This window comes from Pseudoalteromonas shioyasakiensis (assembly GCA_013391845.1).
Taxonomy (GTDB): Bacteria; Pseudomonadota; Gammaproteobacteria; order Enterobacterales; family Alteromonadaceae; genus Pseudoalteromonas; species Pseudoalteromonas apostichopi.
Genome location: CP058414.1, coordinates 346,029 through 461,371 on the forward strand (window position 1 = coordinate 346,029; position 115,343 = coordinate 461,371).

The window sequence follows — 115,343 nt, forward strand, 5'->3', positions numbered from 1 at the left end:
ATTGTTGCCCTCCATCGTGGTTTTAAATACTAAAAACTCTATTAATTAAGTAGGTAACGCGATGTTAGCAAACGCTCTGTTATCACTCGTCGAACGAATCATTAATCAACTGCTGCAGTTAGACCCTCAGTTAAAAGGCAAACTTGCAGCAATTGCTGATAAACAGCTGTTGGTTGAGGTACGTGATTGGCAACAGTCAATTTTGTGCGTATACAGCAACGAGCAAATTCATTTATACAGTACGCAAGAGCGCAATTTTGACTGCATGATCAGCGCTGATATCAATACCTTGTTGGCGCTTAAAGATCCGTCAATGCTAACGCAACTCATTCGCCAAGATAAGCTCGACTTGCAAGGCGATTTAAATCTTGCACAAGGCTTTAGCAATGCTTTTGCAGAGCTTGATATTGACTGGCCAGAGCACTTTTCTCGATACATTGGCGATGCCCCAGCACAACAGTTGTGGCTCTCTTTACAAACCTTAAAACGTCGTGGTTCACAAACAAAGAGTAAGTTAGAAAATACCTTAACAACACTTTGCCAAGATGAGTTAGCAGTGACCATACACCCTCTTGAGCTTGCTGAGTTTAAACAGCAAAATCGCCAATTAAAAAGCCAAGTATCTCAATTAGAGATGCGAATTAACGCGCTGTTACAGTCACGCTAATGCGCTAAGGAACTTGTGTGTCGTCTGCTCGTCTTTATTACATCACTAAAACCCTTCTGAGCTACGGCTTAGACGAATTAATTCCGCGTAAAAGAGTGCCTTGGTTTGCAAAGCTCGGACGCGGAAGCTTATTTTGGTTACGCAACCAACATAAAGATAAACCTGCAGGTATGCGCTTGCGACTTGCTCTACAAGAACTTGGCCCGGTATGGATCAAGTTTGGCCAAATGCTTTCAACACGCCGTGACTTACTCCCTCATGATGTCGCATTAGAGCTTGCACTACTACAAGATCAGGTTGAACCTTTTGAAGGTGAACTTGCCCAGCAGCTTATCGAAAAAGCGCTGGGAATTAATGATATTAGTGAATTGTTCAGTGACTTTTCGCAAACACCTTTAGCATCAGCATCGATCGCACAAGTCCATACTGCTACCTTAATTGATGAGCATGGCGCAGCTCAAGATGTGGTAATTAAAGTCATACGCCCCAATATAAAAGAGCAAATTGATGCTGACTTAATGCTGATGCAAAAAGTCGCTCGATTAGTTGCAAAGTTATTAAAAGAGGCTAAACGTTTACGTCCTATTGAAGTCGTAAACGAGTACAAAAAAACCTTGTTGGATGAACTCGACTTAATGCGAGAAGGGGCGAATGCAATACAGCTACGCCGTAACTTTGAAGACTCAGATTCACTTTACATCCCTTTTGTATACAGTGATTACAGTCGTAGTAATGTATTGGTAATGGAGCGTATTTACGGAATTCCTGTATCAGATACTGAAGCATTGCTTGCGCAAAATACCAATATGCAGCTACTAGCCGAACGCGGAGTAGAAGTCTTTTTCACGCAAGTATTCCGTGACAGTTTCTTCCATGCAGATATGCACCCGGGTAATATTTTTGTTTCTCGTGAAAACCCACATAACCCAAAATATATAGGTATTGACTGTGGCATTGTAGGCACCCTTAATCGCGAAGATAAGCGCTATTTAGCAGAAAACTTTATTGCCTTTTTTAACCGTGATTATCGCCAAGTAGCGCAACTACACGTTGATTCTGGCTGGGTACCAGCCGATACCAGCATCGAAGAGTTTGAGTTTGCTATTCGTACTGTGTGTGAGCCAATTTTTAATAAACCATTAGCTGAAATCTCTTTTGGCCATGTGTTAGTCAACCTGTTTAATACGGCTCGTCGCTTTAATATGCAAGTTCAACCGCAATTAGTGTTACTGCAAAAGACGCTGTTGTATGTTGAAGGCCTTGGCAGACAACTGTATCCGCAGCTTGATCTATGGAAAACTGCTAAACCTTTCCTAGAAGATTGGGTCAAAGAACAAGTTGGTCCGCTTGCAGTAATGAAAAAAATGTATGCGAACTTGCCATTTTGGGCAGAAAAAATGCCTGAATTACCTGATTTAATTTATCAAAACTTAAAACGTCAACAACAACCTGTACAATTGCCTGCGCCGCAATCTGCTAAACCTTTGTTACTTAGCATCTTTGCTGGTAGCTGCTTGATTGTTTCAGGCTTATGTTATTTACAGCATGATTTAGTTGCGAGCGCAATTACCGCTGGCTTTGCTGTAGCGGGCTTTATTGCTGCATGGCGAAGCACATAAACTAAGTGCTATTTATGTTTTGGTGAGTATAATCGAGACAAGTCTATTCTAAAAATTTGATAAAAACGGAGTAACCCATGGGTTTTGGTGGTATCAGTATTTGGCAATTAATCATTATTTTAGCAATCATCGTTTTGTTATTTGGCACAAAGAAACTTCGTGGCATTGGCGGTGATTTAGGCAGTGCTGTAAAAGGCTTTAAAAAGGCAGTGTCTGATGAAGACCAAACTAACGCAAAAAGCGAGCAGATAGAAAAATCTTCTAACACGCAAAGCAAAGAAACCGTAGAGAAAAGCAAAGACGACCATAAGGCTTAATCAACATGGGGATGTGGGAACTTGTTGTCGTACTGATCGTAGGTCTGATTGTATTAGGTCCAGAGCGCTTGCCTGTGGCAATTCGCACTGTGAGCCGCTGGGTAAAAACATTAAAATCAGTCGCCAACTCAGTGAAAGCTGAAGTGAACGAAGAACTCCGTATCCATGAGCTTCACGAAAACTTAAAAAAAGCAGAGCAACAAAATTTGCAAGAACTCTCTCCAGATCTGCAAGACTCTGTAAACGAACTACAAAAGGCTGCCCAGTCAGTCACCCACAGTTACAAGAAAGACACGCCTGAAAAAGCAGAAATTAACAATAATGATGAAAAAAAGTGAATTTAATCTCTGCTTTTGTGGTCAATAACAACGATGATGAATAGTAAATTATGACCGAGCAAGCTCACACAGGCTTTGTTGGCCACTTAATTGAGTTGCGAAATCGACTCATGAAAGCTTTGTTAAGCATTTTGCTAATATTTATCGGCTTGGTTTATTTTGCCAACGATATTTATAGCTTTGTTGCAGCACCTCTTATAGCAAATTTGCCAAGCACTGCCACCATGATCGCAACGGATGTAACAGCACCCTTTTTTGCACCGTTTAAACTCACTCTATTTGTGGCTTTATTTGCTGCTATTCCAATGATACTGCACCAAGTTTGGAGCTTTATAGCACCCGGCTTGTATCAACATGAAAAGCGTATGCTAATGCCGATTTTGGCCTCGAGTATTTTGCTATTTTATAGTGGTATCGCATTTTGCTACTTTGTAGTGCTGCCAATCATTTTAGGGTTTTTTACTAACGCTGGCCCTGATATGATGACATTAGCGCCTGATATTAGTAGCTATTTAAGTTTTGCTTTAAAACTGTTTTTTGCTTTTGGTATTGCGTTTGAAATACCCGTCGCCATCATGCTGTTATGCTGGAGTGGTGCTACAACAACAAAAAGTTTAAAAGAAAAACGACCTTATATTGTGGTAGGTGTATTTGTGGTTGCCATGTTTTTAACACCTCCTGATGTACTGTCACAGACATTACTAGCATTACCCATGCTGTTATTATTTGAATTAGGTTTAATTTTGGCTGCATTTTATACCGCCAAGCCTCAACAGGAATCCGAGGAATAAAATGAAAAAACAACTCATTCCCTTCGTTGCTCTTTTAACAATTGCTGGTACTACTCAAGCAAACGAAGTTAACTTACAAGCACTACAAGCGTGTACTTTTGTTGAAAATGATTTTAATCGCTTACTTTGTTACGACAACGTAATGGCTGGTAAATCGCTGTCTAAACCAGCAACAAAACAACAAATTAAACAACCTGCAGCAAGCTCTACAGCAGCTGTTGTCGCGGCGCCTGTTGCAGCTGCAACAAGCGAACAAATTGTAAAAACAAAAAATGAAGACTTTGGTTTAGAGCATAAAGAAGTTGCAAAAGTTAACGATGACCAAATAAGTTCCTTAGTAAAAAGCGTAAAAAAAGCACCTTATGGTGAACTGATCATCGAGCTTGATAATGGTCAGCAATGGCGTCAAGTTGGCTCTGATAGCTTACGTTTAAAAGCACAAGATGTTGTCATAATTGAACGAGGTATTTTCAATTCTTTCCTCCTAAAAGTTAAAGGTCAAAACCGTTCGATTCGTGTAAAACGTACTAACTAATGAGCACTTCGCTAGTTGATGCTGGTGTCAACTTAAGCAATCATCAATTTGATGATATTCATGACGCTGTGTTACAACGTGCCGCTGAGGCAGATGTAACACAGATGCTGCTTATTGGCTGCGATCTTCAGAGCAGCCAAACTTCTTTGAAACTCGCCAAACAGTTCAATCAGTATTGCACAGCAGGGGTTCATCCTCACGATGCAAAAACAGCAGATAAACACCTTGAAGAACACTTAATGACTCTTAGCCAAAACATGGAAGTGGTTGCCATTGGTGAGTGTGGTTTAGATTACAATCGTGACTTTTCTCCTCGAGATGTGCAGCGTAGCGTGTTTAGACGCCAACTGAAGCTTGCTGAACAGCTTGATATGCCAGTGTACTTGCATGAACGAGATGCCTGCGAAGATATGCTCTCAATTTTGAGTGACTATAAGGTGCGAGGTGTATTGCACTGCTTTACTGGTGACCAAGATGCATTACAAAACTACCTAGCTATGGGGCTTTATATTGGTGTCACGGGCTGGGTATGCGATGAGCGCAGAGGTGAGCAACTACAGGCCTTGGTACCGTCAATTCCTTTGAATCGTTTGTTAATTGAGACCGATGCCCCCTTTTTGATGCCGAGAAATATCAGACCAAGACCGAAATCTCGCCGCAATGAGCCTCAGAACCTTCCTTATATATGCCAGCAAATTGCTGATTTGAAAGGATGCGAATTTACTGATGTTGCAAAACACACTACACTAAACTTTTGGCAATTATTTACCACTAAGGGTTAAGATGAAGCGCCTATGGTCACTGTGTGGCGTACTCTTCGTTGTTGTTTTTACTCCCTGCTTGCTGGCTAACCCGATTACTGTTAGCCCACACTTTAAATCTCTGCATTCTCTTGATGTTGAGTACACGCTTGATCCTATTACAAAACAGCAAGCATTTACGAGTGATGCTGTACCTTGGCAAAAAAACCATGGCAACACTCTTAACTTAGGCATGAACTTAAGTCCTTTGTGGTTAAAAATGTCGATTCAGAATACATCACTACATGACTTACCACTGATCTTGTCAATTGATAACCCTTTACTTGATGAAGTGGATGTATTCCACCTCCAAGCTAGCCATGTTTTATTTAGCACAAAAATTGGAGATGCTCTTCCCTTAGAAAATCGGCAAATAAAAAATGAATCACTGCTTGTATCTCTAACAATTCCCAAAGCAAGCCATTCTATCGTTTATTTGAGAGTTAAAAATAACGGTGGCCTTAGAGTACCCTTAAGCCTTTGGAAGCCCTCAGAATACCTAAAACATAAAAGTAAGTTTAATTTACTCTACGGATTACTAGTAGGGTTCATTTTATCTTTAGCGATTACTAATTTGGTACTTTATGGTTTTTCAAGACGCAGTTATTTTGCTTATACAGGCTTTCTACTGATGTTATTATGGCTATCACTTACCTACTTATATGGCTTTGGGTATCGCTACCTTCAACCAAGTGGCACATCATTTCAACAATTAACGATTCCAAGCTTGTTTTTTATATGCTGCGCATTATTCGTACCTTTACAGCGTCATATTTTTGGTGCAGAGAAAAGTCGCTTGAGCCTTATTCAAAATTGGCTCGCATGGGGTGTCATTTTCATTACTTTCATATTGTGGTTTTTACCTGTTTATGTCGCGATTTCGCTCTGCTTATTAAGCTTGCCTATTTTATTAGCTGCCTTTATTGCTATCGCTATAAAACAGTTTAACCACGAATATAAACAGCCATCCATTGCATTTATTATTGCTATGTTAGCGTTCTGCTCAGCAATTATTCACAGCGCATTTGCCGTTTTTAATCCATACAACTTGTATATAAATGAGCAGTCACTCATCTTTATTTTCTTTTTAATTTGTAGTTTAAGCCTAAGCTATGCTGTTACAAAACTGTTTATAATGCAACGTGATGCAGAAGTAGCATTACAGCAGACAGCTCTGGCTGAAAGTAAAGCACAAGATAATCTGATGCAAGAACGCCTAAAACTTCAAGAGCAAGCTCGGCAAAATCTTGAGGCTAATATTGAGGAGCGTACTTTCGAGTTACAAGTCACCCTTCGCGAGCTAGAAGAAAAAAACCGGGAGCTTGAACAGCTCAATATGGAAGATGCGCTGACCAAAACCAAGAACCGCCGCTATTTTGATAAAAAACTGCTGATGGATATTCGCCGTTCTCGTCGTGAACAAACGCCATTGGCTATAATTATGATAGATATTGATCACTTCAAAGCAGTCAATGACACTTACGGCCATTTAACAGGTGATCAAACAATTCAAGCTGCCGCCGATGTCATCAAGCAGCACCTTAAGCGACCGCTCGATGAGGTCGCACGCTATGGTGGCGAAGAATTTGTAGTGCTATTGCCCAATACGCCCCTTACAGGTGCATTAGAAATTGCTGAACAAATACGCAAAGCAGCAGAAAAGACTGATATAATAGTTGCCGGAACAACGATTAAATTTACTTTGAGTGCAGGTGTTTACAGCGCAATTGCTGAAGACATTAATAACCCAAGTTTATTCACTGACTATGCCGACAAAGCCTTATATCATGCTAAGCAATCAGGTCGAAATCGCGTAGTGAGTTATCCTCTACCAAACTAGGAGTATACAAGCATGGCCCAATCAGGACTCGACCTTTTCCCTTATACACGTATGCGCCGCATGCGTCGTGATGGCTTCTCTCGTCGCCTAATGGCTGAAAACCAGCTGACCGTTAATGACCTTATTTTTCCTGTATTTGTTTTAGAAGGTAAAAACCGCCGCGAAGCTATTGAGTCTATGCCAGGCGTAGAGCGTCTTTCTATTGATTTACTACTTGAAGAAGCAAAAGAACTCGTTGAATTAGGTGTACCTGCCGTTGCTCTTTTCCCCGTAACACCTAGCGATAAAAAATCTTTACTAGCTGAAGAAGCCTACAACCCTGATGCATTAGCACAGCGTACAGTTCGCGCATTAAAAGAAGCATTTCCTGAGCTTGGTGTGATCACTGATGTTGCACTTGACCCGTTCACAGTACATGGCCAAGATGGCATAATTGATGAAGATGGTTACGTGATTAATGATGTAACAACTGAAATCTTAGTTAAGCAAGCGCTATCACATGCCGAAGCAGGTGCCGATATAGTCGCACCTTCAGACATGATGGATGGACGCATTGGTGCAATTCGTGAAGCACTCGAAGCCGAAGGCCATATCCACACTCGTATTATGGCTTACTCTGCAAAATACGCTTCAAGCTACTACGGTCCGTTCCGTGATGCAGTGGGCTCTGCAGGTAACTTGAAAGGCGCCGATAAAAAGACCTATCAAATGGACCCTGCCAACTCTGATGAAGCTATTCGTGAAGTAGCCCTTGACCTTCAAGAAGGTGCAGACATGGTTATGGTGAAACCTGGCATGCCATATTTAGATGTTGTACGTCGCGTAAAAGATGAATTTGGTGTACCAACATTTGCTTACCAAGTCAGTGGTGAATATGCCATGCATAAAGCAGCCATTGATAACGGTTGGCTTGCAGAAGAAGCAATAATCATGGAGTCATTATTAGCATTTAAGCGTGCTGGCGCAGATGGCATCCTAACTTATTTTGCAAAACAAGCAGCAGTTTGGTTAAAAAATAACTAATCTAAAGTAAATGTTCTAAAAATTGGAAATTATTCCTATTTTATTAACATTTTGCATTTAATTTGTCATAGATTTTTCTTAAAGTACTGTGTCCCATATTGGGACTTTAAAAATACATACACGGGAAAAATAATGATAAATACAAAATTAACGCCGCTCGCGCTTGTTATTGCAAGCCTGAGCGCGCCTGCTTCTGCCAACCTAATCATCTCTGAATACGTTGAAGGAAGCTCTAACAATAAAGCGGTAGAACTTTACAACAACTCTGGCGCTGAACTATCGCTTGATGGTTACACTATCTCTTTATACTCAAATGGTAATGGAGACCTAGCAGATCCAAACAACAGCTTAGCTTTAACAGGTACACTTGCAGCAAATGCGACCTACGTTATTGTTAACGCTGGTTTCTGTTGATGAATTGAAGACAAAAGCCGATATAGAATCAACTATTACTTACTTCAACGGTGATGACGCACTAGTCCTAACTAAAGACGGTGAAATAGTTGATAGCTTTGGTCAACTAGGTGTTGATCCTGGTTCAGCATGGGATGAAGGTGGTGTAACAACAGCCAATAAAACACTACGTCGCAAAACGACTGTGACTTCAGGTCGTACTGATGCAACATCAGCATTTAACCCTAGCGAAGAGTGGGAACAATTCGACCAAAATGATTTTAGCAATATTGGTCAATACGGTGAAAGCACAGAACCAACTCCTGAGCCAGAGCCAGTTACTCCGCTTGAGTGTGGAGCAACAAAAACATTAATCAACGCAATTCAAGGTGAAGGCGGCGACAGCCCACTTATTGACACTGAAGTTGAAGTTGAAGGTGTAGTGACCGCAGACTTCCAAGGTGATGATCAGCTCAAAGGCTTCTTTATTAGCTCACTTGCTGCTGATGCTGATACAAACCCACTTACTTCTGAAGGTGTATTTGTTTATTTCGCAGATACTAATGTTGACGTTGGTGATCATGTACGTGTTAAAGGTAGCGTAGCTGAATACTACAGCGCGACACAGCTAGGTGATGTAAGCCAAGTTGAAATCTGTGCTACAGGCCTATCTACAGATCCAACCGTTGTTACTTTACCAGTTGCTGAAGTTGCAGACCTTGAAGCCTATGAAGGTATGTTAGTAACCATAGATCAACCTTTAGTTGTCAATAACAACTACGGTCTTGGCCGTTATGGTGAGGTTGACTTAGGTACTGAGCGTTTATACCAAGGTACTCAAATTGCACTACCGGGTGATGCAGCAAATGCTGTTGAAGCTGAAAACCTGAAAAAACAAATCTTACTCGACGATGGTTCAACAAAACAAAACCTTGATCCAATCGCCTACCCAGGCACAGGTCTTGATGCCTATAACACATTACGTTTGGGTGACACAGTAAACACTGTTACAGGTGTGATGGGTTACAGTTTCAACCGTTACCGCATTCACCCTACAGTGCAACCTGAGTTTACAGCAACAAACCCACGTACCGATGCGCCAGAGCTTAACGAAGATGCAGATCTTCGTGTAGCGAGCTTCAACGTATTAAACTATTTCAATGGTGATGGCCAAGGCGCAGGTTTCCCAACTAGCCGTGGTGCAGACAGCGAAGAAGAGTTTATTCGTCAGCAAGCAAAAATTGTCAGTGCAATTACAGCTATCAATGCTGATGTCATTGGCTTAATGGAAATCGAAAACGATGGTTTCGGTGAAAACAGTGCTATTGCAAGCCTAGTTTCAGCACTTAATGACGAAGATGCAGAAAACACTTACGCATTTGTTGATTTTGATGTTGAAAAAATTGGTACTGATCAAATCACAACAGCTTTAATTTATCGCTCAAATAAAGTATCAGAAGTAGGTAAGGCAGCTCATACAACTGCTGAACCTTTTGATTACAGCAATCGTCCGCCTATTGCCCAAAGCTTCCAATCTCTTGAAAGCGAAGAAATCTTCACAGTTGCAGTTGCCCACTTAAAATCTAAAGGTGGCTGTGGCAGCGCTGAGGGTAATAATGCTGACTTAGGCGATGGTCAAGCCTGTTGGAATGAAATCCGTGTTGCGGGTGCTAATGCTTATGCAGATTGGTTAGCAACTTACCCAACTGAAGTTGAAGATGAAGATATCATCCTAGTGGGTGACATGAACTCTTACGCGATGGAAGATCCTATTCGTGCATTTGCAGACAAAGGTCTTAAGAGTGCGGTTGCTGAACTAGACGGTGATACATTAGGTTACTCTTATAGCTTCTCTGGCCGTATTGGTAGTCTTGACCACGCGCTAGTAACTGAATCTATGCTTGATAAAGTTGTTGCTGCGACTGATTGGCATATCAATGCCGATGAGCCAATCAGCCTAGACTACAACCTTGAGTATAAGTCAGCAACACAACAAGCAGGCCTTTATGCAGATAATGCATATCGTGCATCTGATCATGATCCTGTGATTATTGATATTCAATCTGCAGAGCCTATTCCTGAGCAACAAGCACCTATAATCGAAGCAGATCAAACATTCGAAATCGTAGAAAACAGTGAAATTGGCGCAGTTATAGGCCAATTAGTTTTCTCTGATGGCGATGCTGATTACACACCTGTAGTAAGTTTTAGCATTGTTGGTGAGCATGCAGATGCGATTGCAATCAGTGCCGCAGGTGAAATCACAGTTGCTAAAGAGCTAGATTTCGAAGAAGAAGACAAGCTTACGCTGATGATCCGTGCACAGGATAGCGCAGGCAACTTATCAGAAGCGCAACTGCTATACATCAACATTACTAACGATGAAGCAGATGATGTAACTGAAGAAGATGAAGCAGAAAAAGAGTCTAAAGATGATGATTCTGGTTCACTTGCTTGGTTAAGCTTACTAGCTTTACCATTTGCACTGCGTCGTCGTCTAAAGAAATAAACGACACAATATGAATAAATGGCCGCTTTCGCGGCCATTTTATTTGTATCGTTAAGCGATTTGTTCTTCTTTATTGTCAGGTTGGTAAAGTGCTGTTATCGAGCCCTGTTGCTGCTCATCAATTTGCCAATTAATAAACCTTAATACTTTGCCATTTTTAAGGAAAACCCTAAAAACAGTCAAAAATGCCACCGATTTAAACTCAATTTCCTTAATGTCCTCAGCATTTATATAACGCTTTCCTAAGCCTAATGAGTAACATATCCCTGCCTTATAACAATATAAAGAGCGCATCCCTAAATAGCTCAGCACAAGAAATATAAGTAATACAGGCAAAATAATAATTAATAATGATGTTCCAAAGGAGTTGGCAACTAATGCAATAAGCATAGCCAACGCGATCTTGATTCCTTGTAAAATCCAGTTTGGACTTAACTTGATCATTTTCATAAATATAAATCTTAATTTGATAGCTTTAGAAAATTAATACTAAATAACTAAAAATGGTTGTTATCACGATTCTACATTGCTGAAAATAGGTACACAAGTGAATAAAAATACTTTATAAGTGCATTTCAATATTTGGATTGCAACCTGCTAAAAACACAGTCTTTTATGAAATATTAATTTTGTATGAAAATAACACTTAAAAAACCAACACCAAGACTTTAAGCTTAATGTTAGATATATATAGATACTAAAGAATGAGATTATTGGATTGCGACAATTAATACCAATCCGCTTAATTAAGTAGTCTATTTTGAGGCAATTAAACCTCGTTGATAACAAGGCAAAAATTTCGTTATTTAGTTGTTCTAAATGAGAAATTTTTAACGCAGTTAGCGACAGGTTTAATCCCTCAAAATGATTAAGTATTATTGCGGGTTGGTATAAGAAGGACTGAACAAAAATCAACCATTTACATTGAATAGTTTTGTTTATATCAATTAAATATCTTTTTAGAATATAAAAAACCCGCAACTAGTGCGGGTTTTTTCAAAGAATTAAAAGGCTAATTACTTAGCAGCTTTTTTCTCTTTTTCTGCAGCGATTACTGTTTCAGCAACGTTTGCAGGACATGGTGCGTAGTGTGAGAACTCCATAGAGAACTGACCACGACCTGACGTGATTGTACGTAAGTGGCCGATGTAACCGAACATTTCAGAAAGTGGTACATCACCCTTGATGCGAACGCCCATTGCGCCAGCTTCTTGGTCTTTGATCATACCACGACGACGGTTAAGGTCACCGATTACGTCACCTACGTTGTCTTCCGGAGTGAATACGTCAACTTTCATGATTGGCTCAAGAAGTTGTGCACCCGCTTTAGGGATAGACTGACGGAAAGCGCCTTTAGCAGCGATTTCGAACGCGATTGCTGATGAGTCAACTGCGTGGAAAGCACCGTCGAAAAGTTCAACTTCAACGTCTAATACTGGGAAGCCAGCTAGAACACCTTCTTGCATCATTGATGCGAAGCCTTTCTCAACTGCAGGCCAGAATTCTTTAGGTACGTTACCACCAACAACTGATGAAGAGAACGTGAAGCCTGAGTTTTGCTCGCCTGGCTTGATGCGGTAATCGATCTTACCGAATTGACCAGAACCACCAGATTGTTTCTTATGCGTGTAGCTATCTTCGATTTCTTTCGTGATAGTTTCACGGTAAGCAACCTGAGGTTGACCAACAACTAGGTCTACGCCGTAAGTACGCTTAAGGATATCTACTTTGATATCTAAGTGAAGCTCACCCATACCTTTAAGGATGGTTTCGCCTGAATCTTCGTCAGTTTCAACTTGGAATGAAGGATCTTCTGCAACCATCTTACCGATCGCGATACCCATCTTCTCGTTACCGCCTTTGTCTTTAGGAGCAACAGCGATTGAGATTACTGGATCAGGGAAGATCATCGCTTCAAGTGTACATTCGTGCTTAGGATCACAAAGAGTGTGACCAGTTTGAACGTTCTTCATACCAACAACAGCGATGATGTCACCCGCTTGTGCTTCAGTAAGTTCGTTACGCTCGTCAGCTTGCATCTCAACCATACGGCCGATACGCTCTGTTTTACCAGTTGCTGAGTTAAGGATTGTGTCACCTTTCTTCATGCGACCAGCGTAGATACGGATGAACGTAAGTGCACCGAAACGGTCGTCCATGATTTTGAACGCTAACGCTTTAAGTGGCTCATCTGCAGAAACAGTTGCTACTTCACCAGTAGGCTCACCTGTTTCAGGATCAGTTAGAGGTTGTGGGTCAACTTCTGTAGGCGAAGGTAGGTAATCTACAACCGCGTCTAGTACTAACTGCATACCTTTGTTTTTGAATGCAGAACCACAGTATGTTGGGAAGAACGCAAGATCACGAGTACCTTTACGGATACAACGTTTGATGTCTTCTAGAGAAGGCTCTTCACCTTCCATGTAAGCCATCATTAGGTCTTCGTCTTGCTCAACAGCAGACTCAACAAGCATTTCATGGTATTCATCAACTTTGTCTACCATGTCAGCTGGAACGTCTTGTACTTCGTAGTTTTCAGGAAGACCAGTCTCATCCCAAACGTATGCTTTTTTCTCAAGTACGTCTACAACACCACAAAATTGGTCTTCGATACCGATTGGTAAAGTCATAACTAGTGGGTTAGCACCTAGTACTTTCTCAACTTGACCTACAACGCGGTAGAAATCAGCACCCATACGGTCTAATTTGTTTACGAAGATTACACGTGCAACTTCTGATTCGTTCGCATAACGCCAGTTAGTTTCTGACTGCGGCTCAACACCACCAGAACCACAGAATACACCGATACCACCGTCTAGTACTTTAAGTGAACGGTATACTTCTACTGTGAAGTCAACGTGTCCCGGAGTATCGATAACGTTTAAGCGGTGGCCTTTCCACTCACAAGTTACAGCTGCTGATTGGATTGTAATACCGCGCTCAGCTTCTTGTTCCATGAAGTCAGTAGTAGACTCACCGTCGTGTACCTCACCAGTCTTATGAATTTTACCCGTAAGCTTAAGGATACGCTCAGTGGTGGTAGTTTTACCCGCGTCAACGTGGGCGAAAATACCAATATTTCTGTACTTCGATAAATCTGCCATTATTTTACTCTTAATAAAGTCGAAAAATTATTCGGCGGGAGTATAGCATTACTTAAAGCGAACATCACCATCGAAGTCGCTTAAAATGCAATCAATTTTATAAAATTTTTCTATGCTCAGGATAAGCGGCACTTTTTAACGTGCCGAACAGTGAGTTTATGCTACTAAAATCGCTAATTTAGAGCTGATTTGGCAATTAAATGATGCGATTAGCTGCTTGTCATTTTATAACAGCGCTCAGGTCGCCCGATACTTCCGTAGCTCTGATCAGCACTGACTTGCTCAGCTTCAAGCAAGTATTCGAGGTAACGGCGGGCTGTTGAGCGACTTACGCCCACTAAATCCCCCATTTGCTGAGCAGTAAAAGCCGTGCCAATATTCGCTTTAAAAGCTTTTAAGATCTTTTGCAAAGTAAGCTGATCCACCCCTTTTGGTAGCCTAACTGGCGTTTTTAACTGTTCTTGCGATCCAAATAAAGTATCGACCATAGATTGGGTTACTTCATCGGCATCTGAGAAACATTGTTGTCTTGCTTCGAATCGTGCCAATGCTTGATCTAAGCGATTTAGCATTAATGGCTTAACCAAGAAGTCACAAGCGCCAAGCTGCATGGCTTTTTCTAGTGTTTCTACTTCTTTTGCTGCGGTTAAAAGCATTACTTCGCTTTTCATTTCCTCGCGGCGCAACTCATTAAGTAAATCAAGACCATTGCCATCGGGTAAATGAATATCGAGCAAAATTAAATCGGCATTAACGGCCGATAATAACGCTTTCGCAGTGGCAAGATTGCCTGCAATACCAACAACCTGATATTGCCCTTGACGCAGTGTTTGCCGCGCCCCTTGTTGGCCAGCTACGCCATGAGGAAGTAATAAATATTGCGCCAATAATTGGGCAACTTCTACTTCATCTTCAACAATGACAACTGAGTAAGTCATGTTCTTTACCTTTTATTTATAGGCTGATCATTTTTATTATTTTGGAATGTAGACACTTAAACGTGCCCCCATCAGATCAGACTCACCTATTTCTAAACTACCACGACACGAATCTAAGTTGGTTTTAACTAAATAAAGGCCGATACCATGCTCAGCCCCTGACTTAGAACTGTATTGTGGTGTAAATATCACATCCTTGTCATCGCCTAAACCAAAACCGCTGTCTTCAACATCAAACAATAATGTTTTACTGGTTTCATCAACCGTAACACGAACCTTAGGGGTACGTGTATCGCTAGCTCGAATAGCGGCTTCAATTGCGTTATCAATCAAATTGCCAAGTATCGAGACAACCCGTTCCAGCATATCTTTACGGGTGATTGCTCCCAATAAGCTATCTGGATTAAGCTCAAGTATTACGTTTAATTCACGGGCTTTATGGTATTTACCAACAAGTAACCCAGCAAGTACCGGATCTTGGATCCTTTCGAGTAAATGATGGATCTGTGCTTGCGAGCCCTTGCTTTCTTGTCCAATTAACTCAATAGCCTGCTCAGTTTGTCCCATTTGAATTAATGCACCAATCAAGTTTAGCTTGTTTGAGTAATCATGAGTTTGTACTCGTAATAGCTCAGCAAAAGCTTGCACTTTAGTTAATTGCTGCGATAAATACTCAAGCTCATCCGCTGGGCGCATACTCAATAAAATCCCATCAGCCTGACCTTGCACTTGCAGTGCATATCGCGACAACACAATGCGTTTATCTGCAGCAAATAATTCAAAACCTACAATCGGACGCTGTTGGTTATGCATCAAAAACTCAGTATGTTCAGGAAGTAAATCTTCAAGCTTAAGTGGCTGATGAATGCAGCTGATCGGTTTACCAAGGATTTCGCAAGCACGTTGGTTTAAGTTACGCACGTTACCTTCTGGATCGAGGGCGATAATGCCGCTACGAACAGTATTCAAAATAGCATCTTGCTCTGAGAACTGCCTTGCAATTTCGTCAGGTTGTAAACCAAAAATAGCATTACGAACCCGTTGCCCGATATACACCGCAGCCAAAATACTTAAACCGACTAACAACAAGCCCCAAAGCATGATTTCAGCACTACGAGCACGAATGAGCGGTTCAATTGATTGTACTAAAAAGCCAACCGATACCAAGCCGATGACTTCGCCTTGTTCTGAGAGTACAGGGACTTTGCCACGGATAGACTCGCCCAAACTCCCCTTTGCAATCGACACATAACGCTCACCACGTAGCGCCGCTTTACTATCCCCACCCACCATAGGTTTACCCAGCTTGTCAGAGTCGGGGTGAACAATGCGACGGGTATTCCTATCACCGATAACAATAAAACTAGCTGCGGTTAGTTCACGAATATGCTCTATTTGCTTATTTAACTCATTAAGCCCTTGCTTCGTTTGTAATGCGTTTAGCACGTCATCTCGTGAAGCAATACTGGTTGCTAGCGAAAGCGCTTTATCACCCATGTGGTTATGTAAGCTTTCTGCAGTGATCTGATACACCAAAGCGCCAAACAACACAGCCTGTAAAACACATAGACCGGTAACCCAAATGATGAGCCGCGTTTCTAAGCGCTTTGGTTTTTTAACCACATGCTGAAATGGGTTTAGCTTATTGGTGTATCTCATATCAGTGCCTTGTACTACGCATGTTGCCCTGTTTGCGTAGCTGCTTTGTCTTTACGACGTTGGACAATATAGTCTTTCAGTGGGAACAACAACACTAAGATCGAAATCACAAAAATACTCAGTGTTAATGGGCGGTCCCATAAAAAGCTCAGCGAGCCATCTGAAATCATCATCGCACGGCGGAAATTTCGCTCAATCATATCACCGAGGATAAAGCCAAGTAATAAAGGCGCCATCGGGAAAGCTAACAATCTAAGCACCAAGGCCACCAGCGCAAAGCCCACCATCATAAATAAATCAAAGGTGTTAAATGACACTAAATACACGCCAATTAAGCTGAAGAATAAAATCATTACTGTCAGCACAGATTTAGGCATTGCCAGCACTTTGGCAAAATACGGGATCAACGGCAAATTCAAAATAAGCAGTACAATATTGCCAAAGTACATACTGACAATTACCGCCCAAAACACACTTGGATTTTCTTGCATTAGCATAGGACCCGGCTGAATACCGTAGGCAATTAATGCACCTAGCATAATCGCAGTAGTGCCCGAACCCGGAATACCTAAAGTCAGTAATGGTACAAATGAGCCCGTACAAGCAGCATTATTAGCAGACTCAGGTGCGGCTAAGCCACGCATTGAGCCCTTACCAAATTTATCTTTCAGTGCCTTTGGAGCAAGGTTCCGCTCAGTGGCATAGGCCATAAAGCTGGCAATGGTTGCCCCTGCGCCCGGTAAAACACCGACAATAAAGCCAAGTAAAGATGATCGGCCAACCACAGGAGCCATGTCTTTTACTTCTTCTTTAGTCAGTTTTGTTGAGCCAATTTTTGGCGTATCAGGATCATCAATTTTTTTATCTGGTTCAGCTTCAGGGCGTGCCACATTAATCAGTGCTTCAGCCAACGCGAACGTTGCCATTGCTACTAATAAAAAGCTAATACCATCTAATAAATCAGCTTGGCCAAAAGTAAAACGCTCGGTACCTGAAGAGGGATCAATCCCTACTGTTGCCAGCATTAAACCAAATACCGTCATCATCATGGCTTTTAGAAATTGCCCTTTATTAGAGAACGCGGCAATGGCCGTTAAGCCTAAAAACATCAGTACAACATAATCAGGCGATTGGAAACTTAATGACACTTTTGCTAATAAAGGCGCAGCCACCATCAGTAAAATGGCCCCAATCGTACCGCCTATAAAGGATGAATAAGCTGCAATCGCAAGGGCTTTACCTGCCTTACCCTGCTTTGCTAGCGGGTAGCCATCAAACGATGACGCTACCGTCCCCGCCACACCCGGCGCATTAATCAAAATAGAAGAAGTAGAGCCACCGAATATAGCCCCGTAGTAAACACCGGCCATTAAAATCATGCCCGAATCAGCACCGATGCTGTAAGTGATCGGGATCATCAACGCAATCGCAGTAATTGGACCTAGACCAGGTAACATACCGATGAACGTGCCAACAAAGCAGCCTACAATCACATATAACAAGTTGTTCCAGTCGAGTACGGTCGACAAACCTAACATAATTCCATCAAGCATAACTTAACTCCACAAATTGCCAGGTACTAAGTAGATGCCCAGTACTTGTGTCATTAAAAACCAAAAAACCACGGCCACAGGCACTGAAGCAAACAACAACACCTTCTTACGGCGTTCACCCATAATAAAAAAGCCAGCAATTAAAAATGCACTGGTGGCAATTAAAAAACCAAACGGTTCAAGCATGGCGCTATAAGCAACCATTAAAACCAACAGTGCAAAGGTACGTAGTAAGTTGCCTTTACTGAGTAGCTCTGCTTTTCCTGCAGGCGCCTGCTTTAATAAGTTGGCACCAATCGAAAGTACACACACCACGATACCGAATACTGCATACACTTTTGGTAAGGTTGCTGAAGTAACACTTTCGTACTCTTCAAATGGCATAAGTGGAATTTGCCAAGCCACAAGGGCGTAGAGGGTAAAGAGGACCAAGAATAAACTTGGTCCAATTAGTTCACGGTTTAACATTGTCTAACCTTAGCCTCGGATAAAACCAAGTTCTTTCATTACAACGCGTAATTGCGCTTCTTGCTGCTCAAGCGATTTAATAAACGCGTCTTTTTCTTGAAACAGATTTAGCCAACCATTACGGGCACGAACCGCTTCCCATTCAGGGGTTTGTTGCAGCTTACGCAGCTTTTCTGTGTACTCTGCTAGCTTATCTGCAGGTAAATCTGGGGTCGCAAAAAAGCCGCGCCAGTTTACGAACTCCATGTCGTAACCTAGCGACTTTAAGGTTGGAATTGCTGGGTAATCTGGCAATTTATCTGCAGAAGTCACCGCTAAAATCCGTGCCTGACCGCCATTAGCGACTTCGAGTGCCTCACTTAAGCCTGTCGAAAGTAAGTTGACCTCACCCGACAATAAACCTGCTTTCGCTTTACCACCGGCATCGTAAGGAATGTAACGTAATCGACGACCATCAATACCCGCTGCTTTCACCGCTTGTGCTGCTACTAAGTGATCCATGCTGCCGCGCGCTGAGCCACCCGCTACTTTTACAGAGCCAGGGTCTTTTTTCATTGCATCAATAACGTCTTGCCATGTTTTAAAAGGTGAGTCATTACGCACAACAAACGCACCATAATCAGCAATCATGCTGGCAACTGGCGTTAAATCGCGATAACTGTAAGGAATTTTGCCTGATAATGCGCGCAGTACGATAGGCGTTGAGTTAACCATCAACATATCGCCTTTTTTAGTGCCCGACTCAATCAAATAAGCAATCGCACGGCCACCGCCGCCGCCCGACATATTCTGAAACGATGCATTATCTTCAATGCCCGCTTTCACCATTGCTTCACCGACACCACGTGCTGTGGTATCCCAACCGCCACCAGGGCCACCCGGTACCAAAAAGTGTAAGTTTGCCAATGCTAGCGGGCTGGTTACTAATAACGAAACTGCTAAAAGAGAGCTTTTTAATGATTTAAACTTAGTCATAATGCACGACTCCTAAAATAAGTACTGCATACGAGCACTGATGCCCATACCTGAATCTTCATCACCTACCAGTGTAGAAGCACCGGCACCATCAACATCGCTGTAAATCAGGTTGCCCATAAATTTGATATCGCTGCTTAGGTAGTATGATGTGCCTACTGTGTAAGTGGTTACGTCGGTACCTTGCTGTTTGCTGCTGGCGTTCATTTGTGACACACGTGCAACAAGCTCCCATGCATCTTTAATCCCTTTTGGTTGCACAAATAATGCTGAACCTGCTTTGTAACGGCGCTGCTCACCGCCTAAGAAATAACTTGCCGAAACATGAAAGCCATCAAAACGCTCTCCATCAAGTTCATTGCTGCTATCAACCGTATCGAGATAACGGCTGGCATATTCAGCCTCTAGAGTGAATGCATTCGCTTGGTAGGCAAATTCAAGACCGCTTTGCGACATGCTATCAAGCGCAGCCGTTTCACCACCGACCGCGTAATCCACTAAGCGAACATTGGTTTCACGCACTTCACCACGGGCAAAACGAGCGCTTAAATCATTACCACCCATATCACGATAAGAGTGCCAAGCACCTAAATGAATCACATCACCTGGTGCTGCACTAGACCACGTTAAGCGACCTGTTACAGCCAATGTCAGTTTGTCATCTTCGTCGTGGCCTGAGGCACCAAACGCATCGTTCTTGTAAACACCCACGGCATAACGTAAACCTGAGTCTTTAAAGTATTGATAAGCCGAGATACCCCAACGGAAGAAAGGTGAGAAAGAATTAGCAAGGGTGCTGCGCTCAATAGTATTAATATGTTTTGAACTGGTTAGTGCATTTAATGACATATCTTCGCGGATTTTACCGGCTTTTACTTTTAAGCCGTTGTCGAATGCATAACGTACACGCGCTAACACGATTTCAGCCGTGCCTTCAGCAAATTCGAGTAGTAGTTTGTGATCCCACTTGCCATGTTCACTTTCAACATAAGTACGGATACGACGAGGGAAGAATTCACTCCCCCCTGTACCTTCATTATTGGCATTGTAGGCACCATCAAAGTAGTTGTAGTCAAGTTGAACGCGACCGCCAAACTCTAAGTTAAAGCTACTTGATGCTTTCAATGAGTCCACTTCTTTTTGAAGTGCGTCGAGTTGTTGCTGTAATTGTTCAGTGTCGCTTTGTGCGAATGCTGATGTACTTGCTAACGCCGCTACAAAGGCTAAAGCGAGCTGTGTGTTACTTGCTTTCATGAATTACTCCACACCAGATTATAATTATTTGTTGTCGTTGATCGGCCTACTGCAAATGGCGATCTGGTTTGGAGCATAGTGTTAACGATAGATTAACGAAATGTTTAGGGGGTAAGTTGCATTGATGGTGATAAATGGCTTTTTGTTCATAAAAGTCATGAACAAAAAGCACATTATTGGGGTTTAGTATAAATTCTAGGCAAATTAACTGCTTAAAGTCGTAAAACTAGCTAAAAGTCATCTCAGGAATGTCGCCAGAGACAATAAGCTTGCCCTGTGTCTTAGCAATAATCTCATCAACCGAGACACCCGGGGCACGCTCTAATAAATGAAATGCACCGTCTTTAATTTCTAAAAGTGCCAAATCGGTAATCACTTTATTGATACAACCAACACCTGTTAACGGCAAACTACATTCGGTCAGCAGTTTTGATTCGCCATGCTTGTTGGCATGGGTCATGGTACAAATAATGTTTTTAGCACCGGCGACTAAATCCATCGCACCGCCCATTCCTTTAACCAACTTTTTCGGGATCATCCAACTGGCAATATTGCCGTTTTGGTCCACTTCAAACGCACCCAGTACGGTTAAATCAACGTGGCCGCCGCGGATCATGGCAAAGCTTTCAGCAGAGCTAAAAATAGCCGCCCCCGTTGCAGCAGTGACCGTTTCTTTGCCTGCGTTGATCATATCGGCATCAACTTGGTCTGCACTTGGGTATGGCCCCATACCGAGTAAACCATTTTCAGATTGCAGCATCACTTCGATGCCATCAGGGACATAATTAGCGACCAAGGTTGGAATACCTATACCTAAGTTAACGTAGTAACCATCCTGTAGTTCCATCGCCACGCGTTTAGCGATTTGTTCTCGTGATAATGCCATCAGCGTGCTCCTTATTGATTCTCTTGCTTAGTGGTAACTTTCTCGATGCGCTTTTCAAATTCACCCTTAATCACCCGATCAATATAGATACCCGGCGTGTGAATTTGGCTTGGCTCCAGCTCTCCTGGCTCAACAATTTCTTCAACTTCAAGAAACCGTAACTTTGCCTGCGGTTGCTGCCATCGGATTAAAATTCATCGCCGTATGACGATAAATGCAGTTACCGTAGCGATCTGCTTTCCATGCTTTAACTATCGCAAAATCGCCAGTAATGCTTGGCTCTAATAAATAATCGCGACCATTAATATTGCGGGTTTCTTTACCGTCAGCTACCGGGGTCCCCACCCCTGTTGCGGTATAAAATGCAGGGATGCCCGCCCCGCCAGCACGCATTTTTTCAGCTAAAGTGCCTTGCGGTGTTAGCTCAACTTCAAGTTCACCATTTAATAGCTGCTGCTCAAATAGTGCGTTTTCACCAACGTAAGAGGCAACCATCTTGCTGATCTGTTTGTCTTCAAGCAGCACACCTAAACCAAAACCATCAACGCCACAGTTATTCGATACCACAGTTAAATCACGGGTGCCTTGACGTTTAATTTGTGCAATCAGACCCTCAGGAATACCGCATAAACCAAAACCACCCGCTATCACTGTCATGCCATCTTCAAGGCCTGCCATCGCTTCGCTGTAACTTGTAACTACTTTATCAAAACCTGCCATTGGCTCCTCCTATTGTGCAGTCCAACCGCCATCAATGGCGATTGCTTGGGCGGTAATATTGCGTGCTGCATCGGCCATTAAAAAGCTAACGGTATGCAGGATCTCATCTAAACCGATAAATGCTTTTTTCGGCATTGGTGCCAGCATAATCGTGTCAATCACTTGTTGCTCTGAAATACCGTGCTCTTTTGCTTGTGAGGCAATTTGTTGCTCCACTAGCGGCGTTTTTACATACGCTGGGCACACAGTGTTAATAGTGATATTGGCATCGCCAGTTTCCAGTGCCATAGTTTTAGCAAAGCCGATTAAGCCATGCTTCGCAGCGATATAAGCTGACTTATATTTGGACGCCACCATGGCGTGGATTGAACCAATATTAATGATGCGACCAAAGTCTTGTTCACGCATTCGTGGTAGCACGGCTTTGGTCATCATCGCCGGGCCAACGAGCATAACTTGCTGTAAAAACTGCCACTTATCAGCCGGAAAATCTTCAAGCTTTGCAACGTGCTGAATACCCGCATTATTAATAAGCACATCAATCGGCTGATTAAGCTCATTGAAAAACTGCTCTATTGCATCACTATCTGCCACATTAAGTGCATACCCTTCGGCGCTACCACCTTGCTCAACAATACCTGCTGCCGCCTGTTTTGCAGCTTGCTGATTTAAATCAGTGACAATAATAGTGTGGCCTTGCATCGCTAGTTGCTGGGCAACATATAAACCAATACCACTGGCTGCACCAGTAATTAAAACTGTTTTGCTCATCGGGTTACTCCTCTAAAAACTCACTGATAAGCTGCGCTTTAGGGGCGATTGAGAAAATGCCATCAAGGTGTCCCCAGCCCCCTTCAATTTCTGAAATCTCAACGTCTTTACCTGCTGCTTTCATGGTGTCAAACACGGTGCGCATGTTTTCAGGGCGAAGCAGTAAGTCGTTCGTTGCGGGTAGTAATAATGTTTTGGCAGATACATTTTTAAGTGCAGTTGTTAAATCGCTTTGCATGCCAGCGGTAAATAGTTGTGATGCTCGGACCAAATAAAGTACATGATTTGCATCTTGGGTTTTCGCACGTGCCATTGCACGTTGTGCTAGTACTTGGTTTAACTTAGGCAAGGTACGAATGTCTTTTAACGCGCCTTCATCAAGCACGTTAAAGTCAGGGAAGCTCGCGTTATAAATAATTGGATGCATCGCATCTTGCGTAATATTAAGCATGGTTGCCGCTAAGCCATCTAACGGACGCTCTTTGCCGTAATAATTACCTTGCTGCCAGTTTTTATCTAAACGAATTGGTAACGCCCATTTTTCAAGTGCTGCGACTGTCCATGCATCCATCGTTGCAGCGCCAATCACATGAATTAAACGCTCAACTTTATCTGGGTAACGCGTTGCCCACTCAAGTGCTTGAAACGACCCCATTGATGCGCCCATCACAGCATGTAACTTAGTGATACCTAGGCTTTCAAGTAAACGCTTTTGCACATTCACAAAATCAGTAATCGTAACCACAGGAAAATCTAAACCATAAGGTTTGCCTGTTTTAGGATTAGTTGACGCAGGGCCTGTGGTGATTACATTTTCATCATGCCAGTTGGCATTCACTAACGTATCTGAACTAATCACATAATATTTATTCGTATCGATAGCTTTGCCTGGGCCGATAATCGCATCCCAATAACCCGGTAGGGCATCATCCGCTTTATATTTGCCTGCGGCATGAGAAGTGCCAGAGAAATAATGAGTAATTAAAATCACGTTATCTTTATTGGCGTTTAGTTTTCCGTAACTTTCCCAGCCAATATCCACTTGCTCCAAGGTCACGCCAGACACAGTGGTAAAATCCTTTGTCGTAAAATGCTGTTTTTCCACTAGCATGGTTTCGGCTTTGTTTTCGGCGCCAAACGCAGTACTACTAAATACAACCAGCCATAGCAAAATTATTAATTTGGTTTTCATTGCTGTTCCTTAAAAGAAAATAAAGAGTCCAAGTGCCAATGCGACACCGATAAGCGGAACGACCGCAGTAAGTGCTGCCATTGACCAATACGCTCGTTGATGCGTTTCTTTACAGATAGCGCGTATTGTTGTCACTACATAGCCATTATGCGGCAAGGTATCGAGAGCTCCAGAACTAATTGCCACCACGCGGTGCAGCTGTTCAGGATTAACTCCCATATCTAAATAACCCGGTGCTACAAGTGGTAATGCAATAGCTTGCCCGCCAGAAGCAGAGCCCGTTAAACCAGCAATTACACTCACTGCCACTGCAGCGCCAACCAGCTCATTCCCAGGCATATGAGTCATCACATCTACTGCTGCGGTAAATGCCGGTGATACTTTCGCTACAGCTCCAAAACCAACCACTGCTGCAGTATTACCGATTGCCACTAAAGCGCCTGTTGTACCAACATTAATTGCATTTCCCATATCGTGAAAATGCTTGAAGTTGATAATCACAATACTCAATACGCCACCAAGCAAGGCTACAATAAGTGCTGTTTGCTGCAGTACATCATGTAGAGTAAATGATAAAAGTAACACCACGATTAGCGGGATCACACCAGTAATTGGGTGCGGACGACGACGCTCAATAATGACAGGATCATCATCACGAGCTTCAAAAGTTTCACCATTGGCAACGGCTTTTTTGATCATCTTGTTTAACCAAAAATAACCTACTGTTGCCATGAAAATGGCCACCACTAAGCTCACTTCCCATGCTGCATATGGCGACGTGCCAAGGTGCTTAACCGGGATCCAGTTTTGAATTTCTGGCGAGCCTGCCGAAGTCATGGTAAAGGTCACCGAGCCAAATGCCAGGGTTGCTGGAATAAAGCGGCGCGGTAAGTTTGCATCTTTAAACAAACTTAATGCCATTGGGTAAACAGAAAACGCAACAATAAAGACGCTCACGCCGCCGTAGGTTAAAACTGCACAGGCGATCACCACCGCAAGAACTGCGTGTTTCATACCTAGTTTGCCTACAATATAGCTCGCAACACTGTCTGCAGCACCGGTGTCTTCCATGAACTTACCGAATAAAGAACCCAGCAAGAACATAAAGAACCACGCACTTAAGAAACCAGCAAAGCCATCCATATAGGCGTTAATAAAGTTTGTATCTGCCGATACAGGGAAAATGGCCATGCCACTACTAAGTGCGACTAACAACGCACAGATTGGCGCGGCGATAAATAAATTTACCCCACGCAGCGTTAAAATGATCAGCAGTATTAAACCGCCTAACAGTCCTATCATGCTCAGCATAGACATTCCTATAATTATTGTTATTACACAGATGAGGTGACATCGGAATAATGCTATCAGTCTTACCTTAAGCGCCTAAAAAATACATAACACTAAGGTACTATCTGCTTTAAAAATAGCTTAATTGCTTGATAAATAAAGGGCTGTGGTGGGTATAGCACTATGGTACTAATTCAATTTTTGCAACTATCTTCTACATTAACTGACAGGTGACACGGGCAAACTTATTAAGTCTTCGGCAACATCAACGAGAGTGGCCATAAGACTAATGACAACAATAACAAGGAATACAACATGATAAAGCTTAACCCAAAAGTCGCGCCACTTACTCTGGCTGTATCACTTGCATTAGCAGGTGTCAGTGCTCAAGCGGCAGAACAAGCCGAACCTGCAGCAAAAAAAGGGGAACTAGAACGTATTCAGGTAACAGCGCGTAAAACCGTTGAAAACCTGCAAGAAGTTCCTGTTGCTGTAACTTCAGTTGGTGCTGAAGAGCTTGCAGAAAACGGTATCGTCGTTATGACCGAAGTTCAGCAGTTCTCGCCAAATACCACCTTGCAAGCAAGCCGTGGTACTAACTCTACAATTACTGCGTTTATTCGTGGTGTAGGTCAGCAAGACCCATTGTGGGGTTATGAGCCGGGTGTTGGTATCTATATTGATGATGTCTATCTTGCTCGCCCACAAGGTGCGGTGCTTGACCTTCTTGATGTGCAACAAATCGAAGTATTACGTGGTCCACAAGGTACGCTTTACGGTAAAAATACCATTGGTGGTGCAATTAAATACGTCACCAAAGAAATGAGCGGTGATGCAACTTTAAATATACAAGGCACTGTAGGTAGCTATAACCAAAAAGATTTAAAAATTACTGGTCAACTGCCAATTATTGACGAAAAACTCTATGTAGGTTTTGGTTTTGCAACACTTAATCGTGATGGTTTTGGTGAGTTTTTAACATCAGCTCTTGATAACCAAGACCGCGAAAACTACAACAAAGACGTTACCGCAGCTCGTGTTACTTTAGAATACACGCCTACTGATGACCTATTTTTCCGTTTTGCGTGGGATAAAACAGAAGATAAATCTAACGCGAAAGGTGGCTACCGCTTACTTCCTAGCCTACTAACAGATGCACCAGTTCCAGACAGTGTGTATGACTCATACACCAGCTTACCAACATGGAACAAAGTTGAACTAGAAGGCTACAGCTTAACTGCTCGTTGGGATATGACTGACAGCACGAGCATAAAATACATAGGCTCAAGCCGAGAGAGCTACTCACCAACTAATATCGACTTTGATAATACGTCGTTGCCGATTTTCGATGTACCCGCTATTTACGATGATGAACAAACTACTCACGAATTACAGCTAAACCATCAAGGTGATAACTACAAATTTGTATCTGGCCTTTACTATTACGATGGTGAATCATGTGGCCAGTTTGAGGCAATTTTAGGTATCTTAGGTCAAAGCTTAGGCGCTCCTGGCCTCACTCGTGAAGTTAGTGGTTGTAGTAACTCAAATAGTAAAGCTGCGTATATTCAAGGTAGCTATGACTTTAATGATCAATGGTCAATGACATTGGGTGCACGTTACACCAAAGACAAAAAAGAGGCGCTTGTTAACAACGGCCTAATTTTTGACATTGTATATCCAGAATCAGGTTGGATCCCTGGTTATACTCGCCCAGAAGGTCAACTCGTACCAACCGTACTAGATGATGAAGAAGAATGGTCACGCTTCACACCACGTGCTGGTGTTGAATATCAGTATTCAAACGACATCATGTTCTTTGCAAGTTATGCGCAAGGCTTTAAGTCAGGTACTTTCAACCCGCGAGCAACAACCGCAGAGCCTGCAGCAAAACCTGAAATCGTTGATTCATTCGAAATCGGTATGAAGAGTGAGTGGAATAATAACTTACGTGCGAACGTAACCTTGTTCACCCTTGATCATAAAGACCGTCAGTATATTTCGGTGTTACCGGGAGACAGTGCATCTGATCTAAACCAACGCTTAGGTAACATTGGTGAATCAACCTCAGATGGTATCGAACTTGAACTTAACTACGTAGCCACAGAATCACTAAGCTTTGATGCATCAATTGGCTATATAGACAGTAGCTTTGATAACGTAATTGATTACGACCCTGAAACAGGTGAGGCATTCGACAAATCAGATCGCTTCACAGTATCAAACACGCCAGATTTGACCTTCAATCTAGGTGCGACCTATCGCATGTACACAGAAATGGGTGATTTTGTAGTAAATGGTAACTACTACCACCGAGGCGACTACGCTCTATTCGAAGAAGATAGCCTACTCACTCAAGATGCTTACGGTATCTTTAACATGGGCATTACTTGGTACAGCACAGACGGTCACTGGACTGCTGGTCTTTACGGCAAAAACTTAACGGATGAAGAGTACATGATTGGTGGTTACCAATTCGTAGCACCTGATCCAACAGATCCAACTGATACGAGCAAATACACCCCTGGTTTAGGTGGTGATAATACGCTAATCGGTTACTACGGCGACCCTCGCACTGTTGCCTTCACTGTTGGTTACCGTTTCTAAAAAAGAACCTAAATCCTTGTGTGAGAAAGGTTTGTCTGAAACTTCCCTTCAGGCAAACCTTGTTTCAAAGCGCAAAATCACTTATAACATAACGCATTGGAGAATAGAGGGAATGTCTTTAGCTGTGAACACTATAATCGCCGATGATCACCCGTTATTTAGAAGTGCACTGCGTCAAGCCGCCGCGACATCAGTGCCCGAAGAACATATTAAAGAAACAAGTGACATTGATGGCTTGTTCGCACTATTAAATGCACATCCTGAAATTGAACTGATATTCTTAGACCTAACTATTCCAGGTGCAAATGGCCTACAAGCCCTTTCGCAATTACGAAATCACTACCCAGATATCTTAGTGATTATGGTCTCTGCCAATGAAACCCCCGCCATAATCAAACAAGCCATGAGTCTTGGCGCTGCAGGCTATATTCCTAAGTCATCTTCTTTAGATGTCATCAGTGAAGCAATTAGCCATGTATTAAATGGCGACACTTGGCTACCACCCGAAGTTGATTTAACCGATGTAGTGATAAACGACGAACAAAGCGAATTTGCTCGCAATCTTGAAAAGCTTACACCACAGCAATATCGCGTATTGGCGATGATTGCCGACGGTTTATTGAATAAACAAATCGCTTTTGAAATGTCGATTCAAGAAACTACTATCAAGCAGCATGTTTCAGCGATTTTACGCAAGCTTAATGTTTATAACCGCACCCAAGCGGGCATTTTGTTTAATCAACTTTCACAGGTTGGCAAAATCGAAGAAAGCTAATTTAAGCTTTCACTCCCAGTTTTAATTTGAAATTCCCATAAGTGGGAATTCCCAAACCAAGAAAAAAATAAAAACTATAAATTTCAAAACATTAAACATTGGCATACTCCTCGCTTTAGTGCTCACATCAAAACTATCTAAGTAAAAAATAATAGATAAAAATGAACACTAAGGACAACATCGTGTACACAGCTTGCAAAAAACTAGCAAAAAAATTAATTCTTCCGACCATAACACTGCTATCAGCCAGTTTCTGCGCCTTTTCTGCACATGCAGATGAGCTTGACCAATGGGTGGTTGAGTTAATGCAAAAAAGAAATATTCCAGGGCTACAACTCGCCGTCGTTCGAGATAATAAAGTAACTAAAGTTGCCAGCTACGGAGTTGCAAATATTGAAGATAATATCGCCGTTGATGGCAACACTTTATTTGCCATTAATTCTGCAACAAAAGCTTTTGTTGGTGTGGCGCTGATGCAGCTTGTTGAGCAAAAGAAATTAGATCTTAATGCGCCTATAGGCACTTATCTGCCAGAATTGCCAACTGAGTGGCACGCTATATCAACCAGAAAGTTAATGAGCCATACATCAGGCTTACCTGACATAATAAAAGGTGAAGTTGCTGATTTAATCTCAGATCAAGGACCCGATGATGCATGGCAACTAGTTCAAACCAAGCCATTAGAATTCGAAACAGGCACTCGCTTTAAATACAACCAAACAAATTACGTTATTATTGGTAAGTTAATTAACAAACTATCGGGGATGCCATTTCAGCAATTTATCGAAAAAAACCAATTACAGCAGGCTGAAATGAGCAGAACACTTGAAGCGGGCTTTAATAACCTCAACAATGCTGTAAAGCACTCAGCAAGACGATACGAAAATCAAGGCGATGAACTGTTCAACTCAAGAGAAGCCATTTTTTCTGAAATGTTACAAACCGCCGCAGGCATGGCATCAACAGCAGTAGAATTGGCAAATTGGCTAATCGCTTTACAAACAAATCAATTTATTAGTGAAGACAGTATACAGCAAATGTGGACTCCGACTCGCCTAAAAAGCGGTCACACTCAAGGCTTCAATCAACGTTTAAACGGCTACAGTCTTGGCTGGCCTGTTATGGACCGAGAAGAGCATCCTGCATTAGCCGCTGTGGGTGGTAACAGGGCTGGTATCTTTGTTTACCCAGAAGATAATATGTCAATTGTGATCTTAACCAACTTAATGGGTGCAATGCCATCGCAATTTGTAGATGAAATTGCTGGCTTTTATATTCCAGAGATGAAACAAGAGAATGGCTTTGGCCTGCCCAAAAATATAAAACGCTTATGGCAAGTTCTTGAAGTACAAGGCTACGAAAATGCAATTGCGGCTGCGGATCAATTAAGCAAAGAAAAGAAGATTCAATTTGCTGAAAACGATATTAACTTATGGGGTTATTCGCTTATCAACCAAGACAAACTCAATGAAGCATTAGCGGTTTTTAAGCTTAACACACACCTTTACCCTAATAGTTACAATACCTTTGATAGCCTAGCAGAAGCGTACTGGTATCTCGGTAACCTTAAACAAGCAATAGCCAACTATAACCAAGTACTCAAGCTTAAACCTGATAACGCACATGCTAAAAAGCAACTGGCTAAACTTGCAGAATTAACCCAGTAAACACTGCATTATAGTTTGTCCCACTTTTGATTTTATTAATCCCAAAAGTGGGAAAGCCCACCTAATCAAAAAATTAAAAAACGATAAAAATCAATAAATTAAACCTTGGCACGTTCCTCGCTTTTGTGTTGCTAAACTTACAACGCAATGAAATATAGCCAATGGATTTAGACAGCACTCTAAAACGTAAACCTCAGCAATCAAAAGCTAAAAAATGGCTTATTGGTGCAGCTATTAGCGTGTCAGCGCTTGGCGCTATAATGGTTTATCAATGGGCGACACCCACAGTAGTTTCTGCAAGCCAATTGCAAATAGCAACCGTAGAACAAGCCGATTTTGTAGTAAAAATACGTGGCTTTGGCCGTTTAAAACCGAAGTATCAACGCTATTTAACCAATACTGACACCGCAATGGTCGAAGCTATCCACGTTTACCCCGGCACTATTGTTAACAAAAACACGGTGATTTTAAGCCTAGTAAACCCTCAGCAAGCGCAGCGTTTATCGGTCGCTCGGCTAGAACTCGCTCGCCAAAAAGCCAGTGTTAATGAGCAAAAAATTAACCAGCAAAGTGAGCTACTTGAACGCCAAGCGAATCTCGCCATTTTAAAAAGTGAGCTACAAAGCGCAGAGCTTAGAGTCGATGCCGAAAGTAAACTGATCGAACAAGGAATTGTTTCAAGCCTAGATTATAAACGAAGCATGCTAAACGTTGCACAGCTTACAGAGCGCGTAAGTATCGAGCAGCAACGCCTCGCTCAGCTCAAAGAAATGCACTTACAACGTAGCAAAATACAGCAAGAGCTATTAAGCCAATTTGAGCTTAATTATCAAGTTGAGCAACACGCTTTTGATCAGCTGCAAATAACGGCAGGTATCGATGGCATGCTACAAGAATTGAATGTTGAACTTGGTCAGAACCTAGTGCCGGGCACCCGCCTTGCTGTGGTTGGCTCAAACAAAGCACTAAAAGCAGAGCTGAGTGTGAAGCAAGCTGATGCCGAAAAAGTGGCACTCAATATGGCAGCAAAAGTAAACACCTTTAGCCAAGCAAGCCACGGTGAAGTTGATGCCAAAGTCACCCGAATTGACCCTATCGTTACCGATGGTCGGGTGATTATTGAACTTGATTTACAAGGCACACTGCCTGCCAATGCCCGCCCAGATTTAAGCATTGAAGGCTATGTTGTTAGCAACATTATTCCCGATGCGTTAACCATTAACGTGCCGCAAAAAGCGCAAGCACACAGCGAAGCCACGCTATTTAAACTTAATCCAAATACCCAGTTAGCAACGCCAACGAATATCGAATTTGGTACACTCAGTGACAATCAAATTCAACTTTTGAGCGGTGCCACCGTGGGCGAACAGCTGATCATTTCTGACCTTTCTAAATGGCAGCATTTGGCAACAATAAAAATCGAACAGGACAGCTTATGAAAACCAACACGCTTATCTCATTAAACAAAATCGCCAAAGTTTATCGCGGCCAAAATGTTGAAACCTATGCATTAAAAGACATCAGCCTGAATATTAACCAGGGTGACTATATTTGCATTAGCGGCCCATCTGGCTGTGGTAAATCGACGTTGCTGTCATTACTAGGCTTACTAGATAGCCCAACTGCTGGCGACTATTTCATTAAAGAAGTCGACACAAAAACCCTCGATATGGATCAGCAAGCTGAACTTAGAAACCTTCACATTGGTTTTATATTTCAGTCGTTTAACCTAATTGATGAATTATCGGTGTTTGACAACGTGGCACTGCCGCTCACTTACCGAGAGCCAGCCATGAGCCCGAGCGAAATAGAGCTTGCGGTAAAACAAGCCCTTGATGAAGTTGAAATGGGCCACCGTGCTCAGCATAAACCAAACCAATTATCTGGTGGTCAACAACAGCGTATTGCCATTGCCCGCGCATTGGCTGGCAAGCCAAGCATTTTATTGTTGGATGAGCCAACCGGTAACTTAGATTCAAAAAATGGTGATGCTGTCATGGACTTGCTCGATGAGCTAAATAAAAAAGGCACCACGATTTGTATGGTAACCCATGACTTACGTTATGCCGGGCGCGCTAAAACGCAACTTAAATTGTTAGATGGTGAAATTGTTTCCTACTCTGAAGCTCGCCAAGCACCTAGCAGCGACACTGCTGAGCAAGTTCTCGAAAGCGCCGAGGTGATGTGATGAAATTAACCAAAACACGCGCCCAATTAAGCTTAGCGTGGGCATCATTAATGAATGCACCGGGCTTTGTCACTGCGGTTATCGCAACGCTTGCTTTAACACTGGCCACCTTGTTTGTGGTGCTTAGCCTTGTTAACAGCTACTTTTTAAAGCCCCTTGATGTGTACGATGAAAGACGCATGGTGGTGGTTGAGCAATCACTTACCTATGATGACTATGATGCTACTGGCTTTCAAAGCTATCAGTCGATGGTGCATTGGCTTAAGCATAATCAAAGCTTTGAACAAAGTATGATGATCAATGCAGGTGAGCAAATTTTTGCAAACCTTGATGGCGAACCGAAAGAGCCTGTGCTGTATGTTGGCGGCAACTATTTTGACTTATTAAACACGCCATTTTTAATGGGACAAGGTTTTGACCTTGGAGAAACGCTAGAAACTCCTGATGACCGGGTTGTTATATCTGCTAACTTCTGGCGCAAACATTACAACAGCGACCCGAACATTATTGGTAAAACACTCTCAGTCATGGCTGGTGAAACCAATTATGTTCACCGTATCGTCGGTGTTGTTGATGACTCATTCAGCCCACCTTACATGTTTAAAGCAAGTGATGTTGAAGTGTGGTTTCCATCCAGTGCTGACCGCCGTTTCTTTCACAATGACGATTGGCAAAGCCCATGGACAAACACGTTCAAAAACCTAAAACTAATTGCTGTTTTAAAGCCTGGGGTCACCATAGATCAAGTTAAAGTCGATTTAAAACAGCAAATTGATACGGTTAAATCAGAATGGCTAAACAACGGGGGGATCACCGATGTAAAACCTGAAGTAACCCCTTATCGTGACGTTGAGCTGGGTAATAACGATGACTTAAGCTTGATGATGTTAGCCGGTGCGGTAGGGCTACTGATTATTGCAGTACTTAATGTAAGCACTTTGTTCTTCTCACGCGCTCTTGCGCAACATAAAACCCTCGCCTTGCAGGCGGTGTTAGGTGCAAAACGCAGCACGCTATTTAAAAGTATCTTTTTACAATCACTGATTTTAATGACCTTATCAGTAAGCATTGCGCTGTTTTTATCGGTATGGGGCATACGTTTATTTAAAGTATTGGCAGAAGGGCGTTTACCACTGGTGAATAGCTTAGCCGTTGATACCACGTTAGTTATTGTTGCCATTATACTGTGTATTGCTCTTGCTTATATTTTCTCTGTAATTACAGCACGTTTGGTAAATTACAAAACCCTAAATACGCAAATGCAAAACAGTGGTAAAGGCGGTGTTTCGCAGGTATCTGGCCGTACAGTGCGTATTTTAATTGGCTCACAAATGTTTGTTGCCGCGCTGCTTGTTAGCTTTTCAGTGATGGTAGTCAGTAAAGCCATGGGCACGATTAACCGCCCACTCGGTAGTGATACCGAAAACCTGTATTTTGCTAACCTTTTCCAGCCAAATAATCAAATGTCATTGGCTGAGCGCTACGAACACATGCTGCAATACAAGCAGGTTTTGCTTGATAGCCAAGGCATTGATGATGTTGCCCTGGGTCACAGCCCTGTTTCGCAAAGACAAAACGCCAACACCTTGACTGATGTAAACGGTAAAAGCTCCGTTTTCTTCCCTAGTCAGTGGGTAGGGCCTGATTACTTTGCTTTAGTTAACACCAAAATTCTCGCCGGCCGCACCTTTACTGAACAAGCAATACGAGGTGAAACCAACGAAATACTGGTATCAGTCAGCGTGGCAGAGAACTTATTACCAGGCCAAGACTATAGAAATATTATCGGCAAGAGCTACCAAGGCTTAGAAGAAAAGATGTATGAAGTGGTGGGTGTAACCGAAGATTTTAATCACCCTAAATACTACGATGAATCGTTTGGTCGTCACATTTGGTGGCCTGCAACACCGTATAGCTACATGTTTACTATCAAAGCTTCTGAAGGCGTTAAGCTGACTAATAAACAAATACTTAATACGCTAAAAGAAAAGAACAGCGACTTAACCATGTGGCAGTTTAATGACCTGCAACAAGAGTACGACAATTTACTGTATATGAGCCGACTGACAGTGGTTCTGTGTAGTACCTTAGCGCTATTTACTCTATTATTAGCAGCAATCGGTATTTTTGGGGTACTGAGCTACAACCTGGGTCTACGCCGTTATGAGTTTGGTATTCGTATGGCATTAGGTGCGAAAAAAGCGCGCTTATTCAAGCTAATGAGTGTTGAAGCTATTATCCCTGTGCTCATTGGCTTTGCGGTTGCTCTCGCCGCGGTAATGGTGGGTTTTTACATGTTACAAGGACAGCTAATGTCATGGCTGATACTTGATGTAAGACTGCAATTACTCGCTTGGAGTATTACCTTATGTATTGCGCTATTCGCTTGCTTTAGACCTTTGGTTTTACTGCTTAAAGCAAAACCTATGGCCGCACTACGTAACGATTAACAGCACAAAATGGTGGCTTAAATTTAAGCCACCTCAACAGGATAATAAGAAAACATCATGGACAAAATCTTAGTCATAGACGATCAAGCTGATGTACGTCTGGCTGCTACTGTTGCATTACAACAACTGGGCTTATATTGCCTTGAGGCCGAAGGCCCTGAACATGCCCTTGAGTTATTAAAATCAGAGCACATTAGCCTGATTTTGCTCGACATGAACTACAAGCTCGACACCACCTCAGGTGAAGAAGGGTTACGCTTTTTAAAGCAACTAAATCAATTAGGATCGACCATACCTGTCATTGTGATGACCGCTTGGGCTAGCATTGATGTTGCCGTTAAAGCCATGCAATTAGGGGCTGTCGACTTTGTTGAAAAGCCATGGAATAACTTACGCTTAACCGCCGTTGTGCAACAACAACTCAAGCTCAAGCAAAGTAATCACGACAACGCGTGTTTAAAGGCGCTTACCAGTGACACACAAGCACATTACATAGCTAAATCAGAAATCATGCAACTGTTGCTTGCCAAAGCTGAGCGCGCAGCAAAAACCGATGCCAGCATTTTAATTACCGGCGAAAATGGTACAGGCAAAAGCTTATTAGCACATTATATTCATAAGCATTCTCTCAGATGTGATAAACGCTATGTAAGCGTGAATATTGGCGCTATTGCGCCAACGCTATTCGAAAGTGAATTATTTGGCCATAAAAAAGGCTCTTTTACTGATGCCAAAGAAGACCGCTTAGGGCGTTTTGAAATTGCCGAAGGCGGCACCTTATTTTTAGACGAAATTGCGACTTTAAGCCTTGAGCTGCAAAGTAAAATGCTCCGCGTGCTAGAAAGCAAAGAGTTTGAAGTGCTAGGCTCAAGCCAAACCAAAACCGCCGATGTTCGCATTATTTCTGCCACCAATAGTGAATTAGCTACGGCCATTGAGCAGGGTGAGTTCCGCCGTGACTTATTATTTAGACTCAATACCATTGAACTGCACATTCCACCGCTTCGCGACAGAAAAGACGACATCGCCCCCTTGGCAGAACACTTATTATTGGTGCATGGTAAAAAATACCAACGTGCAAATATGGCGCTAAGTCCTGATGCTCTAAACGCGCTAAAAAACTACAGCTGGCCTGGTAATATTCGTGAGCTAAGCCACTGCATTGAACGCGCGGTGATCATGAGCGATAACAACAATATTCAAGCCAATGACCTCATTTTAGATCAACCAAGTTGCGAGCAAACGAATAGTAATGCTGAACAAGCCTTGCCACTATTGCCCCTTGAAGAGCTTGAAAAACAAATGATTCAAAAAGCGCTGCTGCAATTTAATGGTAATGTTATCGCCGCAGGAGAATTTTTAGGATTAAGTAAATCGGCGATTTATCGTCGCATTGATAAACATCAGCTCGATTTAAAAGAAGTAGAACGCTAAATGAGTAGCAAGTTGTCGTTAGAGCAGCGTATTCGACGCTATTTTTTTATGGTTATAGCGGTGCTATTTACGCTTGGTATTGCCCTTTCGCTCAGCTTAAAACTAGATTGGTTTGCCAGTATTAGCCTATTATTGCCGTTTATCGGGATAAGCGCTTTTGCTTTAATTAAAAGCTACCGCGTGATCATCGATGTGATTGAACGCTTTGGTCTGCAACTAGATGCACTGGCAAATGACGAAAGTAATAGTTGGCATTTAGCGTCTTATCAAAGTGGACGAGTCGCAGCGCTTAAGCAAGATTTTGCCAAGCTCAGCAATAAAATAGCCAAAAATAAGCGCCATTATATGCAAACAGAAGAGTTTGTGTTTGAGTTTGCCAGCATGCTGGACTTACCCATCGTTATACTAGACCCCCATGGCTTGATTTACTTTAGTAATAAGGCGTTTAAAAACAGTATTATCCATCGCCAGATTGAAGGTAAATCGGCCAGCGACTTAGGCATTGCCCTGCATGATGGCGAATGGCAACAAAACAACGACTCACTGTTTAAACAACGCTTTCAAATCTCATCGCAGACTTTTTGGCGGACCGGCAAAAACTTTGAATTACTGACCTTCTTTTCAATTGAGCAACAGCTTCGCGATAATGAACAACTTGTTTGGCAACGGTTAATTCGAGTGTTAAATCATGAAGTGCGTAACTCACTCACGCCGATTTATTCAATGAGTCAATCATTGCAAACCCTTAAGCGCCAAGGACAAATTAGCAGTCACGATGATCTCGCCCAAGATATGCTGCAAGTTATAGAAAAACGCGCTCAGCACTTGCTTGATTTTGTAGCCAGTTACAGTGCGTTTGCCAAGCTACCCCCCGCACAAAAACAGACCATCAGTAGCGAGCAACTAAACACACGTTTAAGCGCTATATTTCCTGAACTAGTGATAAATAGCAGTGAAGAATTATATGTTGATGCCGACTTAGGCCAGCTAGAACAAGCATTGATCAACCTGATAAAAAATGCCTTTGAAGCAGGCAGCAATTCAGCCCCTAGCCTCACTTGGTCAAGGCAAGGTGATAGCTTAAATATTGCAATTAGCGACCAAGGTTGTGGTATTCAAAACCCTGATAACTTGTTCGTGCCATTTTACTCAACCAAAGCAAATGGCACAGGTATAGGGCTTGTGATCACCCGAGAACTTGTGCGCAACCAAGGTTTTGAGTTATCGATAAACTCAAAACCCCAGCAAGGCACAGAAGCTAACATCACCGTACCTACTTAAGCAACGAAAAAGGTTAGTACTTTAAACAAAAACAACAGATTGTTGCGCTTATAAAAAAACCACGCTATGTTTATTTTTTAAACTACGGAAGGTCATAAAAATGAAAAACGCCATAAAACCCATCGTATTAGCAACATCACTTATTCTAGTTACAGCCTGTAATTCAACGGCCCCTATTAATAAAACAGCAACGACAGCTATTAACCAAGAAAAATTTAGCCAATTTCATCAGTACGATGAAAAATCAAATATCACCCTTGAGTACACTGACTACGGGCAAATATTAAATGCCTCAGTGATTGATTTAGGTATGTCAGACCGCTATCGCATTTCACAAAACACAACCAAAATTGGCACCCGGTTGTCGTCGAACCCAAAACCGTCGACTGCAACAGAAGCAAACCGCTTTTATTATGATTCGTACAAAAAGAATCCTCAGATGAAGCAAGACTTGCAAATAGTGCAAGAAAATATGGCCGACCTGCCAAACAAAATTAATTTAAGTAACTTACCAAAATCAGAGTTACTCGCTTACTGGCTCAACCTCTATAACGTGACGGTACTCAATGAATTAGTGCAGCAGTACCCTGTTAAAAACCTGACCAAGTTATTAAACGAAGAACCAAATTTTTTTGATAAGCCACGCTTTAACTTTAATGGTAACCAGTATTCATTAAACGATATTGAGTACAACATTGTTGCACCGCTATTTAACAATGACCCGCTATTAATATATGGCTACTACCGTGGCTACATTGGCAGCCCAAACTTGCTTGACCACCCATATACAGCAAAAAATGTGTTTACCGCCCTGACCACCAATGCAGTGCAATTTGTAAATTCAAACCGCGGTAGTGTGATAGGTAACCATAGCACTCGAGTTTCTTCTTTATACCTTGAAAAGAAAAACTATTTTCCTAACTTTGAAGAAGATTTAGCTGACCACCTTCAATCGTTAGTAATTCAAGAGCCAGATAAAGACCAAGTTGTGCAAAACCTCTCTTTTAGTATCGATAACTACGATATTACCGACATTCTAGGTAGCGATGTTGAATATGGTGGAGGTAACGCGACTGTCGCCGATCCGAGTATAGTAGCAGAGGGCTTCGATACTAATTTTGTTACTTATGGTGAAAACTTAACCAAAGAAGTCGGCCATGTAAGCCCGTTACGCCGCGAGATTTTGCAAAAAATCACGCAAAAATACTATGAAGCAAATACTCGCGTTGAAATAAAAGACTTACCAACTAAAGAGTCTGAAGATAAATAATATAAACCTAAAGCGGCTCGCTATGAGCCGCTTTAATCCCCCTGAAATACCCAACTAAAACACTTAGCAAAACCGCAATAGCCAACTTTAAGTCTTGTTTTTTCTGTGTTAATTACCTGGATATTGCCAATTTAAAGTAAAAGTAATATGTTTATTTTCTGTACTAAGGAAGGTGGTAAAAATGAAAAGCGCTATAAAGACCATCGCATTAACAACATCACTTATTTTGGTAACGGCCTGTAATTCAACGGCTCCTATTAATAAAACAGCCATCACAGCAATTAACCAAGAAAAATTTAGCCAATTTCATCAGTATGATGAAAACTCAAACATTACTCTTGATTACGCTGGCTATGGGCAAATATTAAGTGCTTCGGTCATTGATTTAGGCATGTCTGACCGCTACCGCATCACCTCACACACCACGACGATTGGTACACATTTATCATCCAACCCTAAACCTTCAACAGCAACAGAAGCAAACCGCTTTTATTATGATTCATATAAAGACAATCCTAAAATGAGGCAAGCCTTGCAGGTCATACAAAAAAATATGGCCGACCTGCCAAATAAGATTAACTTGAGTAACTTGCCAAAGTCTGAACTGCTCGCTTACTGGTTCAATCTTTATAACGTGACGGTACTCAATGAGTTAGTCCAGCAGTACCCAGTAAAAAACTTATCTAAGCTAATAAACGAAGAGCCAAGTTTTTTTGATAAGCCACGCTTTAACTTTAACGGTAACCAGTATTCATTAAACGATATAGAGTACAACATTGTTGCACCGCTATTTAACAATGACCCGCTATTAATATATGGCTATTACCGTGGTTATATTGGTAGCCCAAATTTACTTAACTACCCATATACAGCGAAAAATGTATTTACCGCCCTGACTAACAATGCAGTGCAATTTGTAAATTCAAATCGAGGCAGTGTTATTGATACTCATAGCACACGTGTTTCTTCGTTATACCTTGAAAAGAAAAACTACTTCCCTAACTTTGAAGAAGACTTAGCTGACCATCTTCAATCATTAGTTATTCAAGAACCAGATAAAGACCAAGTTGTGCAAAACCTCTCTTTTAGTATCGATAATTACGATATTACCGATATTTTAGGTACCGATGTTGCTTATGGTGGAGGTAATGCAGTTGTTGTCGATCCTAGTATTGTGGCACTGGGCTGGGATAAAACATTTACTACCCATGGTAACCACTTAACTAAAGCTGGCACCGTAAGCACATTACGCCGCGAAATTTTGAAAAAAATCACGCAAAAATACTATGAAGTAAATAGTCGCGTTGAAATAAAAGACTTACCAGCTAAAGAGTCTGAAGATAAATAATATAACCCAAAAGCGGCTCGCCATGGGCCGCTTAGACTCACCTCTTCCTACGAGACCTACCTATAAATATTTAATTTTTATTTGGCTCATGCCGTGAAATTCAGTAATTTGTCATATAAAACTAAACGTAATTAGAAAATAACAATGAAATGGATGCACTTACAACTTAAGGTACTGGCTGTTTTTTTATTCTTTGTGAGCTGCTTTGCAGCCGCTGAAGATTATCAGGTTGCACCTGCAGCTAACTGGGTAAAACAACATAAGTTACTAACCCCTGAGATTCCTCGAGACCAAATAAAAGACGGGACTTTCTACCTGATGCTCGACACTCAGCTTCAGGTATCTGAACAAGCCCCACAGCAACGCTTTAATCGCACTGTAATGCAGGCAGTCAATCAGTCTGGGGTTGATTATATTAGCCAGCTAAATATTGATTTTGACCCAAACTACCAATCTCTTACGCTCAATAGTTTAGGCATTATTCGTGACGGCCAATATATAGATAAACTAAATAGTGCCGAGCTTCAGGTGTTACAGCGCGAGACCGACTTAGCAAGTCGTATATACAATGGCACCTTAAGCCTAAATGTCATTATTGATGATATGCGGGTCATGGATATTTTAGATTACAGCTATACGGTTTCGGGCAGTAACCCGGTTTATCAGCACTTCAGCACCATGCGTACACTTAATTGGTCTGTGCCGATAGTGCAGCAATTTATGCGGGTAAAGTGGCAAAAGCCTTCGCCCTTATATATCAACTTTATGAATGGTGAGTCGCCAGTTACTAAAACCAAGCTAGATACGGGTTTTGACTACCAAATTAGCCAACACAATGAGCCGACCCTTAGCTCTGCAAGCGAAGTACCGCATTGGTATTCGCCTTACAAGGAAGTGTATTTTTCTGAAGTAAATAATTGGCAAGAGGTAGTCAATTGGTCGTTACCTTTGTACCAATCAGCCATCGAAGTAAGCCCTGCTATTGAAACAATTGCTCGTCAGATTAAGTTTCAACATGCCGACTTAGAGTCTCAAATTGTGGCTGCCCTACGCTTTAGCCAAGACGAAGTACGTTATTTGGGCCTAGAAATGGGCACCAACTCGCACCAGCCTACTCCCGCATCAGAAACCTTGGCACTGCGCTATGGCGACTGTAAAGACAAAACCGTCTTGCTCATTTCTTTACTTAAAGCGCTCGGCGTAGAGGCTCACCCTGCTTTAGTTAACACTGAAGACAGAAAACGTACTGCTAGCTTACCGGTCTCCCCTAGTTTATTTGACCATGTCATTGTCACCTTAGAGCACCAAGGTAAACGCTATTGGCTTGATCCAACCATTTCGTATCAGCGCGGCGATTTAGAACATTTAGCTCAACCGAACTACGATGTCGCGTTAATCATAAAGCAAGGTGAGACAGGCTTTACAGATATGTTCACAGAGCCTGCCCTAAAACGCATACAGGTTTTTGATAGTTATCAGATCCCAGAAGGTATTGATGAGCCAGTTAGTTTCTCAACTCAATATAAATACGGCGACTTTGAAGCAATTAGCCGCCGCAGCTCAATCGCTGAAAACAGCTTAAAAAGCATAGAAGATGATTACCGCGAATATTATCAAGATACCTACAAAGGCTTACAAACAGCCAAACCTATGCTGGTTGAATCTCCAAAGGACACCGGTCAGCTAATTACCAATGAGCACTATACTATTGATAACTTTTGGCGACCTAAGGGTAATGATTTTCAAAACGACTTTTACGCCAGTGAAATTCAAAACTCAGTTTATAAGCCGGAACAGCGAGAACGTAACAATGCACCAATATGGTTTCGTTACCCAAATAATATCGAAACAACCATAAAGGTTACGTTTACGGATACTAATTGGCAGTTTAATGATGAGCAGGTCACAGTCGACAACCCATTTTTTCATCTCGAAAAACGCGTGACATTTAAAGACTCGATGTTGACCTTATACTTTGATTACAGTGCGAAACAAGATCATATTCCAGCCGATCAAATAGACCTTTACCTAAGCGAGCGTAAAAAACTCAATAACGCGACCCATTACGGCATCATTAAATACGGCACAAATAGCGCCACAACCACACCAGCGGATGACGAAACCAACTGGTATAGCGTTTTTATTTTAAGTTACTTGGCGGCAATCATCTTTTTCATCGCGGCTTGGCGTATAGAAGCAAGTAACCGCCCAGTTTTTGCTGAGCAACAGTTCTACCCTGTCAGTAACAGTAAGTTTGTTATTTACAGCTTATTGAGCTTAGGAATATTCATTCACTACTGGAGCTATCGCAACTGGAAAGCGATAAAAGAGCAGCAACAAAGCCATATTATGCCGATTGCCCGAGGGATATTCGCACCACTGTTTTTTATTCCGTTGTTACTTGAACTTTGCAAGCACAGCGAACAAACCTTTGGCAAAAATAAGATCATGCCCGTCGCGGTTGGGTTCGCGTTATGGCTGGCGATTATCATTTCTGAAGTCGTAAGCTATAACTGGGAATATGGTACTTGGCTGTTTTTAGTTATACCTATTCTATGGTTGCCACTGGTTAATTACATTCAAAACCTCAAGCAACCACAGCAGGCTCTTGAGTACCACTCTCAGTGGCGAGCGAGGCAGGTTATGATTTCGATATTCATGTTGCCTTGGCTATTTTATGGCTTAATTTATGAGCTATATTTGTTGCCAAGTTCAACCATAGTAACCGGTGATAAGCTTTGGTCTTATCAAGTTAACTTTTTAAAAAGAAAAGAAATTATTCCTGCTAACGAGAATGTACATTATTTTTATAGTGACGCATTTTTCGATTTTAAAACTGATGGAAACGGCATCACAGAAAACACCATTTTTAGTTACTGGGAAAATGAGCAAGGTGTGCTCGAAAAAGATCAACGCCGCTTTAGTGACATTAAAGAGATCAACGTTGATTATGCTAAAAGCGCCCTACTAACCTCTACGCTAACGGTCATTGACCACAATGGCGATGAAATGCTGTTATTTTTGAGCCATGAAGATGACTTAGATAAGAAGTTTGTCGCTGAGGTAGAGCGCTTAATTAAAGCTAATACCCCAGCAACTGAGCAAAACGCAGATTAAGTCAGTCGCTTAATCATGCGTTTTAAAGCGGGCGCTTTCAGAGGCTTATAAAGCAATGGATAGCCCGCATCGAGCACTAACTCGCGTATTCCTTCGTCATGATTCGCGGTATTAACGATGGCAGGTAAGCGTGTTAGTGCAGCTTGCTCAATCACTTCAAGGCCCGTTACCCCATCATCAAGCTGATAATCAATAATCAACAATTGCGGCAGGGCTTGGCTTGCCTTTAACTGCTCAAGCTCCGCTAAGTTAGTGGCCGTTGATATTTCGCAGCCCCAATTTTCGAGTAACTGCTTTAATGCCTCTAATACGTTTCGGTCGTTATCAAGCAGCCAAATGCGCAATTGCCCCAGCTCTGTTTCTTGTGATGCCTCTGCCCCTTTCGCTTGCGCTGGCGCAGCGCTCACTTTACAAGGCAGAGTGAGGGTAAATTGCGTGCCTTTACCAAGCTCAGATCCCATCACTAAGGGGATCTTAAGTAAGTCACATATACGTTTAGTGATTGCCAACCCTAAGCCTAAACCCTCGGCGCTTGGTTTTGCGCCAAGCTGTTTAAACTCTTGGAAAATAGTTTGTTGATCGCTCGATGCAATACCAATTCCTGTGTCTTCAACAATAAAGGATACATGGTCGTCGTCGTACTGCATTTTTAAGCGCACTTCACCTTGCTCAGTATAACGAATCGCATTACTCAAAAGGTTACGCAGCACTCGTCGCAGCAGCGCTTTGTCGGTATGCAAGCGCACATCGCAGGTTTCAATAATAAACTTTAAGCCTTTTTCGCGGGCAAGGGCTTCGTAGTCATTACGCAGCGGCTCAACCAACGAGCTGGCAGCAAACTCACTCATTTGTACTTTAAACGAGCCTGAATCGAGCTTGGTTAACTCTAAAATACTCGATAACAACTCTTCGGCACTGCCCAGTGAATTCTTAATATTCATCGCTAGCTCTTTAAGTTCAGTATCTTGGGCTTTTTCATTCATTAAAGAACAAAACAAGCTCGCAGCATTGAAAGGTTGTAGTAAATCATGGCTGGCAGCGGCAAAAAAGCGCGTTTTACTGACCGTTGCTTGCTCCGCCACTTGCTTTGCCATCGACAACTCTTGGTTTGCTTGGGTCAGAGCTAAGGTGCGTGCCGCTACTTTTTCTTCAAGGCTAACATTTGCTTCGGTTAACGCTTTTTGTTGTTTTACGAACTCGGTGATGTCGGTATAGGTTGTTACAAAGCCGCCACCAGGCAGTGGGTTACCTTGCATTTCAAACACACGCCCATCATTGTGCGAGCGCTGATATTTATAAGCACTACCTTGGCGTAAATAAGCTAAGCGTTTTTCGACTTCGCTGGTCATGCTCTCACCGCTAAATAAGCCGCGCTCGGCATTAAATCGAATAATATCAGCTACTGGGCGGCCAATGTATAAAGCATCGTCAGGATAAGCGAACATGCTTTTATAACCCTGGTTCCAAGCAACAAGACGCAGCTCACTATCAACCACACTAATCCCTTGTTGAATATTTTCGATTGTTGACTGCAATAAATCACGATTAAACTTAAGTACTTGGCTCGCTTCATCAACAAATTCAGCAACCTGCTCTAAAGGCTGACGCTGCTCATTTTTAGCCACATCTAAAATAAGCCGTGCTGATGCTCCCCCAATCACCGCTGACATCTCGCGCTCAACTAATAGCTCTAACTCAACATTGGCAGGACGCTTCCACTTACTTTTATCATCCGGAAAGTAATGATTTACCAAAGACTGTGCAGCTTCTTTTTCGGCAAATCGCTGCATTAGCGCGCCTAAGTCATGGTAACTCAAAGGCTGTAGATGATTACTCACTCGAGAATCACTAAGCTGAGAAACAAACTTATTGCTCTGCAAACGCTCAGCCAAAGTTGCACGACTAAATAACGGCACTAGGAAATACACTAAACAGTTCGCACCTAACGATAACAGTAGCGCCTGGCTGATGCTTTCCATACCTAAAGAGAATAAATCAGTAGGTGCTAACCAGCTTATTCCCCAAGGTCCATTCTCAAGCCATAAGCTATCGCTACCTAAACCTCCAGCGATATTCGGCAGTAAAAGTGTGTAACCCCAAATAATAAAGCCGCTCAAAATCCCCAGTTGCGCACCACGACACGATGCTTGTCGCCACCATAAGCCAATGATCATGGCCGGTGAAAATTGCGCGACTAAGGTAAACGACATCAAACCCACATTTGCAAGGGTTGTGCTTTCACCCAGCACTCGGTGAGTAAAATAACTAAGCAATAAAATCAATACGATAACGATTTTACGCGCATGTAATAGGTTGTTTTTATCAAGCCCGCGGCTACTCGATGTAAGTTGAGAGCGGCGTAAAATAAACTGGTTAATAAAGTCATTGGTGATCATCACTGAAAGCACAATTGATGACACTATCACCATACTGGTTGCCGCTGAAAAGCCACCTAAAAAGGCTAATAACGCCACAAAGGCATCATCAGCTGCCATAGGTAAAGCTAATACAAAGGTGTCGTAACCGACTTCTTGGCCTTGAAAGTAAATTAATCCGGCGTATGCAATCGGTAGAATAAACAGATTAATGAGTAATAGATAAATCGGAAATAGCCAACGTGCCGAGGCCAGTTCTTTATCGTTATTTTTTTCGATAAAGCTCATGTGGAATTGTCTTGGCAAACATAAGGTCGCCAAAATACCGAGTAAAGTATGGGCAACATACACATAGGTTGGACTTTGCGTGGCAGCCACTTGCTGATCAATATTTAGATCTCGGGCTTTTTCAAACAGTGCTACAGGACTGTCGAACAAAGCAAAACAAACATACAAACCCACCGCTAAAAACGCCAATAACTTAACCACTGACTCAAAAGCAATACTGGCTATCAGGCCTGGGTTATGCTCACTGGGTTTTAAGCGCCGAGCACCGAACAAAATAGCAAAAAGTGCCAACACGATGGTGATATAAAAAGTACTATCGGCCCACACTTCGTGGCTTTGCATCATTGAGCGGTTAGTTAGTAAATTAATACTTTGTGCAGTTGCACTTAGCTGTAAAGAGATATAGGGCACAATCGCAATCACTGAAATAAGTGAAATTAGCCCAGATAAGCTAGACGACTGACCATATCGCGTAGCGATAAAATCAGCCATCGAGGTTATTTTTTGTTGCCTACAAATATGCGCTATACGGCAATACACTTGCCAACCAAAAATAAATAGCAAAATGGTGCCGGCATAGGTCGGTGCCAACCACCAGCCGTTATACGCAGCTTGTGCGGTAGTACCAAAAAACGCCCATGAAGTGCAATACACCCCAAGAGACAAACCATAGGTTAACCCTTTGAAGGGTAATACTTTTCTTTTATCAGCCCACCCAGCAACCGCAAATAAAATTGCCAGATACACAATTGCAAGAAGGCTTATTGACCAAATTGAGAACATCGTATGTGATTATTTTAATTGTTATAGCCCCCAGCATAGTTTTTATTGCTAGTAATTTACAGCCTAACTTTAGTGCTAATGCACTGTATTACAGAAGGTTAAAAAACAGACACAAAGAAATGAGAATTATTTTCAATTGGGTATTGACAGATATTCAAATCTAATTGATAATCAATATCAACAAGACAACGAAGTACTTGTTCGGAATAAACTGATTTGTTTCTCGACCCTGAAACACGTGTGGCCCACGATAAAGCTAAGATCGCCTGTTGCTAATCGCAACGCCCCTTGATGTTGGCAACAGGTGGTCGCCCTACTATTTTACTTGCTACATTGCTCATATCGGTGACGGTAGATATGAAACTAAAAAAGCCCTTATAGGGCTTTTTTTATGTCTAAAACAAAAGGACGAGTTATTAACGGCGGTTTTTACGCGCACGCGCTCGGCGTTGCTTTTTTTCTTCTTCTTTAGCTGCTTTTTTAGCCTCAGCAGCAGCGCGAAGCTGAGCAACCATTTGCTCTTCTTCTTCTCGCATAGCCGGGGTTTCCATGGTAATACGGCCAATAATGCCATCGCGTAATTCATTAATAAGAATTTCAGACATTTTGTAAGTATCGATTTGATTACCACCGCGGATACAGCCACGCTTTTTACCTGCCATTTCAACAAACTCCCAGTCAGACTCTGGTAGCTCATCAATTTTATAACGGCTTTTTAAAAGCTCTGGGTATGCATGCAATAAATATTCAGCGGTGTAACTTGCCACTTCTTCATAATCGATAGCGGTATCACGAATTGCACCGGTTGCACCTAAACGATAACCAGAGTTTTCGTTCTCTACTTTAGGCCATAACATACCCGGCGTGTCGTAAAGCATAATACCATCGTCAAGCTTAATACGTTGCTGCGCTTTTGTTACCGCAGGCTCATTGCCTGTTTTTGCCACAATACGGCCAGCTAAAGTATTAATAAGTGTTGATTTACCAACATTTGGAATACCCATGATCATGGCTTTAATTTGTTTATCGGCACCCACTTTATGAGGCACTAATTTTTTACAAAGCTCATTAATACGGTGCACTTCACCTGCTTTATCATTACCAAAATCAATCGCTTTCACACCACTTTGCTGCTCAAAGTAGTCTTTCCAAGCTTGCGTTAACTTAGGATCAGCCAAGTCCGCCTTATTCATGATTTTGATCACCGGCTTATCGCCACGCAGCGCAGTAACCATTGGGTTTTCACTACTATAAGGAATACGGGCATCAAGTACCTCAATGATCACATCCATCTGTGGCATGATTTCTTTAATTTCGTTGCGGGCTTTGTTCATGTGACCCGGGAACCACTGTATTCCTGCTCTACTCATTAGATTATTAAGCTCTTTATTTTAAAGGCTAACGCCATGGGGATTTTGCTGATAGGTATAGTTTACTACATCAAGCAGGATTGTTTAAAAATAAAATCACGCCTTCCATCACCACGAAAGACGAGCGACTACATGCGCTGTATCTGCATGCAGTGAGAATGACCAACCATTGCGCTCACATAAGCGTTGCACAATACCTAAACCTAAGCCATAGCCGTGAGAAGCTGTTTCAGTCGCCGTATGCTGGGCATCACCGCCACTGAACTGATTGGTGATTAATAATTCATGCTCTTTAATCAAAATTGCAATCGGTACTTGTCCTGCAAGGGTATGCTCAAACGCATTTCGCACCAGGTTATTAACCGCAATAGAAAATGCCTGTGCATGCCCATAAATTATGGGGTTGGCAAGCTCATCAAGTTCAACACCAACGAGTTTACCGTTTAACAAATAGCGTTGCTGCTCTACTGCTTTTCTTACCAGTGGCATTACTAAAAACTGCTCATCATACAAGCCATCATCAGTTTCACGGGCAAGACACAAAAACATTTCGATCATTTTATTCATGTCGTATGTTGCCCGCCTTACACGATCTATCACCTTCATATCGGCAGGAGTCAATTGGCTTTGTTCTAAAAGCTCTAGGGCGCCGGTAATGACTGTCACTGGCGTGCGCAATTCATGGCTTGCTGAGTCTGTAAAATAGCGTTCTCTTGCGATGAATGCACTAACTCGCTCAAAAGCCTGCTCTATTGTACTTGCGAGCATGCCAACTTCATCATTTGTATATCGGTTAGCATCTATACGCTTGTAATCTTCGTTTGATAATTGCTCAGGATCAATGTCGGCCACAGCTTTAGCAAGTTGAGTTACGGGAGCCAAAGCTCGACGCATCACAACAATTCCAAGCCCAAAGCCTAGTAACCCCAATGTTCCTACAAGGCTGCTAATAATGAATAATAACCACCAATCCTCTGACGAAGAAGCCTCAATCTGCGCGACATCAAACACTACAAACCCATGTGACTGCTCATTACCTGTATCAATAACGGCAACATGTAATTCTTCGCTATCAAATTCATACAACCCAACTGCTGGATTTGTTTGCGCCCACGTTTGAAGTGATTGAGGTAAGTTATCTACTTTATCGTACGCCTTAAGATTTGTAGTAATGGCAGGGTAGTTATCTGATGCAACTTGCAATTGCTGGGTTAGCACTCGATCTTCACTCAATCTTATTGCAGCAAAGAAAGCAAAACCCCATGCAATACTCAGCACAGCCACACACATTGCAAATGCGATAGCGACACGTTTGTGCAAACTATGCCGATACATTATTGGAAGTCCTTTGCAATTCGATAGCCGATACGGTGCACAGTATGAATCAATGGCGTATCAAATGGTTTATCAATTGCCTGTCTTAACTTGTACATGTGCGAACGAAGCGCATCACCATCAGGAGGCTCATCTGCCCATAATAAAGTTTCGAGACTATCGCGTGTAACAACAGAAGGAGATACCTCCATTAACCGCTGCAATAACTTCATACTTGCAGGATTAAGCTCAATAAGCTGGCCAGCACGATATACTTGCAAGGTGGACTTATTCATCGTTAGATCAGACACAGTCAATACTTTGTTGGTATTGCCGTGACTCCGCTTATAAAGAGCTTGCAGGCGCACATGTAACTCTTGCAATGCGAATGGCTTTACCAAATAATCGTCGGCTCCTACTGCAAATCCTCTCAGTTTATCATCAAGCGTGTCTCTCGCAGTGAGCATAAGTACAGGTGTTTCAACGTCAGCTTCAGCTCGCAACTTTTGACAAAAGTGTAAGCCATCCATCCCTGGAAGCATTAGGTCTAAAACAATGACATCAAACTTGTTGTTCATCGCTAGTTGCATTGCACTTATACCGTCATAAGCAAAGTCCAAGAGATAACTGTGCCTTTCTAGATACGCAGCAATATTCGCACTAATGTCACGGTTATCTTCAACAATCAAAGCTCTGATCGGCTCAGTATTCAAAGCATCTAGCATTTTTATTCCTTACCAAGCGTAATCAAATCGCAACCCGATCAGCGGTTCAGCTTCGCTATCGTCAACGACTTCAATTCCTCGGCGGTAATCAAACTCAGTGTCATCAGCTGATGAAGCTGCCGTGACATTTATAACATCAAGAAAGGCGGTAACATCAATAGGACCAAAGGCACGTCGGTAATCTACACGAACATTCAATGAGCCTGATCCTTCTTTGCGGCCAACATTACGCTCTATAATTTCCTTAGAGTAACGTAAAGGCTGTCCTGGCCCCAAAACATCTTCATGTACAATAAATATGTCATCTGGTCTGCCAGAAAGGTATTTATATCGTCCAGCAAGCTTCCAACGGTCACTTATCTCCCATGTCAGCCCTAACGTGGCAACATGTTCACGACTAAATTCAGCAGCTACGTCACCAAAACCATCCTTTCGGTCTACGACCGCATCATTGTAAGAATAGGTTGCACTGGCGTAAAGACCTTCGAAAATAGTAGCATTAAGCACAAAATCAGCACCATATGAAGTACCATCACCATCATTTGCATAAGTTCCACTGGTACGGTCTAGGTCAACCACTAAGTTGCTAAGCTGCTGATAATAAACTTCCGTTAGTAATGACCAGTTGGCATTAGGGAAATATTTAAAGCCAACACTCGTATGGGTTATTTTTTCAGTTTTAAGATTATTAGTCTCGTTAGCCGCGAGTTCTAAATATCGCGGTGACTGATGAAATAACCCCGCCGTTGCAAAATACCTTATCTTTTGACTTGGCATCCAGTTAATGCTGAATCGAGGTGATATAAAACTTTCATCAGCAAACCCATCTCGTTCAAATCGTAAACCTGTACCAAAATCCCAATCACCCATTTCAAAAATTTGTTCTATATAGCCTGCATAGTTTACTTCTTTCAAAGACGTGACTGAATTAAGGCTTTCAGGTGTTAGTACAATAAACTTTTGCTGTGAGTCAGGTCTATAATCGTCACTATCATAAACAAACCGATTCCATTCACCATCTAAAAATGTGCTGTAATCTAGTTCAATTTGCGTAATTCGGGCACCGACGCTCAACATCCCTAATTGATTTTCTACCTCAAAATCACTTCTCCAACCAATTTCTGTTTCACCTTCAGATATAGTAATAATGTCTTCTCGACTAGGGTATTCAGAAGCTGGCGTTCCCTCGGGCACAAGATCTGGATAAGCCTCACCTTCAGAGCTCAATTTATCACTTTTTCGGTAGTAAACTTTATTAGTCAAAACAGCGGTTTCACCAAGCAACGTGGTCAATGTTAAACCATACAGGTCACTATCTTGCTCGGCATTTTGCAATGCAGTATCTTCAAAATTAGGTGATTCAGAAACATGCTCAACGCCACGAGTATATTTCTCATGCGTATCCATGAGTAACACTTCAAAAGTGTTATTTTGATTAATGGGTATCACTGATTTAAAAATAATATCCCTTAAAACAGGTTCACCAATATCTAGCTCTTCGATAGTTTCAAACAAGGCACCAAAATCTAGCCGCCTTGCAGAAAAAAGCATAGTTGCTTCATCAGTGATATTTATAGGGCCGTCATAACCAACTTCATAACCAGCAAGGTCGTAGCGAAAACTTGCAGATGGGCTAGGGTTACCATCGGCCACTTCTAGCTTCAGCAAAGATCCTGCACGACCACCATAAGCTGCTTGCCACCCGCCGGGGGAAAATTCTGCTCCATTTATTACATTTGGGGCAAATATAGAAAAGCGACCACCGCCTCCTATATCTTCCTCTTCACCTAACGTCGCATCAAAGTGAATAGCTTTATCAAAAGGAAAATCATCAACAAAGAGTAAATTATCTCTTGGGCCTCGACCACGCACACTAAAACTTGCAAATTCACTGTCAGATGCGACACCTGGCAATCCATCTAGAGAAAGTAGTGGATCTGCACCTCCTCCCACGGCACTTCGCAGAGATTCTCTGTCGAGATAGGTGCTAGAACCTGAAGTAAATGTATCAGCTTGTTGGGCTCTTACTTCAACTACCTCTATGGCTTGTTCTCTAAGGTCAAATTCAACCTTCGTATTTTTTCGTGTTACAACGCGAATACTTGGTTCGTATAAAGCCGCAAAACCACTTTTTGTAATCTTTATTGAGTAAAGGCCCGGATCGAGTTGTTCAACAACAATACGCCCTTGTAGATCAGTTTGTAAGGTTTGTATTGCAGAGGTTTCTCGTTTCTTAAGTATGACTTGTGCGTTTGGAAGTGGTCGATCTGTAGTCTGATTTTTGACAATAACCGTTATTGCCCCCGGCTCTTCTACTGCGTAAGAGTAAAATGCCAAACTACTCAACAATAGCCATGCAAGTGACCAGAGTATCTGTCTAAATTGTTCTCTCATAATTGCGTCCCTCTTGGCATCAACCATGATCTTGATTTCAATAACTTGCACATACTTTCATCCTCCCAAATAGCCCTAATTATTGAATTCGAGTTAATCAACTTTAGACGTTAGCAAAGTAAATGTGACTAAAATGTCACCGAAGTAATTTGGGTTTACGAATACCGCTTGTGATAATAAATAAGGATTAACCTAGAGTTTCGCTGGAGATATTTAAGTGTCGGTAAGATTAATTGCGCTATAATGACGCAAATTTTTTCAAGTAAGCAATTATGGCTCTTAAATCAACCATTATTAAAGCGCAATTATCGCTAAGCGATATGGACCGCCACATTTATCAAGATTTCAATTTAACACTGGCACAACACCCATCAGAAACCGAACAACGCTTGATGATCCGCTTGTTAGCTTTTGCACTTAATGCTCGTGAAGGATTAGAGTTTACGAAAGGTTTATGCGCAGATGACGAGCCTGAGCTTTGGCACATTAACTACAGCGAAGAAATTGAATTATGGATTGAGCTTGGACTACCTGACGAAAAGCGCTTGAAAAAAGCCTGCAATAAAGCCAAGCAAGTTATTTTGTATACTTACGGTGAAAATAACCAAGCAATTTGGTGGCAAAAACATCAGCCTAAGTTGTATGATTTTAAAAACTTGAGTATTTTTAGTCTCGATTATGCTGCTACTCAGGCATTAGCAGAGTTAGCCGATCGCAATATTAAGCTCACCATCACAGTTCAAGATGGCGAAGTATGGGTTAGCTCAGATACAGCAAATATCGAAATTAAACCGCAACAGTTAATGTAAGGAATGCGATGGCAATTAGGCAGGTTGTAGTATTACACGGACTTTATATGTCGGGCTTTGTGATGCGTCCACTGTGCGCGCGCCTTGAAAAGTCAGGTTTAAAAATACTCAATTTGACCTATAACACGCTCTCTCCCGATAGAGCGGCAATTTTCGATAAGATTGATCGCTTTATCGGTGGTAAGCCGACCGCCTTAGTTTGCCATTCTATGGGCGGCTTGGTTGCTCGCGCTTACTTAGAGGCCAATTCTCTTCAAAGTCGCCATGTCGAAAAGGTGATCACCTTAGGCACCCCGCATAAAGGCAGTCATATTGCTAAGCAAATGCAGCAAAAGGGCTTTGAAATGCTGTTAAAAAACAGTGTGGAATTTTTATTATCAGAGAATGGGGATTGGCCGTTTGATGCCAAGCTTTATAGTATTGCAGGCGATTTACCAATAGGTCTAATGCCGCTTATTGCCAAAGGTAGTATCTCTGATGGTACGGTGTTGATGGATGAAACTAAGCTCCATGGCATGGCAGAACACAAGGTGTTTCATTTAAGTCACACCAGTATGATCTACTCACGCCAAGTGATGGATTACATTATTAAGCTTATAAATCAAAGTGAGTGATACTTTAATCTTCAGCACTTGCAGCCACTTTATATGAGATTAAAACGATGATCCCTAAGATCAGTGGCACAGGTGCAGCAATGTAGCCAAAGGTATCAAAGTTTGCGAAGCTAGCCCCAGCTAGATGACCTACCAAACCGATAACAAATGCAAGTAATGCAATCACTACAACAACTATTTCAGCTTTGCTTTCTTTAACTGTTTTACCGTCCATTTTTCTTCTCCTGGTTAAATGCGGTAAAGTCATTATGCGCTTCTGGTTCGTTGATTTTTTGACCCAAATCAAATTCTAAATCAGCGTGTTTGTAAGCAGATGCAAACCTTGTTTTAGATCATACTTTCTGCCTAATTTTTGGATATTTATTAAATAAGGTAGATTTTTTGCTCAGTTGCCCCAAGTCTATATAAAAGTAATTCAAAGTTATGTTGATAGTGCATAAATGGACAAAACAAACCTTTGATAGTTAAAACCTATCACTGTGTTCGAATTAAACCATTTTACAGATTAATCAAGATGACTAATACTTAACGTCAAGCACTAGCAAGTTAACACTTAACGGTTTTTTAAGGAGCAATCTATGTCACAGGTAAATGCAATTGGTTTAAACAGCGCAAAAAGTGAAGACATCGTAAATTCACTAAACTCTTTACTAAGCTGCTACCAAATTCAATATATGAACGCACGCGGCTTTCATTGGAATATCAAAGGTCGTAACTTTTTTGAATTACACCTTAAATTTGAAGAAATTTATAACTTACTACTTGAGAAAGTAGATGAAATTGCAGAGCGTATTTTAACTTTAGGTGGTACACCTGTACATGCATTCTCTGAGTACATCGAAGATAGCAAGATTAGTGAAGCAAAAAACATCACTGAAGGCACTGCTGCAGTAGAAAATCTATTAGCAGGTTACAGCACGCTTATCCAAATGCAGCGTGAAATCTTAGCACAAGCAGGTGATGCAGACGACGAAGGTACAGCATCATTAATGGGAGATTACATCAAAGAACAAGAGAAACTTGTTTGGATGCTAAAAGCTTACCTTGATTAATATTCTGAATTGACACGAAAAAGCCCTCAAATGAGGGCTTTTTTATATTCAGAAGGTATTACTTTAACCACTTTCTTAAATTATCGTACTCGGGTCTTGCTTGAAAAAAGCTTTCAGCATCTGGGTGAAAATTAATATCCATCTCTACACCTGACCAAACGGTTTCTAACAAATTGCGAGCAATAATATTTGCTTTAATATAGTCAACACGTTTGTAACCCCGCGCTTTTACGGCCTGAAAGTAAGCCCTTGCAATCTCAATACTATCAGCAGTCGCTAATTCAAATTGCTCCAAATTAACCACGGCATACTGAATTGAATGTTCAGGGTATTTCATGATTTCTTGACCAACTTCGATACTAAATGAAGCAACAGCTTCTTTGTTAAAGCTGCCACTAATTTCCACATAAATCACCGGCGGCTCAACAAAATAACGCCAATCACCATGGGCTTTAAACATGCTCACCCCTTTGAAATACAACTTAAGTTTTATGCTTATAGCATCTATTCACTTATTTATCTAAGTCTTAATTTGGTAATAAAGCAATAAAAAATGCCATTTCTAATGCCTTTTCTTCAAGACTTTTAAAGCGTCCCGATGCACCACCATGACCTGCATCCATGTCGGTTTTGAACACCAAGATGTTGTCATCGGTTTTAAATTCACGCAGCTTTGCGACCCACTTCATTGGCTCCCAATATTGTACTTGAGAGTCATGGAATCCGGTGGTGACGAGAATATTAGGATAAGCCTGGGACTCGATATTATCGTAGGGCGAATAGGCTTTAATCACATCATAAAACGCCGGGTCATTTGGATTCCCCCACTCGTCATACTCATTCGTTGTAAGTGGAATACTCTCATCAAGCATAGTGGTTAACACATCTAAAAATGGCACATGGCAACCTATCCCTAAATAAAGCTCAGGCGCTTGGTTGACCACAGCTCCCATTAGCAAACCACCAGCACTACCGCCCGATGCAAATACTTTATGCGGGTGTGCATAGCCTTGCTCAGTAAGCGTACGAGTAACATCAATAAAGTCACTAAAGCTATTTTGCTTATGTTGCTTCTTTCCTTGCTCATACCAATGGCGACCTAGCATTTCTCCACCACGAATATGGGCAATCGCATAAACAAAGCCACGGTCTAGTAAGCTTAATGAGCTACTTGAAAAGCTAGGATCAATGGTAATACCGTAGGCACCATAGCCATACTGTAACAGCGGGTTCGTGCCATTTTTATTAAATTGATCAATACGGTAAACCAATGACACTGGCACTTGCTCACCATCTCTTGCTCTAACCATTAAACGTTCTGAGCGATAATGCTCTGGGTTAAAATCCCCAAGCACTTGCTGTTGTTTTAATAAGGTTTTGTTTCCTGTTTTTAAATCAACATCATACAAAGAGCCCGGTGTTGTTAAGCTTGAATAATAAATACGTGCAGAGCTCACATTCGGCTCAGGGTTCATTGCAATTGCAGCATAATAACAAGGGTCATCAAACTCTAACGTTAAGCGCTGAGCATGCTGATTGACCACCACAAAACGTGTTTGACCTAGCTCTCGTTCTGTAAGAATAAGGAAATTATCAAAAATCTCGACCCCTTCTAACAACACGTTTTCACGATGTGGAGTATGCTCTTGCCAACGCGTTTTATCGGCAATAGTGCTTTGCGTTGCAGTCATTAAGCGAAAGTTTTTCGCTTGCCAGTTCGTCACAATATAGAAGGTATCACCCAGTTTATCGACATCAAATTCATGGCCTTCTTCGCGTGGCATTAATGCGCTGAATTCACGCTCTGGGTTATTAGCGTCAAGCACCCACATATCATTTGTTTCTGTGGTCGCAAGATCAATAATAATTAGGCTTTCATCACGGCTTTTTCCTAGTCCCATAAAGAAGCTTTTATCTTGCTCTTCGTATACAAGTACGTCATTTGCTTGTGGCGTACCTAAAACATGGCGGTAAACTTGAAAACCCAACAGGGTTTGTAGGTCCTTTTTCACATAAAAAACTGTTTTATTATCATTAGCCCACACCACTTGACCTTCGGTATTTTCGAGAACATCGCTAAACATTTCACCACTGGCGATATTTTTAAAACGCACAGTATAAATACGGCGGCCCTCAGTATCTTCAGAATAGGCAAGTAGCTGCTCGTCTGGGCTAATTGCAACCTCGCCTAGTTCATAAAATTCGTAGTCAGCGGCTAATTGGTTTACATCTAACAATAACTGCTTATCACGCGCTTCAATTGAACTGCTGCGATAATGACGTGCATATTCATCATCGCCACGTACTTCTGAGTGATACCAATATTTGCCATCTTTCACGGGTACCGTGTTGTCATCTTTTACAATACGGCCTTTTAACTCATTGAATAACTGCTCACGAAGTGGTTTTATGTCGGCTAGTTGCTTATCGCAATAGTCATTTTCAGCATTTAAATGCGCTAATACATCTGTATTTTCACGCTCATCATCACGCATCCAATAATAATTATCGGTGCGCGTCAGTTGGTGAGTAGTTAATTGGTGTGGCTGTTTTTTTGCAACAGGAGGGTGCGCTAATAAAGACAAAGAATACGAATTTGACGACACAAGAAAAAACCAAAATAAAAAACGAATTGCTGGCAGTTTATCACAGAATTATACCAATCAGCTTAATTAAGTAGTCTATTTTGAGGCAATAAAACCTCGTTGATAACAAGGCAAAAATTTCGTTATTTAGTTGTTCTAAATGAGAAATTTTTAACGCAGTTAGCGGCAGGTTTAATCCCTCAAAATGATTAAGTATTATTGCGGGTTGGTATTAAAAAAGCCCACTCAAATTGAGTGGGCTAAGCAATGCTAAAATAGCATTTAGGGGGAAACTTTTAATGCGCTACTTGCTAATGCGATACTTGTTGCCAAGCCATAGCCCAGCTTTTTCCTACACCCGGTTCAAATAGCGGATTGTGTGAATCTTTAACACGACAAAACTCGCTAAATGGCCATGGTTTACACATATAAATATGGCCTGTTTTGGGCTGTAGAACTTTAACACCCGCACTGTAATCGCTGCATGCTTGTGGGTATACATAGTCGTAATCTTGTAGACTATCTTGCACTCGCTCTTTACATTTTGCGATGCAATTAAACGCCACTTTCACATGCGTAATGCCCGAGCCTTCAAGGGCATAAATTTGGTTTGAACGGTACGCAACCACTAAACCTTGTTCAGTCATTTTGCCCGCTTTTACTAGCGGAATATGCACGTTTATATGCTCAGCAACAGAACGTGGCCAATTATGAGGCTCACCCTGATCGGCACTGCTGATCGGGTATTCGAATGATAAATCGACTAGCTCTCCTTGCATGTCATAAAAGGTCACAATCACCCTATCACCAACAAACAGTTGGGTATGATGATTCAAGCAACCAATCGGCAACCACTTCCCGGAGGCCATTGACGTATGCATAAACAAAATATCACCCTAAGAACAACTAATAGGTATTATCCAACAACCGAACAAAAAATACTTTTAGTTTGAGGCAAGTGAACCAAAGCACTAGATTATGTGCTTATCAGCGGCCCCGCTATCATAGTATAAAACCTTAGACCGGAAACTTTGCGTCCTAACCTTTCAGTTAGTTTGCCAAAAACAAGATTGAGTATAATCGTGACCGAATCACAAATCAAACAAAAGAATGTAACCAAACATCTTATATAGCAAATAGTTACTAGAAATGCATGAGATACAAAAAAGCCAACCGCTTGGTTGGCTTTTAAACTGATGAGACTTTTAATCTCTTGCTAGATTTCTTCTGGTCACTACTCTGTGGCCTGCACGGAATATATTCAAGAAGCCATTACCTATATCACTCATAACAATATACAAACAAGGTACTAGTACTAAAGTGATTAGAGTTGCAAACATAACCGCAAAACCAAGTGCGACAGCCATCGGAATTACAAATTTAGCTTGCAGACTAGTTTCGAACATAATTGGTAAGACACCGGCAAAGGTTGTAATTGAAGTCAGGGTGATTGCCCTAAAACGCGCACAACCTGCTTCAATAACCGCTTGGCGAGTTGAAATACCTTCGCGGCGTGCTTGGTTCACAAAGTCGGTCATAACTAACGAGTCATTAATTACAACACCCGCTGCAGCAATCAAGCCAAAGCCTGACATCAAGCTAATATCTAAGCCAAACCAGAAGTGGCCCCAAATAGCACCAGTTAAGCTAAATGGAATAACCGACATAACAATAAGAGGTTGTGAATAGCTTTTAAGCGGCACTGCAAGCAAGATATACACTAAAATCATACCGCCTATGAAGAACATGATTTGCTCGTTAGCTTGCGCTTGTTGTTCTTCAATAGAACCACCTAGCTCAGTTTTAACTGATGGGTATTCTTCTTTTAACTGCGGTAATAAGTTCTCATCAACTTGCTTAACAACTTCACCCGGTTCAATCGCTTCTTCATCGATACTGCCGTAGATATACACAGTACGATAGCCACCTTCACGGCGAATATAGCTAATACCAGGTTTTTCGTTCAGTTCAACAACATCACCTAGCATCACCTCTTGGCCGGCAGGCGTTGTAATCACGGCATGCTTTAATGATGCAAACGCTTCACGGGTTAGTTTAGGGTAACGAACCATGACACGCACTTCTTCGCCGCGACGAATAACACGTTGTGCTTCACCACCATAGAAGCTTGCGCCTACTTGGTTAGCAATGTTGGCAAGGTCTAAACCTAGATCGTATGCCACAGGTTTTAAGCTTAATTGTACTTCTTTGCTCGCCGGATCGATGGTCGAACTAATATCAAACAAGCCTTTTTGCTGTTGTAATAGTTGGATAAAACGACGACCAGCATCATTTAAGGTATCGATATCTGGGCCGTACAGTAAGTAACCAAACTCACCATCCATACCACCACCATTCACGTCATCGTAAATTTGCAGTGATTTCACGCCAGGGATACTTGGCATTTGTTCACGCCAACGACGAGATAATTCAAACGCGTTGTACGGACGCAAATCTTCGTCTACCAGCGGAGCAAGTAACTGTGCTTCAGTACGACCTTGGTTGAACACTAAGATATCGCGAATAAGCTTTTGACCAAATTCTCGCTCTGTCTCTTGATCTACTTTTTGCACCATGGCTTCTATGTCACGAATAGCATTGATTGTTTGTATATCAGATGCATTTTCATTCATTTCTAGGCGAATTTGCGGGAAGTCATGAGGTACTTTTGGTGTTGGCACCACTCGCACTTGGTTTGATGAAATTAAGCCAAACGTCAAAATCAATAAACCGATAAATGCAAATAGAACAAACCAACGCCACTCTACACAAAGCTCAATAAAACGTTTATATGGACCATTAACAAAGCTAAAGAAACGTTTGTTAAAACGAGCTCGCCAGCTATTGGGGTTAATTGGTGGAAACTTAGTATGAGCAATGTGAGCGGGTAAAATAAGTTTCGATTCAATCAAACTAAATATTAGGCACAAAATTACCACAACCGCGATACCGAAGAAGAATGCGCTCTCTGGTCCACTTGATAATGTAAATGGTGCGAACACGGCAATTGTTGTTAAAACACCAAATGTTGCCGGGGTAGCAACACGCTTTGCGCCATTTACCACGTTCACAACACCACCGCCTTTTTTCTCAATTTCGGTATAGGCGCTCTCTCCTATTACTATGGCATCGTCGACCACGATCCCGAGTACCATAATAAAGGCAAATAACGACACGATATTAATACTGATACCAAATAATGGCATCATCATCATTGCACCTAAGAAACACACAGGTAAACCAATCATTACCCAAAGTGCTAGCTTAAAGCGTAAAAAGATAGACAACATAATGGCAACCAAGATAGCACCTTGAATTAGGTTGGTTTTCATCATGTCTAAACGTGCGTTAAGGTAGTAGGTCATGTCCATTAATGGCTCTAGACGTAGACCCGCTGGTAACTCTTTATTCTTTTGTTCGATAAACGCTTTAACCGAATCAGCAACCGGGATCATATTTTGTTCTTTGGTTGCTTTTACTGATAAATAAACGGCATTTTCACCATTAAATTTAAAGTAACGCTCACCTTCAATGAATTGGTCTTTGATTACAGCAATATCGTTTAACAGCACTTTAGCGCCATTAGCACCAATTTTTACTGGGATCTGGCGGAAACTCATCACCGTTATAATATTGGTTTTCAACGCGCACCGAGATAATACCTGCGTCAGTACGTAATTGACCTGCTGAAATATTAGCAGAGTAACGACGCACAGCACTGGCCACATCACTCAGTGTAAGGTTGTATTGACGCAGAGAGTCAGGATCGATTTCTATCGCAATTTCATCGAGTGGTACATCATTTTGTACAAGTGATACATTTGATAATTGCAGTAATTCATCTTCAATTCTGTTTGCAACTGGCTTTAGCTCAGTAAGCGGAATATCACCAACGAGCGTCATACCGATCACGTCCTGGCGAAATTCAACCTGGCTGATGGTGACAGGCTCCATTCCCGCAGGGAAAGTAGCAATACTGTCTACACGTAGTTTCACTTTATCGAGAACATCAGTAAGTTCTGCGTCAGTGTTGATCTCTAAACTCGCACGGCCACTATTTCGAAACGAGCGATATACACCACGCTTAATCTCGGTAACGTCTTTTAGTGACTCTTCAATTTTGATCAGAATACTTTCTTCAATTTCCTGTGGCGAAGCACCCGGATAATTGGCCTGTACTTCAATATAGTTAATTTCAACATTCGGGAACATCTGGCGTTGAATAGTGAAATAACTAATAATCCCCATGATGATGATAAACACCATCATTAAGTTCGCAGCGACCGAGTTATTGGCAAAATAGGCAATAAGGCCAGACTGTTTTTCTGTGTTTGTATCAGTCATAATGCTACCTTAAAGCTTTTCAACCGCTGCAGTTTCTGCATCGCTTGTCATTTCTTTCATACCAGCAATCTTCACTTCCATACCCTCTTGAGGATACTCAGGTAAAGTAAGAACCAACTGGTCATTCACTTCAAGGCCATCACTAATATAAAAGTACTCACCTTCTTCACGTACTACGGTTACTTTGCGTGGTTCAAGTTTATTCTCATCGTTAACAATCCACACTGTTTGGTTGTTCACCAAAGACTGCGGTAAACGGTAGATGTTTTGTAATGTTGCACCAGCAAAGTTAACTTGTACGTAAGAACCAAATTTAATTGGTTGCACGTCGTGCTTTAAGCCATATGGGTCATCAACACGAACTACTAGGTTGCTCATACGAGTCGCGTTATCAACAACACCTAAGTCACGATCAATTTCAGCTTCACGAGTAAAGCTGTTTAATCCTTTATTGATAATGGTCGCTTTTACGCCTTTTAAGCGTTTTGGTAAAAATACACTATCGAAACCAGCGATTGGTACGATGATTTCTGCGCTTTCAATATTATTAATTTCAGCAACTTGGCTGCCCACATTAATGTATTGACCGACACCTATTTCACGGCTAATCACAAGTGCATCATAAGGTGCTTTCACTTCGCAGCGAGCAAGGTCACGCTCGGCACGTTTTAATGCAGCTTGCGCTGATTTAACAGCGGCTTGCGCGCTTAACACTTGAGGTTTACGTAGGAATAAGTCAGTGCGCTCACGTTCTGGGTAACGTCTTGCTTCATCTTCTGCTACTTTAGCTTGTGCTTGCTCTTCAATCAGTGCCGCTTGAGCACTGGCAAGTGCTGCTTCAGCTTGTAGTACAGCCGCTTCGTAGTTATCTTTTTCGATGGTGAATAACACTTCACCGCGAGCTACGATACCACCAGCAACAAAGTTTGGATGCCAGCTCGTTACTTCACCTGCCACTTGCGAGGCAATCAAAGTACTTTCTAGCGGTTTAACTTCGCCGTAACTGTTAATGATCACTTGATGATCATCGCTTGCTACTGGCTCAACCTGCACCAAAGGACGCACATCAACTACATCCTTGTCTTTAGGCTCTTGAGCAATAGCGTTGATTGCCATAAAACCAGCAACACCAACAATTAATGCAACAAATGGTAAGATCCATTTTAATAAACTTGTGCGCATAACTTACACCTATAATATTTTAACTGGCTCTATCATACCAAAGCTGACAGAAACATTAATGCGACATTTGTAAGGAACTGTTACAAAAACGGTTAAATAAAAAATATAAATCAGAAAAATGACTTAAGAACAATTTGTTACAAACAAAACAAAAGAAATATCAAAAACTTACAACCATACTTTCACACTTGTTAACAAATGACCTTTTATCAAAGAGTTAATTCATTAAACTTGATTGAGAAATAATTAAAGGAACGAGTTAACAATGAAAATAACAAACATTGCGCTGGCACTAAGCCTAGCACTTGCCATGAATGGCCACGCAGCCGAAGCTAAAAAAGAAGAAAAAAAGCCAAAGACGCTGGCTGAAATGATCAAAGATAAAAGCGAGTTTGCTGGTGTTTTCAGCATTTACCAAGATGCGAAAACGGGCGACAACTTAATGGTGATCGACCAATCACAACTAGATACCCCGTTTGTGTATTTTGCTCACACGGTCGATGGTGTTACTGATGCAGGTCACTTCAGAGGGGCATACCGCGAGACAAAGCTCATTGAGTTTCGTAAGTATTTTGACCGTATCGACATTATTAGCAAAACGCCACGCTATAAATTTGATGAAAGCTCTGCCCTAGCACGATCTGCTGATGCCAATATTAGCGAAGCTGTACTTGCTAGTATCAAAATTGAAAAAGAAGAAGATGGTAAAATCGCATTTAATGTTGATAAGCTATTTTTAAGTGAAGCACTTCATAAAGTGTCACCTTGGTCGAACCCAAAAGATAAAAATGCAAGCAAACGCTTTAAACTTGGTAAATTAGATGACAAAAAATCACGAATTGTTAAGCAACGACCTTATCCAAATAATCTAGATGTTGTGGTTGATTACGTATTTTCTAATGCCAACCCAACAGTACGAGGTTCAAACGCCGTAAGCGATCCTCGTAATGTTTCAATTAAAGTACAGCATTCATTTGTCGCGTTACCAAAAAATGATTATCAAGCTCGCCAAGATGACGCGCGTATTGGTTATTTCACTAACGAATTCGACAATATGACATCCGCTGATTGGGCACCTTATGAAGATGTAATCAAACGCTGGGACTTACAAAAGAAAGACCCAACAGCGGCACTTTCTGAGCCAGTTAAACCTATTACTTGGTGGATTGAAAATACCACGCCAGTTGAGTGGCGAGACACTATTCGTGATGCAGTGCTCGCGTGGAATAGCTCATTTGAAAAAGCGGGCTTTAAAAACGCCATTGAAGTAAAAGTTCAACCTGATGACGCTGATTGGGATGCAGGCGATATTAACTACAACGTATTACGTTGGACTGCATCACCACGCCCACCATTTGGCGGTTATGGTCCTGCTCTTGCAAACCCATTAACTGGTGAGATCTTAGGTTCTGACATCATGTTAGAGTATGTTTTCATGAAAAACCGTTGGATGTACGACACCTTATATACCCAAGGTGCAGCCACGCTTGAAACTAGCCAAAGCAGCACAGAATTACATTGCTCACTAGGTCACAGCATTCAAGAAAACATGTTACTTGCAAAAGGCTTAGGCACAGGTGCAAGCATTGAAGACAAAGAGATTTTACGTCAAGGTTTAACTCAGCTCGTTTTACACGAAGTGGGCCATACCCTTGGTCTTAACCACAATATGAAATCATCTATCTTGTGGGATGAAAAAGAAGTTCACGATAAGAGTAAAACGCAAGGTATCGTAACGGGGTCAGTTATGGACTATGCCCCAGCAAATATCGCCCCTATTGGCATGCAGCAAGGTGATATCTTCCAAACAAAACCAGGCCCTTATGATGATTGGGCAATTGAATATGGCTATAGCCAAGCTTTAGCTGATAAAGCCGCTGAGCAGCAGCGTCTTGAAAAAATTCTCGCTCGCTCGTCAGAGCATGCTTTAGCTTTTGGTAATGATGCTGATGATATGCGTGCCCCAGGCCGCCATATCGACCCACGTGTAATGATTGGTGATATGTCATCTAATCCTGCCGCTTATGCTGATGATCGCATGGAGCTTATCAATAAGTTATTTACTGAGCTTAAAGACAAAGCCACTGTTAATGGTGAGTCATACCAACAGCTTGTTACCTCCGCGAACATTTTATTTAGAAGCTACAGAACACAAGCCGGCGTAGTATCTCGTCAAATTGGTGGTGTTTATGTAGAACGTAATGTGGTGGGCGATGACAAAAATGGCGCACCATTTACGCCAGTGCCACTTGAGCGCCAGCAACATGCAATGCAAGTGTTAGCCGACAAAGTATTCTCGCCCAATGTACTTGCTAACATGCAACCGCTTTATAACTACCTGCTACAGCAACGTCGTGGTTTTAATCATTACGGTAAAAATGAAGACCCTAAACCACATGGCATGATTTTAGGCATGCAAAAGCTGGTACTAGCTCAGTTATTACACCCGGCTGTAATGCTGCGAATTTCAGACAGTGCAATGTATGGCAACGAGTACTCACTTAATCAATTTATGAATGACTTAACGGCAAGCATTTTTGTAGATAGCAAAAAAGCAAATACTCTAAGTCACAATCTACAAGTTGAATATGTGAATCAGCTAATCGCGATTGCTGGTTTAGGTAAAGCGAGTAAGCACGACAACCTAGCCAAAGCTGCCGCGCTTTATCAGTTAAATCAAATTGCTGATATGAGCGTGCCATGGGGTGCAGACACCGCAGCAAAAGCGCATAAGCAATATATCGATCGCTTAATTAGTAAAGCCCTCGAAGCATAAGTAAAACAACACAAAAAAGGCTGCCAATTGGCAGCCTTTTGTTTTTAGGTAATTTAAGCCATTGCTGGGCGCGATTTATAATACTGAATACAACCTAATTGAGCGGCATTAGTTAGTAAAATCATTACAAAGGTCAGTATGTGAGACACGCTCGGTGTGGCCATTGAAAGCTCGGCAGCGAGGCCGCAGCTACCTGCAACAAATTGCAGACTAAAATAACGAGCACTTAAATTACTAATATTACCGCTTTTGATGGTTTTATAAGTTTGCGGCATAACACGAATAGAGCTCATCACTAAACCCACATAGGTTAGCCAGTTCAGCACCGTTGCTGTTTCATAATGAGGGTTAAGCAACAAACTAAAAGGCACGACCGACATGGCTAATAACCCGGCTAGTTGCATACGTTGCTTTCGCGCAGCATTGTAACGAACAAAGTAATAAAGAATCACACCACTTAGCATGCCTGTTACAACAAACGGCATGGCCATGTAAAAACGCTGGAAATACAGGTTAAAGGTGATGAAATACAAGCTTTGCGCGACACCAAAGCTCATCATTAACAGCGAAACGCCCGACACACTGCGATTTTTACGGATCTTATTTAAAAGCGGATAAAAGCTAAACGCCAAAATAAAGCATGAAATAATCGGCAAAAAGTGCGCCAAAACAGACCTCTCTCGTTACAATTTAGTTAATAAGTTAGCAGTTTATAAATCGCCCATAAAATCAAGGTAAACATTTGTTTTTTAAGCAATTTAAAAGAGTGCGGCATTGTAATGAGAGAATATTAGAATGCAATTAAGAATAAAAAATAAACAACAGTCTATTGGCAAGATATCCATACAGGCTGTTTAGAACTGATGACACTAATTACTAACTTGAATAATCAAAGTTAACTGGGTAAATTGATTAAATAGCACTCAATAGGGTAAAGCCATGAAGTCAGTTTTATATGCACTTGTTTTGAGTGCCTTTTTAGTTGGATGTAAGAGTACGAAACAACCTACGCCACCGCCTAGTGTGGGCAGCTTACTCAACGCCGCACATTTTACTCAAGTTGAACTAAGCGACCCTGAGCTATTTACACTCCCTGCGGATGAGCAAAAACGTTTTCTTGATTATTTTACCAAACGTCAAGGTGGTGATTTTAGAGATGACCAAATCCTTTATCACTATTTAGAAAAGAAGCTCACCAATTTTAATTACTTTAGTGCCACACTCAATGCCCAGCAGACTCTTCAAGGTCATCAAGGTAACTGTATTAGCTTGGCAATTTTGACCCATGCATATGCTCAACTAGCAGGACTTCAAACGGGCTTTCAAGCGGTCTCAAGTGAGCCTGTTTATAGCAAACAAAATAACATAGTGTATGTGTCAGGGCACTTTCGCACCAAAGTCTACGCCCCTTTAAATGAGGACGATAATTACTTGGTGCCGCCAGGTACTGTCATTGATTACTTTCCTGCTCGCGGCAGTTTTTACTCTGGCCGAGCTGAGTTAAAAGACTTAATTAGCCGTTATTACAGCAACTTGGCTGCAAAAGCATTGGCCTTGCAACAATTCGATTTAAGCTACAGCTATATATTAAAAGCCAATGAATACACCCCAAATGCTGCATCACTTTATAATCTAGCTGCCGTATTACATCGCCAATCGGGTGATTTAGCTGGAGCAAAACATATTTATCAAACAGCAATGCAGTATGGCTTTAGCGATACGAATTTACTACATAATTACGCAGTTTCTGGCCGAGCAACTTAATGATCAGGTTTTGGCAGAGCAACTCAATTCACAGTTAGCGATGCTTGAACAAGATCCATTCGAGTTACTGGCAACGGCAATTAACGCCCGTAACAATGGTAAGCTTTACAAGGCAAAACAACAGCTCGAAGACGCGATTGCATTAGCCCCTTATTTATCTGAACCCTATATAGAGTTAGCGATTATTAGTTATCAGCAAGGAAATGAACAAAGCAGTAAAGAATGGCTAGAAAAAGCCATTGAGATAGAAAATAAAGACGAAAAGCTAGCGCTATACCACGCCAAGCTTTTCGCCTTAAAAGACCAACACTAGGCTATAACGAGTAATAGAAGCTTAGCCAAGCCCGTAAATCATTTTCAAAGTCGTCGCCTTCTACCCGGGCGACGCCAAAATCAAGGTTTACATCGTTCAAACCTGCAGGCCCCATACCAAAGCTAAAGTCTCCTCGCCATTTTAGCCCGTAACTTTGTGCATAAACTCGGTTATCGACTTGATGCTGTTGGTAGTAAAGCCAAGGTAATGAATCTTTGTAACTAATACCCCCGCCATAGCCTTTATAGCGGTTACCTAATTGGCTAATAAACGGAAGCTCAGGGGCAACAACAAAGCCGCTTTGCGTGTCTTTATTAATTAAGTTTGACTCATATCCTCCAAGCGTAAGGTTACTGTCATCGCGATATTGCTGAGCAAAATTAACATAAACAGGAATATCAAAGGCATAACCGCTCAATACTGTGGCAAAGTTATAGCCCTGCCAATTATTCGAGTCAGCATCACCGGATAGCCACTCGGCACTTACAGACTGAGCAAAACCATATCGTTGTCTGTCATGTTGCCATTTTTGTTCAAGTCCAAACTTTAACCATTGATCATCACCTTTACTAAAATCACTGTAGTTATAGCTCAAACTCGGTGTAATACTGAGCTGCTGAAACTGCAACGGGTAGCTCATGGCAAAATGTGCCCCTGTATTACTTATGTTCAGCGACGTTTGTGAATGGTACTGTTTTGCTGATTCGAGGTCGTAATCAAATAGCAGCGCTTTAAATTTTAAATCAAACGCAGAATACTTAGCGGCCGCGAACATCCCTTCTAGTGCTTTGTCATGTAAATCAGCACTATAGCCGGCTTGTAAATCGAGCTGTTTCAAGAAATCACTACTTTTCAGGCCAAGGGTAAGAAGCGATGATGAAGCCGAATAATACTGAGATGCCAACGAAAAGGTTGGTTTTTGCTGCCATATATCATAATTGATTGGCTCAGTTGGGCTTTGCGGGTAGATTTTCGCCTCAGGTAATACTTCGCTCGTTACCTGTCCTCGCGGTGGCGCTGCACTTTTAGCAAATTCAACAACCTCTAATCCTTGTGGTTGCTCAGCAAAATGCTTGATATTCGGCCCTTGTGCAGTGATCGATAAATACAAAAGTTCACCATTATGCATTGCCATTGGGTGCGCAACAGCTTCTTGGCCTTGTGTTAATTGGCGTAGTGAATTGCTATTAAGATCATAATGATACAAATCGAGAGCTTTATTTTTACCCGCGACAAAATAAATCCCTTTGCCATCTGCTTGCCAATTAGGTTGTGACACATATTGATAGCCTGCGGGCATAGGCACAGCGAGTGATTGCTGAGAGCTCACATCTTGTATATACAACTGCCAATTGGCATTCAATGTCGCTTTTAAATAAGCAAGTTGAGTTTTATTAGGGCTTAGTAATGGGTAGTCATAAACCGTTTCTAGGCTTTTCTCAAATAAAGGCGTAGCGACACCCGTATTGAGGTCAAGGCGCACTAGCTCTGAGAAGCCATGCTTAGTTTGCTCAGCATAAACAGTTTGCCCGTTATCACTGATACTAAAGCGGCGAAGCCCTGCATGATGCGTCAATGCGCTCACTTTTCCTGTGTCGATATCATAGCGGTATAGATCAGAAATACCTTGAATAGAGCCTTTAGCAACGGTTGTTGTGGCTGTGAAAAACAGTGTATTTTCATCTAACCACTGCGGGTTTTTTATACCCCGCCTATTAATTTGGTGAAGCACGTGTTTTTGCTTACGCTTAAAAACACTGGGGGCTTGATCAGCAATATCGACGGGATCATCATCAAGTAACGCTTGTTGCTGCTTTGCAAAATCATCGGCAGCCTGTTGATTGTCACCAGTACTGTAAATAACTAAACGCGTTTCACCATCTTTGTTTCGCTCAACGATGGCAAGCTTACTGTTATCTAAACTTAAAACAGGGTTCGAAGCATATAATTCAAGCTCTAACCAAAGCTTGCTTGTAAGTGCTTGCTCACTTACTTCTTTAGCCATTGCTTTATAGGTATACTCGGCAATAAAACGACGATAGAGACGCTCAGGAGAATTACCAAATACACCGCTGAAGGCTTCATTAAAATCACGCGATTTAACTGCTTGCATACGCGTCCAAACTGCATCAAGGGTTTGCGGTGAATGATTCTCTTCAAGCCAAGCAAGAAAGCGAGAGCCTATTAAATAAGCCATTGAGCCAGCTAAAAAACCCCCTTCGGTACTATTTAACTGGCTATATCGGGGCAATGCACCCTGCTGTGCAAATTCAACTAGTATTGCCTCTGATAGATTATCGTATAAACGGCCTCGGCCTGTCATTTTCGACTCAAGTAAGGTTGCATATCCTTCTGCAGCCCAGCGCGGCATGTCACTTTCGATTAAATCATAAATATCCCAACTATCGCGAATAGCTTGGCGCAAATCGCTACGAGTCGGTTGAGCAAGGTGCACTAAATGAATATATTCGTGCAAAATCAATAACTGCTGCCAGCTATCGGTGTTAGAAATCACGGTGTCAGATTGCGGAGGCGTTGTAAACAAGGCCATTAAAGGCTTATTCGTCACCGGCAAAGCGAACCCATTAGAAGCATTAAACGGGTCGAAAACCAGCACATCGACTACTTCATCAAGGGCACGGTTTTGCTGCTTTAATACCTTATCGCGAACAATTTCAAGCTCTGTAGCAGCAGAGCGTGCCCATTGTTGATTCTCAGTACTAAAATGCACGTTAAAGTGTTCAGTATGAATAGTTTGCCAAGTCTCTTGGCTTGAGGCATGGCCAGCGGCAAGTAACGCCACTGATAACAGAGCTTTTTTCATCACAATCCTTGATTAGCAAGTTGCTTAATTTAAGAATTAGTATGCGATGCTTTTTTAAAAGGCTGAAGTTAAAAAGTGTAAGAAATTACTCGATTTTAATCGGGCGAACCAAGTCTAACAATTGATAAATAATAAAAATAGTCACGGCAAACATCAGGCTGCTTCTTAATGCACCGATCCCCGCGATGACTAAAGCCGCGGTTACAAGTAACGCTATTACTGTAACAGCGACACTCACACACAAGCCTTTACACTCTTGCTGAGAACGTGCATAACACAGTAAGGCAACAACACCTGAAATAGCTAAAATAGGTAGAAAATAAATCATTGAGCACCGTAGTTATTAACGTTGCGTTAGTATACCTCAATAACAATACGAATCAACGGTATTGATAATTATTTTCATTTAGAGCCAGTTACGCTCGACACCTTCGATTTCATATAGCGCAAAATCAGTAAACCGCTCAGCCAACTCAGCTTTTAAGTAAGGCATTGATACTGAACCAGAAGCCAGTTGTATATACAAGCTCTTAAGCTGCGATCTTCGCATTAAGTAAGTACTAGTTGTTGTGACGCTTTGCGCTTTGTAGATTTCAAAAACACGATATTGAACACCCAACATGCCCGTTTTAAATACAGCGAAGAAACGACCGTCGTGTTGATACATTGCCATACCGGTTTTTTGATAACTTAAAAACACACCGAGCATCAAAGTTAGTCCAACCGCAACACTCCAAAGCATCGTAGCAGCATCAAATAAGCTATTGAGAATTAGTGCTGAAAGTATGGTTGGCAACATAACATATAAAAGCGTATTTTTATAAAGTAAAGCCCGCTCAGGCTTAATAAAGTTAAGCGCCGTTAAATCAACAAACCAAGGAAATAACCAACGACACACAACTTGTATTTGCTCTTTAGTTAATACCGGCATTACTAAAGTTTGTTTACTTTTATGTGCGGCAACCCCTGCGGCCATACCGCCACTACTCACTTGTGGGCAAATTAAGGTAAAGCGATTAAGTAGCCGAGCAATAATATTTTGTTTAATTTGCACACTTTGAATTTTCGAAACACTTATCGAGAGTTGCTGACGCTCAAATAAACCAGCTACACGCTTAAATTTATCATCCTGAAAATAGAGCTGAAAATTAAAAAAGCGCACTAAAGCCATAACAACAGACAGTAAAATGGCACACAAAACAATTGTGATGACCATAATTAACACGGCTATTGCAGCAGCACTACCAACAAAGGCAGCTTGCTCATTCAGTATGGCCTCTAGGCGATTTATAATGGTTTTTTCGAGATACTCAAAAATCACATTCATAAATGGGGCAAGTGCAGCCAATGCTAAAATTGCCATGTTCGACATCAAACCAAATTTAGCAATTTCACCATTGCTGATCGTTAAGCTTTGCTGCTTGTCTGTTGCTTCACTCTGCTCAATAGGCTGCAGATCTTCTTGTTGTAACTGAGCTTTAAATGCCATGACTTGTTCGCGCACTTGCTCGGCATAGCTAAGCTTTACTCCCGGGATCACAGCTTCTTGAGCACTACTCCCAGCTGCATCAAAAATACAATTAACTAAATTAACCGGCTGAAAATAAAAAGGCTCAGCAATATTTACGTTTTGCACTCGAGCAAACTTTAAGGTTAATCGCTCTTTTTTAAACACTCCTTTATTTAGCAGTATTTCGTTGTCATCAGTAATTCGGTATTTAAAATTACGGTAATAAGCAAAGGCATACAGCACTAAAACTACAGAGGCTGCGGCAACTGCTATTTGCCCCCAAAACAGCTTTTGCTCAACTTGCGTGACAAATAACACTAAAATTGGCAGTAAGTTAAGTAAGCCATCTTTTATAAAGCGCAGTGCAAAATGAACAATAAAATACAGTAGTGCCCATGGCGACACGCGTTGCCATTGTTGATTACTCATCGGCAAGCTCATTATCTTGAGTTGTTGTATTATCACCATAACTTTGCACGAACTGTCGGACATCATTACATTGTTCGTCAGTTAAACCACTGATATGTAAATCAGCACTCATGCCACCGGCACTGTAGAGTCTAAGTGTTGCCAAGCCTAACTTTCGTTCAATTGGACCGCGATGAATTTCGGTGTGTTGCACGCGAGAAATAGGTAATAAGGTGATTTGTTGCCAAATTAAACCTCGCTTAAAAGCGATATCGTGCTCTCTTACTGCAACTCCTTTGGCGCGTATACTGTAGAGGTTGTAAACCATTGATAGGATTACCAGCAATGGCAAAACCAGCAGCCAAGGTGTAGCAATAGCTTCGCTAACGGCTGGATTAAAATGCCGTACAGCTATAATCACAGCCATGAGAGGCACATAAAACAGCAACCAATTTAGTTGTACATGCCATATCGCATTATCTGCAAGTGGTTGGAATTGAATAGTTTGATGCTTTGGAAGGGTTTCTATTTGTTGATTACTAAACACGGTAATTCCTTGTAAAGGCCAGCGGTGCCGGCCTTACGTGCTAACACTGAGTTGTTATATGTTATAAATTATACCCAGCGTAGTTTTGTTGCAAGTGTGTGGCTTGCTCCAGGTGCAAGTTCAACACTGTCATCAAGGACATTAGCCGCTTCTAAACACAGCATTACGTGGTATTCGTCATCAGCAAAATTAGAAAGGCGTTTTGATTTATCAATCCAAGGATTCCAAAGCACACACGATGTTGAGTTTTCGCGTCCCACTTCAATAATGCCATCAGGTGTGATGATACGCTGAGTATCTTTCGCTTCGGTGTAAACCATGTCTGTTTCACGAGCGAACGACACTAATTCATTCTGCTCAAATGGACCTTCAGCAAATTCAATGTATTTCGCACCTTGCAAACCATCTACTTTAGTTTCTTCAATTGCAGGTGTTGGGAAATACGTGTGCAGTGCTTGAGTAAACTGTACAGTTTGGTTATCTAAGTTAGTGGTTGTTAAACGCAGTTCTAAACTAGAGGTTAATATAAACTCAGCTAACAACTTAGTTTTATAAGGCCAATACTTTTCATCAACTTGCGTCATCGGCAGCGACAAACTGATATAAATAGAATCGTCTTGCTCTTTCACTTCTTCTGCGCGCCACAAACTTGTGCGAGCAACACCATGAGCAGGCCAGCCTTCATGTTGGCTTACTCCGAACCATGGCCAACAAATCGGAATACCACCTCGCACACCTTTGCCTTCTTGGTAATCTTCTAGTTCAGAGACCCATAATAATGGCTTTTTATCGGTTGGCGTGAACTCAGTGATCTGCGCACCTTGCAGAAAAATAGTTGCGCTACAAAACTCACTAGCAACTTTAATAAATTCAAGCCCGGTTTCACTTTGCTCAATCGTAACTGATGGCGATAACTTCATAATTCGTCCCATTTAATGAAAGAAAAATCCACCATACCCAATGCAGTGGCTATTAGTAAATAATATTTAGTTATTTGTATGAATTGTTTTACTACAAAGTGATGATGTCACCTCGAGTAGCATTTTAAGTATTAACAACAATTACTCCATCTAATTTTTAAACTTTACCTTTTAATTTCTACTCTAATTAATCACCAAACACGATAATAAGCATTATCGCCGAAAATTATAAGCTACATAGTTATTATTTATTTGAACTCAATTTATTAGATGTGTAATATTTCGCGATTGCGGTTGCCTCATGCCGCCTTTTTTAAGAGACAGAAACATGCAAAAGTATGACGAGTTATTAGTGTCGCTGCGTAAAGTGATCAGAGCCATCGACCTTCATTCAAAACAGCTCAACAAAACCTCAGGCCTAACCGGCCCACAATTACTTATCATGAATGAGGTTGCACAAACCGATGGTATTACCGCCAGCCGCATCGCACAAAATGTAAACTTAAGCCCGGCTACGGTTACCAATATATTAGATCGTATAGAAAACCGTAATCTGATCACTCGTGTGCGTAGCCAATTAGACAAGCGTCGAGTTAGTTTGCATCTAACAGAAGCGGGAGAACAGCTACTAGAGCAAGCACCTCAGCCATTGCAAGAGCACTTCATCGAAAAGTTCTCAGCACTAGAAGAGTGGGAGCAAAGTTTACTACTATCATCAATGCAACGCATTGCTGCAATGATGGATGCAGATCAACTCGATGCTTCACCGCTGCTTGAGGTTGGCGCAATCACCAAGACATTAGAAGCACAGTAAAAATTAAAACTGATTGATTAATATTAATTTTCTGTGTCTAGGCTTGGGTTCAGCCTGAATATCAACTATTCTTAACAGTACCCATTCCAACACTAGCGAAAATTCATGCTTAAACTATCAAAGTTAGCCCTTGCTATAGCCTTGGGCACAACTTCAAGTCTTAGTCAGGCATCTGAAATTGATGACCTTCAAGAACAACTGCAATTACTGAAACAGCAAATGCAGCAACTGCAAAGCAAACTAGATGCTGCCGAAGCAAAATCGCAGCAACAAGCCGAGAAACAAGCGCAGATTGATGCACAAGTAGCAAAACAACAAAAGCAACTTGAGCAGCAAACAGCGGCCGTAGAAGCACCTAAAAAAGAATCTGGCATTAAAGTCGGTGGGGCTGTACGTACCAACTTCAGCCATACGTCGTATAACGATGGCAATAAAAACCGCGGTGGTGACTTCGATTTTGACATTTTCAGGCTAAATTTTGCAGGCGATGTCGGTGATGTACAGCTTAACGCTGAGATCCGTTTTTTCGATTACATGACCGCAGTTAAGTATGCCTATGCAGCCTATGACTTTGCCGAAGACTGGCAGGTGCAGGCAGGTATTACCAAAGTGCCTTTTGGTAACTGGCCTTATAACTCACACAACTACTTCTTTGGCACCACTTATTATATTGGTCTTGAAGATGACCATGACCTGGGTGTGCTATTCAAACGCAAAATTGCTGACAACTGGCAAATTGACCTTGGCTTTTTCAAAAATGATGAACTAGGTGGCGTTGACGGCTATGTGGACGACAGAAGCGACCGTTACTCATACGACGTAGTGGGTTTCCGCTCTGCAGGTGAAGGTGTATACGCCGAACCAACCAATGCGATTGGTGAGTACAACACCTTCTCTGGTCGTTATGGTTATCACTTTGAGCATGATGGCGGCACCACCGAGCTAGGTGTTTCAGCCTTATCTGGCGGCTTACATGATGGTGAAGATAAAGCTGGCGACTACTACGCTTGGGCTGTGCACTTAAACAGCACAATTGGTCCATGGAATTTCCAACTTCAGCATGGTGAATATAACTACGATATCGACAACGTCGACCGTATGGCCGTGGGTGCTTATGCGTTTTACGATAGTATTGCCGCAGAAGCGACCATGACTAATGCTAATATCGCTTACAGCCTTCCTGTAGAATGGGGTCCGGTAACAAACCTACAGTTTTACAATGACTACGGCATTATTTATGACAAGTCAGACAACAGCGAAGATACATGGATGAATGTAACCGGTGTATCTGTTGCTGCAGGCGGCTTATTCACTTACTTTGATTTTGTACAAGCGAAAAACCAACCATTCGTTGGTGGTTCAATTGCTGGCGACAGCGATGAGACTGAAACCCGCTTCAATATCAATATAGGTTATTATTTCTAATAGTAATATACCCGCTTAATTTAGCGAGCTATTTAGGGGCAAGGAGATGTTCTCCTTGCCTTTCTTTACTTTACTCAAAAACTCACAATAATTTCACGATCTTCTTAGATTGAGTAATAACTAGCTTAATTTATACCTTACTCCTTGATAGCCACTATGCTCATATTTCAGGTCCGTTCTGTACCTTTGCAAGCACGTTTTTCTGGCTATATAAATGTAAATCATTATTATATTGCGCCATTCTAAACATGTTTTATTGACAAAAGCTGTATGTAATTGAAGGATCACAATTTTCTGCAGCTACATTAGGCAAACAAGTTGAAGCTGAGCTAAAGTTAAATAATCAACGTGGTGCACGCTACCTTGCTAAGCCAGTGAATACTCTAAAGGCTGTCAACTAAGTCATCTTATTGATAGCCTTGAGCTCTGTGAACAGCAACAAGCCACTTTGTTAGAGGGTGCCGAGCAAGCACTGCAACGATTTAAGTTTTATCAGGCCCAACTTTATTGATGAATGTGAAAGCGGCGTTTACCGCCTATAAAAATGGCTGCTATCAATTACTCGGGTTATTGATGGTGGGTTTAGGTATCATAGGTATTGCATTACCTGTGATGCCTACAACTATCTTTTTTATACTAGCATTGGCGTGCTTTACCCGCTCATCACCTAAGCTCTCTGCCTGGCTGCTACACCATCCAAAGTACGGCCAGCCTCTGAGGTTTTGGCAAGAACATAAGGTTGTTCCTACTCGTGCTAAGTTCTTAGCTGGTTTTGGTATGGCTATCGGGTATGCTTTTTTACTACAAAGTGCCGCACCAATTTGGGTGATGTACTTAGTGGCAGTAATTGAATTGAGCGTGTTAGCCTATTTAATTAATCGCCCCTCTGCACCAAAAAAATCAACACTCTTACAAGTTAAACTGACTACACACACCGGTTTAATGCTGCTTGCCTGTTTTCTCAGTTCGCAACTTGCTGTAGTTGCTTATCTCGCTATTCATTTCTAAAACAAAGAAATGTAAAGAACGTAAACACGCTTGTTATTGGTAATGCAAATCATTATCATGCCTGTATCTTTAACGAATAAACCGCATTATGTTCTCATTTAACAAACGTAGCTTTTATAGCGTTAGCCGCGCCTTACACATATACCTTTCAACGGCCTTATTCTTTTTACTTATTTTATTTTGTGTCAGCGGCATCATTCTTAATCACGTTAGTTGGCTCGAAAATGATAAACATAATGGTCAGAACCAACTACTTGTTTCTGCAAAGTTATTCGAAAAAGCACAAGCTAATCTCGACACGTTACCGAGCCTATACCTTGAAATAGAACAGTACATGCAGCAGCAATTTTCACTTAGTAATGTAAAAAGTATTGAGTGGGAAAAAGAAGATGCGTTAGTAATGCTCGACTATCCGCTGCCAGCAGGCTTTGCTTACGCCGAAATCGATTTTCAAACGGGCGAGCTCAATATTGATTATCAAACCGGCGGCTTTATGAGTCTGATTGGCGACCTACACAAAGGCCGCCATACAGGTAAAGCATGGAGCTGGGTCATTGATATCTCAGCTGTTTTGATGATTCTGTTTGCCATCACCGGATTAATTATTCTCTTTCAAAACCGTAAAAAACGGGCCGCAGGCCTTTGGTTAACGCTTCTTGGTGTTGCCACGCCTTTGGTCATTTATCTAGTTTGGGTGCCTCAACTTAAAGGAGTATCTTAATGAAACAAGCCCACTTAATCGCAGCTCTACTAATTGGCTGTTTATTCAGCCCACTGAGCTTTGCAAAAGATCCCAACCTCACCGTTGAGTTCACTTTACCTGAGCTAGATGTTTCTCCATATCATCGCCCTTACGTGGCGCTATGGCTAGAAACACCTGAACGTAAACACGTTACCACTATTGCACTTTGGGTCGAAAAAGCTGAATGGTTTAAAGACTTACGTCAGTGGTGGCGAAAAGCAGGTCGTAGCAACGACAGCTTTGATGGTGTAACAGGTGCAACAAAACGCCCAGGCACTTACACCATTGAGTGGCAAGGTAAAGATTTAAAAGGTAATCCAGTTAAACCTGGTAGCTACCTGCTTAATGTTGAAGTTGTACGTGAGGAAGGTGGCCGAGATTACACCCGCGTTGAAATCGACTTAACGAAAGACGGCAAAGTCACAATTAAAGGCGAAAAAGAGTTCGCGACTAGCTTTGTTACCATTACCAGTAATTAAGGACAAACAATGAAATTAAAATTATTAAAAACGGCGCTGATTGGCGCAGTAACCTTCACAGCACTTGCCTCTGGCTATGCACAAGCACACGCCCGTTGGTTAATGCCATCTCACACTTCTTTATCTGGTGAGAAAACTCACTATGTGATGATCGATGCCAGTATTTCGAATGAGTTGTTTAGCCCAGATAAAGCATACCGCCCGAAAGAAAAAGGCGCAGAGTATGACGACAACTTATTAATTGCCCTTGCTCCAAATGGTAAGCCGGTTAAAGAAACGATCCGCGCATACTACTTAAAACGCAAAAACTCAGCGGCAGTGAGTTTATCTCAAGACGGTACTTACCATATTGCTATGCAGCAAAAACCAATGCTAATGACTTTCTATAAAGACAAAGATGGCAACCGTGGCCGTGTGTTCGCAGGTAAAAAAGAAGCAGACCTACCAGCAGGCGCAACCGATGTACGCACTGTAAAATCAATCGCAACGGTTGATACTTTTGTAAGCCGTAATGGTACTTCTAAGCCAACATTGCTTGGTCAAGGTTTAGAAATTTCAGGCCCAACTCACCCGAACGATCTATTTGCTGGTGAAGAAGCTAAGTTCCAATTATTAATGGATGGCAAACCAGCCGCTGACGTTGAGCTTGCTATTGTTCGTGGTAGTGCACGCTATCGCAATGAGCGTGACGAAGTGAAAGTAACAACCGATAAAAAAGGCTTCTTTACTGTGACATTCGCTCATGCCGATATGTATCTGATTGAAGCATCTGTTGATCAAAAACCAACAGAGGCCGATATCGATAATGTACGCTACTCATTATTCACAACGCTTGAAGTGGCGCCTGAGTAGTTTGCTAATTAGGCCTTAAAATTGGCCTAATTCGACTTTCGAGGAAGGCGGTAGTCAACAGTGTGATCGCAGCTACCGTCTTTCTCGCAATCATTAACCCCATCACCATCGACATCCCAGCTTGGGTGCATGCCTTTTAATGTACTTTTTACGACGCTAATATCGGCAGTAAATTCACTTTGCTCATCACGGCGCGCGGCATTGCGCATCAAAAAGACCCGAATCACATAATCGCCATCATCAGAGATTTTAATCTCAGCATGATCACCTTTTACCGGGCCAACAAACAAAGCAGTTGGGTTGCCTTTTGGTAAAATATTAAAGTAGTTGCTTGAATTTGATGGAGCAAAATCAACCGTTAAGGTAGTGCCTTTATTAAGGTTAATTTGATATTCCAGCATCTCATAACCTTTAATTGTGTCTTTAACTTGCCAGCTTTGCTGCACCGCAATATCTGAAGCTAGCAACTCATAATGACGACTATTTGGTAAATTTTGTTCAGCAAACACCAAGCTACTTGTAGCCACCGAAAAACAAAACCCTATCAATAACAACAACTTCATATTCAACCTCTTTTTGGATTCTTTTTTAGAGAATGATAAATGCTGATTTTACAATTTTTAATTCTTTTAAAGTGAACTTATAGTTACTCCATCGCAGACACACTGCTTAACGAAACAGGATACCTACTATGAAACTTTTTACTTTAATCTCAGCTCAACCACACTTACAAAATATTAGCACTTTATTGGCACGTATTGGTTTATCGGCCATCTTTTTACTAACCGGCTTTAGCAAAATAGAGTTTTTCGATGCTACAGCGCAATATATGAGTAGTGTCGGTTTACCAGAGTTCTTACTGCCGTTTGTGATTGCCTTTGAAATTGTTGGCGGATTATTTATTTTACTAGGCTTTTTAACACAACTAACCGCTGTCGCTTTTGCTGGTTTCAGCCTAGTTAGTGCTTTGTTATTCCACTTTCAACTTGATGATCAAATGCAATTTTTAATGTTCTACAAAAACATTGCAATGGCAGGCGGCTTTTTAGCATTAGCCAGTGTTGGTGCAGGCAAAATCAGCCTAGATCAACTAGTGTTAAAACGTAGTCAGGCTTAACATTTATCCCAGCCAATAACCTAGGTTGTTGGCTGAATTTGTTTTTAAGAGGGCGCGAATATGGCAACGTTATTAACAGCAACCAGCCATGATATTGGTGGGCTCGATGTAAAACGCATCTTGCCTCATTTTGACAAAAAAATGGTTGGCCCATTTATCTTTTTTGACCACATGGGACCAAATCACTTTCCTCGCGGTGAGGGCATAAATGTGAAGCCTCACCCTCATATTGGCCTATCAACGCTCACTTATTTATTTACGGGCAGTATTTACCATCGCGATTCGCTAGGTAATAGCCTGCAAATAGAACCCGGCGATGTTAACTGGATGACCGCAGGTCGCGGGATAGTGCACTCAGAAAGAGAAAGCCTTGAAGTGCGGGCGAGCGAGCACGACATCAATGGTCTGCAATGCTGGGTTGCTTTACCTGAGAGTATAACCGAAATAGCACCGCGTTTTGAACATATCAAAAAACAGCAATTGCCTGAGAAAATCGAAAAAGGCGTGCTGATGAGACTCATTGTCGGTGATGCCTATGGCTTAAGCTCCCCTGTGAAAAGCTACTCACCGATGTTTTATGTCGATACGGTAGCAGAGCAAGGTAGCCATATAACTAAACCGCATCCTCATCATGAAACCGCAGTGTATGTTATTTATGGTGAAATTAGTGTGGGTGATACGCGCTATACCCAAGGCGACTTTGTACTACTTGATGACAGCGAACACGAAATAACGACTCTGGTGCACAGCCGCTTTATTTTACTCGGTGGCAGTAAATTCAATAAAGTCCCGTATTTACACTGGAATTTTGTTGCTTACAGCAAAGAGCGCATCGAGCAAGCAAAACAAGATTGGCAAGCACAGCGTTTTGCTAAAATCCCCGGTGATGAGCTTGAGTATATTGAGTTGCCCTCACCTAAAAAGTAAACTTTTTCAGTATTTACAGGTACTATTAGGTAGTTAAGTAAGCAAAGGAACATCATGCTAAGAATTACGTTAGAACAGTGGCGCATGTTTCGTGCTGTTGTCGAATTTGGGGGCTTTAACCAAGCCTCACAAGGCATTCATAAAAGCCAATCAAGTATTCATAATGCTGTTGGCAAAATTGAATCTGCACTCGATGTAAAGTTATTCAGCATTCAAGGCCGCAAAACCGTGCTCACTGAAGCTGGTGAAATGATGCTACGCCGTGCCAATTACTTACTTGATGAAGCCGCAAAAGTTGAGGCAATAGGCCAGACGTTAGGTGAAGGCATCGAAAGCAAATTACGAATTGCTGTTGATGCTATTTTCCCACAGCAATTGCTTTATAAAGTGCTTAACGATACCTCGTCACAATACCCGCAACTGCGTATTGAACTCCATGAGTCTGTGCTGATGGGGGGGAATGAACTGCTCGAAAACGATCAGGTTGATATTGCTATTACCGGCTTTCCAATTGCGGCAAACTTTCACGAAGAATTATGTGATATTGAGTTTATTGCCGTTGCACACCCAGATCACCCTTTGCATGCAATAGAGCGTGAAATAACCCTCGAAGATTTAAAATCACACCGCCAAATTGTTGTCCGCGATTCAGCCAATAAACACAAGCAAGATGGTGGATGGTTAGGTGCCGATCAGCGCTGGACGGTAACTCATTTGCGCACTTCTATTGATATGATCAGTAATGGACTTGGCTTTGCGTGGTTGCCAAAAATAGCAATAGAAAAACACCTTGCGGCGAGGCAAATGAAAGCACTTAATTTAACCCATAACAGTAGTCGCAGCGCTAAGTTACACTTGCTCTTTAAAGATGGTGATAAGCTTGGTCCAGCAGCACGCGCTTTCCTTGGAGAATTGCGTTACCAAGTGATGGAGAACCTATAGTTTCAGGGGCGTTTCAGCAATGCCTTTAACGCCCGGCTCGAGAATAAACACGCCACCACTGTGCGGGTAATCAGCGAGAACTGAGTCCTCCAGACCCACTGCAGCGGTAGTCACAGCTAAATGCATTAGCTCCTCGCCAACAAATGCGACACTCGTAACACGCGGTGCGGGCAAGCGAATAAACTGCACCTGCTCGCCGCTTGGTGAAAAACGATAAACGCCATAGCCATTCCAAGCGGCTACCCATAAATGGTCTTCGTTATCAACGGTCATGCCATCTGGAAAGCCCATACTTTCACTAAAGCGAATAAACTCTTGTTTATCAGAAAGCTCGCCCTGCTTATTCAGAACAAAACGATAGATAGTTTGTTTATCTGAGTCAGTAGAATATAGAAAATAGCCATTTTTACTCACCGCAGGGCCATTGCTGATGGTGTAGTTATGATCAACAGAAATCGGAGCTTGCCCATGTCCAAAACGATATAACTTACCACTATTGGTTTGCTCTTGAGAGTCCATAGAGCCAAAAAAACCAAAGCCTTGGCGAGAGGTTTTGCCATCGTTTAAACGATTTTGTGAGGGTTCATGGTCTATTGAATAAAGTAGTTCGCGGCTGAAATTTTCACTACAAAGTTTATAAATACCTTTGGCAAAGCCTGCAACTAGTTCACCCTGCTCGGTTTCCATAACCCAGCAAATAGGCTCTGGCATGGAAAACTGACTAACTCGCATTGATTGGCAATCTAAGCGAAACAAGCGCTGCCCTAAAATATCTACCCAAAATAAGCAGTTATGTGCTTTTGCAAAATAGGCCCCTTCGCCTAATTGGCACTGGCTAGAAATAATCATTTTGATGGTGTCATCGAGCATTGGCTTCACTACACGAACAGCTGAACTATTCTCATTCTATCTATGTATGAAAATAAGTGCTAGGCCAGATAACCCCGCAACGAGTAAGATTATGCCGCGAATGGCCTTCTCGTTGAGGTTATTGTTAATCACAAACGACAAGCCCCAGCCAATTAAAATTGCTGGCAAACAAAAAAAGAATAGCTTTACATCAGTCATATCGGCGGAACCTGTAAGCATCAATACGATAATGCCAAACAGGTTTATAAACACGAAAAATGCACTCAAGTTAGCTTTAATTTTTTCTTTATCTTCAGCTTGGTAGAGTAGCCCCATTGGTGCACCTCCTGCAGAAGTTGTGGTACCCAAAAAGCCCGACGACATTGATGCTAGTAAACTAGTAATTGTTGAGATTTTCGGTTTCATACCTATGATAGACAAAGCCACCACCACCAAAATACTCACCCCTAGCAGAAGCTGATACTGCTTTGCATTGACATACCACATCACGACAGCAGCTAAAATGACACCTATAGCACCGCCAATAATAGATATACCAGTTTGCTTCATGTCTATCGCGCCACGGTGCTTAATCATTAATACCGACGTTAAAAACAGCGCATTCAAAATCATTGGCCCAGGCACCAGATCTGGCATTAGCCAGTAAAGCACAGGCACACATAACATTCCTAAACCAAAGCCAATAACACTTTGTAGGCAAGCACCAATAATCAGAATTAAATAAACAAGTACAAAGTCGGTCAAACTTTCTTACCACCTTCCTAAGTATGAGCTCTGCTGAGCCTAAATCGTATATTTTATTATTATAGTATCATTTTAATTATGTAAAATTTTTATTTCACGCTAGTCATTTTGTTATCGTTTCGCAAGATTATGTCCAACCCGCATCCACTATCAATGATTGTGCAGTCATCATACAGCTGTCATCTGCGGCCAAAAATAGCGCGGCATTCACTACATGGTCTGGTTGAATAGTTTCGTTAATACACTGACTTAAACGAACATCTTCAATCATTTCTGGGGTTAGCCAATGCGTAATCTGGCGCTCTGTCATCACCCAACCTGGTACCAGTGAGTTCACACGAATATTATCTTTACCATATGAAGCAGCTAATGAACGGGTTAAACCTTCAATACCCGCTTTTGCGGTTGTGTAGGCTGGCATGCCGGTCTGCTTAATACGCCAGCTTACCGACCCCATATTGATAATGCTACCACCGCCTAAACGCTGCATCTGCTCAACCACTGCTTGAGATGAAAAGAAACACGGGCGTAAGTTAACTGCAAACTTGTCTTCCCAATATTTCACATCCATATTCTCTGCAGCATGACGAGTGTCATCGGCTGCGTTATTAATTAACACACCAATATCACCTTGCTGCTGGCGAGTTTGCTCAATGGCCGCTTTTAAAGCTTCAACATCACGTATATCACAATGGATAAATTGTGGGTCAAATTCATATTTACCAGCTAATTTTGCGCACAACGCATCGCTTTGCTCAGTTGCAATATCAACAAAGGTGACTTTCGCGCCCTGCTCGCAGAACCGCCTTACCATTACTTCACCAATTCCCGATGCACCGCCAGTAATAAACACACTCTTACCAGCAAGGCTTGGGTAAACTGTTTTTAGCTCGTTTGAATTTGGCATTATAACCTTATGTTTTAAAAGTCATTACAACGTAAAGAAGCGATACTTATTGAGCCGCTTCTTTATCAGCGATTTCTTTTTCAATAAACGCCATTGCTTCATCAATCATGTACGTCATCATGTTTTTAGCACGCTCAGGATCGCCGCTCGCAATTGCGTTATACACTTTAAAGTGCTCCTCAGCGATGGCCTTTTTATTGCCTTTAGCTGGCGTAGTATGCTGAATACTCACGTGCAGCGCTGTGCGAATAAAATCACGTAATTGGTAGAAAAAACGGTTACCACTGGCATGTAAAATTGCCGTGTGAAATGCAAGATCAGGCTCATGCATCACGCCTTCAGGCTCTTCTGCCGCAGCTTGCATTTTATCTAGTGCCATTTTAATTTCTGCAATTGCCGCTTGGTCGCCTTTTCTTGCTGCAAGTGCTGCTGCTTGAGGTTCGATAGCCAAGCGCACTTGTAAGAATTCTTTAAGTACGTAAAGTGAAGGGCTGCTTTCTAGTAACCATTTTAATACGCTTGTGTCGTATAAGTTCCAGTTCTCCGCCGATTCAACACGAATACCTTGTCGTGGACGAGAAGAAATCAGTCCTTTTGCAGCAAGCATTTTCACTGCTTCACGGACAGCTGTGCGGCTAATACCATACACTTCACATAGTTGTGCTTCAGTTGGTAGCCCCGTTTCAGTGTTATAATCACCAACAATAATTGCTTTACCGAGCTCATTGGTAACTTGTTGTGATAAGTTTAAATTTTCTAAACGCGCCATGTGTGTTCCTCAAAAGATCTGAGTAATATGATACATCTATAAAGCTATTCCGTCATCCTGCAAATAATCTATTAAAATCAATAGCAAACAAAAAACAACCTAATACAAGTATCTAAAATTCACACAGTATAGTCACCATTTAGAACACAGACTGTCACCTTATTTTAACAAATCTCTTTCACTCGGCCTATTTATAATATAATATTTTTATTCAACAATTATAAAGCTAAACTCTCTTTTCAAAATTAGGTGGAACACACGATGGTCGAACTAAGTACCTTAGACTGGGCAGTGCTAGCAGGATTTTTTGTCCTGTTACTTGGCGTTGTCGTGATGTCTATGCGACAAAAAGAAGAAGACACCGCTGATTACTTTTTAGCGGGTCGTAATGCAAGTTGGTTAGTGATTGGTGCCTCTATTTTCGCATCAAACATTGGCTCAGAACATTTAGTGGGTCTTTCAGGTTCAGGTGCACAATCGGGTATGGCACTAGCTCACTGGGAGATGCAATCGTGGATCATTCTACTACTCGGTTGGATTTTCGTGCCTTTCTATTGGAGTAGTAAAGTCTACACCATGCCTGAATTCTTAGAGCGCCGCTTTAACTCTAAATCACGTACTTTCTTATCTGTAATCTCATTGATTAGCTATGTATTAACCAAGGTCGCAGTAACGGTTTATGCCGGCGGTATCGCATTTAAAACAATCTTAGGTATTGAGAGTATTTGGGGTATCGATTTCTTCTGGATCTCAGCCATTGGCCTTGTAGTGATCACGGGTATTTATACGGTGCTTGGTGGTATGAAAGCCATTATGTGGACCTCTGTGTTGCAAACTCCGGTGCTCATTATTGGCTCCTTAGTCATACTCGTTGTTGGTCTAGATAAAGTAGGTGGCTGGGCAGAAGTTGAGCGTATCAACGATGCTAATATGCATCTTATTCGTAGTGCTTCAGATGCTGAGTTCCCTTGGCCTGGCATTGTATTTGGTTCATTCATTATTGGTTTTTGGTATTGGTGTACCGACCAATACATCGTACAACGTGTTTTATCTGCAAAAGGCATTAAAGAAGCACGTCGCGGTACCATGTTAGCCGGTTACTTAAAATTACTTCCTGTATTTATCTTCTTAGTGCCGGGCATGATTGCATACGCATTGAATGTTAAAGGTATTATTAGCTATGACAGTGCTGACCAAGCATTCCCAACTTTAGTTGCTGAGCTATTACCAGCTGGTGTTAAGGGGATTGTAATTGGTGGTTTAGTAGCAGCCCTTATGAGTTCTTTAGCATCATTATTTAATTCGTCAGCGACCTTGTTCACGATTGATTTCTATAAAAAATTCAAACCTGAATCATCTGAGAGGCACCTTCTTAAAGTAGGCCGTATTGCCACTATCGTTATTGTTATATTAGGCCTTCTGTGGATACCCGTCATGAGTTTAATAGCCGATGTGCTTTATGAATACTTGCAAAGTGTGCAGTCTCTTATTGCACCGGGAATTGCAGCAGTATTCTTACTAGGTTTATGCAGTAAACGCATCACTCCAACTGCTGGTTTTGTGGGTTTAGTATCAGGTTTTGTGCTTGGTATGATCCGCTTAGTGTTGCTGCCATTTAAAGATGATTTAACAGGTTCATCATTTGCGTGGATCACCACGATGAACTGGTTATATTACTGTATTCTGCTATTTGTCGTGGTCGTTGCGATTATGATTGTGGTGAGTATTTTCACCAAGCAAGCAGACGAAGAACAATTGAAAGGTCTTACTTTCTCAAGCCTAGATAAAGCAACGATGAAAGAAGTAGCTGCTGGCTTAGATAAGTGGGATTACATTCATACCGCGGGTATTATTGGTATTACTGCCTTTATTTACTACCGCTTCTGGTAATCGTTCGTTCCCAAAGTTGTAGGGCGCCAATTGGCGCCCTTTTTTTAAAAATTTTTAATCGGCGAGTTCTGGTGAGAACACTGGAAAACCGTTTTTATCCCACGTAATAATGCGTGCTCGCGCATGGCGATTTGGGTCTGTCAGTGGTGTGCCTTTCAGCTCTTTATAGTCACGACTGTGATAAATCATTAAATCGGTTACACCATCTTCAGCTTTTACAAAACTGTTGTGCCCAGGGCCAAAACGACCTAACTCAGCATTGGTGGTGAACACCGGCTCAGCCTTTTTATGCCAACTAGCAGGATCAAGCAAATCAGCATTCACATCTGCCCATAGCAAGCCCATCGCATATCGATGATCGGTGGCACTGGCTGAATACGTGACAAATATTTTATCACCATGGGTGATGACTGCAGCACCTTCGTTTACCTTGTAGCCTTGCACTTCCCAATCAAGGGTTGGCTCTGTAATCGCGATAATGGGTTCTTTAATTGATGTTGGTGAGTCCATTTCAGCTAACCATAAAGCAGAGTTATAAGTTGCAGGCTGGTTCTGCTGCGCCCAAATCATATAACGCTTACCCTTGTGCGTGAAACTTGTGGCATCAAGCGAAAAACTATCAAGGTGGCTGGTTACTTGCCCCATTTCTTGCCACTCACCTTGCATCGGATTAGCACTGTCGTTTTTAAGCGCATACATACGAATACTGAACGGCTTTTCGATATCACCTGCGGCGAAGTAGATATACCAACTGCCATCAATCTGATGTAGCTCAGGGGCCCAAATATTGACACTCATTGGGCCTTTATCGCGCTTTTGCCAAATAACTTTCGGCTCTGCTAATTTTAAATCGTTTAAACGACAAGCTTGGCGCAGCTCAATTTCATCAAATTTCGGCGAACTACCAATAAACGTGTAACAACCACTTTTATCATCACGAACTAACCATGGATCAGCACGTTTGAGTACAATGGGGTTATCAATTGGCGCAAGAGTCTTGCTACTATTAGCATCAGCAAAGGCTGACAATGACGAGGCGCTTAACGCACTAACAAGCGTTAGCCGAGATATTTTTTTGAGCATAATGTGTCCTGTATTTCGTCTCGATTTTATTGTTAATATTGTATTACATATTATATAGTAGCTGAATGAACACAAGAGTTAAAACAACAAAAGGTATTCAAGCATGAGACTCGTAAGTAACGTGACACAAGCGATGAAGTGGCTTTCAACAGGGCTACTTTTTTCTGCCGCAGCCGTATCTGCAAAGCAAGTTGAAGTACACGATCCGGTCATGGCCAAAGAAGGTGACACGTATTATGTATTTAGCACAGGCCCTGGCATTACCTATTATGAATCGAAAGATTTAACCAACTGGAAACTCACAGGTCGCGTTTTTAAAGATGAGCCAAGTTGGGCAAAGCGTGTTTCCCCTAATTTCGGGGGCCACTTATGGGCACCCGATGTGTACGAGAAAAATGGTAAATTTTACCTTTATTATTCAGTCTCTGCATTTGGCAAAAACACCTCTGCAATTGGTGTAACGGTTAACGAAACCCTTGACCCAGCCTCACCTGATTACAAGTGGATTGACTACGGTATTGTGGTTGAATCAGTACCAGAGCGTGACGATTGGAACGCTATCGACCCTGCGGTTATCGTAGATGAAAAGGGTACACCGTGGATGAGCTTCGGTTCGTTTTGGGGGGGCTTAAAGCTAGTACAACTTGATGATGACATGGTTCGCTTAGCAAAGCCTGAAAAATGGTACCACATTGCGAGTCGTCCAAACACGGAGCATGGTCCGATTGAAGCACCTTATATCTTTAAAAAGAACGGCTATTACTACCTATTTGTATCATTTGATAAGTGCTGCCAAGGTGTAAAAAGTACTTACAATGTTCGCGTAGGTCGCAGCAAAAATGTTGAAGGCCCATATTTAGATAAGCAAGGTCGCTCAATGATTGATGGTGGTGGTAGCTTAGTTATTGAAGGTAACAAAGATTGGGCAGCCCTTGGTCACAATGCTGCATATACCTTTGATGGTAAAGACTATTTAGTATTACACGCCTACGAAACAGCAGATAATGGCGTGCAAAAGCTACGTATTTTACCTATGAGTTGGAAAAACGATTGGCCTGTTGTTAACCCAGCCGACCTAAATAAGCTTACAACCAAGCTTAAAAAGTAATTATTCAAACGTAAAAAACCTGCAAAATTGCAGGTTTTTTATTTACTTAAGTGACCTAGTTTGAGGTTCCAAGAAGGTACTATTAATTAAAATCAAGCAAGGTAATATCAACTAGCATGGGGCTTTGACAGCCTTGCTGATGCTTCTCGTCAATAAACGAGCTATACACATCACGTGCAAGGTGCGCAGGTATTAAAATCTCAAAGCGACTGCCTTTATTCATTAATTGCAGCGCCTCTTGTAAGCCCACTATCGCCTCTGCAATTTCGTACTCTACAGCAGCACCTTGCTTGCGAGTATCGAATAACACCCGACCATTTTTAAGTGTAACCCGTTGATGCACAACCACTGTGGCATCCCAACTAGGTTTATCCCCCTGACCTTGCTCAATTATTCGATAACCAAGCCCTGTGGGTGTGTGATAAAAACTGTGTTGCTCAGCGTTGTTATCTAAAAGCGACGGTAAGATTTGCTCTTTAGCCGTCGCAAACACATTGTTGCTTAACATAGCCAACTCTTTATTGTGTGTTGATTAAACGAATACCATAGATACCACCAGCAACAGAGTCTTTGTCGGCAGCAAAACGTAAGGTAAGCGTTTTCGACTTTTTCATTGCCTCTGTTAATGGGTAATCAATGGTGTAGAACTCATCAGTTGGCTTGCCTACGGGCAAACTAACTGCAGCTAATTGCTCACCATTTAAATTAATAGAGAAATGACGGTCCACATCGCCAATAAAATAGCGAACACGCAAAGCAACCGCTTTTTGTTCTGGGTTACTAAGCTGATACTCAAACCAACCTGTCGCATCGCGCCAGTGATGACCATTATTGACACCTGCACGGGTTCCTTCACCTTTAAAGTCGTGTTCAACTTCAGGTTGTTGCTCACCCGGCGTAATTTGATCAACGGTTAATAAACGAAGTTGCTCTTTCGCTTGTTCAACAGCTTTTGCATTGGCAACAAATTGCGTGAACTGAGCTTTGCTTTGCTGCGGCCAATACACTTGATAACGACTATCGTGTAAGCGGAAGAACGGAATTAGCTCAGTACTTTTGGTGTTATCGATACCTTGTTTAGCAATCGCCACATTTTTATCGGCGATAAATGCAAGCTCTTGGCTCGGTTTACGAGTGAGATCGGCAATAAATTTTTCAGGCTCACTCAGCATGATTGGCAGAGCCTCTGGCGGACAAGTTGGTCCTGCGGCTATGTGGCCCATGCGGCTATTGTCAGCAACAAAGTTAAGCTTTTCATTTGCAAAAGCGTGTACTTTAGTAGCCATTACAACAGGCCCATAAATCACAGAGTAATAATGCTGACCATCAGGTAGCTGCTCAGTATAAAGCTTAGGGCTAAGTTCAAAAGCAAGCTTATCACCGCTTTGCCATGCATGGCTGATACTGTAGTAACCGTCTTTTTCGGTTGCGCTTACAGCTTGTCCATTTAAAGTAAAGTTCAGCTCCCCCTGTTGCCAAGACGGTTTACGAATATGAATTACCGACTCAGTGCTTTGCTCTTCAGACAAGCGATTCACAGTAAGTGAGACCTTGTTATCATCTGGGAATTGGCTGTCTTGCGTGATCTGTAAACCCTGCTGTTGCCAATTTAACGTGCTTGGAATAAACAAGTTTACCCATAACTCTTTACCGGTATTGCTATAAATCAGCTCACCATATTTGCTGTGATTTTCAATACCTGAGCCTACGCAACACCACATAGAATCTTGCACTGACGAATACATGCGGTAATGCCCAGGGCGCATTGAGGTAAAGTAAACAAGACCACCATGCTCTGGGTGTTGTGACGATAAAATATGGTTATATGTGGCGCGCTCATAATAGTCTAAATAGCGCGTATCACCGGTTTTTAAGAACAATAATTTACTCAGTTTCATCATGTTGTAAGTGTTGCAGGTTTCTGGGCCTTCAACATCTTCAACCATTGGCGTGAAGTCACTTTTATCATGAAAATGCTCACGTACCGAGTTACCGCCAATAGATACTGAGCGCTCTTGGCTTACTGTTTTCCAGAAAAAGTCAGCACCTTGCTGCCATGCTTTATCATCGCTGGCATTAGCCACTTTCAACATACCAATAATTTTTGGTATTTGTGTATTGGCATGCAGGCCAGTTAACTTATCTTCTTTATGTAACAACGGTTCAATAATGATGTTATGAGAAAACTGACGCGCTAGTTTTAAGTAGCGCTCATCGTCACTGATAAAATACATATCAGCAAATACATCATTTAAGCCACCATGCTCTGAATACAGCATTTGCTGAACTTGTTCATCAGTTAGCTTAGCAGTGGTCGCTAAGAACCATTCGCCTAACTTAAATAGCATTTGTTTGGCTTTATCACTGCCTGCCACGTCGTATGCATCACGCAAGCCATGGAAGATTTTATCGATGTTATAAAGTGGTACCCAGCGGTCGTTTAAGCTGAATAAGTCGGCTTTGATTTCACCCTTTTCAATCTGCTGCCACATTTCATCGCCATTTGGGATACCGCCTAAGTAACCACCTGTGGCTTGTTGAGCGCGATCCAGCTCACTCAGCATATAATCTAAACGCTGCTTTAATTCTTCATCACCTGTGGCAGCCCACGCAAGGCTCAAGGCAGAAAGATAATGACCGCCAATATGACCATCAAGGCCTGTACTTTCCCAGTTGCCATAGTTTGGCGCTTTTGGCTCAAGGCCTGCTTCACGCAGATAAGGAGCAAGCAGCTGATCAGGATGAAGTGCTAATAAATAACGCACATTCGTTTGTTGTGCATGTAAAAACGGGCTGGCACTTAAACTTACTTGGTTTAGGGCAAATAAATGTTGTTCGCTGGTATGTTCAGCATGCTCAACAGAAGCAGCTTGTTTACTGTCAGTTGGCATTTCACTGCAACCGCTCACAGTCAATATTGCAGCGCAAACGCTTGCCAAATAGCTAACTTTGAATGTGTTCATACTGTTGTCTCCCAGCGAATTGTTATTTTAAAGAGCAAAGCGCACACACTTTTTAAGTGTGTGCGTTTAAAGAGTAGTTATTTTGGTAGGCGTTTATGAATAACCATATCCGTATAGTATTCATCGGTAATTTTGTATTTTTTCAAGATCAGACCTAGCAAGGCGTGGAATACACCAGGAATGATAGTTAGCATCAGTGCTAAGCCCATTAGGGTAAATTCGGTTTGCTCAACGTTAGGCTTGTACTCAAAAAATGCCAGTAATAAACCACCCGCTAAGCCAGCTAAACCGCCCCCTGCTTTTTGGCAGAATGAAATACCACCAAACGATAGACCCGATGCACGGACGCCGTCTTTAATTTCACCGTAATCTACGGCTTCAGCAATAGCAGACCAGAACACAGGTGCATGTAAATCAACCACAAATGACAAGATGATATAAAGCACAAACGCCATCATTACATCGCCCGGTTGCACCACAAAGTACATTAGCAATGAGATGAATAGCACGGCAATTTGTGATTGACGGAATAGCTTCATTTTACAGTAACGCTGGGTGATCCACGTACTTGCCACCATTGAGACAATAGATGCTGCAATACCCGCACTCGTAAAGGCCCCCGCTAAATCTGGTACACCTAAATAATACGTTGCGTAATACATAGCAACACTGCCACGGATCGCATAGCCAAGCGTACCAAGCACACATGCTGCACACAGTAGTAACCATTGGTCATTTTTAATAAGTACTTTTAATTGCGTAAGTACACCTTCGGTTTGTGGCTCATGAGTAATACGTTCGCGAGTAGTAAAGAAGCAAAACAAAAATAGTGCTACGGCACATGCCGATACCAATGCCATTGCCAGTTTATAACCATACGACAAGCTGCCATCACCCCAATATGAGGCAAGTAGCGGCACTGAAAATACGATTATTACATTAGCAATTTTAGCGAAGAACATACGGTAGCCGTTGGCTGACAAACGTTCTTTAGGATCAGCGGTTAATACACCAATGTAAGAAATATAAGGAATGGCAACACCGGTAAACATCAAGGTTGCAAACAGGTAAGTGGCATAAGCCCAAGCCAACTTCATGTTGTAGTCGAAATCAGGCGTAGTAAATAACAGTACGACCGACAAACCATATGGCACAGATAAAAATAAGAACCAGTGACGGAACTGACCCCAACGAGTTTTCACTTTGTCGGTGATCACTCCCATTAATGGATCGGTAAAGGCATCAACAAAACGCGCCACTAAAAACAACACCCCCATATCAACCGGATCAAGCCCGTAGATATCGGTGTAAAAGAAAGACATAAAATAGAATAACGCTGCAACCATGACATTCACTGCCATGTCACCGGCACCAAAGCCGACCTTTTCTACAACGGATAACTTTTGAGATTCCATACAACAACACCCTAATTGGTCAATAATGAGTCGCAACTCACTATTTCAAGCAATGTCGAAAACCATCAACATTGCGCATCAAATAAATTTACAGCCTTAGATATTACACAGCTTGGCCATAGCGTTCGTTATTTTTGTAAATTTAATGCTAATCTGATTAATAGTATTATCATACTTATTAAATCGCAACTCTTTTCGACCGATAGTTTGGTTTATAAAAACCAATAAAAAACCCCAGCAAAGCCGGGGTTTTGGGTCTATTTTAGAAATTTAGAAAGAATAACGTGCGCCAAGTGCAAACGTTCGTGAGTAGATACCATTACCAAAGTTAAATAGGTTGTCGTTACCTTCACCATAGTAGTTTTGATATACGTCATCTAGGATGTTCGTTGCATCAAAAGTAACCACTAAATCATCATTCACATTGTAGCTAAATTGGAAGTCTAAGCTTTGCTCAGGACGACTCCAAAACTGAATTGGATTAGCAAAGATTGCCGCTTCGTTACCTGTGTAGAACTCAGAACGCCACACATAAGATAAACGCATGTCGAATGAATCACGCTCGTAGATACCTACGATGCTGTACGATTCATCAGAAACACCGGCCATTTGCGAATCAACATAACCAGAGATTTCACCTAGCTCATTGAATTCAGGTGTATCCTGTTCTGAATCAAGCATCGTGTAGCTTGCTTGCACACCAAAACCGTTTAAGTAATCTGGTAAATTTTCAGGGAAGTAAACTAAACCAATTTCTAAACCAGACAACTCACCGTTTGAAGCATTCACTGGTGCGCTTAATACATATGGACGTGTTACGCCGTCATCACCTTCGCGCACAACTTGCTTACGACCCGCAACAACTAAGCCTTCAATTTCACGTTTAAAATAAGCAGCATAAAGTGAGCTTGTATCTGCGAAGTACCACTCAAGTGATACGTCATAGTTCTTTGATTCTGTAGGTTTAAGCTCTGGGTTACCACCATTACCTGTACCGTATGTTGCACCTTCTGTTAGAGGATCGTACCAGTATTGCAGCGCGTTTAAGTCAGCAAAGTTAGGCATACGTAATGTTTCTGTGTACGCAACACGACCCACTACATCATCTGTGATGTTCCAGTTAAGCACAAAGCTTGGTAGTAATGCGCTGCTATCAGCACTTGCTGAGCTTTCTTCAAAAACGTTTGAGTTCATTCCGCCAGATTCAGCGACAAAGTCCATATCTTGCTCGTAGCTTACATAACGTAAGCCAAATTCACCGCTAATATCTTCCGTTAAGAAGAAGTTAGTTGTTGCATAAAGCGCGTATGAATTTTCTTCGATATCAAATGTTTTGTATACGTCCTCAGCTTCAATGCCATAAACACTACGAACAGCATCGCCGTTATCTAGCATGTATCCACCATCAGCAGTTATAAAGCTGTTGAATACGTCAGCGCGGCCATCGAAATAATCATCAACCTGGAATACAACGCCTGTACCATCGCCGGATGCACCCGCAGCTGCTAGCTGTTCAATAAAACTTGCTAAAGAAGTGTTAGCAATGCCAGCATCTTGACCACGTGTGTATTCTTGCGCTGTACGTTTTTCGTAACGACCACCAAACTTCACTTTATCGAAGATAGCGCCGCCAATAAGATATTCTGCATCAAATGTGAAGGTTAGTGCATCACCGGCATTACCGCCGCCATTGTCATAAATAGTGCCGGCATTCCAGTTTTCGATAGCAGCCATATCTGCTTCGTTTACCGCTGTATTTGGGTTATCCCAAAACGCGATACCTGGTACACCGTCTTTATCGTTAAAGTCAACGTCTAAGCCATAAGCTCTACGGTCAAAGCGCATTGCAAAAAAATCTGTTTCGTACTCACTGTCTTGGTAAACAACTTCAGTGTTGATGGTGAGATAATCGCTTGCTTGCCACTCGGCTCCTAGAGCATATAAGTAGCTATCTGTTTTACCGTATGAAAAATCGCCACTTTGGAAGCCACCTGCTCCAATTGCTTGCTTTTCTTTAATTACGTTAGTGCCATCAAACACGGTTGGCGTTTCAATAAAGCCGTTGCCGTTTTCAAAAGTATTTGAGAACCACATCGCATTTTGCGATTCGTTTTCGTAACCTGTATAGAAACCTTCTGCTGTAATTTCGAGGGTTTCATCTGGTGCCCACTGTAAAGATACAGACGCCGCAGGACGTTTACGAAGACCTGTGTATGAAGCACCAAAAATTGCATCACGCGCTAGTAAATATTCAGTTGGCTCACCATTTACATCTAAAGTAGAACCTGATGCTGTAGGTAGGCCTAACTCAGTACCTTGAGTCCAAAATTCATTCGGTATACGTGAATACGGCGAATAATTAGCCTGCGGTTTATCAGTAAAGAATGGAAATGCAGCGCCCGCAGTCATAGAATCATCGCGGTAATGTGTTTCAGCGTATGAAATATTAACTAACGCACCAAACTCACCAGCACCGTCGATTTCCCAACGGTTAGAGAGTAATGCACTAATATTTGGATCAACTTCATCGGGTTGATCAGAGTAAATCGCACGTGCCGCTAAAACAACTTTTTCACCTTCGAAGTTGAAAGGACGGTGAGTTTTAATATCAATCGCACCTGCGATACCACGTTCGATTTGATCCGCCGAACGGGTTTTATAAACTGTTACGCCTGAAAGTAAACTTGCAGGAATGTCTTGCAGTGCCACATCACGACCCGCACCTGTAAAGATAGCACGACCATTAACTGTGGTATTAACATCAGTAAGACCACGGATTGAAACCGCGCTTACTTCACCAGCACCACGGCCCGTTGTTTGTACACCTGTTACACGTTGTAGTGCTTCAACTACGTTGTTATCAGGGAATTTGCCAATATCTTCAGCAACAATTGCATCCACGATTTGAACGCTTGCACGTTTTTCATCTAGCGCTTTGTTTAAACTGCCGCGAATACCTGATACTTGAATGACTTCCATCTCATCGACGTTATTATCAGGAGTTTTTGGTGTTTCCTCCTGCGCAAAAGCAAATTGACAGGTAAATGCCATAACTACAGCACTGGCTATGTGTGTTCTTTTAAACATAAGCGGTGTTCTCCAAATTATAGTTATATCGGTCCGCTGAACTTTCCCCATTCAGTTACCGAAGAGTGACCACTGCATTGTGCATCGTGTGTTGTCAAAACGGTGCGCGAGTGTGTCTATATTTTTTATGTTAATACATTGCTGCCTGAACTTTAATCATATTGTATGATTATTTAACAGTCAACTCAAAAAGCCAAATTAAAATAACTGTCATTATGTTTACAAAAAACGTTGCAATTATAACATGTTACAAACTCAAAGCGTGCTGCGTTTTTGTTTTGGGAATTTATTAAGGCCCATTATTATCAGTAGCTTAGCGTTTACTGGTTTGCTTATTTAATTTGTCTTTCACTCATCTAGAGCAACAAAAAAGAGCTAACAAGTTATTTACTCGGCGTATTTTGGTGCTACTATGATTAAAATACAATAATACAATATAGAGCTATTTTTTGCTGCACTTTTGCTGATTTGTTTTGATGTAAACAATCAGTTACTCAGTATAATCAGGCGTACACTGTGTATTATCTGGTCACTTAGAGCGAGCCTTAAGTACAAAAGCAGCAGTTCGAACAACAATTATTAATCACAGAGGACACTCATGAAGAAATTGAAAGCGTTAGCGCTGCCATTGCTTTTTTCGAGCAGCTTAACCGTTGCACAAAACCCATTATTCACCGATGTATTTACTGCAGATCCTGCAGCACTTGTTCATAACGACACCGTATACCTTTATACAGGTCATGATGAAGCACCTAATAATGACGTATTTTTTGAAATGCATGACTGGTTAGCCTTTTCATCAACAGATATGGTTAACTGGAAAAAACACGGTCCAATCATGAAAGCAACAGACTTTAAATGGGCAAAAGGTGAAGCATGGGCTTCACATATGATCGAGCGTGATGGCACTTTCTACTTCTTTACAACTGTTCGCCACAACGATACAAAACCAGGTTTTGCAATTGGTGTTGCTACTTCTAAATCACCAACGGGTCCATTTAAAGACGCGATTGGTCACGCGCTTGTTACTGATGACATGACCAAGCACACACCAAATGATTGGGACGACATTGACCCAGCTATTTTCACTGAAGAAAACGGTGATACTTACATGTTCTTTGGTAACTTAATGCCAAAATACGTAAAGCTAAGCGACGACTTACTGTCTCTAGATGGTGAAATTAAAACGCTAGACTTGCCTAACTTTACCGAAGCAATATGGGTTCATAAGAAAAACGACAACTACTATGTATCTTACGCATGTGAGTTCCCTGAGAAGATCTGTTATGCCATGAGTAAAAGCATTCATGGGCCATGGGAATATAAAGGTATCTTGAATGAGATCGCAGGTAACAGCGAAACCAACCACCAATCAATCATCGAATACAAAGGTAAAGACTACTTTATTTACCATACTGGCGCTGTACAACCGATTGATGGCAAACCAAGTGGCGGGCGTTTTCGCCGCTCAGTGGCGATTGAACCGCTATATTACAATGAAGATGGCACACTTAAACGTATTATCATGACCACTGAAGGTCTAAGTAAACAAGACAACTAATCTCAAAAAGGGCTCTTTAAGAGCCCTTTTTAGTGGTCAAATGTAATACAAATAAACATATTTATCTGAAACCCCTCACTTTAAGCTAAGCAAAAAACTTCTCCGAAAGAGCAAAAACAGCGAAAAAACGCCAAAATTGACAGCTTGAAAAATTAAAACCCCGCTGCACACATTGTAAACACTGACACTTCGTGTTTACATATCAATTACCTTTGCAAAAGTATTTGCACATTTTAAATCGTACTATAAAATTACAATACTACGTTCTTATTAGTTTGATATAGGCACGCGGCAATTTTATTGACAACAATCGAATAAAAAAATGAATCCCAGTTTCAAGAGGACACATAAAATGAAATTAAATAAATTAGCCATGGTCATAGCCTGCTCTTTGGCTGTTACAGGTTGTGGCAAAGAAGATGGTACTAAGTTTGACACAGCACCAGCGGTTGCCGACCCACAAAGTGCAAAACCGACAGTAAGCAGCAGTGTTGAATACACTGAATCAGGTAGCGTAATGGTTACCAATGTAAGCGTACATGATCCTTCTGTCGTTAAAGTTGACGACACTTATTATATTTTTGGTTCACACCTTGCTGCCGCTAAATCAACTGATCTCTTGAACTGGGAAATGATTTCGAGTCTTTCAGCTAACGAAGCTGTTAATGAAAGTCCGCTATTTGATTACAACTACACAGCTGAAATTGCCGAAGGCATCGAATGGACAGACGGTTTCACTGGAAACTGGGCTGCTGATGTTATTCAGGCACCAAATGGCAAGTTTTGGTTCTACTATAACCACTGTGCACAAGACAACCCAGATACACCGGATGTTGTTGATGAAGTGTGCTGGAATCGCTCTTACCTTGGTTTAGCTGAAGCGGACAATATTGAAGGCCCGTATAAAAACAAAGGCATTTTCTTACGCAGCGGTTATCGCTCAGAAGCAGAATTTACAGCATACCCACTTGATAACGGCCAAACAACATGGAACGGTGCCGTTGATCCTAATGCCATTGATCCTGCTGCCTTCTACGATGCTGACGGCAAACTTTGGATGGTTTACGGCTCTTACTCTGGCGGTATTTTCGTGCTAGCAATGGACGAAGAAACGGGTATGCCAGAAGCAGGCCAAGGGTATGGTAAAAAGCTAGTAGGCGGTGACTTCCGCGCAATGGAAGGGGCATTTGTAATGTACAGCCCAGAAAGTGAATACTACTACCTATTCTTCTCAGTTGCAGGGTTTGATCTTAACGGTGGTTACAACATCCGTGTTGCTCGCTCTAAAACACCTGATGGCCCTTACTTAGATAACGCAGGTAATGACATTGCAGCTATAGGCGGCCTAGAAGTCGGCGAAAAACTAATGGGCGGCTTTGAGTACACGCAAGAACTTGGCGAAACAGCACCAGCGTGGGGCTACCAATCACCAGGCCATAACTCTGCTTACTATGATGAAGCGACAGGTCGTCATATCTTAGTAACGCATACACGTTTCCCACAAACGTCTACTGAGTTCCCTGAAAATACTGCAGCGCACCAAGTTCGTGTACATGAAATGTTTATTAACTCATTAGGTTGGCCAATGGCTTCACCGCAACGTTATGTGCCGCTTGAAGGCGACAACATGGTTGTTGCTGATGAACTTTATGGTTACTACAAATTTATCAACCATGGTAACGATGTAAACACAGATGCTATTCGTTCAATGCATATTGCATTAAACGAAGATCACTCAGTAACGGGTGATGATCCAGGTATCTGGTACATGATTGATGACTCAAATATTAAACTTGAGTTAGATTCTGGTACTTACTTTGGCGTAGCTAAATGGCAATGGGATGATGCAACTAATGCGATGGCGGTCACTGTATCGGCCACATCAAGCGAAGGTGCTACCATTTGGGCAAGTAAACGTGATGAAATCACAGATACTGCTAACGTACTGGGTACTGTTCAAGAAGCGCTTGATATTAAAACGGAATTATCAATTGCAGACGAAGGCTATTCATTACCAACAAAAGGTAAAGATGGTGCTGCAATTAACTGGGAAAGTAGTGATGAATACTACATCACCAGTGAAGGCTCTGTATTTATTCCAACACCAGACCGCAGCGATAAAGCGGTTACTTTAACGGCTAATATCTCTTTAAATGGCGAGAGCACAACCAAGACTTTTAATGTAAACCTTGAGGCGCGCCCTGAGTTTAAAAATGCGATTGCACACTATGCGTTTGAAGATTCGTTAAGTGATGGCTTAGGTAACCTTGATGATGCTGGTGTAACAGATAACAACCTGTTAAATGTGGGTGCTGGTACAGCTGCATACGCAGAAGGTCAAACAGGTAAAGCCTTTAACTTTGATGGTGCAACCGGCGTACGCTTACCTGATGAAATCATTAACTCTGACAGTTTTACCGTTTCTTTTTGGTCAAAACCAGACACACTCACTCCTTACACACCACTATTCTTTGCAGCAGAAAATGCCAATCGTTGGATTAGCTACATACCTGGTGGAGCTGCTCATTTTACCGAAAACCCATTAATTTGGAGTTTTTATCTTGGTGATAATGGTGAAGAGCTATGGAATCAAATAGTTCATACGCAAAAAGCAACTCAAAGCGAATGGACTCATGTGGCCATTAGCTATGATGAAGGGATTATGAACTATTACTCGGATGGGGTCTTAGTTGGCTCTATGCCTCGCCCAGATATGTTCAGCCATGAATCTAGTAACTTTGCTCTGGGTGTGAACTACGGCTGGGATTTACCTTTCCAAGGTCAAATTGATGAATTCATTGTATATGACTATGCCCTTAATAGTTTTAATATTAATGCTGCAGCAATGACAAACCAAACCAACCCAGATAACTTCCCTGCATTCATTAAGAGTGCACTTGATTTAGGTGACTTATCTGCAGTACGTGAAAGCTTTGAGCTACCACGTGTAGGTCCATTCGTGTCTGGTATTAGCTGGACGTCAAACAACGAAGAGTACTTAAAACCTGTTAATGGCACTGCTGTTGTGACACAACCTAGCGCGTCTGCTGGCGACCAAGTTGTGACATTAACTGCAACCATTAAGTACAAAGACTTTACTGATACTAAGTCATTCGATGTAACCTTAAAATCACTTGCGCCTGCTGAATACAGCTTTGAAGGTGACCTAAGTGCATTAAACGGCGCATACGCGGCAGGTAAATCAACCGGTGGTTTCATCAATAATACAGGCGGTAGCGTGAGCTATGTTGACGGTATTATTGGCCAAGCAGTATTCCTTGAAGGTTCAGGTGTTCGTCTACCGGATAACCTAATCACTACCAATGACTACTCTGTATCTATGTGGCTTAAACCTGAAAGCTTCACAGATTACACATCCGTATTTTTTGCCGGAGCAAGTGCTAACGCTTGGTTAAGTTATGTGCCATCTATGGCTGGTACAGGCCTAACTCGTTTATGGGCAAATAACGGGGCCTTCTTCGATAATGCAGAACTAGATAGCCGTATTCCTGCAAAAGAGTGGACTCACGTTGCATTCACTGTTGATGGTACCAATGGTGACGTGTTGAAGATGTATGTTAACGGTGAACTACAGCTAGAAACCGGTGGCTTCCCGCGCGTATTCACGGTTCCTGGTGAAACAAATGAGTTTGCACTCGGTGTTAACTACTGGGATACACCTTATAACGGTGCTATCGATGAACTGAAAATTTTCAACGGTGCGATTAGTGCTGAAGAAATAAAAGCACTCTACGATGCAGCTGCTGCACAAGAGTAACAAAGTGAGGTGAGCTGCCTCACCTCAACTATTTGTTGTCTGGAAAGGCCGGGTGAAAACCCGGCTTTTTTCTAAAGCTTTAGTACCCCTTGCCGATACGTACATATCATTCACTTTCATCGCTATCATTATGGCTATTAACTCATTAGCAAGTGCGTTAACTATCTCAAACGCAGATACAGCAAGCGGTAATACCAACCCAAAAGTAGGCTACAAACTCAGCAACCTAGAGATAAATAAACTCTCTGGTCGTGAAACAGAGCCCGCTCAAAAAGAAGAAATAACTAGCGAACTCCCTGCTCATATCCGCAAAATGGTTGAACAGCTAGAAAAGCTTAAAGAGCAACTTGAACTTGCCAAAGAGCAATTAGCCAAACTGCAAGCACTTAAAAACCAAGAAGATGAAGCTGTAAAAGTGCAAGTTGAAACGCAGACCAAAATGGTCATGGAAATTCAAACGCAAATAATGACTCTTAGCCAATCAATTAGCGACGCGCTAAAAGAAGCAGGTATTAGCGACCCAGGAGTGCTAATGAGTGTGTTGGTTTGATGGAAGCTGTAAGTTTTGAGCTATAAGCTTTACGTCTCAAGCTTTACTCTTGTCGCTTTCCCCTCGCTTATTTCTCCCATAAAACCCAAAAAAGGGTCAAAAACCCAGTAACTATGCGGGCTCTGAAATATCGAGCACGCAAATACGAAACTTCCTTAGCAGTAAAAATAAGCGTTATTTATGGTCATTGTCGTTACATTTAGCAGCTGTTAACACGACTTTTTTTGCTCAACAAATCAACAGTATAAACTTAATAATTTAATCTACATCGCCACTGTGAGGACTCAGTTGCAAAGATCGTTCAAATAAAAAACAACACTTAAATCTCACCAAAACACCTTTACTAACACTTTTTTAGTATAGAAATTAACCAACTCATTCGTATTATGAATTCACCCTATGAACGAAGTGAGGGCGTCTTATGCGTCAAATTTTATTACTTTCTGTAAATGGATTTACGCTACAAAAACTATTTTTACTGACATCATTATTGGTTTGTTTATTTGCCAATGCTGAAGAGGAAAACCCTATTGCAACTGCCAGAGCATGGTTAAACTTGGTTGATTCGGGTGAGTACCACGAGAGCTGGCAGCAAGCTGATCAGGTCTTTCAAAGCACCACGCCCAAAGCTCGCTGGCAAACTGCCTTAAATCAAATACGCGTTCCTTTAGGCCGAGTTATGTCTCGCACCTATTTTGGCACAGCAAAATATGACTCATTACCCGGTCTGCCAAATGGTGAGTATTTAGTGGTCAAGTTTCAAACCGAGTTCATGAATAAAGAAGCTGTGATTGAAACGCTAAGTCTTAGTAAAGCTGCTGACGGCTGGCATCCGCTGGGTTACTTGATCAATTAGTTTAAAACAGTACAAAGCACCTTGAGCTATGTGCTGTAAGATTTATCGGCAGTCAAAATGCTTATCTGCGGGAAAATAAACCGCACAATTGATGAATAGTATTTATTGTTCGTCGCCGTAACATAAAAACACTTCAAGACGAATTCAATAAACAACAAGTAAATGGAATTGCTATGAGAAAAACGCTCTTATTGATCACTTTTTTAAGCTGCTTTTGTGCAAACGCTGAAGAACTCGAGGTTATAAATCGCGCTAAAAGCTGGCTCGTATTAATTGATAATGGTCAGTATCAGCAAAGCTGGCAGCAAACAGACTCATTGTTTAAACAAGCAATGCCGCAAAGTAACTGGAGTAACGTGTTAAAACAAGTTCGTGTCCCACTTGGCAAAGTGATTTTACGTAAGAATTTAAGCCTGATGAAGTACGATTCTTTACCCGGAACACCTGATGGCGAATACGTGATCATTCAATTTCAAAGCCAGTTCATGAATAAAGAGCAAGCGGTTGAAACAATTAGCCTAAGTAAAAATAGTGGCCAGTGGCAACCCATAGGTTATTTTATTAATTAGGGGTTATATTTAGGTTTTAGGTTCTAGGTTCTAGGTTCTAGGTTCTAGGTTCTAGGTTCTAGGATTGCATTGTAGAACGGCTTTAGCCGTGAAGATTATGTGATGGACAAAATTCTGCACTAAAGTTCCTCCTACGTGGGGTTTTATATGCAATGCAGAGGCATGAGAAGGTTTTGATGGATTATGTTGGGTTTCGCTTCGCTCAAAACAACCGCACCGCTCAGCTTGGAACTTTACTCTCGTTAACTTTACTCTTGCTAACTTGCAGCTTTCAGCCACAAAAAAAGCCACTCATAAATGAAGTGGCTTTGGTTGAGTCGATTTTTTACTTATAACTTAATTTGGTTCACGCAGATGGAACACTTGGCACTTGTTACCTAAATCAGGTTGTTGTGCGAAGTTAGTGTTTTCAGCTAAACCACAGTTACTTAAACCAAGCGCTTGTTTTGTGTAGCGGTTGATTAGCATCACGCCACCGCCTTCTACCGGAGCAATACGCCACTGTGCTGTTTTCGCCGTACAAGAAGCCATTTCTACGTTGGCACCAGGTACTAAGGCGTTATCAGCTACCGCAGCACAGAACTCGCTGTCAGCGCTTTGTTTAAGGCTCACATAACCTGTATCTGTTGGTGTGAAGAACCATTGTTGTGCATCTTTATGCGTATAGGCTTGTTGCTCAACATTGGTACCCACTTTATCCGTACCGGCCACACTAAGTGCTTTACCGCTTTGTTGGCTTAATACTACAACACTACCCATAGGGCGTAATTGCCAGTCGCCACACGCTGTTGCGTCGCTTTGCTGTAAAACTGCTTGGTTTTGTGCAGCAGAACAGCCCGCAACCGCTAATGGCTTGCCTGTGTAACGGTTAGTAATAGATACATTACCATCTGTGCTTGGTGCTACTTTCCATTGCTGGCAGAAGTTATTGCGCCATGCTGCAGATTGCACTTTAGCGTTATCGGCATCATTACAGCTTTCAAGCTCTAAAAACTTGCTATCTTCACGGTTAGCTAAACGAACAAAACCATCTGTTGTTGCATCAATAACCCATTGACCATTGGTGCTCGCACACTGACGTTGCACAGCACGTGCATCTTGTGGATCAGCTGCAATATCTAAACATAAGCCGCTTGTTGCATTCACTAATTGGTAGCGCTGACCTTGCACTCGTGTTACCAGTGGACCGTATTCACCTGATGGCGGTGCTACTTCAACGCCTGGTGTTAATGGTTTACCAAAGCTTGGCGTGCCATCGTCATTCCAAGTAAATTTTTGTGCGCGTAATGAGCGAGTCGCACTACAACCGTGCTCTACCGAATCATTACCGTGATAAACTAACCAATCTTCTGTGCCGTCTGGCGATGTGAAAAAGCCATTGTGGCCAGGGCCAAACACTTCTTCTGTACGCTCAAATACTGGCTTGTCGTATTTTTTCCAGCTGCTCGCTTTAAGCGGATCGTCACCAACAAGCTCAAGCATACCTAGTTTGTAATCTGGCGTATTACAGAAGCTTGCTGAGTACGTCATAAACGTACGGCCATTGTGCTGTAAAATTTCAGCGCCTTCAGTTACTTTACGACCACTGATTTCCCAATCTAGCTCAGGACGCGTGATCACCGTATGCGGTGAGTTCTCTTTCAGTGTCCATGGGTTTTCCATTTCAGCAATAATGTTTAATTGCTGATCGCCTTGCCATTGTGAGTAGATCACATATAGCTTGTCTTTATACGTTAGGTAGTTACCGTCGATGTTCCATACGTTAGGCATTAATGCGCCCTTGTATTCATATGGGCCCATAGGATCATCACCAGCACTTTCTAATACATTTAAGTGTTGGTTATCTAGAGTGCCATCAGTACCAGCTGTGTACATCATGTACCAACGGTAACCGTTTGGCCCTTTTAGACGATGGAATTCAAACGCCCAGAAGTTACAACAACGCTCAGGGTTTGAATCAGACCAAACATTGACAGGGGTTGCATCAGCAAGGCCAGCTAGTGTTGGTGATTTACGCATCACTAACTCAGATGTCCATGTTGTTGTGGTCAGGTAATAGTTACCATCCCAGTACTCAAGCCATGGATCGGCGCCATTTGGAAAAAGTGGATTGGTAAAAATACCATTATCTTGGATTGGTGCTTTTGCTGCGGCTGCGACATCTGCTTTGGCTGTGTTGTCTTCAGCCGTAGTCTGACAGCCCGTCAGAGCACCAAACGACAAGGCAAATAGGCTAGCTAAACCAGCCTTTTGCATTGCGCTTTTAAGCTTTGTTGTTTTCACGATTGTGTTCCTTTATTTTGTACCAAATTCGTACACGATGCGTGTTGAATACACTTCACCCGGTAATAATGTTGTGCTTGGGAACGTTGGCTGATTTGGTGCATCAGGGAAATGCTGTGGCTCTAAACAAAAACCACTTCTAAAATTATGCACTAAGCCAGACGCTTGCACAGTACTACCGTCTAAGAAGTTACCTGAATAAAACTGTACTGCAGGCTCTTCTGTGTAAACTGTTAACGTACGGCCAGAGTTTGCTTCGTAAACCGTAGCAGCTTCAATAAGCTCATTGCTTGGCGTGTCTTTAAGCACAAAGTTATGGTCATAACCTTTACCAAGTTTCAGTTGTTCGTTGCTTGCTTTGATATCTTGACCGATTGCTTTAGCTGTACGGAAGTCAAACGGTGTGCCAGCCACATCCATCACCTCACCAGTTGGGATCAAGCCGCCATCCACAGGCGTAATTGCTTTTGCGTTAATTTGCATTTGGTGATCAAGAATGTCGCCTTTACCCGCTAGGTTGAAGTAGCTGTGCTGTGTCATATTGATGATGGTAGGCTTGCTTGTTGTAGCAATAAACTGCATATCTAGCGTGTTGTTGTTCGTTAGCGTGTAAGTCACTTCTGTCGTCACTTCACCCGGGTAACCTTGGTCGCCATCAGGGCTCACTAAGCTTAAGGTAACACCTGCGCTGTTTTGCGTCGTGAACGGTGTCATGTTCCACACTTTTTTATCGAAACCTTGCACACCACCGTGTAAATGGTTGTCACCATCGTTGGTTGCTAATTGGTATTCAGTGCCATTTAACGTGAATTTACCGTTTGCGATACGGTTACCAAAACGACCGATGATTGCACCGTAGTAAGTTGTCGCTTTTGTGTACGCTTCTAGGTTATCTAAACCGAGAACAATATTACCCATTTCACCTTTTGCATCAGGTGTTTCAATACGCGTGATAATGCCGCCGTAGTTGATTACATCAACACTAATACCATTGCTGTTAGTCAGCGTTACTTGATTAACTGGCGTTTGATCAGCGAGTACGCCATAGGCCGTCATTGATGCTGAAGGGGAAGTAGTCATATTGTCTCCTTGATGAGCACAAGCTGGTGTAAGGGCAATCCCACATGTCACCAACAATGCATAAAGCCCGCGCGACTTTTTCGTGTTCGAACTGGCTGTTTGATGAGTTGTTTTTAAACCTTGGAAAACACATTGCAATGACATATGAATAACCTTTTTGTAATTGTATTTATAGTTTTATAATACAAATAAGGGTGCCATTGCAAATTTAATCGCTAAAGTTGGATTTTTCCGTCTTTCACCATGATGCAATCCATTCCCGCACTTTTGGCAGCTTGATAGCCAATTTGCGTGTCTTCAAACACCACACACAGGCTTGGCTCAACACCTAATTGCTCTGCCACTTTTAAGAATGTTTCAGGGTTTGGCTTGCCTTTACTTACATCACTGGCAGTCACTAACGCTCCAATTTTATTTATTAAATTGGTATCAGTTAAATGATCAATTGCATGTTCGCGGTCAGCACCTGTGCCCACACCCATCGGTAATACACCATGGTACTTTTCAAGTACTGCGACGGTTTCGTCAATCACTAGCGGTTGGTGCTGTAAATCAACCCAAAATTGGTGTTTATCTTTTGCCACAACTAGAGGGTCATGATCTAAGCCAAATTTTTCATTAAGCATTTCAATTGTTTTAACGGTCGGAATGCCACCTAAGCTGTACATGTAGTCGTAATCGAATGGATAGCCATAGGCTTCGCAAGCTTTCTGCCATGCCTGTAAGTGACTGCCCATTGAGTCAATTAAGGTGCCATCCATATCAAAAATAATGCCTTGGTAGGCGCTTAAATCGATCATATCTACTCCTAAAAAGTTTCGCTTCACAATAGCATAAGCCAGCGAAGAGCGTGGCTCATCACTGGCTTAATCGACAACAAAATTTGGGGTGAACGTGCTCACACACAGCACGTTCTAGTACATAAAGTACTAATTCTTACAGACCACGTTTTAGCATGTAGTAAGCTGCGTTATGACGAAGCTCTGTTTTGAAACCACGGATCGTCGTATCGTTATCGATGATCATCGTTTCAACGCCAGCCATTTCAGCAAAATCGACAATCATATCGGTTGTTACTGCTTGGCTGTATGCAGTGTGGTGTGCACCACCGGCGTGGATCCATGCAGCTGATGCTACAGATAGATTTGGTTTTGGTTCCCAAAGCGCTGAAGCAACCGGTAAGTGAGGTAAATCAGCTGGCGGAGCCACTGTATCTACTTCGTTAATTAGAATACGGAAACGGTTACCCATATCAATTGGTGATACGTTAATTGCTGCACCCGGTTTTGCAGTAAACAATAAACGACCTACATCACATTTCACACCGATCGTGTGCTGGTGAACTTCAAGGCGTGGTTTTTGCGCTGCAATTGAAGGACACACTTCTAACATGTGCGCGCCAAGTACTTGGTCAGTCTCACCCATGTTGTAAGTGTAATCTTCCATGAATGAACAACCGCCGTCACGGCCTTCACCCATTACTTTCATGATGCGAACCATAGCAGCTGTTTTCCAGTCACCCTCACCACCGTAACCATAGCCTTTCGACATTAGGCGCTGTGTAGCAAGACCCGGAAGACCAGAAAGACCTGATAAGTCTTCAAAACAGTTTGTGAATGCTTTAAAGCCGCCTTTCTCTAAGAAGCGCTCCATACCAAGCTCTAAACGCGCTTCGTTGCGTAGCATTTTCACTGCGTAATCGTCTTGTAGCGTTTCGTCAGCAATTACGTAGTCTTGCTTATAAAGCTCTAACTGTGCATCAATTTCTTCTTCAGTGATGGTATCAACCACTTTTACAAGCTCAGCGACACCAAACGCGTGTACTTCATAACCAAAAGTAATTTGCGCTGAAACTTTGTTACCTTCAGTCACCGCAACTTGACGCATGTTGTCGCCAAAACGCGCAACTTTTAGTGTTTGGCTTTCTGCCCAACCTTTTGCCGCACGACACCAGTCATCTAACTGCTGTTGTACATCAGCACGTTGCCAGTGACCCGCAACAACTTTGCGCTCTTTTCGCATGACAGTACCGATGAAACCGAACTCACGGTCACCGTGTGCACTTTGGTGCGTATTCATGTAGTTCATGTTGATGTCAGACCAAGGAAGGGCTGCATTGAACTGAGTATGAAGGTGTAACCAAGGCTTACGTAATTCGCTTAGGCCAGCAATCCACATTTTCGCAGGTGAGAAAGTGTGCATCCATAAAACTAAACCAACACAGTTAGGATCCGTATTTGCCGCTTGGCAAACAGCGTGAATTTCTTCAGGTGACTTAACGGTAGGCTTACATACCAAGTTTACTGGTAGATTCGCTTCGCTGTTTAAGCCCGCTACAATTGCTTCGCTGTCTTTGGCAACCGTTTCTAACACCTTAGGACCATAAAGATGTTGTGAGCCGGTAACAAACCAAACTTCTTTCGTCATCGTCGTCATGTTAATAATCCTCTAAATTCTTGCTATTTGCTCTGACCGTAATACGCGTTTTTACCGTGCTTACGTAGATAATGTTTATCCATCACTGCTTTTTTAAGTTCAGCTGCGTGTGGATCTAAAGTGCGTGTTAAATACGCCATGCGTGCAATCTCTTCGAGTAGCGCGGCATGGTATACAGACTGAGCGGCATCTTTACCCCACGTGAAAGGCGCATGACCCGCAACAATCACCATAGGTGCAGCTTTCGGATCGCGGTCTTGATACGCATCAGTAATTTGAATACCGGTTTCTAATTCATAATCGCCATTAACTTGCTCATCGGTTAGCTCACGAGTACAGGTGATGTCACCGTGCACATAGTCAGCGTGAGTTGTGCCAAGGCAAGGAATGCTTTGTTTTGCTTGCGCCCATGCAGTTGCATAGGTCGAATGCGTGTGTGTTACACCGCCAATTGAATCAAAGTGGCGATATAAATGAACATGTGTTTTTGTGTCAGAAGACGGACGCATAGAACCTTCAACAATGTTGTTTTCAAGGTCAACGATAACCATGTCGTCGGCTTTCATTTGGTCGTACGAAACACCACTTGGTTTAATCGCAATCACGCCTTTGTCGCGGTCGATTTGCGATACGTTACCAAAGGTATAAATTACTAAGCCACGACGTTGCAGCTCCATGTTCGCTTCATAGACTTCACGTTTTAGTTCAGTAAAACTCATGCTTTGTCTCCGTTTACATAGCTTGCAAGTGCTTGGTAGTTGGCATAAAGCTCGTCATACACAGCAACGCGCTCAGGGTTTGGTAAATACTGATGACATACAGACGACGCCATAACTTTTTGAGCATCTGCCACTGTTGCGTGCTCACCCGCAGCAACCGCAGCCATAATTGCCGCACCCAGTGCACAGCTTTGCTCACTTTCTAAAACGTCGATTGGGCAGTTCCAAACATCAGCACAAGTTTGCATTACGTAGTCTGATTTTTTAGAAATACCGCCGATAACGACCACTGACTCGATTGGTACGCCTTCGCTACGGAAACGCTCAGTGATAGCACGTGCGCCAAAGGCAGTTGCTTCAACAAGTGCTTTGAAGAACTTAGGTGCATCAGTGCCCATCTTTAAGCCTGTTAATGCCATGGCAACGCTTTGGTCAGCATCAGGCGTACGACGACCATTTACCCAATCAAGCGCAGTTACATCGTTGCTTGTTACAGGCAGTGCTGCCGCTGCTTTTGATAGATCAACTAAGATTGAATCTTCTAGCTTGTTAACTAACGCTTGTTCAGCGTCAGATAGATTTGTAAGTTGACGAGTTGGCCAAAGTACTAGGTTCTTGAACCATGCGTATAAGTCACCGAATGCAGATTGACCGGCTTCTAAGCCAATTAACCCTGGGATCACTGAGCCATCAACTTGACCACAAATACCTTTAACACAAGTATCACCTAGTTGTTCTTTAGACGTTACTGTGATGTCACAAGTTGAAGTACCCATTACTTTGGTTAGAACACCAGGGCGAACATTGGCAGCGACTGCACCCATGTGACAGTCAAATGCACCGTAACCAATTACGATACCTTGTGGTAAACCTAGCTTCTCGGCCCACTCTGCAGTTAAGTTGCCAGCAACTTGGTCGCTTGGCTCTGTCGTTGCATTTAACGTATCAACAACACCATCTAATAGTGGATCGATATTGCTGAAGAAGCTGTTTGGTGGGAAACCGCCCCACTGCTCGTTCCACATTTGTTTGTGGCCCGTTGCACAACGACCTAGCTTTAATGCTTCAGGGTGTGTAGTGCCGCACATTAGCGCGGTCATCCAATCGCAGTGCTCAACCCATGAATAAGTGGCTGCTTTAACACTGCTATCAACGCGGAAAATATGTAATGCTTTGGCCCAGTACCACTCAGAAGAGTAGATACCGCCCATATGTGAAAGGTAGTTCACATCGTTGTTAGTGGCAGCTTCAGTGATTTCATTTGCTTCTTTAATAGACGTATGGTCTTTCCACAAAATGAACATTGCATTTGGGTTTTCTGCAAATTCTTCAGTTAATGCCAGTGGTGTACCTTGGCTATTAATTGCTACAGGTGTTGAGCCAGTCGTATCAAAGCTCATACCCACTACTTTGTCTGCAGTACCTGCTGGAACTTGTGACCAAAGACCATTTACTACTTCTACAAGGCTATCGATATAGTCTTGTGGATGCTGACGAAACTGATCTTTACTTGGGTCACAATATAAACCTTGTGCCCAGCGCGGGTAGTTTACTAAATGGCTGGCAAGCTCTTCACCAGTCGCAACATCAACGAGTAATGCTCTTACCGAGTCCGACCCGTAGTCTAATCCCAACGTATAACGAGACATAATTACCTTTCACTAATTGCTTACTAACATTGTTAGTCATTATCTTTATTTGTATGATAATATCAACAATACCAGATTGTAAAGGTATTATAAAAATATTATTAACAGGATTATTTGCTGCTGGCGGGCGATTTTTTGCGCAGTTTATCTGGAAGATTAGATTGTTTTTTCAGCACAAATAATAGGTTAAAGCCACTACATTAACTTTTGTATGATAAGAATGGGATAACTATGTCTAGTCAATTAGAACAACTTAAAGCAGTGACAACCGTTGTTGCTGACACGGGTGATTTTGAAGCAATCAACGAATATAAACCGCAAGATGCAACAACAAACCCATCACTCATCTTAAACGCGATTCAAATTGAGAAATATCGCCCACTCGCTGCAGAAGCCGTATCATGGGCAAAAGCACAAAGCAGTGACGCAGCTGAAGTTGTAACAAAAGCAGCTGACAAACTAGCGGTATTAATTGGCTCTAAATTAATGGAGCAAGTGCCAGGTTTAGTTTCAACAGAAGTTGATGCGCGTTTATCATTTGATACTCAGGCAACCATTGATAAAGCACTTGAGCTTGTTGCTCTATATAAAGAGCAAGGCATCGACACATCGCGCGTGTTAATTAAAATTGCTTCAACATGGGAAGGTATTCAAGCGGCTAAAGTACTTGAAGCAAAAGGTATTCGTTGTAACCTAACGCTGGTATTTGCATTTGCTCAAGCACGTGCTTGTGCCGAGGTGGGCGCTTACCTAATTTCACCATTCGTTGGCCGTATTCTTGATTGGTACAAAGCACAAGATGCAAGCGCTGATTTCGACGGTGCTAACGATCCGGGCGTTAAGTCAGTAACGCATATCTACAACTACTTCAAAAAGCACGGCTACGACACGATTGTAATGGGCGCGAGCTTCCGTAACATCGGTGAAATCCAACAATTAGCAGGTTGTGACCGTTTAACTATCAGCCCTAAGCTACTTGCTGAACTAGCTGCAACTGACGCACCATTAACTCAAAAACTATTACCAGCAACAGAAAAAGCAGAAGCGCCAGCAGCAATGACTGAGCAGGCTTTCCGCTGGGAAATGAATGAAGATGCCATGGCAACTGAAAAACTAAGCCAAGGTATTCGTCAATTCGCAATTGACCAAGAGAAACTAGAGTCAATCTTAAGCGAATTAGTTTAAACAGACGATTTGAATAGAAAAAAGCCCGCAAACCTAGGTTTGCGGGCTTTTTTATTGCCTGCCTTTTAGTAAAAGCAGGCTTATCGTGTTGCGATTACGATAATTTTTTCGCCTGTCACATTATTCAGCAAGTAATGCGTTTGCTTTTGCAACTAGGTTTGCCACTGTGAAACCAAAATGCTCAAGCAATACGGCACCAGGCGCTGACTCACCAAATGTATCCATGCCTAGTACATCACCATCTTGGCCAACATACTTAAACCAGAAGTCACGGTGCGCAGCTTCAACAGCAATCTTTGGTGTACCAGTTGGTAGCACGCTTTGACGGTATGCTTTGTCTTGGCTGTCAAACTGATTCGTTGATGGCATAGATACCACGCGAACTTGCTTGCCTTGTGCTGTTAATTCAGCAGCGGCATTCACAGCTAGTTCAACCTCAGAACCCGTTGCAATAAGAATAAGCTCTGCAGCTTGTTCGCTATCAACAAGTACATAACCCCCTTTTGCAATGTCAGCAACTTGCTGTGCATCACGAGCCATTGCTTTTGTACCCTGACGGCTGAAGATCAGTGAACTTGGGCCGGTTTCTTTTAATAACGCTTGGCGCCAAGCTACCGCTGTTTCAGTTTCATCACATGGACGCCATGCAGTCATATTTGGTGTCATGCGAAGGTTAGCGATTTGCTCGATTGGTTGGTGAGTTGGACCATCTTCACCTTGACCGATTGAGTCATGGGTATACACAAAAATGCTCTGTGCTTTCATTAATGCTGCCATGCGTACTGCATTACGTGCGTATTCCATAAACATTAAGAAGGTTGCGCCAAATGGGATAAAGCCACCATGTAATGCAATACCA

Annotated in this window: 87 protein-coding genes, 4 pseudogenes and 1 riboswitch (2 of these 92 cut by a window edge); of the genes and pseudogenes, 44 read left to right on the forward strand and 47 right to left on the reverse strand. The window is 42.0% G+C overall.

From position 1 onward, the window contains the following. The 11 genes and pseudogenes from ubiE to HYD28_01665 form a co-directional block, all read left to right on the forward strand. A protein-coding gene (ubiE, locus tag HYD28_01615) for a bifunctional demethylmenaquinone methyltransferase/2-methoxy-6-polyprenyl-1,4-benzoquinol methylase UbiE (GenBank protein ID QLE07775.1) crosses the window boundary here: on the forward strand, window positions 1–33 show its end. Its footprint begins 723 nt before the window's first position; 33 of the gene's 756 nt are visible here — the last part of the coding sequence; its start codon lies beyond the left edge, outside the window; its stop codon occupies window positions 31–33. Between the two features lie 28 nt (window positions 34–61). After that, window positions 62–667 carry an SCP2 sterol-binding domain-containing protein gene (locus tag HYD28_01620; protein QLE07776.1) on the forward strand — a complete coding sequence of 202 codons (606 nt, stop codon included), beginning with the start codon at window positions 62–64 and terminating at the stop codon, window positions 665–667. A 17-nt stretch (window positions 668–684) separates the two neighbouring features. Further along, window positions 685–2,286, forward strand: coding sequence for a ubiquinone biosynthesis regulatory protein kinase UbiB (ubiB, locus tag HYD28_01625; GenBank protein QLE07777.1), 1,602 nt, complete (start codon window positions 685–687; stop codon window positions 2,284–2,286). Between the two features lie 77 nt (window positions 2,287–2,363). Beyond that, window positions 2,364–2,603 (forward strand): Sec-independent protein translocase subunit TatA, encoded by a 240-nt coding sequence (tatA, locus tag HYD28_01630; protein QLE07778.1) that lies wholly within the window; start codon window positions 2,364–2,366, stop codon window positions 2,601–2,603. Window positions 2,604–2,608: 5 nt separating this feature from the next. Continuing rightward, window positions 2,609–2,941: a Sec-independent protein translocase subunit TatB gene (tatB, locus tag HYD28_01635; GenBank protein QLE07779.1), complete on the forward strand. Its 333-nt coding sequence runs from the start codon at window positions 2,609–2,611 to the stop codon at window positions 2,939–2,941. A gap of 50 nt (window positions 2,942–2,991) precedes the next feature. Further along, a complete protein-coding gene (gene tatC, locus HYD28_01640; protein ID QLE07780.1) occupies window positions 2,992–3,732 on the forward strand; it encodes a twin-arginine translocase subunit TatC in 741 nt (246 codons plus the stop codon). A 1-nt stretch (window position 3,733) separates the two neighbouring features. Further along, window positions 3,734–4,267, forward strand: a complete 534-nt coding sequence (locus tag HYD28_01645) for a hypothetical protein (GenBank protein ID QLE07781.1) — start codon at window positions 3,734–3,736, stop codon at window positions 4,265–4,267. Continuing rightward, the gene (locus HYD28_01650; GenBank protein ID QLE07782.1) at window positions 4,267–5,049 is read left to right on the forward strand and encodes a YchF/TatD family DNA exonuclease; all 783 of its coding nucleotides are present in this window, start codon (window positions 4,267–4,269) and stop codon (window positions 5,047–5,049) included. The genes HYD28_01645 and HYD28_01650 overlap by 1 nt, the downstream gene beginning before the upstream one ends. 1 nt (window position 5,050) lies before the next feature. Further along, complete coding sequence (locus HYD28_01655; protein QLE07783.1) at window positions 5,051–6,907, forward strand: diguanylate cyclase; 1,857 nt, start codon at window positions 5,051–5,053, stop codon at window positions 6,905–6,907. Window positions 6,908–6,919: 12 nt separating this feature from the next. Further along, window positions 6,920–7,930, forward strand: coding sequence for a porphobilinogen synthase (gene hemB / locus HYD28_01660; protein QLE07784.1), 1,011 nt, complete (start codon window positions 6,920–6,922; stop codon window positions 7,928–7,930). Between the two features lie 132 nt (window positions 7,931–8,062). Continuing rightward, window positions 8,063–10,832, forward strand: a pseudogene (locus tag HYD28_01665) (ExeM/NucH family extracellular endonuclease). Window positions 10,833–10,883: 51 nt separating this feature from the next. Here HYD28_01665 and HYD28_01670 read toward each other — a convergent pair. The 13 genes and pseudogenes from HYD28_01670 to HYD28_01730 all read right to left on the reverse strand — a co-directional run bounded on the left by HYD28_01670 (window position 10,884) and on the right by HYD28_01730 (window position 25,663). Continuing rightward, complete coding sequence (locus tag HYD28_01670; protein QLE07785.1) at window positions 10,884–11,282, reverse strand: hypothetical protein; 399 nt, start codon at window positions 11,280–11,282, stop codon at window positions 10,884–10,886. Between the two features lie 566 nt (window positions 11,283–11,848). After that, the gene (locus HYD28_01675; GenBank protein ID QLE07786.1) at window positions 11,849–13,936 is read right to left on the reverse strand and encodes an elongation factor G; all 2,088 of its coding nucleotides are present in this window, start codon (window positions 13,934–13,936) and stop codon (window positions 11,849–11,851) included. 209 nt (window positions 13,937–14,145) lie between these two features. Continuing rightward, window positions 14,146–14,874 (reverse strand): response regulator, encoded by a 729-nt coding sequence (locus tag HYD28_01680; protein QLE07787.1) that lies wholly within the window; start codon window positions 14,872–14,874, stop codon window positions 14,146–14,148. Window positions 14,875–14,910: 36 nt separating this feature from the next. Then, window positions 14,911–16,533, reverse strand: a complete 1,623-nt coding sequence (locus HYD28_01685; GenBank protein ID QLE07788.1) for a sensor histidine kinase — start codon at window positions 16,531–16,533, stop codon at window positions 14,911–14,913. 14 nt (window positions 16,534–16,547) lie between these two features. Beyond that, window positions 16,548–18,086, reverse strand: coding sequence for a tripartite tricarboxylate transporter permease (locus HYD28_01690; protein ID QLE07789.1), 1,539 nt, complete (start codon window positions 18,084–18,086; stop codon window positions 16,548–16,550). Window positions 18,087–18,089: 3 nt separating this feature from the next. Next, complete coding sequence (locus tag HYD28_01695) at window positions 18,090–18,554, reverse strand: tripartite tricarboxylate transporter TctB family protein (GenBank protein ID QLE07790.1); 465 nt, start codon at window positions 18,552–18,554, stop codon at window positions 18,090–18,092. 9 nt (window positions 18,555–18,563) lie between these two features. Continuing rightward, entirely contained in the window at window positions 18,564–19,529 is a 966-nt protein-coding gene (locus HYD28_01700; protein QLE07791.1) for a tripartite tricarboxylate transporter substrate binding protein, read from the reverse strand. A gap of 12 nt (window positions 19,530–19,541) precedes the next feature. After that, window positions 19,542–20,783: a porin gene (locus tag HYD28_01705; GenBank protein ID QLE07792.1), complete on the reverse strand. Its 1,242-nt coding sequence runs from the start codon at window positions 20,781–20,783 to the stop codon at window positions 19,542–19,544. Window positions 20,784–21,009: 226 nt separating this feature from the next. Next, on the reverse strand, window positions 21,010–21,669 hold the full coding sequence (locus tag HYD28_01710) for a CoA transferase subunit B (protein QLE07793.1): 660 nt from the start codon (window positions 21,667–21,669) through the stop codon (window positions 21,010–21,012). Between the two features lie 11 nt (window positions 21,670–21,680). Further along, window positions 21,681–22,389: pseudogene (locus tag HYD28_01715) on the reverse strand (CoA transferase subunit A). A 9-nt stretch (window positions 22,390–22,398) separates the two neighbouring features. After that, on the reverse strand, window positions 22,399–23,160 hold the full coding sequence (locus HYD28_01720) for a 3-hydroxybutyrate dehydrogenase (protein QLE07794.1): 762 nt from the start codon (window positions 23,158–23,160) through the stop codon (window positions 22,399–22,401). A 4-nt stretch (window positions 23,161–23,164) separates the two neighbouring features. Further along, window positions 23,165–24,352 carry a homoserine O-acetyltransferase gene (locus HYD28_01725; protein ID QLE07795.1) on the reverse strand — a complete coding sequence of 396 codons (1,188 nt, stop codon included), beginning with the start codon at window positions 24,350–24,352 and terminating at the stop codon, window positions 23,165–23,167. Between the two features lie 9 nt (window positions 24,353–24,361). Further along, a complete protein-coding gene (locus HYD28_01730; GenBank protein ID QLE07796.1) occupies window positions 24,362–25,663 on the reverse strand; it encodes a GntP family permease in 1,302 nt (433 codons plus the stop codon). Between the two features lie 294 nt (window positions 25,664–25,957). On the opposite strand from HYD28_01730, the gene HYD28_01735 reads away from it, so the two are divergent. The 11 genes from HYD28_01735 to HYD28_01785 all read left to right on the forward strand — a co-directional run bounded on the left by HYD28_01735 (window position 25,958) and on the right by HYD28_01785 (window position 43,779). After that, a complete protein-coding gene (locus tag HYD28_01735) occupies window positions 25,958–28,249 on the forward strand; it encodes a TonB-dependent receptor (GenBank protein QLE07797.1) in 2,292 nt (763 codons plus the stop codon). A gap of 112 nt (window positions 28,250–28,361) precedes the next feature. Further along, a complete protein-coding gene (locus HYD28_01740) occupies window positions 28,362–29,024 on the forward strand; it encodes a response regulator transcription factor (protein ID QLE07798.1) in 663 nt (220 codons plus the stop codon). Window positions 29,025–29,185: 161 nt separating this feature from the next. Beyond that, window positions 29,186–30,691 (forward strand): serine hydrolase, encoded by a 1,506-nt coding sequence (locus HYD28_01745; protein ID QLE07799.1) that lies wholly within the window; start codon window positions 29,186–29,188, stop codon window positions 30,689–30,691. 161 nt (window positions 30,692–30,852) lie between these two features. After that, window positions 30,853–32,130: an HlyD family efflux transporter periplasmic adaptor subunit gene (locus HYD28_01750; GenBank protein QLE07800.1), complete on the forward strand. Its 1,278-nt coding sequence runs from the start codon at window positions 30,853–30,855 to the stop codon at window positions 32,128–32,130. Further along, entirely contained in the window at window positions 32,127–32,879 is a 753-nt protein-coding gene (locus tag HYD28_01755) for an ABC transporter ATP-binding protein (protein QLE07801.1), read from the forward strand. Before HYD28_01750 ends, HYD28_01755 begins: the two co-directional genes overlap by 4 nt. Beyond that, a complete protein-coding gene (locus tag HYD28_01760; protein QLE07802.1) occupies window positions 32,876–35,329 on the forward strand; it encodes an ABC transporter permease in 2,454 nt (817 codons plus the stop codon). The genes HYD28_01755 and HYD28_01760 overlap by 4 nt, the downstream gene beginning before the upstream one ends. Window positions 35,330–35,386: 57 nt before the next feature. Continuing rightward, a complete protein-coding gene (locus tag HYD28_01765; GenBank protein QLE07803.1) occupies window positions 35,387–36,763 on the forward strand; it encodes a sigma-54-dependent Fis family transcriptional regulator in 1,377 nt (458 codons plus the stop codon). Continuing rightward, on the forward strand, window positions 36,764–38,044 hold the full coding sequence (locus tag HYD28_01770) for a HAMP domain-containing histidine kinase (protein ID QLE07804.1): 1,281 nt from the start codon (window positions 36,764–36,766) through the stop codon (window positions 38,042–38,044). A 100-nt stretch (window positions 38,045–38,144) separates the two neighbouring features. Beyond that, a complete protein-coding gene (locus tag HYD28_01775; protein QLE07805.1) occupies window positions 38,145–39,314 on the forward strand; it encodes a DUF547 domain-containing protein in 1,170 nt (389 codons plus the stop codon). Between the two features lie 181 nt (window positions 39,315–39,495). Then, window positions 39,496–40,662: a DUF547 domain-containing protein gene (locus HYD28_01780; GenBank protein ID QLE07806.1), complete on the forward strand. Its 1,167-nt coding sequence runs from the start codon at window positions 39,496–39,498 to the stop codon at window positions 40,660–40,662. A 144-nt stretch (window positions 40,663–40,806) separates the two neighbouring features. Then, on the forward strand, window positions 40,807–43,779 hold the full coding sequence (locus HYD28_01785) for a DUF3857 domain-containing transglutaminase family protein (protein QLE07807.1): 2,973 nt from the start codon (window positions 40,807–40,809) through the stop codon (window positions 43,777–43,779). Here the strand turns inward: HYD28_01785 and HYD28_01790 are convergent. The 5 genes from HYD28_01790 to HYD28_01810 all read right to left on the reverse strand — a co-directional run bounded on the left by HYD28_01790 (window position 43,776) and on the right by HYD28_01810 (window position 53,028). Beyond that, on the reverse strand, window positions 43,776–47,225 hold the full coding sequence (locus HYD28_01790) for a PAS-domain containing protein (GenBank protein ID QLE07808.1): 3,450 nt from the start codon (window positions 47,223–47,225) through the stop codon (window positions 43,776–43,778). The two genes, HYD28_01785 and HYD28_01790, sit on opposite strands and share 4 nt — an antisense overlap. A 416-nt stretch (window positions 47,226–47,641) precedes the next feature. Further along, window positions 47,642–48,595: a ribosome biogenesis GTPase YlqF gene (gene ylqF / locus HYD28_01795; GenBank protein ID QLE07809.1), complete on the reverse strand. Its 954-nt coding sequence runs from the start codon at window positions 48,593–48,595 to the stop codon at window positions 47,642–47,644. Between the two features lie 108 nt (window positions 48,596–48,703). Continuing rightward, complete coding sequence (locus HYD28_01800; GenBank protein QLE10458.1) at window positions 48,704–49,933, reverse strand: HAMP domain-containing histidine kinase; 1,230 nt, start codon at window positions 49,931–49,933, stop codon at window positions 48,704–48,706. Then, window positions 49,930–50,634 carry a response regulator transcription factor gene (locus tag HYD28_01805; GenBank protein QLE07810.1) on the reverse strand — a complete coding sequence of 235 codons (705 nt, stop codon included), beginning with the start codon at window positions 50,632–50,634 and terminating at the stop codon, window positions 49,930–49,932. Before HYD28_01805 ends, HYD28_01800 begins: the two co-directional genes overlap by 4 nt. Before the next feature lie 9 nt (window positions 50,635–50,643). Continuing rightward, the gene (locus tag HYD28_01810) at window positions 50,644–53,028 is read right to left on the reverse strand and encodes a TonB-dependent receptor (GenBank protein ID QLE07811.1); all 2,385 of its coding nucleotides are present in this window, start codon (window positions 53,026–53,028) and stop codon (window positions 50,644–50,646) included. Window positions 53,029–53,300: 272 nt separating this feature from the next. Here HYD28_01810 and HYD28_01815 point away from each other — a divergent pair, with 272 nt between their 5' ends. Then, window positions 53,301–53,837 carry a YaeQ family protein gene (locus HYD28_01815; GenBank protein QLE07812.1) on the forward strand — a complete coding sequence of 179 codons (537 nt, stop codon included), beginning with the start codon at window positions 53,301–53,303 and terminating at the stop codon, window positions 53,835–53,837. An 8-nt stretch (window positions 53,838–53,845) separates the two neighbouring features. Beyond that, window positions 53,846–54,451, forward strand: coding sequence for an alpha/beta hydrolase (locus HYD28_01820; GenBank protein QLE07813.1), 606 nt, complete (start codon window positions 53,846–53,848; stop codon window positions 54,449–54,451). A gap of 4 nt (window positions 54,452–54,455) precedes the next feature. Here the strand turns inward: HYD28_01820 and HYD28_01825 are convergent, their stop codons facing one another. Then, window positions 54,456–54,665 (reverse strand): hypothetical protein, encoded by a 210-nt coding sequence (locus HYD28_01825; protein ID QLE07814.1) that lies wholly within the window; start codon window positions 54,663–54,665, stop codon window positions 54,456–54,458. A 364-nt stretch (window positions 54,666–55,029) separates the two neighbouring features. Between HYD28_01825 and HYD28_01830 the strand changes: the two genes are divergently transcribed. Continuing rightward, window positions 55,030–55,503 carry a DNA starvation/stationary phase protection protein gene (locus HYD28_01830; GenBank protein QLE07815.1) on the forward strand — a complete coding sequence of 158 codons (474 nt, stop codon included), beginning with the start codon at window positions 55,030–55,032 and terminating at the stop codon, window positions 55,501–55,503. 58 nt (window positions 55,504–55,561) lie between these two features. Here HYD28_01830 and HYD28_01835 read toward each other — a convergent pair whose 3' ends face one another. From HYD28_01835 to HYD28_01855, 5 genes and pseudogenes are all read right to left on the reverse strand, one after another. Then, window positions 55,562–55,963 carry a hypothetical protein gene (locus HYD28_01835; protein QLE07816.1) on the reverse strand — a complete coding sequence of 134 codons (402 nt, stop codon included), beginning with the start codon at window positions 55,961–55,963 and terminating at the stop codon, window positions 55,562–55,564. Window positions 55,964–56,030: 67 nt separating this feature from the next. Then, window positions 56,031–58,109 carry a S9 family peptidase gene (locus HYD28_01840; GenBank protein ID QLE07817.1) on the reverse strand — a complete coding sequence of 693 codons (2,079 nt, stop codon included), beginning with the start codon at window positions 58,107–58,109 and terminating at the stop codon, window positions 56,031–56,033. 290 nt (window positions 58,110–58,399) lie between these two features. Next, window positions 58,400–58,969, reverse strand: coding sequence for a chitin-binding protein (locus HYD28_01845; protein ID QLE07818.1), 570 nt, complete (start codon window positions 58,967–58,969; stop codon window positions 58,400–58,402). A gap of 105 nt (window positions 58,970–59,074) precedes the next feature. After that, a riboswitch (cyclic di-GMP riboswitch) is annotated at window positions 59,075–59,158 on the reverse strand. Between the two features lie 135 nt (window positions 59,159–59,293). Beyond that, window positions 59,294–62,432: pseudogene (locus tag HYD28_01850) on the reverse strand (efflux RND transporter permease subunit). Between the two features lie 9 nt (window positions 62,433–62,441). Next, window positions 62,442–63,614, reverse strand: coding sequence for an efflux RND transporter periplasmic adaptor subunit (locus HYD28_01855; protein QLE07819.1), 1,173 nt, complete (start codon window positions 63,612–63,614; stop codon window positions 62,442–62,444). Window positions 63,615–63,879: 265 nt separating this feature from the next. On the opposite strand from HYD28_01855, the gene HYD28_01860 reads away from it, so the two are divergent. Beyond that, entirely contained in the window at window positions 63,880–66,390 is a 2,511-nt protein-coding gene (locus HYD28_01860) for a zinc-dependent metalloprotease (protein ID QLE07820.1), read from the forward strand. 53 nt (window positions 66,391–66,443) lie between these two features. Here HYD28_01860 and HYD28_01865 read toward each other — a convergent pair whose 3' ends face one another. Continuing rightward, window positions 66,444–67,058, reverse strand: coding sequence for a hypothetical protein (locus HYD28_01865; GenBank protein QLE07821.1), 615 nt, complete (start codon window positions 67,056–67,058; stop codon window positions 66,444–66,446). Window positions 67,059–67,329: 271 nt separating this feature from the next. Here HYD28_01865 and HYD28_01870 point away from each other — a divergent pair. After that, a pseudogene (locus HYD28_01870) lies at window positions 67,330–68,467 on the forward strand (hypothetical protein). A 1-nt stretch (window position 68,468) separates the two neighbouring features. Here HYD28_01870 and HYD28_01875 read toward each other — a convergent pair. The 5 genes from HYD28_01875 to HYD28_01895 form a co-directional block, all read right to left on the reverse strand. Then, window positions 68,469–71,291: a hypothetical protein gene (locus HYD28_01875; GenBank protein ID QLE07822.1), complete on the reverse strand. Its 2,823-nt coding sequence runs from the start codon at window positions 71,289–71,291 to the stop codon at window positions 68,469–68,471. 85 nt (window positions 71,292–71,376) lie between these two features. Next, window positions 71,377–71,619 (reverse strand): hypothetical protein, encoded by a 243-nt coding sequence (locus tag HYD28_01880; GenBank protein QLE07823.1) that lies wholly within the window; start codon window positions 71,617–71,619, stop codon window positions 71,377–71,379. 78 nt (window positions 71,620–71,697) lie between these two features. Further along, window positions 71,698–73,230 carry a PH domain-containing protein gene (locus tag HYD28_01885; protein QLE07824.1) on the reverse strand — a complete coding sequence of 511 codons (1,533 nt, stop codon included), beginning with the start codon at window positions 73,228–73,230 and terminating at the stop codon, window positions 71,698–71,700. Further along, a complete protein-coding gene (locus HYD28_01890; protein ID QLE07825.1) occupies window positions 73,223–73,756 on the reverse strand; it encodes a PH domain-containing protein in 534 nt (177 codons plus the stop codon). Before HYD28_01890 ends, HYD28_01885 begins: the two co-directional genes overlap by 8 nt. Before the next feature lie 68 nt (window positions 73,757–73,824). Then, window positions 73,825–74,676 (reverse strand): D-hexose-6-phosphate mutarotase, encoded by an 852-nt coding sequence (locus tag HYD28_01895; protein ID QLE07826.1) that lies wholly within the window; start codon window positions 74,674–74,676, stop codon window positions 73,825–73,827. Window positions 74,677–75,004: 328 nt separating this feature from the next. Between HYD28_01895 and HYD28_01900 the strand changes: the two genes are divergently transcribed. The 6 genes from HYD28_01900 to HYD28_01925 all read left to right on the forward strand — a co-directional run bounded on the left by HYD28_01900 (window position 75,005) and on the right by HYD28_01925 (window position 79,996). Next, complete coding sequence (locus HYD28_01900; GenBank protein ID QLE07827.1) at window positions 75,005–75,490, forward strand: MarR family transcriptional regulator; 486 nt, start codon at window positions 75,005–75,007, stop codon at window positions 75,488–75,490. Between the two features lie 105 nt (window positions 75,491–75,595). After that, window positions 75,596–76,915 (forward strand): carbohydrate porin, encoded by a 1,320-nt coding sequence (locus tag HYD28_01905; protein QLE07828.1) that lies wholly within the window; start codon window positions 75,596–75,598, stop codon window positions 76,913–76,915. Window positions 76,916–77,425: 510 nt separating this feature from the next. Continuing rightward, window positions 77,426–77,923: a YbaN family protein gene (locus tag HYD28_01910; protein ID QLE07829.1), complete on the forward strand. Its 498-nt coding sequence runs from the start codon at window positions 77,426–77,428 to the stop codon at window positions 77,921–77,923. 88 nt (window positions 77,924–78,011) lie between these two features. Next, complete coding sequence (locus tag HYD28_01915) at window positions 78,012–78,644, forward strand: PepSY-associated TM helix domain-containing protein (protein ID QLE07830.1); 633 nt, start codon at window positions 78,012–78,014, stop codon at window positions 78,642–78,644. Further along, the gene (locus HYD28_01920) at window positions 78,644–79,144 is read left to right on the forward strand and encodes a DUF2271 domain-containing protein (protein QLE07831.1); all 501 of its coding nucleotides are present in this window, start codon (window positions 78,644–78,646) and stop codon (window positions 79,142–79,144) included. The genes HYD28_01915 and HYD28_01920 overlap by 1 nt, the downstream gene beginning before the upstream one ends. A gap of 9 nt (window positions 79,145–79,153) precedes the next feature. Then, window positions 79,154–79,996: a DUF4198 domain-containing protein gene (locus tag HYD28_01925; GenBank protein ID QLE07832.1), complete on the forward strand. Its 843-nt coding sequence runs from the start codon at window positions 79,154–79,156 to the stop codon at window positions 79,994–79,996. A 26-nt stretch (window positions 79,997–80,022) separates the two neighbouring features. On the opposite strand, the gene HYD28_01930 is transcribed toward HYD28_01925, so the two are convergent. Then, window positions 80,023–80,559, reverse strand: a complete 537-nt coding sequence (locus tag HYD28_01930; protein QLE07833.1) for a hypothetical protein — start codon at window positions 80,557–80,559, stop codon at window positions 80,023–80,025. Between the two features lie 128 nt (window positions 80,560–80,687). Here HYD28_01930 and HYD28_01935 point away from each other — a divergent pair, with 128 nt between their 5' ends. The 3 genes from HYD28_01935 to HYD28_01945 are packed head-to-tail and all read left to right on the forward strand — an operon-like array spanning window position 80,688 to window position 82,982. Then, entirely contained in the window at window positions 80,688–81,113 is a 426-nt protein-coding gene (locus HYD28_01935) for a DoxX family protein (protein ID QLE07834.1), read from the forward strand. A 60-nt stretch (window positions 81,114–81,173) separates the two neighbouring features. Continuing rightward, window positions 81,174–82,040: a pirin family protein gene (locus HYD28_01940; GenBank protein QLE07835.1), complete on the forward strand. Its 867-nt coding sequence runs from the start codon at window positions 81,174–81,176 to the stop codon at window positions 82,038–82,040. Window positions 82,041–82,094: 54 nt separating this feature from the next. After that, entirely contained in the window at window positions 82,095–82,982 is an 888-nt protein-coding gene (locus HYD28_01945) for a LysR family transcriptional regulator (protein ID QLE07836.1), read from the forward strand. On the opposite strand, the gene HYD28_01950 is transcribed toward HYD28_01945, so the two are convergent. The 4 genes from HYD28_01950 to HYD28_01965 form a co-directional block, all read right to left on the reverse strand. Beyond that, complete coding sequence (locus tag HYD28_01950) at window positions 82,977–83,852, reverse strand: SMP-30/gluconolactonase/LRE family protein (GenBank protein ID QLE10459.1); 876 nt, start codon at window positions 83,850–83,852, stop codon at window positions 82,977–82,979. The genes HYD28_01945 and HYD28_01950 overlap by 6 nt on opposite strands. A 36-nt stretch (window positions 83,853–83,888) precedes the next feature. Next, a complete protein-coding gene (locus HYD28_01955; GenBank protein ID QLE07837.1) occupies window positions 83,889–84,596 on the reverse strand; it encodes a sulfite exporter TauE/SafE family protein in 708 nt (235 codons plus the stop codon). A gap of 127 nt (window positions 84,597–84,723) precedes the next feature. Continuing rightward, the gene (locus tag HYD28_01960) at window positions 84,724–85,503 is read right to left on the reverse strand and encodes an SDR family oxidoreductase (GenBank protein QLE07838.1); all 780 of its coding nucleotides are present in this window, start codon (window positions 85,501–85,503) and stop codon (window positions 84,724–84,726) included. Window positions 85,504–85,549: 46 nt separating this feature from the next. Beyond that, window positions 85,550–86,272 carry a FadR family transcriptional regulator gene (locus HYD28_01965; protein QLE07839.1) on the reverse strand — a complete coding sequence of 241 codons (723 nt, stop codon included), beginning with the start codon at window positions 86,270–86,272 and terminating at the stop codon, window positions 85,550–85,552. 261 nt (window positions 86,273–86,533) lie between these two features. Between HYD28_01965 and HYD28_01970 the strand changes: the two genes are divergently transcribed. After that, window positions 86,534–88,162: a sodium/solute symporter gene (locus HYD28_01970; protein QLE07840.1), complete on the forward strand. Its 1,629-nt coding sequence runs from the start codon at window positions 86,534–86,536 to the stop codon at window positions 88,160–88,162. Between the two features lie 54 nt (window positions 88,163–88,216). Here the strand turns inward: HYD28_01970 and HYD28_01975 are convergent, their stop codons facing one another. Continuing rightward, entirely contained in the window at window positions 88,217–89,245 is a 1,029-nt protein-coding gene (locus HYD28_01975; protein QLE07841.1) for a family 43 glycosylhydrolase, read from the reverse strand. Between the two features lie 103 nt (window positions 89,246–89,348). Here HYD28_01975 and HYD28_01980 point away from each other — a divergent pair, with 103 nt between their 5' ends. Then, window positions 89,349–90,353, forward strand: coding sequence for an arabinan endo-1,5-alpha-L-arabinosidase (locus HYD28_01980; GenBank protein QLE07842.1), 1,005 nt, complete (start codon window positions 89,349–89,351; stop codon window positions 90,351–90,353). 82 nt (window positions 90,354–90,435) lie between these two features. On the opposite strand, the gene HYD28_01985 is transcribed toward HYD28_01980, so the two are convergent. From HYD28_01985 to HYD28_02000, 4 genes are all read right to left on the reverse strand, one after another. Continuing rightward, window positions 90,436–90,861: an FKBP-type peptidyl-prolyl cis-trans isomerase gene (locus HYD28_01985; GenBank protein QLE07843.1), complete on the reverse strand. Its 426-nt coding sequence runs from the start codon at window positions 90,859–90,861 to the stop codon at window positions 90,436–90,438. Window positions 90,862–90,871: 10 nt separating this feature from the next. Beyond that, a complete protein-coding gene (locus HYD28_01990; protein QLE07844.1) occupies window positions 90,872–93,316 on the reverse strand; it encodes a glycoside hydrolase family 127 protein in 2,445 nt (814 codons plus the stop codon). Between the two features lie 77 nt (window positions 93,317–93,393). After that, window positions 93,394–94,731: an MFS transporter gene (locus tag HYD28_01995; protein ID QLE07845.1), complete on the reverse strand. Its 1,338-nt coding sequence runs from the start codon at window positions 94,729–94,731 to the stop codon at window positions 93,394–93,396. A gap of 270 nt (window positions 94,732–95,001) precedes the next feature. Then, complete coding sequence (locus tag HYD28_02000; protein ID QLE07846.1) at window positions 95,002–97,818, reverse strand: TonB-dependent receptor; 2,817 nt, start codon at window positions 97,816–97,818, stop codon at window positions 95,002–95,004. Window positions 97,819–98,416: 598 nt separating this feature from the next. On the opposite strand from HYD28_02000, the gene HYD28_02005 reads away from it, so the two are divergent. The 5 genes from HYD28_02005 (at window position 98,417) to HYD28_02025 (ending at window position 105,132) form a co-directional block, all read left to right on the forward strand. After that, the gene (locus tag HYD28_02005) at window positions 98,417–99,379 is read left to right on the forward strand and encodes a family 43 glycosylhydrolase (protein QLE07847.1); all 963 of its coding nucleotides are present in this window, start codon (window positions 98,417–98,419) and stop codon (window positions 99,377–99,379) included. 352 nt (window positions 99,380–99,731) lie between these two features. Beyond that, window positions 99,732–103,157 carry a family 43 glycosylhydrolase gene (locus tag HYD28_02010; GenBank protein QLE07848.1) on the forward strand — a complete coding sequence of 1,142 codons (3,426 nt, stop codon included), beginning with the start codon at window positions 99,732–99,734 and terminating at the stop codon, window positions 103,155–103,157. 130 nt (window positions 103,158–103,287) lie between these two features. Continuing rightward, window positions 103,288–103,707 (forward strand): hypothetical protein, encoded by a 420-nt coding sequence (locus HYD28_02015; protein ID QLE10460.1) that lies wholly within the window; start codon window positions 103,288–103,290, stop codon window positions 103,705–103,707. Between the two features lie 421 nt (window positions 103,708–104,128). Continuing rightward, window positions 104,129–104,563: a DUF4019 domain-containing protein gene (locus HYD28_02020; GenBank protein QLE07849.1), complete on the forward strand. Its 435-nt coding sequence runs from the start codon at window positions 104,129–104,131 to the stop codon at window positions 104,561–104,563. A 173-nt stretch (window positions 104,564–104,736) separates the two neighbouring features. After that, a complete protein-coding gene (locus tag HYD28_02025) occupies window positions 104,737–105,132 on the forward strand; it encodes a DUF4019 domain-containing protein (GenBank protein ID QLE07850.1) in 396 nt (131 codons plus the stop codon). 336 nt (window positions 105,133–105,468) lie between these two features. Here HYD28_02025 and HYD28_02030 read toward each other — a convergent pair whose 3' ends face one another. The 6 genes from HYD28_02030 to HYD28_02055 form a co-directional block, all read right to left on the reverse strand. Continuing rightward, window positions 105,469–107,388, reverse strand: coding sequence for a family 43 glycosylhydrolase (locus HYD28_02030; protein ID QLE10461.1), 1,920 nt, complete (start codon window positions 107,386–107,388; stop codon window positions 105,469–105,471). Window positions 107,389–107,427: 39 nt separating this feature from the next. Beyond that, the gene (locus HYD28_02035) at window positions 107,428–108,639 is read right to left on the reverse strand and encodes a galactose mutarotase (GenBank protein QLE07851.1); all 1,212 of its coding nucleotides are present in this window, start codon (window positions 108,637–108,639) and stop codon (window positions 107,428–107,430) included. Between the two features lie 71 nt (window positions 108,640–108,710). Beyond that, window positions 108,711–109,295 carry a beta-phosphoglucomutase family hydrolase gene (locus HYD28_02040; protein ID QLE07852.1) on the reverse strand — a complete coding sequence of 195 codons (585 nt, stop codon included), beginning with the start codon at window positions 109,293–109,295 and terminating at the stop codon, window positions 108,711–108,713. A 136-nt stretch (window positions 109,296–109,431) separates the two neighbouring features. After that, window positions 109,432–110,931, reverse strand: coding sequence for an L-arabinose isomerase (gene araA / locus HYD28_02045; GenBank protein ID QLE07853.1), 1,500 nt, complete (start codon window positions 110,929–110,931; stop codon window positions 109,432–109,434). A gap of 23 nt (window positions 110,932–110,954) precedes the next feature. Continuing rightward, window positions 110,955–111,650, reverse strand: coding sequence for an L-ribulose-5-phosphate 4-epimerase (locus HYD28_02050; GenBank protein ID QLE07854.1), 696 nt, complete (start codon window positions 111,648–111,650; stop codon window positions 110,955–110,957). Then, the gene (locus tag HYD28_02055; GenBank protein QLE07855.1) at window positions 111,647–113,299 is read right to left on the reverse strand and encodes a ribulokinase; all 1,653 of its coding nucleotides are present in this window, start codon (window positions 113,297–113,299) and stop codon (window positions 111,647–111,649) included. Before HYD28_02055 ends, HYD28_02050 begins: the two co-directional genes overlap by 4 nt. Before the next feature lie 231 nt (window positions 113,300–113,530). Between HYD28_02055 and tal the strand changes: the two genes are divergently transcribed. After that, window positions 113,531–114,484 (forward strand): transaldolase, encoded by a 954-nt coding sequence (gene tal / locus HYD28_02060; protein QLE07856.1) that lies wholly within the window; start codon window positions 113,531–113,533, stop codon window positions 114,482–114,484. 120 nt (window positions 114,485–114,604) lie between these two features. Here the strand turns inward: tal and tkt are convergent, their stop codons facing one another. Continuing rightward, window positions 114,605–115,343, reverse strand: partial view of a transketolase gene (gene tkt / locus HYD28_02065; GenBank protein QLE07857.1) — the final stretch only. Its footprint extends 1,262 nt past the window's final position; only the last 739 of its 2,001 coding nucleotides appear in the window; its start codon lies beyond the right edge, outside the window — the gene reads right to left on this strand; its stop codon occupies window positions 114,605–114,607.

Coding starts and splice junctions, on each gene's coding strand:
- HYD28_01975 (QLE07841.1), bottom strand. CDS start 89,245: ATGCTCAAAAAAATATCTCGGCTAACGCTTGTTAGTGCGTTAAGCGCC.
- HYD28_01740 (QLE07798.1), top strand. CDS start 28,362: ATGTCTTTAGCTGTGAACACTATAATCGCCGATGATCACCCGTTATTT.
- HYD28_01790 (QLE07808.1), bottom strand. CDS start 47,225: ATGTTCTCAATTTGGTCAATAAGCCTTCTTGCAATTGTGTATCTGGCA.
- HYD28_01720 (QLE07794.1), bottom strand. CDS start 23,160: ATGAGCAAAACAGTTTTAATTACTGGTGCAGCCAGTGGTATTGGTTTA.
- tatB (QLE07779.1), top strand. CDS start 2,609: ATGGGGATGTGGGAACTTGTTGTCGTACTGATCGTAGGTCTGATTGTA.
- tatC (QLE07780.1), top strand. CDS start 2,992: ATGACCGAGCAAGCTCACACAGGCTTTGTTGGCCACTTAATTGAGTTG.
- HYD28_01765 (QLE07803.1), top strand. CDS start 35,387: ATGGACAAAATCTTAGTCATAGACGATCAAGCTGATGTACGTCTGGCT.
- HYD28_01885 (QLE07824.1), bottom strand. CDS start 73,230: ATGAGTAATCAACAATGGCAACGCGTGTCGCCATGGGCACTACTGTAT.
- ylqF (QLE07809.1), bottom strand. CDS start 48,595: ATGAGTAGAGCAGGAATACAGTGGTTCCCGGGTCACATGAACAAAGCC.
- HYD28_01830 (QLE07815.1), top strand. CDS start 55,030: ATGTCACAGGTAAATGCAATTGGTTTAAACAGCGCAAAAAGTGAAGAC.
- HYD28_01805 (QLE07810.1), bottom strand. CDS start 50,634: ATGCTAGATGCTTTGAATACTGAGCCGATCAGAGCTTTGATTGTTGAA.
- HYD28_01710 (QLE07793.1), bottom strand. CDS start 21,669: ATGGCATTATCACGAGAACAAATCGCTAAACGCGTGGCGATGGAACTA.
- HYD28_01680 (QLE07787.1), bottom strand. CDS start 14,874: ATGACTTACTCAGTTGTCATTGTTGAAGATGAAGTAGAAGTTGCCCAA.
- HYD28_01970 (QLE07840.1), top strand. CDS start 86,534: ATGGTCGAACTAAGTACCTTAGACTGGGCAGTGCTAGCAGGATTTTTT.
- HYD28_01670 (QLE07785.1), bottom strand. CDS start 11,282: ATGAAAATGATCAAGTTAAGTCCAAACTGGATTTTACAAGGAATCAAG.
- HYD28_01880 (QLE07823.1), bottom strand. CDS start 71,619: ATGATTTATTTTCTACCTATTTTAGCTATTTCAGGTGTTGTTGCCTTA.
- tal (QLE07856.1), top strand. CDS start 113,531: ATGTCTAGTCAATTAGAACAACTTAAAGCAGTGACAACCGTTGTTGCT.
- HYD28_02030 (QLE10461.1), bottom strand. CDS start 107,388: ATGCAAAAGGCTGGTTTAGCTAGCCTATTTGCCTTGTCGTTTGGTGCT.
- HYD28_01855 (QLE07819.1), bottom strand. CDS start 63,614: ATGCGCACAAGTTTATTAAAATGGATCTTACCATTTGTTGCATTAATT.
- HYD28_01905 (QLE07828.1), top strand. CDS start 75,596: ATGCTTAAACTATCAAAGTTAGCCCTTGCTATAGCCTTGGGCACAACT.
- tatA (QLE07778.1), top strand. CDS start 2,364: ATGGGTTTTGGTGGTATCAGTATTTGGCAATTAATCATTATTTTAGCA.
- HYD28_01965 (QLE07839.1), bottom strand. CDS start 86,272: ATGGCGCGTTTAGAAAATTTAAACTTATCACAACAAGTTACCAATGAG.
- HYD28_01735 (QLE07797.1), top strand. CDS start 25,958: ATGATAAAGCTTAACCCAAAAGTCGCGCCACTTACTCTGGCTGTATCA.
- HYD28_01825 (QLE07814.1), bottom strand. CDS start 54,665: ATGGACGGTAAAACAGTTAAAGAAAGCAAAGCTGAAATAGTTGTTGTA.
- HYD28_02015 (QLE10460.1), top strand. CDS start 103,288: ATGGCTATTAACTCATTAGCAAGTGCGTTAACTATCTCAAACGCAGAT.
- HYD28_01995 (QLE07845.1), bottom strand. CDS start 94,731: ATGGAATCTCAAAAGTTATCCGTTGTAGAAAAGGTCGGCTTTGGTGCC.
- HYD28_01910 (QLE07829.1), top strand. CDS start 77,426: ATGAATGTGAAAGCGGCGTTTACCGCCTATAAAAATGGCTGCTATCAA.
- HYD28_01960 (QLE07838.1), bottom strand. CDS start 85,503: ATGCCAAATTCAAACGAGCTAAAAACAGTTTACCCAAGCCTTGCTGGT.
- HYD28_01835 (QLE07816.1), bottom strand. CDS start 55,963: ATGTTTAAAGCCCATGGTGATTGGCGTTATTTTGTTGAGCCGCCGGTG.
- HYD28_02000 (QLE07846.1), bottom strand. CDS start 97,818: ATGTTTAAAAGAACACACATAGCCAGTGCTGTAGTTATGGCATTTACC.
- HYD28_01785 (QLE07807.1), top strand. CDS start 40,807: ATGAAATGGATGCACTTACAACTTAAGGTACTGGCTGTTTTTTTATTC.
- HYD28_01930 (QLE07833.1), bottom strand. CDS start 80,559: ATGAAGTTGTTGTTATTGATAGGGTTTTGTTTTTCGGTGGCTACAAGT.
- HYD28_01815 (QLE07812.1), top strand. CDS start 53,301: ATGGCTCTTAAATCAACCATTATTAAAGCGCAATTATCGCTAAGCGAT.
- HYD28_01750 (QLE07800.1), top strand. CDS start 30,853: ATGGATTTAGACAGCACTCTAAAACGTAAACCTCAGCAATCAAAAGCT.
- HYD28_01945 (QLE07836.1), top strand. CDS start 82,095: ATGCTAAGAATTACGTTAGAACAGTGGCGCATGTTTCGTGCTGTTGTC.
- HYD28_01860 (QLE07820.1), top strand. CDS start 63,880: ATGAAAATAACAAACATTGCGCTGGCACTAAGCCTAGCACTTGCCATG.
- HYD28_01780 (QLE07806.1), top strand. CDS start 39,496: ATGAAAAGCGCTATAAAGACCATCGCATTAACAACATCACTTATTTTG.
- HYD28_01745 (QLE07799.1), top strand. CDS start 29,186: ATGAACACTAAGGACAACATCGTGTACACAGCTTGCAAAAAACTAGCA.
- HYD28_02040 (QLE07852.1), bottom strand. CDS start 109,295: ATGATCGATTTAAGCGCCTACCAAGGCATTATTTTTGATATGGATGGC.
- HYD28_01725 (QLE07795.1), bottom strand. CDS start 24,352: ATGAAAACCAAATTAATAATTTTGCTATGGCTGGTTGTATTTAGTAGT.
- HYD28_01875 (QLE07822.1), bottom strand. CDS start 71,291: ATGAAAAAAGCTCTGTTATCAGTGGCGTTACTTGCCGCTGGCCATGCC.
- HYD28_02050 (QLE07854.1), bottom strand. CDS start 111,650: ATGAGTTTTACTGAACTAAAACGTGAAGTCTATGAAGCGAACATGGAG.
- HYD28_01695 (QLE07790.1), bottom strand. CDS start 18,554: ATGTTAAACCGTGAACTAATTGGACCAAGTTTATTCTTGGTCCTCTTT.
- hemB (QLE07784.1), top strand. CDS start 6,920: ATGGCCCAATCAGGACTCGACCTTTTCCCTTATACACGTATGCGCCGC.
- HYD28_01730 (QLE07796.1), bottom strand. CDS start 25,663: ATGCTGAGCATGATAGGACTGTTAGGCGGTTTAATACTGCTGATCATT.
- HYD28_01645 (QLE07781.1), top strand. CDS start 3,734: ATGAAAAAACAACTCATTCCCTTCGTTGCTCTTTTAACAATTGCTGGT.
- HYD28_01915 (QLE07830.1), top strand. CDS start 78,012: ATGTTCTCATTTAACAAACGTAGCTTTTATAGCGTTAGCCGCGCCTTA.
- araA (QLE07853.1), bottom strand. CDS start 110,931: ATGACGACGATGACGAAAGAAGTTTGGTTTGTTACCGGCTCACAACAT.
- HYD28_01920 (QLE07831.1), top strand. CDS start 78,644: ATGAAACAAGCCCACTTAATCGCAGCTCTACTAATTGGCTGTTTATTC.
- HYD28_01700 (QLE07791.1), bottom strand. CDS start 19,529: ATGACTAAGTTTAAATCATTAAAAAGCTCTCTTTTAGCAGTTTCGTTA.
- HYD28_02035 (QLE07851.1), bottom strand. CDS start 108,639: ATGTCATTGCAATGTGTTTTCCAAGGTTTAAAAACAACTCATCAAACA.
- HYD28_01925 (QLE07832.1), top strand. CDS start 79,154: ATGAAATTAAAATTATTAAAAACGGCGCTGATTGGCGCAGTAACCTTC.
- HYD28_02025 (QLE07850.1), top strand. CDS start 104,737: ATGAGAAAAACGCTCTTATTGATCACTTTTTTAAGCTGCTTTTGTGCA.
- HYD28_01690 (QLE07789.1), bottom strand. CDS start 18,086: ATGCTTGATGGAATTATGTTAGGTTTGTCGACCGTACTCGACTGGAAC.
- HYD28_01770 (QLE07804.1), top strand. CDS start 36,764: ATGAGTAGCAAGTTGTCGTTAGAGCAGCGTATTCGACGCTATTTTTTT.
- HYD28_01650 (QLE07782.1), top strand. CDS start 4,267: ATGAGCACTTCGCTAGTTGATGCTGGTGTCAACTTAAGCAATCATCAA.
- HYD28_01620 (QLE07776.1), top strand. CDS start 62: ATGTTAGCAAACGCTCTGTTATCACTCGTCGAACGAATCATTAATCAA.
- HYD28_02005 (QLE07847.1), top strand. CDS start 98,417: ATGAAGAAATTGAAAGCGTTAGCGCTGCCATTGCTTTTTTCGAGCAGC.
- HYD28_02010 (QLE07848.1), top strand. CDS start 99,732: ATGAAATTAAATAAATTAGCCATGGTCATAGCCTGCTCTTTGGCTGTT.
- HYD28_01675 (QLE07786.1), bottom strand. CDS start 13,936: ATGGCAGATTTATCGAAGTACAGAAATATTGGTATTTTCGCCCACGTT.
- HYD28_01820 (QLE07813.1), top strand. CDS start 53,846: ATGGCAATTAGGCAGGTTGTAGTATTACACGGACTTTATATGTCGGGC.
- HYD28_01810 (QLE07811.1), bottom strand. CDS start 53,028: ATGAGAGAACAATTTAGACAGATACTCTGGTCACTTGCATGGCTATTG.
- HYD28_01980 (QLE07842.1), top strand. CDS start 89,349: ATGAGACTCGTAAGTAACGTGACACAAGCGATGAAGTGGCTTTCAACA.
- HYD28_01895 (QLE07826.1), bottom strand. CDS start 74,676: ATGAAGTTATCGCCATCAGTTACGATTGAGCAAAGTGAAACCGGGCTT.
- HYD28_02020 (QLE07849.1), top strand. CDS start 104,129: ATGCGTCAAATTTTATTACTTTCTGTAAATGGATTTACGCTACAAAAA.
- HYD28_02055 (QLE07855.1), bottom strand. CDS start 113,299: ATGTCTCGTTATACGTTGGGATTAGACTACGGGTCGGACTCGGTAAGA.
- HYD28_01990 (QLE07844.1), bottom strand. CDS start 93,316: ATGAACACATTCAAAGTTAGCTATTTGGCAAGCGTTTGCGCTGCAATA.
- HYD28_01705 (QLE07792.1), bottom strand. CDS start 20,783: ATGAAAGCAAGTAACACACAGCTCGCTTTAGCCTTTGTAGCGGCGTTA.
- HYD28_01775 (QLE07805.1), top strand. CDS start 38,145: ATGAAAAACGCCATAAAACCCATCGTATTAGCAACATCACTTATTCTA.
- HYD28_01845 (QLE07818.1), bottom strand. CDS start 58,969: ATGCATACGTCAATGGCCTCCGGGAAGTGGTTGCCGATTGGTTGCTTG.
- HYD28_01900 (QLE07827.1), top strand. CDS start 75,005: ATGCAAAAGTATGACGAGTTATTAGTGTCGCTGCGTAAAGTGATCAGA.
- HYD28_01935 (QLE07834.1), top strand. CDS start 80,688: ATGAAACTTTTTACTTTAATCTCAGCTCAACCACACTTACAAAATATT.
- HYD28_01940 (QLE07835.1), top strand. CDS start 81,174: ATGGCAACGTTATTAACAGCAACCAGCCATGATATTGGTGGGCTCGAT.
- HYD28_01985 (QLE07843.1), bottom strand. CDS start 90,861: ATGTTAAGCAACAATGTGTTTGCGACGGCTAAAGAGCAAATCTTACCG.
- HYD28_01950 (QLE10459.1), bottom strand. CDS start 83,852: ATGCTCGATGACACCATCAAAATGATTATTTCTAGCCAGTGCCAATTA.
- HYD28_01655 (QLE07783.1), top strand. CDS start 5,051: ATGAAGCGCCTATGGTCACTGTGTGGCGTACTCTTCGTTGTTGTTTTT.
- HYD28_01755 (QLE07801.1), top strand. CDS start 32,127: ATGAAAACCAACACGCTTATCTCATTAAACAAAATCGCCAAAGTTTAT.
- HYD28_01685 (QLE07788.1), bottom strand. CDS start 16,533: ATGAGATACACCAATAAGCTAAACCCATTTCAGCATGTGGTTAAAAAA.